General features: G+C 69.6%; 98 protein-coding genes, 1 pseudogene and 1 riboswitch (2 of these 100 only partly in view). Of the genes and pseudogenes, 39 read left to right on the top strand and 60 right to left on the bottom strand.

Features of this window, described 5'->3' with window-relative positions; all coding sequences use genetic code 11:
* The 5 genes from epsC to DACI_RS29245 form a co-directional block, all read right to left on the bottom strand.
* Window positions 1–892, bottom strand: partial view of a serine O-acetyltransferase EpsC gene (gene epsC / locus DACI_RS29265; protein ID WP_012207586.1) — the 5' portion only. 23 nt of this gene lie to the left of the window's left edge; the window shows 892 of its 915 coding nt (coding positions 1–892); it begins with the start codon at window positions 890–892; the stop codon falls past the left edge of the window.
* A 12-nt stretch (window positions 893–904) separates the two neighbouring features.
* Entirely contained in the window at window positions 905–1384 is a 480-nt protein-coding gene (locus tag DACI_RS29260; RefSeq protein ID WP_012207585.1) for a rhodanese-like domain-containing protein, read from the bottom strand.
* Between the two features lie 149 nt (window positions 1385–1533).
* Window positions 1534–2904: an Nramp family divalent metal transporter gene (locus DACI_RS29255; protein WP_012207584.1), complete on the bottom strand. Its 1371-nt coding sequence runs from the start codon at window positions 2902–2904 to the stop codon at window positions 1534–1536.
* 45 nt (window positions 2905–2949) lie between these two features.
* Entirely contained in the window at window positions 2950–3192 is a 243-nt protein-coding gene (locus DACI_RS29250; RefSeq protein ID WP_043782950.1) for a hypothetical protein, read from the bottom strand.
* Between the two features lie 91 nt (window positions 3193–3283).
* Window positions 3284–4255 carry a ferritin-like domain-containing protein gene (locus DACI_RS29245; protein WP_012207582.1) on the bottom strand — a complete coding sequence of 324 codons (972 nt, stop codon included), beginning with the start codon at window positions 4253–4255 and terminating at the stop codon, window positions 3284–3286.
* A 311-nt stretch (window positions 4256–4566) separates the two neighbouring features.
* On the opposite strand from DACI_RS29245, the gene DACI_RS29240 reads away from it, so the two are divergent.
* Window positions 4567–5130 carry a fasciclin domain-containing protein gene (locus DACI_RS29240; protein ID WP_012207581.1) on the top strand — a complete coding sequence of 188 codons (564 nt, stop codon included), beginning with the start codon at window positions 4567–4569 and terminating at the stop codon, window positions 5128–5130.
* 41 nt (window positions 5131–5171) lie between these two features.
* Here DACI_RS29240 and DACI_RS29235 read toward each other — a convergent pair whose 3' ends face one another.
* The 4 genes from DACI_RS29235 to DACI_RS29220 all read right to left on the bottom strand — a co-directional run bounded on the left by DACI_RS29235 (window position 5172) and on the right by DACI_RS29220 (window position 8183).
* A complete protein-coding gene (locus DACI_RS29235; RefSeq protein ID WP_099752836.1) occupies window positions 5172–6116 on the bottom strand; it encodes a DMT family transporter in 945 nt (314 codons plus the stop codon).
* A gap of 13 nt (window positions 6117–6129) precedes the next feature.
* A complete protein-coding gene (locus DACI_RS29230; RefSeq protein ID WP_012207579.1) occupies window positions 6130–6750 on the bottom strand; it encodes a GlxA family transcriptional regulator in 621 nt (206 codons plus the stop codon).
* Between the two features lie 93 nt (window positions 6751–6843).
* The gene (locus tag DACI_RS29225) at window positions 6844–7647 is read right to left on the bottom strand and encodes a helix-turn-helix domain-containing protein (protein WP_012207578.1); all 804 of its coding nucleotides are present in this window, start codon (window positions 7645–7647) and stop codon (window positions 6844–6846) included.
* 8 nt (window positions 7648–7655) lie between these two features.
* Window positions 7656–8183, bottom strand: a complete 528-nt coding sequence (locus DACI_RS29220; RefSeq protein ID WP_012207577.1) for a winged helix-turn-helix transcriptional regulator — start codon at window positions 8181–8183, stop codon at window positions 7656–7658.
* A 160-nt stretch (window positions 8184–8343) separates the two neighbouring features.
* Here DACI_RS29220 and DACI_RS29215 point away from each other — a divergent pair, with 160 nt between their 5' ends.
* The 3 genes from DACI_RS29215 (at window position 8344) to DACI_RS29205 (ending at window position 10256) form a co-directional block, all read left to right on the top strand.
* The gene (locus tag DACI_RS29215; protein ID WP_012207576.1) at window positions 8344–9150 is read left to right on the top strand and encodes an SDR family NAD(P)-dependent oxidoreductase; all 807 of its coding nucleotides are present in this window, start codon (window positions 8344–8346) and stop codon (window positions 9148–9150) included.
* Window positions 9151–9214: 64 nt separating this feature from the next.
* Entirely contained in the window at window positions 9215–9631 is a 417-nt protein-coding gene (locus DACI_RS29210; RefSeq protein WP_043782948.1) for a tautomerase family protein, read from the top strand.
* A 115-nt stretch (window positions 9632–9746) separates the two neighbouring features.
* Window positions 9747–10256, top strand: coding sequence for a GNAT family N-acetyltransferase (locus tag DACI_RS29205; RefSeq protein ID WP_012207574.1), 510 nt, complete (start codon window positions 9747–9749; stop codon window positions 10254–10256).
* On the opposite strand, the gene DACI_RS29200 is transcribed toward DACI_RS29205, so the two are convergent.
* Window positions 10214–11203 (bottom strand): tripartite tricarboxylate transporter substrate binding protein, encoded by a 990-nt coding sequence (locus DACI_RS29200; RefSeq protein WP_012207573.1) that lies wholly within the window; start codon window positions 11201–11203, stop codon window positions 10214–10216. The genes DACI_RS29205 and DACI_RS29200 overlap by 43 nt on opposite strands.
* Before the next feature lie 234 nt (window positions 11204–11437).
* On the opposite strand from DACI_RS29200, the gene DACI_RS29195 reads away from it, so the two are divergent.
* Complete coding sequence (locus tag DACI_RS29195; RefSeq protein WP_043782946.1) at window positions 11438–13651, top strand: rhodanese-like domain-containing protein; 2214 nt, start codon at window positions 11438–11440, stop codon at window positions 13649–13651.
* An 812-nt stretch (window positions 13652–14463) separates the two neighbouring features.
* Here the strand turns inward: DACI_RS29195 and metC are convergent.
* The 10 genes from metC to DACI_RS29145 all read right to left on the bottom strand — a co-directional run bounded on the left by metC (window position 14464) and on the right by DACI_RS29145 (window position 24450).
* Window positions 14464–15687 (bottom strand): cystathionine beta-lyase, encoded by a 1224-nt coding sequence (metC, locus tag DACI_RS29190; protein WP_012207571.1) that lies wholly within the window; start codon window positions 15685–15687, stop codon window positions 14464–14466.
* Entirely contained in the window at window positions 15684–16355 is a 672-nt protein-coding gene (locus DACI_RS29185) for a cysteine dioxygenase family protein (RefSeq protein ID WP_012207570.1), read from the bottom strand. Before DACI_RS29185 ends, metC begins: the two co-directional genes overlap by 4 nt.
* Window positions 16356–16380: 25 nt before the next feature.
* The gene (locus tag DACI_RS29180) at window positions 16381–17391 is read right to left on the bottom strand and encodes an amino acid ABC transporter ATP-binding protein (RefSeq protein WP_012207569.1); all 1011 of its coding nucleotides are present in this window, start codon (window positions 17389–17391) and stop codon (window positions 16381–16383) included.
* Window positions 17378–18199 (bottom strand): amino acid ABC transporter permease, encoded by an 822-nt coding sequence (locus tag DACI_RS29175; RefSeq protein ID WP_012207568.1) that lies wholly within the window; start codon window positions 18197–18199, stop codon window positions 17378–17380. Before DACI_RS29175 ends, DACI_RS29180 begins: the two co-directional genes overlap by 14 nt.
* Window positions 18189–18938, bottom strand: a complete 750-nt coding sequence (locus DACI_RS29170) for an amino acid ABC transporter permease (protein ID WP_012207567.1) — start codon at window positions 18936–18938, stop codon at window positions 18189–18191. Before DACI_RS29170 ends, DACI_RS29175 begins: the two co-directional genes overlap by 11 nt.
* Window positions 18935–20206 (bottom strand): aminotransferase class I/II-fold pyridoxal phosphate-dependent enzyme, encoded by a 1272-nt coding sequence (locus DACI_RS29165; RefSeq protein ID WP_012207566.1) that lies wholly within the window; start codon window positions 20204–20206, stop codon window positions 18935–18937. The genes DACI_RS29170 and DACI_RS29165 overlap by 4 nt, the downstream gene beginning before the upstream one ends.
* Window positions 20203–21762 carry an FAD-binding oxidoreductase gene (locus DACI_RS29160; protein ID WP_012207565.1) on the bottom strand — a complete coding sequence of 520 codons (1560 nt, stop codon included), beginning with the start codon at window positions 21760–21762 and terminating at the stop codon, window positions 20203–20205. Before DACI_RS29160 ends, DACI_RS29165 begins: the two co-directional genes overlap by 4 nt.
* On the bottom strand, window positions 21759–22577 hold the full coding sequence (locus tag DACI_RS29155) for a transporter substrate-binding domain-containing protein (protein ID WP_012207564.1): 819 nt from the start codon (window positions 22575–22577) through the stop codon (window positions 21759–21761). The genes DACI_RS29160 and DACI_RS29155 overlap by 4 nt, the downstream gene beginning before the upstream one ends.
* Window positions 22574–23488, bottom strand: coding sequence for a transporter substrate-binding domain-containing protein (locus DACI_RS29150; RefSeq protein ID WP_043783718.1), 915 nt, complete (start codon window positions 23486–23488; stop codon window positions 22574–22576). The genes DACI_RS29155 and DACI_RS29150 overlap by 4 nt, the downstream gene beginning before the upstream one ends.
* Before the next feature lie 101 nt (window positions 23489–23589).
* On the bottom strand, window positions 23590–24450 hold the full coding sequence (locus DACI_RS29145) for a transporter substrate-binding domain-containing protein (protein ID WP_012207562.1): 861 nt from the start codon (window positions 24448–24450) through the stop codon (window positions 23590–23592).
* 224 nt (window positions 24451–24674) lie between these two features.
* Between DACI_RS29145 and DACI_RS29140 the strand changes: the two genes are divergently transcribed.
* Entirely contained in the window at window positions 24675–25088 is a 414-nt protein-coding gene (locus DACI_RS29140; RefSeq protein WP_012207561.1) for a lysozyme inhibitor LprI family protein, read from the top strand.
* A 15-nt stretch (window positions 25089–25103) separates the two neighbouring features.
* On the opposite strand, the gene DACI_RS29135 is transcribed toward DACI_RS29140, so the two are convergent.
* From DACI_RS29135 to DACI_RS29105, 7 genes and pseudogenes are all read right to left on the bottom strand, one after another.
* Window positions 25104–26210, bottom strand: a complete 1107-nt coding sequence (locus tag DACI_RS29135) for a fimbrial protein (protein ID WP_225971010.1) — start codon at window positions 26208–26210, stop codon at window positions 25104–25106.
* Window positions 26211–26531: 321 nt separating this feature from the next.
* Window positions 26532–27500 carry an ADP-ribosylglycohydrolase family protein gene (locus DACI_RS29130; RefSeq protein WP_012207559.1) on the bottom strand — a complete coding sequence of 323 codons (969 nt, stop codon included), beginning with the start codon at window positions 27498–27500 and terminating at the stop codon, window positions 26532–26534.
* Entirely contained in the window at window positions 27497–28078 is a 582-nt protein-coding gene (locus DACI_RS29125) for an NADAR family protein (protein ID WP_012207558.1), read from the bottom strand. The genes DACI_RS29130 and DACI_RS29125 overlap by 4 nt, the downstream gene beginning before the upstream one ends.
* 28 nt (window positions 28079–28106) lie before the next feature.
* On the bottom strand, window positions 28107–28718 hold the full coding sequence (locus DACI_RS29120; protein ID WP_043782941.1) for an HAD family hydrolase: 612 nt from the start codon (window positions 28716–28718) through the stop codon (window positions 28107–28109).
* Window positions 28696–29276: pseudogene (locus DACI_RS29115) on the bottom strand (RNA 2'-phosphotransferase). Before DACI_RS29115 ends, DACI_RS29120 begins: the two are co-directional and overlap by 23 nt.
* Window positions 29277–29332: 56 nt before the next feature.
* Window positions 29333–30265, bottom strand: a complete 933-nt coding sequence (locus DACI_RS29110) for a diacylglycerol kinase catalytic domain-containing protein (RefSeq protein WP_012207556.1) — start codon at window positions 30263–30265, stop codon at window positions 29333–29335.
* A complete protein-coding gene (locus DACI_RS29105) occupies window positions 30252–31325 on the bottom strand; it encodes an SPFH domain-containing protein (RefSeq protein WP_012207555.1) in 1074 nt (357 codons plus the stop codon). The genes DACI_RS29110 and DACI_RS29105 overlap by 14 nt, the downstream gene beginning before the upstream one ends.
* 88 nt (window positions 31326–31413) lie before the next feature.
* On the opposite strand from DACI_RS29105, the gene DACI_RS29100 reads away from it, so the two are divergent.
* Entirely contained in the window at window positions 31414–32148 is a 735-nt protein-coding gene (locus DACI_RS29100; RefSeq protein ID WP_012207554.1) for an NUDIX hydrolase, read from the top strand.
* Window positions 32149–32179: 31 nt separating this feature from the next.
* Here DACI_RS29100 and DACI_RS29095 read toward each other — a convergent pair whose 3' ends face one another.
* A complete protein-coding gene (locus DACI_RS29095; RefSeq protein WP_012207553.1) occupies window positions 32180–33142 on the bottom strand; it encodes a threo-3-hydroxy-L-aspartate ammonia-lyase in 963 nt (320 codons plus the stop codon).
* Window positions 33143–33186: 44 nt separating this feature from the next.
* Complete coding sequence (locus tag DACI_RS29090) at window positions 33187–33828, bottom strand: helix-turn-helix transcriptional regulator (RefSeq protein WP_013800599.1); 642 nt, start codon at window positions 33826–33828, stop codon at window positions 33187–33189.
* A 66-nt stretch (window positions 33829–33894) separates the two neighbouring features.
* On the opposite strand from DACI_RS29090, the gene DACI_RS29085 reads away from it, so the two are divergent.
* The 11 genes from DACI_RS29085 (at window position 33895) to DACI_RS29035 (ending at window position 48553) form a co-directional block, all read left to right on the top strand.
* Window positions 33895–34386, top strand: coding sequence for a YbaK/prolyl-tRNA synthetase associated domain-containing protein (locus DACI_RS29085; protein ID WP_012207551.1), 492 nt, complete (start codon window positions 33895–33897; stop codon window positions 34384–34386).
* 69 nt (window positions 34387–34455) lie between these two features.
* Entirely contained in the window at window positions 34456–35331 is an 876-nt protein-coding gene (locus DACI_RS29080; RefSeq protein WP_012207550.1) for a CHAD domain-containing protein, read from the top strand.
* Window positions 35332–35385: 54 nt separating this feature from the next.
* Window positions 35386–35666: riboswitch (cobalamin riboswitch) on the top strand.
* 128 nt (window positions 35667–35794) lie between these two features.
* Window positions 35795–38035: a TonB-dependent receptor gene (locus tag DACI_RS29075; protein ID WP_012207549.1), complete on the top strand. Its 2241-nt coding sequence runs from the start codon at window positions 35795–35797 to the stop codon at window positions 38033–38035.
* Window positions 38036–38045: 10 nt separating this feature from the next.
* Window positions 38046–38987, top strand: a complete 942-nt coding sequence (locus DACI_RS29070) for an ABC transporter substrate-binding protein (RefSeq protein ID WP_012207548.1) — start codon at window positions 38046–38048, stop codon at window positions 38985–38987.
* Window positions 38984–40006 (top strand): FecCD family ABC transporter permease, encoded by a 1023-nt coding sequence (locus tag DACI_RS29065; protein ID WP_012207547.1) that lies wholly within the window; start codon window positions 38984–38986, stop codon window positions 40004–40006. Before DACI_RS29070 ends, DACI_RS29065 begins: the two co-directional genes overlap by 4 nt.
* Window positions 40003–40770: an ABC transporter ATP-binding protein gene (locus DACI_RS29060; RefSeq protein ID WP_012207546.1), complete on the top strand. Its 768-nt coding sequence runs from the start codon at window positions 40003–40005 to the stop codon at window positions 40768–40770. Before DACI_RS29065 ends, DACI_RS29060 begins: the two co-directional genes overlap by 4 nt.
* Window positions 40771–40774: 4 nt before the next feature.
* Window positions 40775–41797, top strand: a complete 1023-nt coding sequence (locus tag DACI_RS29055; protein ID WP_012207545.1) for an LLM class flavin-dependent oxidoreductase — start codon at window positions 40775–40777, stop codon at window positions 41795–41797.
* A 27-nt stretch (window positions 41798–41824) separates the two neighbouring features.
* The gene (gene cobW, locus DACI_RS29050; RefSeq protein WP_012207544.1) at window positions 41825–42874 is read left to right on the top strand and encodes a cobalamin biosynthesis protein CobW; all 1050 of its coding nucleotides are present in this window, start codon (window positions 41825–41827) and stop codon (window positions 42872–42874) included.
* A gap of 29 nt (window positions 42875–42903) precedes the next feature.
* The gene (cobN, locus tag DACI_RS29045) at window positions 42904–46725 is read left to right on the top strand and encodes a cobaltochelatase subunit CobN (protein WP_012207543.1); all 3822 of its coding nucleotides are present in this window, start codon (window positions 42904–42906) and stop codon (window positions 46723–46725) included.
* A complete protein-coding gene (locus DACI_RS29040) occupies window positions 46722–47882 on the top strand; it encodes an ATP-binding protein (RefSeq protein WP_012207542.1) in 1161 nt (386 codons plus the stop codon). Before cobN ends, DACI_RS29040 begins: the two co-directional genes overlap by 4 nt.
* Window positions 47883–48091: 209 nt before the next feature.
* Window positions 48092–48553 carry a vWA domain-containing protein gene (locus DACI_RS29035; RefSeq protein WP_012207541.1) on the top strand — a complete coding sequence of 154 codons (462 nt, stop codon included), beginning with the start codon at window positions 48092–48094 and terminating at the stop codon, window positions 48551–48553.
* An 18-nt stretch (window positions 48554–48571) separates the two neighbouring features.
* Here the strand turns inward: DACI_RS29035 and DACI_RS29030 are convergent, their stop codons facing one another.
* Entirely contained in the window at window positions 48572–49645 is a 1074-nt protein-coding gene (locus DACI_RS29030; protein ID WP_012207540.1) for an ATP-binding protein, read from the bottom strand.
* Window positions 49642–50376, bottom strand: a complete 735-nt coding sequence (locus DACI_RS29025; RefSeq protein WP_016448779.1) for a response regulator — start codon at window positions 50374–50376, stop codon at window positions 49642–49644. The genes DACI_RS29030 and DACI_RS29025 overlap by 4 nt, the downstream gene beginning before the upstream one ends.
* 383 nt (window positions 50377–50759) lie before the next feature.
* Between DACI_RS29025 and DACI_RS29020 the strand changes: the two genes are divergently transcribed.
* From DACI_RS29020 to DACI_RS29015, 3 genes are all read left to right on the top strand, one after another.
* Window positions 50760–53900 (top strand): efflux RND transporter permease subunit, encoded by a 3141-nt coding sequence (locus tag DACI_RS29020; RefSeq protein WP_012207538.1) that lies wholly within the window; start codon window positions 50760–50762, stop codon window positions 53898–53900.
* A 3-nt stretch (window positions 53901–53903) separates the two neighbouring features.
* Window positions 53904–54110, top strand: a complete 207-nt coding sequence (locus DACI_RS32310; protein WP_157059709.1) for a hypothetical protein — start codon at window positions 53904–53906, stop codon at window positions 54108–54110.
* A gap of 149 nt (window positions 54111–54259) precedes the next feature.
* Window positions 54260–55885, top strand: a complete 1626-nt coding sequence (locus tag DACI_RS29015) for an ABC-F family ATP-binding cassette domain-containing protein (RefSeq protein ID WP_043782934.1) — start codon at window positions 54260–54262, stop codon at window positions 55883–55885.
* Here the strand turns inward: DACI_RS29015 and DACI_RS29010 are convergent.
* Window positions 55882–56589 carry a Crp/Fnr family transcriptional regulator gene (locus tag DACI_RS29010; RefSeq protein ID WP_012207536.1) on the bottom strand — a complete coding sequence of 236 codons (708 nt, stop codon included), beginning with the start codon at window positions 56587–56589 and terminating at the stop codon, window positions 55882–55884. The two genes, DACI_RS29015 and DACI_RS29010, sit on opposite strands and share 4 nt — an antisense overlap.
* Window positions 56590–56715: 126 nt before the next feature.
* Here DACI_RS29010 and DACI_RS29005 point away from each other — a divergent pair, with 126 nt between their 5' ends.
* The 3 genes from DACI_RS29005 (at window position 56716) to DACI_RS28995 (ending at window position 59329) form a co-directional block, all read left to right on the top strand.
* Complete coding sequence (locus tag DACI_RS29005) at window positions 56716–58377, top strand: adenylate/guanylate cyclase domain-containing protein (protein WP_012207535.1); 1662 nt, start codon at window positions 56716–56718, stop codon at window positions 58375–58377.
* Window positions 58378–58527: 150 nt separating this feature from the next.
* Window positions 58528–58887, top strand: coding sequence for a DUF4148 domain-containing protein (locus DACI_RS29000; RefSeq protein ID WP_012207534.1), 360 nt, complete (start codon window positions 58528–58530; stop codon window positions 58885–58887).
* The gene (locus DACI_RS28995; protein ID WP_225971009.1) at window positions 58874–59329 is read left to right on the top strand and encodes a DoxX family protein; all 456 of its coding nucleotides are present in this window, start codon (window positions 58874–58876) and stop codon (window positions 59327–59329) included. The genes DACI_RS29000 and DACI_RS28995 overlap by 14 nt, the downstream gene beginning before the upstream one ends.
* A 177-nt stretch (window positions 59330–59506) precedes the next feature.
* Here the strand turns inward: DACI_RS28995 and DACI_RS28990 are convergent, their stop codons facing one another.
* From DACI_RS28990 to DACI_RS28975, 4 genes are all read right to left on the bottom strand, one after another.
* Window positions 59507–60181, bottom strand: a complete 675-nt coding sequence (locus DACI_RS28990) for a GntR family transcriptional regulator (protein WP_012207532.1) — start codon at window positions 60179–60181, stop codon at window positions 59507–59509.
* A gap of 71 nt (window positions 60182–60252) precedes the next feature.
* The gene (locus DACI_RS28985; RefSeq protein ID WP_012207531.1) at window positions 60253–61308 is read right to left on the bottom strand and encodes a threonine aldolase family protein; all 1056 of its coding nucleotides are present in this window, start codon (window positions 61306–61308) and stop codon (window positions 60253–60255) included.
* A complete protein-coding gene (locus DACI_RS28980) occupies window positions 61309–62334 on the bottom strand; it encodes a tripartite tricarboxylate transporter substrate binding protein (protein ID WP_012207530.1) in 1026 nt (341 codons plus the stop codon).
* 82 nt (window positions 62335–62416) lie between these two features.
* Window positions 62417–63583: an ABC transporter substrate-binding protein gene (locus DACI_RS28975; RefSeq protein ID WP_043782931.1), complete on the bottom strand. Its 1167-nt coding sequence runs from the start codon at window positions 63581–63583 to the stop codon at window positions 62417–62419.
* Window positions 63584–63984: 401 nt separating this feature from the next.
* Here DACI_RS28975 and DACI_RS28970 point away from each other — a divergent pair, with 401 nt between their 5' ends.
* Genes DACI_RS28970 through DACI_RS28945 form a run of 6 tightly spaced genes read left to right on the top strand, consistent with a single transcriptional unit; the run spans window position 63985 to window position 70549 of the window.
* Complete coding sequence (locus DACI_RS28970) at window positions 63985–64734, top strand: DUF969 domain-containing protein (RefSeq protein WP_012207528.1); 750 nt, start codon at window positions 63985–63987, stop codon at window positions 64732–64734.
* 1 nt (window position 64735) lies between these two features.
* Entirely contained in the window at window positions 64736–65689 is a 954-nt protein-coding gene (locus DACI_RS28965) for a DUF979 domain-containing protein (protein WP_012207527.1), read from the top strand.
* Window positions 65690–65705: 16 nt separating this feature from the next.
* Complete coding sequence (gene pcp / locus DACI_RS28960) at window positions 65706–66374, top strand: pyroglutamyl-peptidase I (protein WP_012207526.1); 669 nt, start codon at window positions 65706–65708, stop codon at window positions 66372–66374.
* Window positions 66375–66408: 34 nt separating this feature from the next.
* Window positions 66409–67167, top strand: coding sequence for a LamB/YcsF family protein (locus DACI_RS28955; protein ID WP_012207525.1), 759 nt, complete (start codon window positions 66409–66411; stop codon window positions 67165–67167).
* A 9-nt stretch (window positions 67168–67176) separates the two neighbouring features.
* Window positions 67177–68772, top strand: a complete 1596-nt coding sequence (locus DACI_RS28950) for a 5-oxoprolinase subunit B/C family protein (RefSeq protein WP_012207524.1) — start codon at window positions 67177–67179, stop codon at window positions 68770–68772.
* A gap of 49 nt (window positions 68773–68821) precedes the next feature.
* A complete protein-coding gene (locus DACI_RS28945; RefSeq protein WP_012207523.1) occupies window positions 68822–70549 on the top strand; it encodes an acetyl/propionyl/methylcrotonyl-CoA carboxylase subunit alpha in 1728 nt (575 codons plus the stop codon).
* Window positions 70550–71271: 722 nt separating this feature from the next.
* On the opposite strand, the gene DACI_RS28940 is transcribed toward DACI_RS28945, so the two are convergent.
* On the bottom strand, window positions 71272–73182 hold the full coding sequence (locus DACI_RS28940; protein ID WP_043782927.1) for a bifunctional metallophosphatase/5'-nucleotidase: 1911 nt from the start codon (window positions 73180–73182) through the stop codon (window positions 71272–71274).
* A 148-nt stretch (window positions 73183–73330) separates the two neighbouring features.
* On the opposite strand from DACI_RS28940, the gene DACI_RS28935 reads away from it, so the two are divergent.
* The gene (locus tag DACI_RS28935; RefSeq protein ID WP_012207521.1) at window positions 73331–75850 is read left to right on the top strand and encodes a heavy metal translocating P-type ATPase; all 2520 of its coding nucleotides are present in this window, start codon (window positions 73331–73333) and stop codon (window positions 75848–75850) included.
* 13 nt (window positions 75851–75863) lie between these two features.
* On the opposite strand, the gene DACI_RS28930 is transcribed toward DACI_RS28935, so the two are convergent.
* The 3 genes from DACI_RS28930 to DACI_RS32430 all read right to left on the bottom strand — a co-directional run bounded on the left by DACI_RS28930 (window position 75864) and on the right by DACI_RS32430 (window position 77849).
* Window positions 75864–76568: a riboflavin synthase gene (locus DACI_RS28930; RefSeq protein ID WP_012207520.1), complete on the bottom strand. Its 705-nt coding sequence runs from the start codon at window positions 76566–76568 to the stop codon at window positions 75864–75866.
* Window positions 76569–76668: 100 nt separating this feature from the next.
* Complete coding sequence (locus DACI_RS28925) at window positions 76669–77544, bottom strand: hypothetical protein (protein WP_012207519.1); 876 nt, start codon at window positions 77542–77544, stop codon at window positions 76669–76671.
* A 155-nt stretch (window positions 77545–77699) separates the two neighbouring features.
* Entirely contained in the window at window positions 77700–77849 is a 150-nt protein-coding gene (locus tag DACI_RS32430) for a hypothetical protein (protein WP_013800628.1), read from the bottom strand.
* Between the two features lie 196 nt (window positions 77850–78045).
* On the opposite strand from DACI_RS32430, the gene DACI_RS28920 reads away from it, so the two are divergent.
* From DACI_RS28920 to DACI_RS28910, 3 genes are read left to right on the top strand one after another with little or no spacing between them, the layout of a single operon-like run.
* Window positions 78046–78729 carry a DUF2760 domain-containing protein gene (locus DACI_RS28920; protein ID WP_043782922.1) on the top strand — a complete coding sequence of 228 codons (684 nt, stop codon included), beginning with the start codon at window positions 78046–78048 and terminating at the stop codon, window positions 78727–78729.
* Between the two features lie 2 nt (window positions 78730–78731).
* A complete protein-coding gene (locus DACI_RS28915) occupies window positions 78732–80597 on the top strand; it encodes an Hsp70 family protein (protein ID WP_012207517.1) in 1866 nt (621 codons plus the stop codon).
* Window positions 80598–80656: 59 nt separating this feature from the next.
* Complete coding sequence (locus DACI_RS28910; protein WP_012207516.1) at window positions 80657–83512, top strand: Hsp70 family protein; 2856 nt, start codon at window positions 80657–80659, stop codon at window positions 83510–83512.
* Between the two features lie 77 nt (window positions 83513–83589).
* Here DACI_RS28910 and DACI_RS28905 read toward each other — a convergent pair whose 3' ends face one another.
* Window positions 83590–85503 carry a trypsin-like peptidase domain-containing protein gene (locus DACI_RS28905; protein ID WP_043782916.1) on the bottom strand — a complete coding sequence of 638 codons (1914 nt, stop codon included), beginning with the start codon at window positions 85501–85503 and terminating at the stop codon, window positions 83590–83592.
* Window positions 85504–85706: 203 nt separating this feature from the next.
* Between DACI_RS28905 and DACI_RS28900 the strand changes: the two genes are divergently transcribed.
* Window positions 85707–87149: an NAD-dependent succinate-semialdehyde dehydrogenase gene (locus tag DACI_RS28900; RefSeq protein ID WP_012207514.1), complete on the top strand. Its 1443-nt coding sequence runs from the start codon at window positions 85707–85709 to the stop codon at window positions 87147–87149.
* 57 nt (window positions 87150–87206) lie between these two features.
* Here DACI_RS28900 and DACI_RS28895 read toward each other — a convergent pair whose 3' ends face one another.
* The 4 genes from DACI_RS28895 to DACI_RS28880 all read right to left on the bottom strand — a co-directional run bounded on the left by DACI_RS28895 (window position 87207) and on the right by DACI_RS28880 (window position 91506).
* Window positions 87207–87740: a GNAT family N-acetyltransferase gene (locus tag DACI_RS28895; protein ID WP_012207513.1), complete on the bottom strand. Its 534-nt coding sequence runs from the start codon at window positions 87738–87740 to the stop codon at window positions 87207–87209.
* An 81-nt stretch (window positions 87741–87821) separates the two neighbouring features.
* Entirely contained in the window at window positions 87822–89807 is a 1986-nt protein-coding gene (locus tag DACI_RS28890; RefSeq protein WP_012207512.1) for an FUSC family protein, read from the bottom strand.
* A complete protein-coding gene (locus DACI_RS28885; protein ID WP_012207511.1) occupies window positions 89804–90265 on the bottom strand; it encodes a MarR family winged helix-turn-helix transcriptional regulator in 462 nt (153 codons plus the stop codon). Before DACI_RS28885 ends, DACI_RS28890 begins: the two co-directional genes overlap by 4 nt.
* Before the next feature lie 155 nt (window positions 90266–90420).
* Entirely contained in the window at window positions 90421–91506 is a 1086-nt protein-coding gene (locus DACI_RS28880) for a YeiH family protein (protein WP_012207510.1), read from the bottom strand.
* A gap of 132 nt (window positions 91507–91638) precedes the next feature.
* Between DACI_RS28880 and DACI_RS28875 the strand changes: the two genes are divergently transcribed.
* Window positions 91639–92544: a LysR family transcriptional regulator gene (locus DACI_RS28875; protein ID WP_012207509.1), complete on the top strand. Its 906-nt coding sequence runs from the start codon at window positions 91639–91641 to the stop codon at window positions 92542–92544.
* A gap of 6 nt (window positions 92545–92550) precedes the next feature.
* On the opposite strand, the gene DACI_RS28870 is transcribed toward DACI_RS28875, so the two are convergent.
* From DACI_RS28870 to DACI_RS28860, 3 genes are all read right to left on the bottom strand, one after another.
* The gene (locus DACI_RS28870) at window positions 92551–93060 is read right to left on the bottom strand and encodes a CreA family protein (protein WP_012207508.1); all 510 of its coding nucleotides are present in this window, start codon (window positions 93058–93060) and stop codon (window positions 92551–92553) included.
* A 116-nt stretch (window positions 93061–93176) separates the two neighbouring features.
* Window positions 93177–95756 (bottom strand): cyanophycin synthetase, encoded by a 2580-nt coding sequence (cphA, locus tag DACI_RS28865; protein ID WP_043782910.1) that lies wholly within the window; start codon window positions 95754–95756, stop codon window positions 93177–93179.
* Between the two features lie 66 nt (window positions 95757–95822).
* Window positions 95823–98015 carry a cyanophycin synthetase gene (locus tag DACI_RS28860; protein ID WP_012207506.1) on the bottom strand — a complete coding sequence of 731 codons (2193 nt, stop codon included), beginning with the start codon at window positions 98013–98015 and terminating at the stop codon, window positions 95823–95825.
* Window positions 98016–98233: 218 nt separating this feature from the next.
* On the opposite strand from DACI_RS28860, the gene DACI_RS28855 reads away from it, so the two are divergent.
* The 3 genes from DACI_RS28855 (at window position 98234) to DACI_RS28845 (ending at window position 101625) form a co-directional block, all read left to right on the top strand.
* Entirely contained in the window at window positions 98234–100528 is a 2295-nt protein-coding gene (locus DACI_RS28855; RefSeq protein WP_012207505.1) for a cyanophycin metabolism-associated ABC transporter, read from the top strand.
* 3 nt (window positions 100529–100531) lie between these two features.
* Window positions 100532–101035, top strand: a complete 504-nt coding sequence (locus tag DACI_RS28850; protein ID WP_012207504.1) for a cyanophycin metabolism-associated DUF1854 family protein — start codon at window positions 100532–100534, stop codon at window positions 101033–101035.
* Between the two features lie 155 nt (window positions 101036–101190).
* Window positions 101191–101625 (top strand): hypothetical protein, encoded by a 435-nt coding sequence (locus tag DACI_RS28845; protein ID WP_012207503.1) that lies wholly within the window; start codon window positions 101191–101193, stop codon window positions 101623–101625.
* 24 nt (window positions 101626–101649) lie between these two features.
* On the opposite strand, the gene DACI_RS28840 is transcribed toward DACI_RS28845, so the two are convergent.
* From DACI_RS28840 to gspL, 12 genes are all read right to left on the bottom strand, one after another.
* A complete protein-coding gene (locus DACI_RS28840) occupies window positions 101650–102129 on the bottom strand; it encodes an EF-hand domain-containing protein (protein ID WP_013800644.1) in 480 nt (159 codons plus the stop codon).
* 62 nt (window positions 102130–102191) lie between these two features.
* Window positions 102192–103112: a 5'-nucleotidase gene (locus tag DACI_RS28835; protein ID WP_012207501.1), complete on the bottom strand. Its 921-nt coding sequence runs from the start codon at window positions 103110–103112 to the stop codon at window positions 102192–102194.
* Window positions 103113–103128: 16 nt separating this feature from the next.
* Window positions 103129–104355: a type II secretion system inner membrane protein GspF gene (gene gspF, locus DACI_RS28830; protein WP_012207500.1), complete on the bottom strand. Its 1227-nt coding sequence runs from the start codon at window positions 104353–104355 to the stop codon at window positions 103129–103131.
* A gap of 144 nt (window positions 104356–104499) precedes the next feature.
* Window positions 104500–105144 (bottom strand): glutathione S-transferase family protein, encoded by a 645-nt coding sequence (locus DACI_RS28825; protein WP_012207499.1) that lies wholly within the window; start codon window positions 105142–105144, stop codon window positions 104500–104502.
* Window positions 105145–105232: 88 nt separating this feature from the next.
* Entirely contained in the window at window positions 105233–105922 is a 690-nt protein-coding gene (locus DACI_RS28820) for a helix-turn-helix transcriptional regulator (RefSeq protein ID WP_012207498.1), read from the bottom strand.
* A 4-nt stretch (window positions 105923–105926) separates the two neighbouring features.
* Window positions 105927–106928, bottom strand: a complete 1002-nt coding sequence (locus tag DACI_RS28815) for an LLM class flavin-dependent oxidoreductase (RefSeq protein WP_012207497.1) — start codon at window positions 106926–106928, stop codon at window positions 105927–105929.
* An 85-nt stretch (window positions 106929–107013) separates the two neighbouring features.
* Window positions 107014–107298, bottom strand: coding sequence for a hypothetical protein (locus tag DACI_RS28810; protein ID WP_225971007.1), 285 nt, complete (start codon window positions 107296–107298; stop codon window positions 107014–107016).
* Between the two features lie 63 nt (window positions 107299–107361).
* On the bottom strand, window positions 107362–108723 hold the full coding sequence (locus DACI_RS28805; protein ID WP_012207495.1) for a GspE/PulE family protein: 1362 nt from the start codon (window positions 108721–108723) through the stop codon (window positions 107362–107364).
* 14 nt (window positions 108724–108737) lie between these two features.
* On the bottom strand, window positions 108738–111101 hold the full coding sequence (gspD, locus tag DACI_RS28800; RefSeq protein ID WP_012207494.1) for a type II secretion system secretin GspD: 2364 nt from the start codon (window positions 111099–111101) through the stop codon (window positions 108738–108740).
* A gap of 3 nt (window positions 111102–111104) precedes the next feature.
* The gene (gspN, locus tag DACI_RS28795) at window positions 111105–111908 is read right to left on the bottom strand and encodes a type II secretion system protein N (protein ID WP_012207493.1); all 804 of its coding nucleotides are present in this window, start codon (window positions 111906–111908) and stop codon (window positions 111105–111107) included.
* Window positions 111909–111910: 2 nt separating this feature from the next.
* A complete protein-coding gene (gene gspM / locus DACI_RS28790; protein WP_012207492.1) occupies window positions 111911–112471 on the bottom strand; it encodes a type II secretion system protein GspM in 561 nt (186 codons plus the stop codon).
* Window positions 112468–113058, bottom strand: the 3' portion of a protein-coding gene (gene gspL / locus DACI_RS28785; RefSeq protein WP_043782907.1) for a type II secretion system protein GspL. It continues 654 nt past the right edge of the window; the window shows 591 of its 1245 coding nt (coding positions 655–1245); the start codon falls outside the window, past its right edge; its stop codon occupies window positions 112468–112470. Before gspL ends, gspM begins: the two co-directional genes overlap by 4 nt.

Raw genomic sequence — 113058 nt, 5'->3', positions numbered from 1 at the left:
GCTGCGCGTGCTCGCGCGCATGGGCCTGGGTGACGTGGGCGCCGGGCGGCACGTCCTCGGTCACCCAGACATTGCCGCCGATGACGGCGCCGCGCCCCAGCGTGACGCGGCCCAGGATGGTGGCGCCCGCGTAGATGACCACGTCGTCCTCCACCACCGGATGGCGCGCCAGGCCCTTGCGCAGGTGGCCGTGCTCATCGGTGGGAAAGCGCTTGGCGCCCAGGGTGACGGCCTGGTACAGCCGCACGCGCTCGCCGATCACCGCGGTCTCGCCGATCACCACGCCCGTGCCGTGGTCCATGAAAAAGCCCCGCCCGATCTTCGCGCCCGGGTGGATGTCGATGCCCGTCTGCGCATGCGACAGCTCGGCCACGATGCGCGCCAGCAGCGGCTGCTCCAGCAGGTACAGCTGGTGGGCCAGGCGGTGGTGGATCATGGCCAGCACGCCCGGATAGCACAGCAGCACCTCGTCCACGCTGCGCGCGGCGGGATCGCCGTGGAAGGCGGCCAGCACATCGCTGTCTAGCAGGCGGCGGATCTGGGGCAGGGACTCGGCAAAGGCGCGTGCGATGTCCAGCGCCATGGCGTCGGCGCCCGCTGCCGTGTGGGGCGCGGACAGCCGCAGCTCCAGCCGTATCTGGCCCAGCAGCGCATGCAGGGCCGAGTCCAGCTGGTGGGCCACGAAGATGTCCTCGCTTTCCTGGCGCAGGTCGTGCGGGCCCAGGCGCATGGGAAACAGGGCTGCCTTGAGCTGGTCGATGAGGGTGGAAAGCGCGTCGCGCGAGGGAAACTCGCGCGCCCCGGGCTCCTGGGTGCGGCCGTGCGCCTCGCGCCATTCGCGGCGCGCCGCATGCAGGTTCTGGGTGAGTCCGGCAATGTCGAAACTGGCCATCTGCGTGCTCCTTCAGTCTTGAATCCAGGGCAGGCCGTGGAAGCGCCAGCCGTCGTTTTTGCCGCGCTGCTGCCGCGCGTCGATCTCGCCCTCGAAGCCTTCGAGCACGTTGAACACATGGGCGAACCCGGCCTGGGCGGCCGCCTGGGCCGCCAGCACCGAGCGCTTGCCGCTGCGGCACAGCAGCAGGGCCACGGCCTCCTTGCCGCCGTGCGGGGCCAGGCGCGCTTCCAGCTCGCGGGCAAAGCGCGGGTTGCGCGTCAGCGCCGTGCCCGTGGCCCAGGGCACGTGCAGGGTGCCGGGCACCTGGCCGACGAACTTGCGTTCCTCGGCCGTGCGCACATCGACCAGCACGGCCTGGCCGGCCTGCACCAGCGCCCAGGCCACGGGCGGGCGCACGCCGCCTGCGTGGCCCAGCCCCTGTGCGCGGGCGTGTTCCTGCGCCTCTTCCAGAGCCTGGGGCAAGGCGGTTTCCAAAGTGAGGGCTGTCATGTCGTCGTCCTTGCGGAGAATTCGCGGGTTGGTGGCTATAGGCACCAATCTAAGAACTTCGCGGCAAGCCACCAACGAACAAGAGCGGCGTTTGATAGAAGCAAAACGTCTATGAAGGCGCCGCGCGGCGCCATGCCCGGTTCTGGCGATCAGGCCGTCAGCAGCCGCTGCAGCATCCACAGGTTCAGCGACACCACCAGGGCCGCGCAGCCCCACAGCACCGCCGACATCCTTGGGCCAAAGGCCAGCTCGCCCAGCGTCTTGCGCCGCGTGGTGAACAACAGCAGCGGCACGATGGCAAACGGCAATTGCAGGCTCAGCACCACCTGGCTGAACACCAGCAGGGCGCTGGCGCCGGTGCTGCCATACCAGGCGGTGGCCACCACGGCGGGCACGATGGCGATGCAGCGCGTCAGCAGGGCGCGCAGCGCGGGCGACAGGCGGATCTGCAGGAAGCCTTCCATCACGATCTGCCCGGCCAGCGTGCCCGTGACCGAAGAACTCAGCCCCGAGGCCAGCAGCGCCACGCCGAACACCGCGCTGGCGATGCCCACGCCCAGCAGCGGGGACAGCAGGTGGTAGGCGTCCGACAGCTCGGTCACCGGCGCCTGGCCGGGCCGGTTGAACGCACCGGCCGCCACCACCAAAATGGCGGCGTTCACGAACAGCGCCAGCCCCAGCGCCACCGTGGAGTCCAGCGTGGCCAGGCGGATGGCCTGGCGCGTGCCCTGGGGCGTGGTGTCATGCCGGCGTGTCTGCACGATGGACGAATGCAGGTACAGGTTGTGCGGCATCACCGTGGCCCCCACGATGCCCACGGCCAGGTACAGCATCTGCGGATTGGCCACGATCTCCATGCCCGGCAGCAGGCCGCGCAGCACGGCCGCCACGGGCGGCTGCAGCCACACCAGCTGGGCGGCAAAGCACAGGCCGATCACGGCCACCAGGGCGATCACCACCGACTCCAGGCAGCGAAAGCCCCGGCTTTGCAGGGCCAGGATCAGCATCACATCCACCACCGTGATGCACACCCCGGCCACCAGCGGCAGGCCGAACAGCAGGTTCAGGCCGATGGCCATGCCCAGCACCTCGGCCAGATTGCAGGCCACGATGGCGATCTCGCAGAAGAACCACAGCACCAGATTGATGCGCGGGGAAAACTGCGCGCGGCAGGCCTGGGCCAGGTCCCGCCCGCTGGCCAGGCCCAGGCGCACGGCCGCCGCCTGGAACAGCATGGCCATCAGGTTGGAGGCAAAGATCACCGCCAGCAGCGAGTAGCCGAACTGCGAGCCGCCCGCGATGGAGGTGGCCCAGTTGCCAGGGTCCATGTAGCCCACGGCTACCATGTAGCCGGGCCCGGCAAACGCCAGCACGCGGCGCGCGTTGTCCGAGCGGCTGTCGCCGCGCGGCACGGCGATGCTGCGATGCACCTGCGGCAGGCTGGGCGTGCCCGCGTGGCCGTGGTCCGGCTCGATGGCGCCGAAGCGGCCCTGTTCGGCCGCAAGCACGGTGTCGTTCATGGGGGCCTTTCCGCCGGCGGGGGGCACGCGGTTGCAGGGGGATGCCTATCGGGCGGTTGGCACCACGCCGCTGGCGGGCGCAATGGCTGCGGCGGCGGGTGCGGCATCAGTGCCTGCGCCGCGCCACAGCGCCACGAGATCTCCGGTCAAGATGACCGCGCCGGCCAGCAGAATCAGGCTGCCCACGCAGCGGCGCGCCACGGTGGCAGGTTTCAGGCGCCGCGGCGTGCGGCCCGGCGTGCTGGCCGGCGTGCGGGGGGCGGATGAGGAAGGCAGAAGGGACATCATGGCAACTCCTTGGCAGGGGAACGCTTGTCTCGGGCCAGCCCCGGGGAAGCCCGCCTGCCCCGGCCGGCGCGGGGCAGGCGGGCGGTCCGCGTCAGGCGTAGGCGCTGCTCATCACCAGCGAGCCATTCACGCCGGCCGGGAAGAACCCGCCCTTGGTCGCCGTGTCCTTGGTCAGGTACACGATGTTCAGCACGTCGCCCGGCGAGCGGCTGAAAGCGATGCCGTTGGAATCCAGCGGCACGATGTTGGACGTGGTGGCGTCCCCCGTGATGCCCTGGTCCACGTCGGTGGAGCCATCCAGGCTGTCGCGCGCATCCGAGATGGCGCCGGCCGCCGTGCGCAGCGCGGGCGTGGCCAGGCCCTTGGCGTACAGCACCGTGCGCACCAGACCTGCGTGGTAGGCCTCGGCGGCCAGGATGCCGGCGGCTGCCTCCAGATAGGTCTTGTTGGTGATCAGCGGCGATGCGCCCTTGTAGGCGGTGACGCCCACGTCCTCGAAGATGAAGGCCCCCAGCAGGAAGTTCTCGTCACTCGCATAGGGATCGAAGGCCGTGCCCGCGCCCACCAGCCCGGCCGCTCGCGCCGCCACCGAGAAGGCGCCGTTCGGGTCGGTTCCGCCGATGTCGATCTGCGGCTGCGCCACCGCGGCCGAGCCCAGCGCCGCTCGCAGGAATGCCACGTGGGCGATCTCGTCCTGGGCGATCTCCTTGGCGTACTGCGCCACCACGGGGTCCTTGAAGGCCACGGCACGGCCGCCCGTGATGGCGCCCTGCGTGCCCACGCCCGACTGCAGGTTGGCGGGCAGGCCGGTGCCGAACACCGCGTAGTGATAGAACTGCGACTCCAGATACTCCAGGTTGAGGGCGAAGTTCAGGATCTCCGCATCCGTGGGCCCGTTGGCCTGCGCATTCGCATCGCCCCCGCCGCCGCCGCAGGCGGACAGGATCACCCCGCCCGCCATGCCCACGGCCACGCCGCTGGTCTTGCGGAAGAACTGGCGCCTGTCCTCCAGCTTCTTGGCACGTTTTTGCAAAACCCCGATCAACACTGATTCGTCAGACATGATGGTTCCTCTCGGTTCGCGGCAGGCGCGAACGGTCAACGTGAAGAATGCGCCTCCGGCCGAAAGCACACGGGTGTGGCGAAAGCGCGTTCCACTGAAGAGGTGGCCACCTGCTCCAGGGGAATGGGATGCGTCCCCGCTATCCGGCAGTACGCAGGCCGCGCAGGTCTGGATGTGCCGCAATTGAAAGTGGTTGTAACTTTTTGTGTTTGACGTCGATCGCCGTTTTTTTTGAATCCAGACCCCGCTGCGCTGCGTATCCAGATCAGCCGGAATCGTTCGGCTTGTCATCAACCCGCTAGGAGCATTCCATGATCTCGATTCAAAACACCCGCAAGCTGGCCTCGTTCGGCCTGGCCATCGTGATGTCGGCTGCCTCCGTGGCTGCCATGGCCGATGTGATGGTGGGCGGCGCACCCATGCTGCCGTCCAAGGACATCATCGACAACGCCGTCAACTCCAAGGACCACACCACCCTGGTCGCAGCCGTCAAGGCGGCGGGCCTGGTCGATACGCTCAAGGGCCCGGGTCCGTTCACCGTGTTCGCGCCCACCAATGCCGCCTTCGAGGCCCTGCCCGCAGGCACGGTGGACACCCTGCTCAAGCCCGAGAACAAGGGCACGCTGACCACCGTGCTGACCTACCACGTGGTGGCCGGCAAGTGGGATGCGGCGGCGCTGTCCAAGATGATCAAGGACGGCAAGGGCATGGCCAGCATCAAGACCGTCAGCGGCGGCACGCTGGTGGCCAAGTCCAGCGGCTCCAAGATCATGCTGACCGATGAAAAGGGCGGCACGGCCACGGTGACCATCCCCGACGTCTATCAGTCCAACGGCGTGATCCACGTGATCGACAAGGTGCTGCTGCCCAAGTGAGCGGCACAGGCAGCGAGCGGGCCGGCCACTGACCGCCGTGGTCAGTGGCCGGAGCCTTGCGCCTTCGCCATGCGCCTTGCGGGCGCTCCGCCGGAGGGCGCTCCGCCATAGGTCGATCCCGCATAGATGGCCGCCAGCGTCAGCGCCATGCCGGCCAGCGCCATCGGCGTGGGCCGGGCGGTGAAGAACAGCACGTCGATGGCATAGGTGCCTATGGGCTCGGCCAGCAGGATGAGGCCGGCCAGCGAGGCCTTCACATGCGGCACGGCCGTGCTCACCATGAGCCAGGCCACGCCCTGCACCAGCAGGCCGTACAGCAGCAGCGTGCCGAAATCGGCCGCACTGGCAATGGCCAGCGATTCGCCCTCCAGCCACGCGGCTGCCAGCAGGCAGGGCGCGGCGGCGGCGCACAGCACGGCCATGTTGACGGCCGGGTGCGTGGCGTGCGGCGGGGTCTGCCCCTTCTTGATGAAGACCACGCACAGCGCATAGGCCGCCGCCGAGGCCAGGCCCAGGGCCACGCCCAGCCAGTGCTCGGACGCCGAATCCGGGCCTGAGGCCACGGGCAGGCCCGCACCCGACACCATGAGGATACCGGTGGCCGCCAGCACCAGCGCCACGAAGTAGACGACCGTGATCCGCTCGCGGAACACCGCCCAGGCCAGCCCCGCCAGAAAGAACGACTGGCAGTTGGTCAGGATGGCGCCCAGGCCCGGCCCCACCATCCGTATGCTCTTGTGCCACCAGTACAGGTCCAGCGCCAGCGCGGCGCCGGCCAGGCAGGCGTACAGCAGGGCCTGGCGCGTCATGCGCCAGCGCAGGCCGCGCCACAGGGCAAAGCCGGCCAGCCCCAGGCCGCCCAGCAGCATGCGGTAAAAGCCCATGGCGCTGGTGCCCATGCTGCTGAAAGCCACGGCCACGCCGGACAGGCTCAGGATCAGCCCGCCCACGGCCAGCAGCGCCAGGTAGCTTGTCTTTCCGTTCATGCGCATGGCCCCGTCACGCTTGCCGGTCGGCGGCATCGCGCCGCCGGTATTCGAGCTGGCGTGCCGTCTCGGCCGCGATCTCCGCGCCCAGCAGGCGCTCCACCAGGTGCAGGGCCATGTCGATGCCCGCCGCAAACCCGCCCGAGGTGACGATGGCGCCCTCATCGATCCACAGCCTGTCGGCGCTCACGCGGGCAGCTGGCGCAATGGCGCGCAGGTCTTCCGTGTCCTCGAAGTGCGTGGTGGCCTCGCGCTGGTCCAGGAGCCCTGCCCGCCCCAGCAGGAAGGAGCCCACGCAGACGGAGCCCGTCACCTCGCTGCTGCCGGCCACCTGCCGCAGCCAGGCGGCGACCTCGGGCGCGGCCAGTTCGGCCTGCAGGGCGCCGCCGGCCACGATCACCAGGTCCAGCGGGGGATGGTCCTGCAGGCTGGCCTGCGCCTGGATGCCCACGCCTTCGCGCGTGCGCACGGCGGCGCCGCTGCGGCTGATCACCACGGGCTGAAACGGGGGCAAGGCCGCCAGCCCGCGCCGCACGGCCACGCGCGCGGCCACGTCGAACACTTGCAAAGGCCCTGCAAACTCCAGCAGCACCACGCCATCAAAGACGAAAAATCCAACGGTCCGTGTCTTCATCCACCACTCCTGTCTGTCGAGGAGTGGCAGCTTAGGCAGGCCGCAGCGCGCGGTCTTGGACGGAATTGATCAGGCCGGGCCGCTCAAGGCCGCTCAGGGCCGCATGGCCTGGCGGTACTGCGAAGGCGCCACGCCATGCGCGCGGCGGAACCAGTTGGAGAAATGGCTCTGGTCGTAGAAGCCCAGCGACAGTGCCACCTCGCTCAGCGCCAGCGTGCCGCGCAGCAGGCCGCGGGCGCTTTCGGCGCGGCGGGCCTGGTGGTAGGCATGGGGCGTGATGCCGTAGCGGCGGCTGAAGCTGCGGATGGCGTGCTCGGGACTGAGCCCGCAGACGGCGGCCAGCCGCGCGGCGCCCAGCTCCTGGTCCGCATGGGCGTCGATGAACTCGCGCAGCAGCGCCGCGCTGGCGCCATCGGGCGCATGCGGCCGGCCGGGGCTGTGCACCACGCGGCGCAGCAGCGCCAGCAGGGCCTCGTCGGCGGCCAGGCCGTCCTGCGGGCCTTGCAGCAACTGCCGGGCGCAGGCCCGGGTCTGCGGGTCGCGCAGGCTGACGGCGTCGAACCAGCCATCGCGCACGCCCAGCAGCGCGTGCATGCGGGCGGGCTCGACATGCAGCATGTCGTAGGTCCAGCCCTGCTCGCCGCCCGGGCGCCCGTCGTGGATCTCGCCAGCGTTGAACAACGCGATATCGCCACCCGTGAACTCGCGCTCGGCGCCCCGGCTCCAGCACAGCTCGCGCCCGCCGTGGATGACGGCAATGCCCATGGTGTCGTGGAAGTGGCGCGGATAGCGGTGCTGCACGGCATGGCCGCTGAGAATCTCCACGCCGCCCAGCGCGCAGTGGCGGCGGTAGGTCAGGGCGCGTTGCGGGCGCTTGCCGGGTAGGGGCGCGGCCATGGCCGGTCTCAATCCGCGCCGGGGGCCGCTGCCGGCGTCCTGGCCTGCGCGGCCAGCTTGGACAGCCGCCAGCGCGTCAGGTCGTCCGCGCCGGGGCCGGCCTCCACGCGCAGCTCGGAAAAAGGCACGCTCTGGCCCGATTCCTCCTCCACCAGCGCCAGCCGCAGGGGCGTGCCTGACTGCGCACGCACAAAGCGCATGGGCGGCTGGGCCTGCTGCTGCAGGCGCCACCGGTCGCCGACCTGGGCCAGCGCCTGGATCACCAGGGACAGGTCGCGGCCCTTGGGCGTGAGCAGGTACTCGTAGCGGTCCGGGCCGCTTTGGTAGAGGCGGCGCTCGACCAGGCCGGTCTGCTCCAGCTGGCGCAGGCGGTCGGTCAGCGTGGCATTGGTGATGTCCGTGGACTTTCTCAGGTCGTCATAGCGGCTCAGGCCCAGCATCAGGTCGCGCAGCACCAGCATGGCCCAGCGGTCGCCTACGGCCTCCAGCGCGGTGGCGATCGAGCAGGCCATGCCCTCGAAGCTCTTGGATCGCATGGGGTTTCCCTTGTGTGTTCGCGGTTGTCGCAGGCCTGGAGTGTCTCAGCAAAACGCAAGCCCGGCCCGCAAAGGTGGATTGCGCGCTTGTAACTCTAATGATTGGAGTTTATATTTGGAGCCACTATCAACCACGGCTTTTCAAGCAAGGACCTCCTTCATGAGCACGCATCAAGGCACCGCCATCGTCACTGGCGCCTCATCCGGCATTGGCGCCGTCTACGCAGACCGCCTGGCCGCCAGGGGCCATTCCCTGATCCTGGTGGCCCGCCGCGAGGACCGGCTGCAGGCGCTGGCGCAGCGGCTGCGCAGCGCGCATGGCCGCGAGGTGGAGGTAGTGGCCGCCGACCTGGCTGACGCCGCCGGCCTGCAGCGCGTGGCGGCGCTGCTGTCGGGTGAGCGTGACATCCGCATGCTGGTGAACTGCGCCGGCCTGGGAGCCCTGGGCCCGGCCGCCCAGGTGGATGCGGGCGAGGTCGATCGCATGGTCATGGTCAACATCCATGCGCTGACGCGGCTGTCGCTGGCGGCGGCGCGGCTGTTCGCCACGCGCGGCCGGGGCACGCTGATCAACATCGGCTCCATCCTGGCCGTGATGCCGGTGCCGGGCGCCTCCAGCTACGGCGCCTCCAAGGCCTATGTGCTGAACTTCACGCGCTCGCTGCAGGCCGAGCTCGCTTCCAGCGGCGTCATGGTGCAGGCGGTGATGCCCAGCCTGGTGCACTCCGAATTCTTCGGCGGCAAGCCCGCGCCGTTTCCCGCGCACCTGTTCATGTCGCCCGAGTCCTTGGTGGATACGGCCCTGGTCGCACTCGACCAGGGCGAGGCCATCTGCTTTCCCACGCTGGGCAGCACGACCGCCTGGCTGGACTTTGACCAATCGCGCGCCAATCTCGTCAAGGCGCTGACGCTCAGCGGCGTGCCGGCAGCGCGCTACCAGGGCGCGGATGCAGGCCAGCCCGCCTGACGGCCCGCCGTGTCGCCAGCCCGGATTTCCCGAAACCTCCTCTTTTTTGCACCCGGAGAAAACCATGCCCCTGTGGAAGATCTACCACCCCGAAAACGCCTTCAGCGATGAAGACAAACAGGCCATCGCCCAGCGCATCACGGCCGTCTACTGCGACCTGCCGCGCTTTTACGTGGGCGTGGTGTTCGAGGCCGTCGCGCGCACTTCGTTCTTCATCGGCGGCGAGCCTGCGGATGATTTCGTGCGCATCTCCGTGGACCACATCGCGCGGCAGATACGCGACGAGGAGACCAAGACACGGTTCCTCGAAGGCGTGCGGCGGCAGCTGTCCCCCTTCATCGCCGACCGTGGCCTGCGCTGGGAGATGCATGTGGACGAGACGCCCTTCAGCCTGTGGAGCATCCAGGGCCTGCGCCCGCCCGTGCCGGGCACGCCCGAGGGCGAGAAATGGCGCCTGGACAATCGGCCTGCCGCCTACTGAGAGGCTTGCGGGGGCGGGACAGGGGACAGGCCCCGTGGCCTTTCCACCTCCGGCCCTTGCACCTCAGGCGCTTGCACCTCCGGCCCTTGCACCTCCGGCCCTTGCACCTTTCCCCATGCACATTCGTCCCGCACACATCGAAGACGCCGAAGAGATCAGCGCGCTGGTCTCCAGCGTGTCGCACCTCTTCACCCTGGACTCCGGCAGCCAGGGCGCGCAGGAATTCCTGAAGGCCCTGGGGCCGCAGGCGCTCCAGGCCTACCTGCAGGACCCCCGCTACCTCTTCATCGTTGCCAGGCAGGGCGATGCCCTGGCAGGCATGGCGGCCCTGCGTGACGGGCGCCATCTGTTCCATCTGTTCGTTGGCCTGCCGTTCCAGCGGCAGGGATTGGCCAGGCGGCTATGGCAGGCGCTGCAGCCTGCCATCCACCCGGACGCCGGCAGCGTCACCGTCAACTCCACGCCGTTTGCCGTACCCGCCTACGAAAGGCTGGGTTTTCGGGCCACCAGTGCGCCGCTGGAGAAGAATGGCGTGGCCTTCGTACCCATGCAGATCGCCTTGGCCGCGCCCGTGGGCCAGCCTCAGCGCAGCGACAGCCCCGCCGACTGGATCGCCCGGGCGTAGCGCGGGCGCTCGCTTTGCAGGCTCTGGCCCAGGTCGGCCGGTGAGCCGCCCGCCACCTTGAAGCCCATGTGCTCCAGCTGCGCGCGCACATCGGGGGCCTGCAGCACGGTCTGCAGGTCGCGGTTGATCTTGGCGACGATGGGCGCGGGCGTGCCGGCCGGCGCGAAGTAGCCCTGCCAGCTTTCCACCGAGAAGCCGGGCACGCCGGCCTCGGCCATGGTGGGTACCTGGGGCAGGGCGTCGGAGCGGTAGGGCGTGGTCACGGCCAGGGCGCGCAGCTTGCCGGCGCGCACGTACTCGGTCACGGCGGCCAGCGTGATCAGCGTGGCGTCGGTATGGCCGCCCAGCACGTCCAGCGAGGCGGGGCCACCGCCCGGGTAGGGGATGTAGTTGACCTTGGCGCCCGTCTCCTGCGTGAGGATTTCATGCGCCACATGGGCAATGCCGCCATTGCCGGGCAGGCCCAGGCTGATGCTTTGCGGCTTGGCCTTGGCGCGGGCCAGGTAGTCGCCCAGCGTGTTCAGGCCCGTGGCGGGGTTGACCACCAGCACCTGCGGATTGACCACGGCCTTGATGATGGGCGTGAAGGCCTTTTGCGTGTCGTAGGGCAACTGGGCGAACAGCAGGCCGTTGAGCGTGAGGCCCTCGCCCTGCTGCAGCAGGGTGTAGCCGTCGGGCGCGGCCTTGGCCACCTTGGCCGCGCCGATGGTGCCGCTGGCCCCGGCCACGTTCTCCACCACCACCGACTGGCCCCACAGCGCGGCCAGCTTGTCGGCCAGCGTGCGCGTGAGCTTGTCGGCGCTGCCCCCGGGCGCCACGGGCACGATGATGCGCACCGGCTTGTTCGGAAAGCTGTCGGCCGAGGCCAGGGCCGCAGGCGCGTGCAGGGCCAGGGCGGAGAACAGGGGAAGCAGCAGTGCGCGCAGCGCAGACGGGGTGCGGATCATGGGAGTGCCGGAGTGCAGAGAGTCGATGCCCGCAGTCTGGGAGGCTCCTGGCGCGGCGTGAACTAAGCATTGCGGCTATGCATATGCGGCTGCCGCACAACGTGCGTCACGCTTGCGCCACGCATGCGCGCGCAGTGCCCAAAGCTCATATCCATATCTGCAATGCGTCGTTGGCGCCGGGGCGGGAGAGGCCTAACTTCGTGTCCTCCCGCGAACGTCCTCCCAGGCACTCCCATGACACAGACCCATCTCTCCATCGACTTCAGCGGCAGCGACGTGGCCAGCCGCCGCGCAGCCGCCATCACCGGCTTCATCGCCACGGCCCGGCGCCTGCTCCCCGATCCCGAGCGGGCCACGCCCGAGCAACTGCAGGCCGTGGCCCGCGAGCTGGAGGCGCTGGGCCTGCAGCGCGAACTGTTCCCGCATGCGCACTTCCCCGTCTCGGCCAGCAACCCGGCCCAGGTCTACCGCCTCAGCGAAGACCTGGGCGGGCGCTATGCGCTGTACCTGTCCACCGGCCTGCCGGGCAAGTCCCAGCCGCCGCATGACCACACCACCTGGGCCATCATCGCGGGCGTCGAAGGCGTGGAGCGCAACGTGTTCTTCACACGCGGCAAGACCGACGACCCGCTGCGCGACACCCTGGCGGTGGGGCGCAGCGTCGATGTGGGCAGCGGAACCTCGGTAGTGCTCACGCCCACCGACGTGCACACCATCGAGCTGATCGGCGAGGAACCCGGCCTGCACCTGCACTTCTACGGGCGCGGCCTGGAGCGCATGCCCGAGCGCGTGGTCTTCGAGAGCCTGGAGGGCGGCACGTTCCGCACCTTCGGCCCGCCCAAGTCGATTCGCCATGCGCTGGTCACGCCCGCCGCGCTGCGGCAGGCCCTGGCCGACGGCGAGGAAATCGCCGTGCTCGACGTGCGCGAGGCCGGTGTCTTCGCGCACCGCCACATCCTGTTCGCGGCGCCGGCCCCGGCCTGGCGGCTGGAGCAGCTCATCGACCGCCTGGTGCCGCGCCGGGGAACGCGCATCGTGCTGGTGGATGGCGACGGCACGCTGGCCCATGAAGCCGCCGCCAAGCTGGTGCGCCTGGGCTGGCCCAACGTCTCCGTGCTCGAAGGCGGCACCGAAGGCTGGGCGGCCGAAGGGCTGGAAATCTTCAGCGGCACCAACGTGCCCAGCAAGGCCTTCGGCGAAGTCATCGAGCATGAAAAGCACACGCCCTGGATCACCTCGGACGAACTGGGCGCGCGCGTGCAGCGCGGCGACAACATCGTCGTCGTCGACAGCCGCACGCCCGAGGAATTCGCGGCCTTCAGCCTGCCCTTTGCCCTGAGCGTGCCGGGGGCCGAACTGGTCTACCGCATCGGCGAAATCGCCCCGGACCCGCACACCCTGGTCGTCGTCAACTGCGCGGGCCGCACGCGCTCCATCGCGGGCGCGCAGACCCTGATCGACGCCGGCATTCCCAACCAGGTCGTCTCGCTGCGCAACGGCACCATGGACTGGCTGCTCACCGGCCGCAGGCTGGCCCATGGCCGCCGCACCCCGCTGCCCGAGCCCGGCGCCGTCGCCCTGGCCACGGCACGCGAACGCGCAGCCAGCGTGGCACAGCGCGCGGGCGTGCAATCCATTGATGCGGCCGAACTGGCCCGCTTCGAGTCCGAAGCCACCGAACGCACGCTCTACCGCTTCGACGTGCGCACCCGCGAGGAATACCAGGCCGGCCACCTGCCCGGCTGGCGCTGGGCGCCGGGCGGCCAACTCGTGCAGGCCACCGACGAATACGCGGCCACGCGCGGCGCACGCATCGTGCTGGCCGACTGGGACGGCGTGCGCGCCCTCACCACCGGCGCCTGGCTGGCCCAGCTGGGCTGGGAAGTCTTCACCTACGTTCCGCCCGCGCTGGCCACCCTGGAGGTCGGTGCCGAACCCGTGCGCGTGCTCGCCTCCCACGCGCCTGCGCCCCAGCTGTCCGTGCAGCAGGCGCAGGAACTGCTGGGCGAAGGCCGCGCCATCGTCTTCGACGTGGACAGCCGGCCCGCCTTCGAGAAGCAGCACATCGCCGGTGCGCGCTTTGCCGTGCCTGATCGTCTGCCCTCCTTCGTGCAGGCCCTGCCGCCGGCCCAGGTCGTGGTGCTGACCTCGCCGGACGGCGTGCTGGCGCGCAGCGTGGCGGCCGAACTGGCGGCGCGCACTGGGCGCGATGTGCGTTCCGTCGTCGGTGGCACTTCTGCCTGGGCTGCTGCCGGGCTGCCGCTGGGGCAGGGGGATGCGGATGTGCTGACGGGGGATGATGACCAGTGGTACAGCCCTTATGCGCATCGGGATCTGGGGTTGAGGGATGCGGGGTTTCGGGCTTATCTGGATTGGGAGTTGGGGTTGGTTGAGCAGTTGGAGCGGGATGGGTGGGCTTCTGGGATTCGGCTGGTGCCTGCTGTTTGAGTCTGGCTCGGGGTCTGCTTTTTGTCCCTGCCGGGTGGTTGTTTTTCGAGGCCGGGTTTCGGCCCGGCGGCCGACTCCCTTTCTTATCGCGCGATAAGAAAGGAAGCAAAGAAGCGCGCCCCAAACTGCCCACGACCCCTGCGCTGCGCTCCGGGGCGACCTGCGTTGGGCGGGATGCGGGGTGTGCCGCAGAACTCGCTTTGCGCTTCGCGCGCCGCTCAAACAACTGCGGCAAGTCAGATGACGAAGCAAGCCTGTCCTTCGGCAGGCTTGCCACCCCGCATCCCGCCCAACGCAGGCGTGGGCAGAAGGGGGGAGGCTGGGGAACAGCCAACAGCCAACAGCCAACAGCCAACAGCCAACAGCCAACAGCCAACAGCCAACAGCCGGCGCCATCACTGCGTTCGGCTTCAAACCAGGGGCCGAGCGAAGCGAAGGCCCGGGCAAACTCCCCGTATGTCAGCGCCTGCGGCGTGGTGGTTGCGGGGTTGCAGTCCTGCCGAAGGACAGGACTGCTTCGTGATCTGACTCGCCGTGATGTTTGAACGTAGCGCGCAGCGCGAAGAGAGTTTCACGGCGAACCCCGCAACCGCCACGACGCAGGTTGCCCCGCAGCGAAGCGAAGGGGTCGCGGACATTCGGGTCGCCTTTGCTTTGCCTACTTTCCTTTGGCGAAACAAAGGAAAGTAGGTCGGCCGCCGGGCCGAGACCCGGCCTCGAAAAGAACCCCCCCGGCAGGGTCAGAACCAGCAAGCGCAGCACCACGCAGCAAACGCAGCGCACGCAGCAAACGCAGCAGAGCCCAAAAAATCTCAGGCAGCCAACCTGAACCGCTCCACCACCACCCCAAACCCCCTCTCCAGATCCGCAATCAAATCCAAAGGATCCTCCAGCCCCACATGCAGCCGCACCACAGGCGCAGTCCCCGTCCACACACTGTGCTCCCGCAACCGCTCAGGCTGCGCCACCAGCGCCAGGCTCTCATACCCGCCCCAGGAAGCACCCTGCGCAAACTGCTGCAACGAGTCAACGAACACGGCGCCGGCACCGGCGTCCACCCCTTCGGCAAACGCGAATGACACCAGCCCGCTGGCCCCGCTGAAGTCCCGCTTCCACAGCGCATGGCCGGGATCGGAGGGCAGGGCCGGGTAGAAGACGCGGCCGACCTGGGGCTGCTGCTCCAGCCACTGGGCGATTTCGGTGGCGTGGCGCTGGTGCTGGGCCAGGCGCACGGGCAGGGTGCGCAGGCCGCGCAGTGCCAGGTAGGCGTCGTCGGCGCCTATGGTCAGGCCCAGGGCCTCGTAGGCGGTGGATATCTTTTTGGACAGCGCGGGGCCGTCGGTGATGACGATGCCCTGCATCACGTCGGAGTGGCCGGCGATGTACTTGGTCGCGGCCTGGATGGAGAGGTTGGCGCCGTGCTCCAGGGGCTGGTAGAACCAGCCGCCGCTCCAGGTGTTGTCGGTGGCCACGGCAATGCCGTGCCGGCGCGCCACGGCGGCCAGGGCGGGCAGGTCCAGCACCTCGTAGAGCAGGGAGCTGGGCGATTCCAGGTAGACCAGGCGGGTGTTGGGGCGGATCTTGCCGGCCAGATCGTCGCGCGAGGGCGAGAAGTACTCCAGCGTGATGCCCAGGCGCTGCAGCAAGGTGGCGTCCACGCGGCGCACGGGCGAGTAGACGCTGTCGGCCACCAGGGCATGGTCGCCGGGCGATAGCAGGGCGATGAGCACCAGGGTGATGGCGGACAGGCCCGAGGGCGTGAGAAAGGCACGGTGCCCGCCCTCCAGCGCGACCACGGCGTCTTCCAGCGCGCGGTGCGTGTCCAGGCCGTGGCGGCCGTAGGAGGCCAAACGCTCGCCGGCCTCGCGGCGGTGGTGCAGGTCGGCGTAGGCGGCGCTGTCGGCAAAGCGCACGGTGCTGGTGCGCACCACGGGCACGTTGACGGGGCCGGAGCCGCCCTGCAGCTGCGGCGTGCCTGCGTGCAGCAGGCGGGTCGACGGGCCCAGCGGCCGGTGCTTGTCTTGGGGGGTGCTCATGCCACGGCCTCGCTGGGACGGAAGTAGGCGGCGTTGTAGTTCTTGACTTCGCCGGTGTCGGGGTCGATGGCCACGCGGCCGCTCAGGGTTTCCAGCGGCTGGCCGTAGAGATGGAAGTGCAGCGTGGGCTGCTCGCCCACGACGGCAATGCTGTGGATGTCATCGGGCAGGAAGGCGATGGAGGCGCCCGGCTGCACGGTGAATTCGCGCGCCAGGTGGATGCTGGCGCGTGCGGGGTCGCTGCGGTCGTCCGTGCGCTCGTAGAGTCGGTTGAGCTCCTGGCCTTCGACGGCAACGATCACGGCCCAGGTCGTGTGGTTGTGCGGGGCCGTGGTCTTGCCGGGGTTGATGGAGTTCAGGTAAAGGGCCAGGCCCGCATCGCCATCGACCGGGTTGAGGCGGTAGCGCGTGGAGGCACCCACGCCCTCGGTCTGCGCGGGCGGGGGGAAGTCCGAGCGGCTGAACAAGGCCTTGTGCGCGGCCAGCTGCTCCAGGCGTGCGGTGATGGCCGACAGGGTGCTGCGGTCGGGCGCGCCGGCCTGCAGCAGCTGGCGCACGTCGGCCAGGGCAGCGTCCACGGCCTGGCGGCGCCGGGCGGCGGCGTCTGTATGGGTGCCTGTATCTGCGCCTGTGCCGGCCGGGGTTTCAGTCGTTGTTTCTGCGGTCATGGGGTGTGCTCCTGGAGGTGGGGGATCAAAGGGCAAAGCGCAGGCTGTTGAAGGGCAGCGGCGCTGTGGCCGGTGTGGCCGGGGCGGCTGGCGCAGGCCTGGGCCGGGCGCCATCGCCCAGGGCGCGCTGCAGGAATTCGCGCGTGCGCTCGCTGCGCGGGCTGCCGAAGATCTGGGCGGCCGGGCCGTGCTCGACAATGCGGCCGGCCTCGGTGAAATAGACCTGGTCGCTGACCTCTTCGGCAAAACGCATTTCGTGCGTGACCAGCACGCAGGTCATGCCGTCCCTGACCAGGTCGCGGATCACGGTCAGCACCTCGCCCACGGTCTCGGGGTCCAGGGCCGAGGTCACTTCGTCGAACAAAATCAGCTCGGGCCGCATGGCCAGGGCACGCGCAATGGCCACGCGCTGCTGCTGGCCGCCGGACAGCTCGCCGGGGTAGGCGGATTCCTTGTGGTCCAGGCGCACCTTCTGCAGCAGGGCGCGGGCCTCGCGCTCGGCCGTGGCGCGGTCGCGGCCGACCACGCGCGTGGGGGCGATGACCAGGTTCTCCAGCACCGACAGATGGGGGAACAGGTTGTACTGCTGGAAGACGAAGCCCACGCGCTTGCGCAGGGCGATCAGCTCGGCCTCGGTGCGCAGCTGATCCACGCGCGTGCCCGCCACCGAGATGGCGCCGCGCTGGGGCCGCAGCAGGCCGGTGATGCAGCGCAGGATGGTGGACTTGCCCGAGCCCGAGGGCCCGATGATGGTCACCGCCTCGCCGCGCCGCACCTGCACGTCGATGCCCTTGAGCACCTGGTTGTCGCCAAAGGACAGGTGCACATCCTGCAGGTGGACCAGGGCGGGCGCCGTGCCGGACTCTGCCGAGGCGGCACTATGCACCGCTTGGGTGACGTGGTGTGTGCCAGCGCTGCCCGACTCAGGGACGCCAAGCAAGGGCCGCCCCGCAGCGAAGGTGTCGTCCCCCTCCCGCGAAGCGAGAGAGGGGGAAGCGGCGAAGCCGCTCAGGGGGAGCGTTTCAGTGATTTTCATGGCGTCGCTCCAGGGCGCGGGTGGCGCGGGCAATCGGATAGCAATAGGCGAAAAACAGCGCGAGCAGCGTGAAGTACACAAGGATGGTGAAGTCCGTGCGTGCCACGGTGTTGCTGGCGATCTGGGCGGTGTCTACCACGTCGTGCACGCCCACCAGTGAGGCCAGCGAGGTGCTCATGGTGATGCTGGCGTAGAGGTTCATCCACGGCGGCAGCATGCGGCGCACGCACTGCGGCAGCACGATGAGGCGGAAGATCTCGCTGCGGCGAAAGGCCAGCGACTGGGCCGCCTCCCACTGCGCGCTGGGAATGGACTGGATGGCGCCCCGGAAGATCTCGGCCACGTTGGCGCTGGTGGGCAGGGCCAGGCCCAGCACCACCTTGACCCAGTCGGGGAACGGAAAGGTCCAGCCCACCAGCTTCAGCTCGAACGGGAACACATAGGTGGTGAAGTAGATGAGCACCAGGATGGGCGCATTGCGAAACAGCTGCACGTACCAGCGCACGCCCGTGCGCACGGCCGGCGTGGGCGACAGCGACAGGGCGCCCAGCACCAGGCCGGCCACGGTGCCGATGGCCACGGCCAGCACGCTGATCTCGATGTTGACCAGGAGGCCGCGCAGCAGCGCGGGCAGCCATTTCCACAGGTGCACGAAGGCAGGCGGGGCGCTGTCCGTGGCGGCCCAGCAGGCGCACAGGGCCAGCAGTGCGGCGCCTGCGATCAGCCAGGGGCTGCGCGCCGCGCGCAGCAGGGCGGCGGGCAGCGGACGGGGCGCGCCGCCGGTGTTCAGGGTGGCTTCATTGGCCATAGCCGGGCATCCTCAGGTGTTGTTCCAGCCAGCGGCCCGCCAGGCTGACCAGCCAGGTCAGCAGGCCGAACCACAGCAGGATGAGCAGCAGCAGCTCCAGCACGTTGTCGCGCTGCGACCAGATCATGATGGACTCGTAGGTCACATCGCCCACGGCAATGGCCGAGGCCACGGCCGTCATCTTCACCAGGTCCACCAGGTTGTTGGTCAGCGAGGGCAGGGCAAAGCGCACGGCCAGCGGCAGCTGCACGCGCACCAGCAGCTGGCGCTGCGAAAAGCCCAGCGAGCGCGCGGCCTCCAGCGTGGTGGCGGGCACGGCCTCGATGCCGGCGCGCAGCGCCTCGGCATGGAACACGCCCTTGTGCAGCGAGACCACGATCACCACCCAGACAAAGGGCGTGAGCGGGTTGTTGCCCGCGCCCCAGTCGCGCAGCTGCTGGGTGATCAGCATGTTGAGCACCAGGAAGGCGCAGTACAGCTGCACCAGCGTGGGCGTGTTGCGCGTGACCTCCACAAAGGCGCGCGCGGGCCGTGCCAGCCAGGCGCGGCCCGAGGTCAGGGCCGCCGCCAGCGCCACGCCGGCCGCCAGGCTGCCGGCAATGGTCAGCAGGGCCAGCTGCACGGTCACGAACATGCCGCGCACAAAGGCCTGGCGCTCGGACACGTCCAGCACGAAGGCGTAGTTCAGGCCAAGGACCTTGAGCGCTTGCACGCCCTGGGCAAGCAGGCTGTCGTTCATGGCACGGCCTCCAGGGCGGCCGGCTGTGCATGCGCTTGCGCTTGCGCAGCGGGGTCTTTCAGCGCGGCCACGGCGCGTGCGATGCGGGCCGTGGCCTCGGCCAGCACCTCGTCGCTGGCGGCCGTGGAGATGCGGAAGTACGGCGACAGGCCGTAGGCCCCGCCATCCACGGCAGCCACGCCTTCGGACTCCAGCAGCCATTCGGTCAGGTCGGTGTCGCTGGCGATGGGCTGGCCGTCCGGGCGCAGGTGGCCTATCAGCGCGCCGCAGTGCACAAAGGCAAAGAACGATCCGCCCGGCGGCAGCAGGGCCAGGCCCGGCACCTGGGCCAGCGCCTGGGTGACCCGTTGCGCGCGCCGCGCATAGGCGTTGCGGGCCTGCTGCACAAAGCTCTGGTCGGGCGATTGCAGCGCCGCCGCGGCTGCGGCCTGGGCCACGGAATTGGGCCCTGACGAGGCCTGCGACTGGATCACCACCATGGCCTGCACCAGCGCGGCCGGGCCTGCGCCCCAGCCGATGCGCCAGCCGGTCATGGCATAGGTCTTGGAGACGCCGTTGACCAGCAGCGTGCGCTCGCGCAGGTCGGGGGCCACCGCCAGCCAGTGCGCGGGGGCCTGGGGCGTGAACCAGATGTGCTCGTACAGCTCGTCCAGCAGCACCAGCACCTGCGGGTGCTGGCGCAGCACCTGGGCCAGGGCGGCCAGCTCCTCGCGGCTGTAGACGGCGCCCGAGGGGTTGCCCGGCGTGTTCAGCACCAGCCAGCGCGTGCGCGGCGTGATGGCGGCCTGCAGCACGGCTGGCGTGAGCTTGAAGCCCTGCTCAATGCCGCAGTCCACGATGACCGGCGTGCCGTCGTTCACGCGCACGATGTCGGGAAACGAAGGCCAGTACGGCGCGGGCACGATGACCTCGTCGCCCGCATCCAGCGTGGCCGCCAGCGCGTTGTAGATCACCTGCTTGCCGCCGTTGCTGACGATGATCTGCCCGGCGTCGAAGTCCAGCCCGTTCTCGCGCCGGTACTTGGCGCTGATGGCCTGGCGCAGCGCGGCCGTGCCGGGCGTGGGCGTGTACTTGGTTTCGCCACGGGCCAGGGCCGCGATGGCGGCCTGCTTGATGGGCTCGGGCGTGTCGAAATCGGGCTCGCCCGTGGTCAGCGCAATAATGTCGCGGCCCTGGCGGGCCAGGGCCGTGGCCCGCGCGCTGGCCGCGGCATTGGGCGAGAGCCTGACGCGCTGCACGCGCTGCGAAAGGGGAAAGGGCGTGGTCATGGCGTGGTGCCTTCCTGTAATGCGGCGGCTGGCGTTGGAGAAACCTGCGGCAAGTCGTGCGGCAAATCGTGCGGCAAATCGTCCGGCAGGGCTTGCAGCACCTTGCCGGGATTGAGCAGGCCCAGCGGGTCGAAGGCCTGCTTGATACGCCGCATGAGCTGCAGCTCCACGGCGCTCTTGTAGCGGGGCAGAAGGTCGCGCTTGGTCTGGCCCACGCCGTGCTCGGCGCTGATGGAGCCGCCATGGGCGTGCACGCTGTCGTGCACCACCTCGTGGATGGCGTCTTCCTGGGCAAACAGTTGCGCGGGCGTGCTGTCCGGCGCGTGCGACACGTTGTAGTGCAGGTTGCCGTCGCCCAGGTGCCCGAAGGCCACGGGCCGCACGGCGCCAAAGCGCGCCTGCAGCAGCGCGGCCGTGGCCGCAAGAAAGTCGGGGATGCGCGAGATGGGCACCGACACGTCGTGCTTGATGTTGCGGCCGTCGCGCCGCTGGGCCTCGCCCAGGGCCTGGTCGCGCAGCCGCCACAGGGCCTGGCTTTGCTGCAGGCTCTCGGCAATGGCGGCATCGGTGACCAGGCCGTCCTCGAAGGCCTGGCCCACCACGCACTCGAAGCGCTGGCGCGCATGGTCCTCGCCCTCGCTGTCGGACAGCTCGATCAGCGCAAACCAGGGCGCCTTGACCGCCAGCGGTATCGGCTGCTCGGGCACATGGCGGGCTATCAGGCCCAGGGCCGTGTCCGACATCAGCTCGAACGCCGTCAGGCTGGCGCCGAAGCCCGCCCGCGCCTGGCTGAGGAAGGCCACCGCATCGCGTATGCAGCCAAAGGCCAGCAGGGCCGTGTGCTGGGCGCGGGGCAGCGGATGCAGGCGCAGCGTGGCCGCCGTGATGATGCCCAGCGTGCCTTCGCTGCCCACGTACAGGTCGCGCAGCGCATAGCCGGTGTTGTCCTTGCGCAGCCCGCGCAGGCCGTCCCAGATGTCGCCCTCGGCCGTCACCACTTCCAGGCCCAGCACCAGCTCGCGCGCGTTGCCGTAGCGCAGCACCTGGGTGCCGCCCGCGTTGGTGGACAGGTTGCCGCCAATGGTGCAGCTGCCCTCGGAGCCCAGGCTGAGGGGAAACAGCCGGTCCGCATCGCGCGCTGCCTGCTGCACATGGGCCAGCACGGCGCCGGCTTCCACGGTCAGGGTGTCGTTGTCGGTGTCGATGGCGCGCACGCGGTTCAGGCGCGCCAGCGACAGCAGGACGGCGTGGCCCGAGGCGTCGGGCGTGGCGCCGCCCATCAGCCCGGTGTTGCCGCCCTGGGCCACGATGGGCGTTCGGTGGGCGCGGCACAGGCGCACCAGCTGCGCCACCTGGGCCGTGTCGGCGGGCCGTGCCACGGCCAGGGCCTGGCCCGTGAGGCGGCCATGCTGGTCGGTCAGGTAGCCGGCCGCATCGGCACCCGTGAGCACATGGGCGTCGCCCAGGGCGTGGCGCAGCGCGGTGACCAGGTCGGCGGGGCCGGTGATGTGGCCGCTGGTGCTGGTGTTGGTGTTGGTGCTGGTGTGGGTGCTCATGCGGGCGCCTTCCTGAACTTGTCGTGCAGCTGGTGCAGCAGCGGCGTGGGCGTCATGCCGTTGCGCTGCTCCACCTCGATCAGCCAGCCCGTGCGGTGCCAGTCCTGCACGATGCGGTCGATGGCCGCCTGCGTGTCGGACTCGCCCTTGCGCAGCCAGATCACCGAGGGCGAGGGAATGATGTCGGCGGGCGAGACGATCTCGTAGTCCTTCCAGTCCGCATTGCTGGCCACGAGTTCGCGCAGTGTGGGGCTGACATGCACGGCGGCCGCGCAGTTGCCGCCCTTGAGGGCCAGCAGCGACTCGGGCTGGCCCCGGAAGGCCTTGATCTGGGCGCCGTATTGATCGGCCAGCGGCTTGGTGAAATTGCTGCCCTGCGACACGCACACGGGCTTGCCGCGCAGGTCGTCCCACTGGCGCACGCCGCTGCTCTTCTTGGCGATGGCGGCGCCGCCGACTTCCTCGAACGGCGTGGGCACGAAGGACAGGATCTCGCTGCGCTCCTGTGTCCACTGCATGTTGGCGATCAGGATGTCCACCTTGCCCTGCTGCAGGAACTGCACGCGGTTGGACGGCTGGACCTGCACGGTCTCCACCCCCACGCCCAGGCCCTTGGCCACGCCTTCGGACAGCTGCACGTTGTAGCCCACGTGCCTTTGCGTGACGGGGTCGATGGTGCCGAACGGCGGCCCCGAAAGCATCACCCCCACCACGATCTTGCCGCGCTGCTTGATGCGGTCCAGCGTGGCGTCGGCATGGGCTGCCAGGGCCGTGAGGGCGAGCAGGGCCGCCAGTGCGGTGCGAGTCGGCTTCATGGCTTGGCTCCCTTGGCGGCGGCCTTGGTTGCCTGCGCATCGGCCTGTGCTGCCGCATACACCGCGAAGTCGTAGGGCGCGCGGTCGAACAGGCCCTTCAGCGCGTGTTCGTGGCGCTCGGCGATCCAGGTGTCGGGCACGCCGCTGGCGCGGGCCACCTTGAGCAGAAAGCCCGTGCGGTGCCAGTCCTGGATGGCCTTGTCCACGAAGGCCTGGGTGTCGGTCTCGCCGCGGCGCGTCCACACCACGGTGGGCGAGGGAATCAACTGGTCCTGCGTGCCCAGCTCGAAGTCCTTCCACTCGGCTGCATTCGGGCCGGTGAGCTTTTCATAAAGGGCGGGCTGGATATGGACCGAAGCCGCGCAGGTGCCGCCCTTGAGCGCCAGCAGCGACTCGGGAATGCCGCGCAGGCCCTTGACCACGGCGCCATAGCTCTCGGCCAGGGGCTTGGCGAAGTTGCTGCCCTGCGACACGCAGGCCACCTTGCCGCGCAGGTCTTCCCAGCGCTTGATGCCGCTGGCCTTGGCCACCAGGGCGCCGCCGCCGATCAGGTCGTAGGGCGTGGGCGCGAACGAGAGGATCTCGCTGCGCTCCTGCGTCCACTGGATGTTGGCGATCAACAGGTCCACCTTGCCGCTTTGCAGGAACTGCACGCGCGTGGAGGCGGTCACGGGAACCGTCTCCAGCGGCACGCCCAGGCGGCGCGCGATGTCGGCGGCCAGCTCGGTCTGGTAGCCGCCGGTCTTGCCGGTGGCGGGGTCCAGCACGCCGAACGGCGGGCTGGCGCCGTCGATGCCCACGGACAGCTTGCCGCGTTGCTTGATCTTGTCCAGCGTGGCATCGGCGTGGGCGGCACCGGCGCCCAGCAGCAGGGCCAGGGCGGCGGCAAGGGGGGAAAGAAGGCGGGGCATGCGTGAATCCATCAGGGAACGGAAGGCCCGGCCCCGTCTTGCGGGGCCTGGGCCTGGGTGGTCGAAAAAAAGCAGGGGTGGACCGCCGTGGCGGTCGGCGGTCAGCTGGCGGACTTGAACTTGGCCTGCAGCTCGGGCAGCAGCGGGTTGGCCGGCTCGATGCCCACGCGCTTTTCGGCGGCGATCAGCCAGCCCGTGCGGTGCCAGTCCTGCACCACCTTGTCCACGGCGGCGATGGTGTCGGCCTCGCCCTTGCGGGTCCAGACCACGGAAGGCGCGGGCAGCACCTCGCCGGCGATGGGGGCCGAGTACTGCGCCCATTCGGGGTTGCTGCGCAGCAGCGGGTAGATCAGCGTGCTGTCATGCACGGCGGCCACGCAGTTGCCGCCCTTGAGCGCCAACAGCGAGTCCGACGAGCTCTTGTAGCCATGCACCTGGGCGCCGTACTCGCTGGCCAGCGGCTTGGCAAAGCTGCTGCCCTGGGACACGCACACCGGCTTGCCGCGCAGGTCTTCCCACCTGGCGATGCCGCTGCCCTTGCGCACGGCGGCAATGCCGCCCACGCGGTAGAAGGGCGTGGGCGCGTAGCCCAGGGTCTCGGCACGGTCGGGGTTCAGCTCCATGGAGGCGATCAGCAGATCCACCTTGCCGGCCTGCAGAAACTGCACGCGCGTGGCGGTCTGCACCTGGACCAGCTCGGCCTCCACGCCCAGGCCCTTGGCCAGGGCGCGTGCCAGCTCGGGGTTCCAGCCCACCAGCTGCTGGGTGGACGGGTCGATGGAGCCGAAGGGCCCGCCATTGACCAGCACGCCAATGGTGACCTTGCCGCGCTGCTTGATCTTGTCCAGCGTGGCATCGGCCCGGGCCTGGGTGCAGGCCAGGGCCAGCGCGGCGGCGATGAAGGTCAGGGATGCGGAAAGGGTGGCGCGGGGCTGGCGGCGCAGGGTGGGGCTTGTGTGCATGGCGGGAGCGGGGCGGTCGGGACGAACGAAAGATGCGTACGCCCGCATCTTCTGGCCGCCCTTGACCCACGGCAACAAAGCTTTGGGAGCATGTTTATGCGCTTTGCGTCGCTGCATCAGGGTGATCACCAGGGAAATGTGGGCCCGAAGCAGGGCGGGTCGATGGTGTAATCGCGACGGCCGGGGTGCTGCGCCCACCGGCACCTCCCAGCGAGCCCTCTTCCATGCACCAAGCCCTAGCGTCCCTACTCGCCCCTCTCGCCTGCGCCGCCCTGCTGTGTGCCAGCCCCGTGGCCTGGGCCGCCAATCCCACCAGCTCGGGCAATTGCGAGGAAAGCTCCACCAACATGTCCGAGGTGCGCGCCTGCCTGCACGAGCAGAACGTGGCCATGGTCAAGGCCGCCTACGTCTCGCTGTCGCTCAAGCTCAAGGCCCGCATGCCCCAGGCGTCGGAAGAGCTGGAAGTGGCGCAGAGGAACTGGGTGCAGTACGCACGCAGTGCCTGCGAGTTCCTCTCTGAATTCAATTCCGCCAGCTTTGCCAAGGACGATGCCCGCGCCAATTGCTGGAGCGACTTCGCCCGCGCCCGCGCCAAACAGCTCAAGTCCTGGGAAATGCAGCTGGACAAGAAGCCCTGAGGGCGGGGACGCTGCTCACTGGTAGTTCAGCGTGAAGGTGGCCCTGCCATTGGCCTGCCCCGTCGTGACTGCCGCAGCGGTCTGCACGTATTTGGCAGTCAGCGGGATCTTGAACTGGGCAACGCCCTGGGCGATGGTTCCCGCACTCCATTGGTTGGTGTTGCCAGGCACGTTGGAGTCCGGGCCGTAGCCGAGAGCGGTGCCATCCTTCAGTATCTGTATGCCTATTCCGGTGGCAACCGGCTTGCCGCCTGACGTGGCCTGGCTCAAGGTCAGGACGGTGCTCTGATTGCTGGTGTCGTTGGCATCGGTGAGCGTGATGTGGGGACGCAGAACGCTTTCGGGCGCGCCGCCCTTGCATTCCAGCGTGATGTCGAAGTGCTGGGGGATGGAGGTGGATTGGAGGCCCGTGAATCGCAGGATGGGCACAGCGCCCATGGGTACGGAGATGGTCGAGGCGGCCACCGAGCAGGAGGGACCGACCACCACCCTGGTGCGGCCGGACAGGTTGACGTTTCCTGCGATGCAGCCGGGGCACTGGAATCGCATCTCGACGTTCATCCCGGAGCCCGTTAGGGTGCCAGCGGAAACGCTGCCGGTTTTCACCAGCTCGAACCAGACATCCTGGGGGTATGAGCTATTCCAGAAATAGCCCAGCGCGCCCGAATGATTTTCTGATTCGGTGGTAATGGGCATGGTTCTGCCATTGGGAGCGCTGGGGCCTCGCCATGTTGCCCACCAGCGGATTCCAATGCCGGGAATATTGGTGCCGTAGACATTATTGTATCCGGGCGTCTTGGTCCCGGATTGAACATTGGCGAATACAACGGCTTTGGAAACATCGTACTCGAATGCCGTGTTCAGCACTGCTTTAAGATTAAATACGGTTGCCGTAGACTTCCATAGCGTCGATCCGTTGGCGTAATTTCCGGGTACTGTTATTTCCTCGGGCAGTGAAATGCTGGAACTGGTGGGGGAGAATACGCCCCCGGCAAAGGCATTGGTGTTCATCGTTGCCGCTGAAAAAGCGATGAGAAATGGAAGGGCGATCAATGCAAGGCGGCGTACTCGCAAGACAAATGAGGGGATGCAAGAGAAATGCATGATACTGATTCGGTCCATTGCTGAAGTATGATTCTCGAAAATATCACGCAATAGTTTTATTGAACTTTTGAGTGAATAATGAGGGGCTGGAAATGAAAGCATCGAATCATTCGATGGGTGGCCTCTTTGGTATTTCGCACTCTACGCCGAAGATATGAGGTGATGCAATCAGACTGCTCTGAAAATGGAGCGTGGCTCAGTCAAAAGCCGCCCCATGCACGCCATTCGCAAAGAGCAAGGCGCGCGTGTCACGGAGCTCGGGTGCGAGGGCGGTCGCGCAGACAAGCCAGGTCCAGTCCGCTCGCGGCCCCGGCGGCTGTCGTGAGCGCGCCAGGCGGCTCAGTTGCTGAGAGGTGCGGTCGGAGAAGCGTCCCTGGCACCTCTGGCGGCTTGCCAGAGCGCATCGGCCAGGGCTGTGATCTCAGGGGCCAGGTGCAGGCGTTCCAGCCAGCGGTCCGCAATACCGCTGGCGCCGTGGAGGGCTCCGGCCAACTGGCCCGTGATGGCTGCCGTGGTGTCGGCGTCATCGCCCAGGTTGGCGGCCTGCAGTACCGCGCCTTCAAAGCTGTCATGCCTCGCAAAGCACCACAGGGCCGCCTCCAGGCTGTCCACCACGTAGCCGCTGCCGCGTATCTGTGCGGCCGGCTTGTCGCGATAGTCGCCACGGGCAATCTCCCGCAGGCGCGGGCTGGCGCCGTCTTGCAGAACGCCGCCCAGGTCCAGAACCTGCTGCCGGGGCAGTCCCTGCAGTGCCCGGCACAGCGCCACGGCGAACAGGCGGCAGGCCTGCAGGCATTCAGGTGCCGCATGGGTAGTGCGTGAGCTGAGTTCAGCCATGCGCTGCACCAGGTCCTCGTCAGGGCCGAAGAACATGGGCACGGGCGCCAGCCGCATCAGGGAGCCGTTGCCGGCCTGGTCCGGGTCGGGCGACCCGGCCAGCGGATCGCCGGTGGCCAGGAAGCGCTGGATGGCCGCCCTGGTGGCCATGCCGATGTCAAAGCAGTTGCCGGTGGAACTCCAGTAGCCCCATTCGTACCAGTTGGCATAGCGCGTCATCTGGTCCTGCGGGTCGCAGCCGCCGCGCTGGAGCAGGCTTTCGGCCAGGCACAGGGCCATGGAGGTGTCGTCGGTCCACTTGCCTGCGGGCAGCGAGAAGGGGCCGCCGCCCACCATGTCGGTCAGCGGCGCAAAGCTGCCGCGCGGCTGGAATTCCAGCGTGGTCCCCACGGCGTCGCCACAGGCCAGGCCCAGCAGGGCGCCACGGTATCGGTCCAGCGTGTCCATGGCCATGCCCGTGCTCGCGCTCATGGTCGGTCAGGAGCGGTGCTGCGCAGCCGCGCGCGCACCTGCATGAGGGCAAAGCCCAGCAGGTTCAGGCCCTGCCAGCGCGCGGGGTCGGTGGCGCGCACATCGTCGGCGGCCAGGCCGATGCCCCAGATGGCGTCCACGGGGCTGGCCTCCACCAGCACGCGGTCGCCCGTGTTCAGCAGATAGCGGGCCAGGGCCGGGTTCTGGGAGAACTTGGCCTCGTTGGCGCGCACCACGATGTCCATGCGCGCGGCCACCCAGGCCGCTTCATCGAAGCCCTGGATGCCACGCCCCAGCTTCTTGGCCTCGCCCGGCGTGCGGCAGCGCACGATGGCCGCGTGCGCCGCCTCGTCGCCAAACAGCCGTGCCTTGCCCGCCATCATGAAATGCTCGGCCGTGGGGTAGTGCTGGCCCTCGACCTCGAAGCCCGCCTCGAACCACTGGCTCATGCAGGTCTTGCCGATGGAGCCATCGGCCGCAGGCTGGTGGCCCCAGAACGGCAGGAAGCGCGGGGTGAGACCCTGGGCCATGGCGTGCTGGAGGTCTTGCAGGGAGGCGATGTGGTCTGTGGTTGTCATGGGCTGTCTCGTTGCCGTGTGTGCCGTTTCAGGAATGCGATGGAGCTTGCTGCAGCCACCACTGGCTGAAGGCCATCAGGTCTGCGTGCTGCGAGTGGGCGTGGACCAGGTCCGGCCCGGTGTTGGGCGTGCCGTTCGGGCCACGGCACACCAGGGCCGCGTGAATGCCCGGGCCAATGTCCCGGAGGTAGGGCAGATAGTCGTCCACGAAAGCGACCGGGCCGAGCCGCTGCAGGGCGTCTGCCTTGGGGCTGCGCAGGCCGGTGGTCCGGCCCGTGGCGATCACGCGGTCGATGGGAAAGCCGAGGTCGCGCAGGTTGCCCAGGCGGGCCTGTTCGAAGCGCGCCGCCAGGGCCGTCACGCAGACCAGTTCGTAGCCAGCGCCCTGCAGGTCGTGGCAGGCCTGCAAGGCATTGCCCAGCGCGGGAATGCTGCGCCAGAAGTCGTCGTCCATGCAGGCCCTGAACTGTTGCAGGCGCTCGCCGTCCAGCGCCTGCACGGCCCAGCGGTCCATGGCCCAGTAGGCATGGGGGTCGGCCTCGGCGGGGCGCTGGCCGAACGCGCGTTCCCAGGCTCCGGCATAGGCGCGGTTGTAGTCCAGCAGCACGCCATCGGCGTCAAGGGCAATGATGGGTTTCATCGTGTTCCTCTTCGGCTCGCACGCGCAGGTAGTGCGGTGCCACGCTGTCCGTGAGCCAGACGCCGTTGTCCGAGCGGTAGAACAGGCATCGGCATGCATGCGCGCCGCATCGATCTCCAGCAGCACCAACCGGCCATAGCGCTGGCCCACGGAGCGGGCCGTGGCCAGGTTGTCGGTCAGGTGCACGTGGTGGCGGTTGCGCCGGTCCAGGCCGGTGCGCAGGATGGAGTCCAGAAAGCGCGTGGCCGTGCCATGGTAGAGGCGCTGCGGCGGCACGCTGGCCTGCAGGCCCAGGTCGATCTGCACGGAATGCCCCTGGCTGGCGCGGATGCGCAGGCCGTCGGCGCTGATGGCAAAGCGCTGCTTGGGGCAGCTTTGCACCACCTCCATCAGCAGTGCGGGCGAGATGTTGCGGCCGGCCGCCTGGGCGCCGCGCAGCAATGCGTCTATGGAGACCCAGCCCTGGGCGTCGAGGGCGAGTCCGGCGCGGCCGGGGTTGTGGCGCAGGACCAGGCTCATGAATTTGCTGGTCGATGTCAGTGTGTTCTTGTTGTTCATACGGTCCATTTCCATGGATTTTCTTGTTGTGTCGATGATTGTCCGTGCTTCGGGCTTCACACCACCAGGCAGCCCTGCCGGTCCGACAGGCCGATGGTGGCCTGCATGCCCGCCGTGAACTGCAGGTAGTCGGCTTCCATGCCGTCCGAGAAGATGACGCCATGGTCGGGCATGCGCGAGCGCAGGGTCAGCGGCTGGCCGGCCGTGACCTGGCCGTAGACCAGCTCGGCCGTGGAAGAGCGGCTGGGAAAGGGCTCGCGCACGGCGAAGTCCAGGCGTGGCGCATCCCAGGCGAAGGGCTGGTAGTCGAAGTCGGTGGATGCGCCGCGCACGGCGCGGGCAATGCCCATCGATCCCGTGACGATGCTCTTGATCCATGCAGACGAGCCCAGCCCCGTGGCGACGATGAGGCCGGAGGACGACTGGGATTCGTGCCGGTCACCCAGCGCGATGTCGTACAGGGCCGAGGTGTGGCTGCGCGGGCCGATGAACAGGTCGTTGGCGGCGCGCAGCACCTGGCCGTCGCTCAGGCGTGCCTCGGCCAGGGTGACGGCGCGCGTGGGGCGGCGGTTGGCGGCCACGTCGCCCAGCAGGGCGGCCAGGTCGGCGGGGGCGAAGGGCAGCAGCAGGCCGTCCCAGCGCGCGGGCTCGGGGTTGACGCCGATGAGCGGCTGGCCGTCCAGGTATTTCATGGTGTTGGCCACCATGCCGTCCTGGCCCAGTGCCACGACGATGTCGTCGGCGCCGAAGACGAAGTTGGGCACCAGGGCGCGGTCCACGATCTGGTAGCGGCCGCGCGCCTCCAGCGCCTGCACCACGGCCTGCAGGGCGGTGGCGTAGGCGGCGCTTTCGCGCAGGTAGTCGCCGAAGTCTGCACCCAGGTGCTCGATGTAGAAGCGCGCCTGGGACAGCGTGTGGTACCTGGCCACCAGCTCATCGAGCCGCGTGCGCCGCACCACCAGCACGGTCTTGCGTTCATTGGCGTTCACGGCGGCTCCTTGCGGGTTCGGGATCGGCCACGGCAGCTGCATGGCCTGCACCGGCGCCCATGAGCGACTGCAGCAGCTCGGGCGAGACGTTGAGCTGGCCGATGCGCTCGGCCTTCTCGGCAATGCCGCCAAAGGCCTGGGCGATGAGCTGGCCCGGCTGCATGCCCACGGCGGCCAGCGATTGCACGATGCGCGGGTCGGCCTTTTCCAGGGCCTGCATGACGGCGCCCACGCGGTAAGCCTCGGCCTCGGCCAGGGTGCGGCTGTTGGCGGCCTGGCCTTCGACGAAGTCGCGGCGGCTGGTCTCCAGCGCCACGTCGGCGGACATCTGTTCGGCGCGCAGCTCGTTTTCCTTGCGCATCTGGGCGGCCTTGGCTTCCAGTTGGGCCTCGCGGATCTGGCGCTTTTTCTTTTCCACGGCCACATCGGTATCGAGCTCGTTCTGGCGGATGGCGCGCTCGTTTTCCACGGCAGCCATGCGGCGGGCATAGACGGCGTCGTCCGCGGCCTTGAGGTTGGACTCGCGCGCCTCGGCCTCGAGGGCGCGGGCGATGTCGGGCGTGGGTTTGACGGCCATGACCGAGACGCCCAGGATCTCCAGCCCCAGCGCCTCGATCTCGGGCTGGGCGGCCAGCTCCTGCTGGGCCGTGCGCGCAATGAGTGCCGAGGAGCGCAGCGCCTGCTTGAGCTCCAGCGCCTGCACGGCCTGCTGGATGATGACCTCGGCCTGCATGGTCACGCGGTCGCCCAGGCGCTGCGGGTCTTCGGACAGGTATTTCTGGCCGTCGCGCGCCAGGGAGAAGTCCATCAGCGTGGCGGTCTGGCGCGGTGTGCTGATGCGGTAGGTGACCTGGCCCTGCACGGTGACGCTCTGGAAGTCGGCCGTCACCAGCTCCAGCATGAAGTGGCAGTCCTGGCTGCCCACGGGCACCGCGACCAGGGTGGTGGTGGGCGCGTAGTAGAAGAAGGACTGGCCCGCACCCTCGCGTACCACCTTGCCGGCGCGGAACTGCATGAGGTGGACCGTGGGTTGGGACTTGATGAAACGGATGCCGAACATGGTGCTTCTCCTTTTAAGTTGTTCTGTACAACTCGTATGGGTTGCATAGTGCAACTTAAAATCCGGTACGTCAAGCACAATCCATCCTATGGCTGAAAAAAATTCCCCATCCCCGCAGGGCGCGCTGGACTTCCCGCGCCCGTTCACCACGGTGGACGTGGTCATCTTCACGGTGGCCGACGATGCCCTGCAGGTGCTGCTGGTGCAGCGCCCCACGGCGGGCAGCGAGCCGTTTCCGGGACTGTGGGCGCTGCCCGGCGGCTTTGTGGATGTGCGCCAGGACGCGGACCTGCTGGCCTGCGCGCGGCGCAAGCTGCTGGACAAGACGGGTGTGGACAGCCCCTACCTGGAGCAACTGGGAAGCTGGGGCGGCGCGGCGCGCGACCCGCGTGGCTGGTCGGCCACGCATGTGTATTTCGCGCTGATCCCGGGGCACGACCTGATCCTGGCCAAGGGCGCGAATGCGGCCGATGTGTCGTGGTTTGCCGTCGATGAACTGCTGCGCGAGCCTGCGCTGGCCTTCGACCACGGCGAGATCCTGCGCGCAGCGGTGGAGCGGCTGCGGGGCAAGGTGGAATACACCTCGCTGCCGGCCTTTCTGCTGCCCGAGCCCTTCACGCTGCCGCAGCTGCAGCAGGCCTACGAGGTGGTGCTGGGCCGCCCCGTGGACAAGAGCGGTTTTCGCACGCGCATGATGGCGGCTGGCTTTCTGGTGGAGGCCGGCCAGGTGGAGGGCACGTCACGCCGCCCGGCCATGGGCTACCGCCTGGCCGACCGCAGCGCGCCCGTGGTGTTTCCGCGCACCTTCAGCCCGCGGGGGTGAGGGCGGCCTTCGATCAGGGCCAGGATCAGGATCAGGCGCCCAGCAGGCTGCAAAAGCGCTGCATGTCCACGTTGCCGCCGCTGAGGATGATGCCCACGCGCCGTCCGCGCAGCTCTTCGCTTTTCTGGCGCGCGGCGGCAAGGCCCAGGCAGCCGGTGGGCTCGACCACGAGCTTCATGCGCGTGGCCAGGAAGCCCATGGCGTCGACCAGCTCGGCATCGCTGGCGGTGAGGATGTCAGTCACGTCGCGCTGGATGATGGGGAAGGTGATGCCGCCCAGGTGCTGGGTCTGGGCGCCATCGGCAATGGTCTTGGGCGTTTCGATGTGGACGATGCGGCCCGCGCGCAGCGACTGCTGGCCGTCGTTGCCGGCCTCGGGCTCCACGCCGTAGAGCGCGCAGTCGGGGCTGAGCGCGCGCGTGGACAGGGCCGTGCCCGACAGCAGGCCGCCGCCGCCCAGCGGCACGAAGAGGGCGTCCAGCGGGCCGGTTTCCTCGAACAGTTCCTTGGCGGCCGTGCCCTGGCCGGCCAGCACGTCGGCATGGTCGTAGGGCGGGATCAGGGTCAGGCCGTGGCGCTCGGCCAGGTCGCGGCCGATCTGCTCGCGGTCTTCGGTATAGCGGTCATAGACCACCACCTGGCCGCCATAGCCCTTGGTGGCCGCCACCTTGGCGGCGGGCGCGTCATGCGGCATGACGATGGTGGCGGGAATCTCCAGCAGCCGGGCTGCCAGGGCGATGGCCTGGGCGTGGTTGCCCGAGGAAAACGCCACCACGCCGGCCTTGCGCTGCGCCGGGCTGAAGCGAGACAGGGCGTTGAAAGCACCGCGGAACTTGAAGGCGCCCATGCGCTGCAGGTTCTCGCACTTGAGAAAGACGCGGGCGCCCAGCGCATCGTCCAGCGTGCGCGAGGTGAGCACGGGCGTGCGGTGGGCATGGCCCTGGATGCGTTGGGCCGCTGCGGCCACGTCGTCATAGGTGGGAAGGCTTGTCATCGGTACGGGAGAGAAGGGGTTGCAGACCGGCGGGGTGCCGGAAGCTATTTGGCGTAGCTGTAGACCGTGGCGCGCGACACGCCCAGGTGGGCGGCAATGGTCTCCATGGAGCGGCGCACATCGAGCAGGCCGGCGCCCTTGAGCTCGCGGACCAGGGCGCGGCGCTCCTCGGGCTTGAGGGCGCGCGGCGTGGTCGCCAGGCGGGCCGCGAACTGGTCGATGCGGGCACGCACCGTGTCGGCGCCTGCGCCGGCGCCCGTGGGGTCCAGCATTTCGCGCGCGGGGGTGTCGCCGCTGACGGCGGCAAAGCGGTTGAGCATGCCCTGGAAGCCCTGGAACATCGTCAGGTCCACATTCATGCACAGGGCGGCGATGTAGCGGCCCTCGGAGTCGCGGATGCCGATGGACGTGCTCTTGGCCTGGCGGCCATCGGCGAACTGGTTGGGATAGTTGGCGATGACCTGCTCGTAGCCGGGGTCGAGGATGCGGGCCAGGCCCAGCTCCGTCGCGCCCTGGCCCACTTCGCGGCCCGACAGGTTGTTGTGGATGGCCAGCACCGCGTGGGAGGGGTCGAGCAGGTCATGCACCACCACCTCGCAGAACGGGGCAAAGGTCTGGCCCAGGCCTTCGGCGATCTGGGCCAGCTGGTCCAGAAGCTGGCGCTGTTCAGGGGTTCGTTGGGTCATATTGGACATTTTGTTTTGAATTGGACAAAATGTCAAAATCCAGCCGACTTCTCTGCGCTTTCCACCATGTTCGACACCCTTGTAGACCTGTTGCAATCCCAGGGCGCGCGTTTTCGCGTGCTGGAACATCCGGCCGAAGGCCGCTCTGACCTGGTCGCCGAAATCCGGGGCACCGCCCCCGGCCAGGGCGCCAAGGCCATGCTTTGCAAGAGCCGCGATGCGGCCGGTGCGGGCGATCCCCAGCTGTTCCTGGCCGTGCTGCCCGGCGACCGCAAGCTGGACTTCAAGCGCCTGGCCCAGGCCGTGGGCGTGCGCAAGGCCACGCTGGCCTCGCCCGAGGAGGCCCAGGCCGCCACGGGCTGCGTGATGGGATCGGTGCCGCCGTTCTCCTTCAACCCGCAGGTGCGCCTGGTGGTGGACCCGGCCCTGGTCGAGCGCTTTGGCGAGATCGCCTTCAACGCGGGCCGGCTGGACCGCTCCATCGTGCTGGACTCGGCCGACTATGTGCGCATTGCCCGGCCCGCGCTGCACAGCCTGAGCGGGGAGGGCGCCGATTGACCATGGATTGACCCTGGCGCGGCGCTGCGCCCACAATCGTCGGCAACGTCCACATCTCCTTGCCTGACCATGTCCACCCCTGCGAAGCAGCACCCTGACCGGCCCGATGCGGCCGGCTTTGTGCGTGCGGCGCTGACTGCTGCCCTGGCCCAGGTGCAGTCGCATCTGGCGGTTTTGGAGGGCGGTGGCAGCGATGCCGAGACCATTCACCAGCTGCGCGTGGCCCTGCGGCGCCTGCGCACCGTGCTGCGCGAATGCGCAGGGCTGGCGCCCGGCATGCGCGCCGAATGGGATGAACCCCTGGCCCAGGCCTTTGCGCAACTGGGCACGCTGCGCGATGCCGATACGCTGGCCGATGTGGTGCGCCCGCTGCTGCAGGCCGCCCATGCGCCCCTGTGCGACTGGCAGGCGCCGCAGGCCGTGCAGGCGGATGCAGCCGCTGCCGTGCGCGAGCCGCCATTCCTTCAGGCGCTGGCCGAGATCCAGGCGCTGGCGCAGGCGCCGCAGGCAGAGCCATCGGCCCGTTTTGCCCGCCTGTCCGCCGCAGGCACGCGCAAGTACCTGGCACGGCGGCTGGCGCGCCTGCACCGCCAGGTGCTGCGCGATGGCCGGCACTTCGACCGCCTGCCGCTGGCGCAGCAGCACCGCGTGCGCAAGCGGCTCAAGCGCCTGCGCTACCTGGCGGACTTTGCGCGGGAATTCGCGCCCGGAATGTGGCCCGGAAAAAAGGGCCGGCGCTTTGCCGAGGCGCTGGTGCCCGCCCAGGACGCGCTGGGCCTGCACAACGACATGGCCGTGGCGGCCGAGCATTTCCATGCCGAGGCCGCGCGCGACCCGCGCGCCTGGTTCGCGGCCGGCTACCTGCAGGCCCGCCTGGCCACCAGCGCGCGCAGCAGCCGCCGCGCGCTGCGGGCGCTGGCCCGGGTGCCGGGCTTCTGGCTCTAGACAGCATCAGCGATAATCCGCCGCTGGCGCACCGCCGCAGCCCCTGGGCCGTGGCGGTGCGCTGTTGCTGAAGGTGCCCCATGCCGTTCACCGGCCAGGGGTTCAACGGGAAGCAGGTGCGCGATGCCATCGAGGTGGCCGCTCGCAATGCCTGCGCTGCCCCCGCAACGGTCAGCGGAATACAACTCCCCACGCGGACGCGCCCCAAACCACGCGCCGCAAGCCACTGTGTCCTTCTCGGGCATGGGAAGGCGGGGATGCCTGCCGCAGCGCGCCCACCCTGCGCGCCGCAGCGTTCCGCAAGCCCGGATACCGGCCTTCTGCATTGCTTTCGGACGCCGCGGGAGTGCGCCTGTCCGGTCCGGCCCCAGCCTGCGCTGCCGTGGCCGGCTCCGGCGTGCGCGCTGTGCGGCGTGGTTCAGACGATAGGCCCCGCGGGTGAGTGGGGCAGTTGGGTCAACGCATGCGCTTCGCTTCTTCGGCCGCCGATTCCTCCGGCCTTCTCTCTGTTCTCCCTCTTGTCTCCAGCCTGCGGCCCGCAGCGGCCGCCGTCCTGCTGGCCAGCTGCGCTGCAGCGGCCGGCGCCGCGCAGGAGCCGGCTTCGGGCCGCTCCGCGGACTCCGCCGACGATGCGCTGGATGCCGTCTTCGTGACCGCCACCGCGCGGCCCGAGGCGCGCAGCCGCATCGCGGGCACCACGCAGACCATCGACCGCGAGGCCATAGAGCGCTCCAGCGCGCGCTCGGTCACCGACCTGCTGGCCGAGAACGCCGTGGGCTTTCTCAGCGAATGGACGGCGGCCCAGACCTCGATGAACCTGCGCGGCGCCTCCACCGACGGCCAGGGGCGTGACTTCCGCAGCCAGGTGCTGGTGCTGGTCAACGGCCGGCGCGCGGGCACGGCCAACCTGTCCAAGCTCAGCCCCTCGGATGTGGAGCGCATCGAGATCGTGCGCGGCCCGTCCTCGGTGATCTACGGCAGCCAGGCCATGGGCGGGGTGGTCAACATCATCATGAAGACGGGGGCGACGGCGCCCGGCACGCGCGCCCAGGTCCAGGCCGGTTCATGGGACCTGTGGCGCACCGATGCGCAGACGGCCGGCGCCAATGACCGCTTCGACTGGTACTTCGGCGTGAGCGCAGGCGGGCGCGGCGACTACGAGTCGGGCGACGGCGGCACGCGCATGGAGAACACGGGCTGGAAGCGGCGCGGCGCCAGCGGCGCCCTGGGCTGGCAGCTGCACGAGCTGCACCGCGTGGAGCTGCAGCTGCGCACGGACGGCATCTACAACGCGGGCTTTCGCGGATCGGGCGCCAACATCTACAGCCGAGACAACCGCAGCAACCGCTCGCTGGACCTGACCTACGAGGGCGCGCTGCCCGGCCAGCGCCTGAGCTGGACGACCCACCTCTACAGCCTGGTCGATACCGATGAGTTCAACTGGGCATCGCCCGTGATCCGCTCGGGCAACAGCGCCGTGCCCGGCACGGCGCGCGACTACAACCACCGCCAGCTGGACGCCACGGGCCTGCGCTTTCAGCCGCGCCTGCGTGTCAGCCAGACCAATGACCTGCTGATGGGCTTTGACTGGGAGCGCAGCAAGCTGCGCTCCGACCGCCTGCGCGTGGCCATGCCGGGCGGCCCGGCGGGCCAGGTCGCGCCCTACGATAACAACCAGACCGAGCAGGTGCACGCGCTGTACTTCGAGGACGCGCAGACCCTGTTCGACGACCGCCTGACCCTGCGTGCCGGCCTGCGCAAGACCTGGGGCACGACGCGTTTCGACGAGACGCCCAACCTGGCCCTGGCCCAGGCCAGCACGCGCGACTACGACAACCACACCTGGTCGGCCGGCGCCACCTGGAAGGCCACGGACCGGCTCACGCTGCGCGCTGCGGCCTCCACGGGGTTCCGCGCGCCCACGGCCACGGAGCTGGCCTCGGACTTCACGGCCGTCGGCGGTGGCCGCACCTTCGGCAACCCCAACCTCAAGCCCGAGACCAGCCGCCAGATCGAGGTCGGCGCCGCGCTGCAGCAGCCCGGCTGGCGCGTGGATGCGGCCCTGTTCCAGAACACCATCAGCGACCGCATCATCACCGTCTCGCGCGGGGCGACGACCAACACCTCGGACTACGCCAACAACGCGGCCGACATCGTGGCGCGCGGCCTGGAAATGCAGGCCGACATGGACCTGGCGCGGGCGCTGAACCTGACGGGCCACCAGCTCAAGGCCTGGGCTGGCGGCTACTACCACTTCAGCATGCGGGACAAGGGATCGCCAGCCTCGGCCAACACCGACAAGGTGCAGCGCATGTACCGCTACGAGGCCTCGGCCGGCGTGCGCTACGGGCGCGGCAGCGGGCGCCTGCAGGGCGACTGGAGCCTGCAGCTGTCCACGCTGCTGCGCGGTCCCATGTGGTACGACACGGAAGAGGCGCTGCTCATCCCGCAGGGCGAGCCCAGCAGCACCTTCATCCACCGCAAGGGCGCCTTCACCATCTGGAACCTGCGTGCCGACTACCGCGTGTCGCGCGGCGTCAAGCTGTTCGCAGCCGTCAACAACCTGTTCGACCTGAACCGCCATCCCATCTTCATCGCACTGGACCGCGCGCCCTGCATCGCCAACCCGGCGTACCAGAACGGCGGCTGCGGAACGTCGATGGCGGGCCGCGAACTCATGGTCGGCCTGCAAGCAGAGTTTTGAGGATCACGGCATGAGGCAATCCAGCACCACGCGCCGCCAGTTGCTGCGCCAGGGCGCGGCGGCGGCCCTGGGCTGCGGCCTGCCCGCGGCCTGGGCCGACACCGTCGCTGCAGGCGGTCCGGTGGTGCTGCAGGATGCGCTGGGCCGGCGCGTGGAGATTGCTGCGCCGCCGCAGCGCATCGTCTCCATCTTTGCCTCCAATACCGAGCTGGTGGCCGCGCTGGGCCTGCTGGACCGCGTGGTGGGCGTGGAGGATTTCACGCGCTTTCCACCGGGCGTGGAGCGCATTCCCAAGGTGGGCGGGCGGCTGGGGTTCTCGGTGGACGCCGTGGTGGCGCGCCAGCCGGACCTGGTCATCGTCACGCCCGCGCGCCAGGCGGCGCACCAGCTGGTCGATCCCATGGAGCGCATCGGCGTGCCGGTGATGGTGCTGCTCAGCCGCTCGCTGGCCGAGGTGATGGACAACCTGCGCCTGGTGGCCCGCGCCACGGGCGTGCAGGCGCGCGGCCAGGCGCTGGCCCTGGCGCAGGAGGCGCGGCTGCTGCGCGTGGACCGGCAGGTGGCCGGCCAGCCCCGGCCGCGCGCCCTCATGGTCACGGGCCGGCTGGGCAACGGCATGCTGCTGGCGGCCCGGCCGGGCACCTATACGGGAGAGGCCATGGTGCGCGCGGGCGCCGCGTTCGCGCTGGACGGCCTGGGCACGGTGCCCCAGGTCTCGCCCGAGGCCGTGCTGGCCGCCGACCCCGATGTGCTGCTGTTCGCGGGCACCCAGGAGGCCATGCAGGACCTGAGCGGCCAGCGCGGCTGGCGCGACCTGCGTGCCGTGCGCGGGGGCCGGGCCACCACGGTGGCGCGTGCCGAGTTCCTGATTCCCGGGCCGCGCACCTTCGGCGGCGTGGAAAAGCTCTCGCGCTGGCTGCACCCTGTGGCCTGGGCCGGGGAGGCCGCATGAATTCCCTTTCACATCCACCTGCGTGGCGCCCCTGGGCCGGTGCGGTCCTGCTGCTGCTGGCCAGCTTGCTGATTGCCGCCTGCGCTGGCCACCAGTGGGCCAGCCCGGCCGACCTGCTGGCCGCGCTGGGCGGCGAAGACAGCCTGCGCAGCCGGCTGCTGCTGCAGTGGCGCGTGCCGCGCGTGCTGGCAGCCGCCCTGGTGGGCGCGCTGCTGGGCCTGTCGGGAGCCATCTTCCAGGGCGTGTTCCGCAATCCGCTGGCCGAGCCCTATCTGCTGGGCGCCTCGGGCGGCGCGGCGCTGGGGGCGACTGTCGCCCTGCTGGTTCCCATGCATCTATTGTTCGGCCTGCCCCAGGCATGGACGCTGCCCGTGCTGGCCTTTGCGGGCGCCTGGGGCTCGACCGTGCTGGTGCTGGCCGTCTCGCGCGTGGCCGGTGCCACCGATGCGGCCGGCATGCTGCTGGCCGGCGTGGCGCTGGCGGCCGTGCTGGGCGCGCTGCGCTCGTTCCTGATGCTGGCGCTGTCCGATGAGACGGTGAGCCTGCAGGTGGTGCTCAGCTGGGTGCTGGGCGGCATACAGACGCCGTCCTGGAGCGGGCTGGGCCTGCTGGCCGGTGCCTCCCTGGCCTGCCTGGCCGGGGCCATGGCGCTGGCGCGCGGGCTGGACCTGCTGGGCCTGGGTGCCGATGCGGCCCAGGGCTTCGGCCTGGATGTGGCGCGCTTCACGCCGCTGGCCGTGCTGGCCGGCTCGCTGGTGGTGGCCGTGGCCGTGGCCTATGGCGGGCTGGTGGCCTTCGTGGGCCTGGCTGCGCCGCACATCGCGCGCTGGATGGCGGGACCGCTGCACCGCGCGGCCCTGCCGGCGTCGGCGCTCACGGGCGCCATCATCGTCACGCTGGCCGACGCGATTGCGCGCAGCGTGCTACCGCCGGCCGAGATCCCGCTGGGCCTGGTCACGGCCGTGGCCGGCGGGCCCTTCTTCATCGTGCTGCTTGCGCGCAGGCTGAGGTCCGCATGAACGATCAAGCCATGGACGACGCCGTGCCACGCCTGCAGGCCCGGTCCCTCACGCTGCGCCATCGTGGCCGCAGTGTGCTGGACGCCGTCTCGCTGCAGCTGCCCGCCTGCGGCGCCGTGGCCCTGGTGGGGCCCAATGGCGCGGGCAAGTCCAGCCTGCTGTCCCTGCTGGCGGGGCTGCAGGCGCCTGCATCCGGCAGCGTGCTGCTGGACGGGCAAGACATTGCAACCCTGCCCGTGGCCGAGCGCGCGCGCCGCGTGGGCTACATGCCCCAGCGCTTTGCGCCGCACTGGGACCTGACGCTGGCCGAGCTCATGCACATGCGGCTGGCGGGCCGGGGTGATGTCGAGGCGGCCATTGCAGGCGCCGGGCTGCAGGATTTCGCGCGCAGGCGCTGGTCCACGCTGTCCGGCGGCGAGCAGGCGCGTGCCCTGCTGGCCACCGTGCTGGCCACCGACCCGCCCGTGCTGCTGGCCGACGAGCCCGGCGCCGCGCTGGACGTGCGCCACCGCCTGGCCCTGGTGCAGGCGCTGGCGCAGCGCGGGCGCGAGCGGCTGGTGCTGGTGGTCATGCATGACCTGGACCTGGCGCTGGCGCACTTCGGGCGCGTCATCGTGCTGGACCAGGGGCGCATTGCGCTCGATGGAGCCCCTGCCGAGCTGCTGCATGCGCCGGGGCTGGATGCCGTGTTCGGCGTGGATTTCGAGCGCATCGACGCACCTCCGCAAACCTTGCTGCGCGCGCGGCTGAAACAGGAGAACTGAACCCATGCGCATCGATCTGGCCGGCTGGACGCGCGACGCCACGCGCGGCGGTCACCGTGAATTCCTGGCACTGTTCGAGCGCGCCGAGCGCCTGGGTTTCGAGGGCGTGTGGTTCAACGAATTCCGCGTGCCCGATACCGCCTGGCCCTATCCCTCGCCCCTGCTGCTGGCCGCCGCCGTGCTGGCGCGCACCGAGCGGCTGCGCGTGGGCACCTCGGTGCTGGTGCTGCCGCTGCACCATCCGCTGATGCTGGCCGAGGAGATTGCCCAGCTGGACCTGCAAAGCGCCGGCCGCATCGACGTGGGCGTTGGCCGGGGCACGGAGCCGGCCGCGCTGCGCGCCCTGCAGATCGATGCGGACAGCACGCGCGAGCGCTTTGCGCAGTCCTGCCGCATCCTGGTGGAGGCGCTGTCGGGCAGGCCCATCGTGGCGGGGCAGGGGCCGTGGAGCTTCGAGGACCGGCCCGCCCTGCCTTCGACCGTGCAGCGTCCGCATCCTCCCTTGTATGTGGCTGGCTCCACGGCAGAGACCCTGGGCTTTGCCGTCGATCAGAATCTGCCCCTGCTGCTGAGCCTGGAGCCGCCCGAAGGCATGCAGCTGGAGCGCCTGGAGGCCGCTGCCCGGGAGCGCGGGCGCGATGCCGCCGCGCTGCGTGCGCGTTCATCGCTGGCGCGCTATGTCTGCATCGGTGCCGATGAGGCCGCCGTGCAGGCCCGGCTGGCCACGCTGTGGCCGCAGCTGTACCAGCGGCGCGTGTACTTCGCGGGCAAGCGCGGCGTGCCGGCCGACCAGGTGCTGCCCATCGATGTGCCGCGCGTGCTGGCCGAGCAATTCATCCATGGCACGCCCGAACAGTGCCATGCGCAGATCACCGCCTTGCGCGAGCGCACGGGCATTGGCCAGCTGCGCTGTGTCTTCAACGCCAACGGCCTGTGGAGCGATGCCCAGGCCCTCGCCGGCATGGAACTGTTTGCGCAGGAGGTTCTGCCTTCATTGCGCAGCGCCGTGCCTTTCGCCACCGTCTGACTTCCTCTTTTTTCTGGAGAACCTTCCATGCAAACCGCCAAGATTCCCGCCACCATCGTCACCGGCTTCCTGGGCAGCGGCAAGACCACGCTGCTGCGCCACATCCTGGACAACGCCGATGGCCGGCGCATCGCGGTCATCGTCAACGAGTTCGGCGAGCTGGGCATCGACGGCGAGATCCTCAAGGGCTGCGGCATCGGCTGCGACGACGAGGGCAACGAGCGCGAAGGCGCGCTGTACGAGCTGGCCAACGGCTGCATGTGCTGCACGGTGCAGGAAGAGTTCTTCCCCGTGATGCGCGCGCTGGCCGAGCGCCGCGACCAGATCGACGCCGTGATCATCGAGACCTCGGGCCTGGCCCTGCCCAAGCCCCTGGTCCAGGCCTTCCAGTGGCCCGAGATCGCCAACGTGTTCACCGTGGACGCGGTGGTCACCGTGGTGGACACGCCAGCGGCCGCCAGCGGCCAGTTCGCCGCCAATCCCCAGGCCGTGGACGAGCTGCGCCGCGCCGACCCCAACCTGGACCACGAATCGCCGCTGCACGAACTCTTCGAGGACCAGCTGGGCGCGGCCGACCTGGTGGTGCTCAACAAGACCGACCTGGCCGATGCCGAGGCCCTGGCGCGCGTGACCGCCCTGGTGCGCGAGGAGCTGCCGCCCGAGGTCAAGATCGTGCAATCGTCCCAGGGCCGCCTGCCGCTGGACGTGGTGCTGGGCCTGGCCAAGGCGGCCGAGACCACCATCGACCAGCGCGTGAGCCACCATGACCACGACGAGGACCATGACCACGACGACTTCGACTCCTACGTGATCGACCTGCCCGCCGTGGACCGCGACCGCCTGCTGGCCGCGCTGGAGACGCTGGTGGAGCAGCACAGCATCCTGCGTGTCAAGGGCTTTGCCGACATCCCGGGCAAGCCCATGCGCTGGCTGCTGCAGGGCGTGGGCCGCCGCTTCGACCACCATTTCGACCGCGCCTGGCGCGAGGGCGAGCAGCGCGGTACGCGCCTGGTGTTCATCGGGCAAGACCTTGACGAAGCAGCGCTGCGCAAGGGCCTGGAGAATGTGGCCGCCTGACCTTCCGATTCCGCACTGAAACCTGTTCCATGCACCTGCTGTCCACGCGCCCCGGCGGCTTTGTCGAGGACGAGAGCATCGTCACCCGCCTCGACCAGACGCCGGCCGACATCGTCATCCTGAGCTCGGCCGACACCACGCTGGCCCTGCTGTCCTCGGCCGTGGCCGCGCTGGCCGGGGCGTCGGCGGACTTCCCTTCGGTGCGGCTGGCCAATCTGCTGTACCTGCGCCAGCCCGCCTCGCTGGACCTGTATGTGGACGAGGTGCTGCGCCATGCGCGCGTGGTCATCGTGGACCACCTGGGCTCGGAATCGGCCTGGCCCTACGGCATCGAGCAGATCGGCTCGCTGGCGCGCCGCAAGGGCCAGCGCCTGGCCATGTTCTCGGGTGACCTGCAGGAAGACCCGCACCTGCTGGCGCGCAGCACGCTGCCGGCCGCCGCCTGCCGCCAGCTGTGGCAGTACCTGCGCTCGGGCGGCGCGGCCAATGCGCACGAATTCCTCAAGGCCACCGTCTACCACGGGCTGGACCGGGGCGATGCGCCGCTGCCGCCGCGCACCCTGCCTCAGGCAGCCGTGCACGTGCCGCCTGCGCTGTTCGAGAACGCACCCAACCCTGCCCAGGTGCAGGCCCATGACGTGGCCGGCATCGACGACCTGCAGCGCGCCTGGACACCGGGCGCGCCCACGGTGGCCCTGGTGTTCTACCGCTCCCACCTGCTGGCGGGCAATACGGCGGCCTTCGACGCCATGGCCCTGTCGCTGCAGCAGCGCGGCATGAACCCGCTGCCCGTGGCGCTGGACTCGCTCAAGGACCCGCTGTGCCTGGCCACGCTGCGCCAGCTCTGCGAAGACCATGCCGTGCAGCTGGTGCTCAACACCACGGCGTTCTCGGCGCTGGAATCGGGCACGGCCCTGGCTGGCGATGCGCCCGTGCTGCAGGTCATTGCCAGCGGCGGCAACCGCGAGGACTGGTGGGCCGACAGCCAGGGCCTGCGCCCGCGTGACATCGCCATGCAGGTGGTGCTGCCGGAGATGGATGGCCGCATCATCACGCGCGCCATCAGCTTCAAGGGCCTGTCCCACCGCTGCGCCTTCACCCAGGCCGATGTGGTGGCCTACCAGCCCGAGCCCGACCGCGTGGACTTCGTGGCCGACCTGGCCTGGCGCTGGTGCCGCCTGCGCAGCCTGCCCGCGCGCGACAAGCGCCTGGCCCTGGTGCTGGCCAACTATCCGGGCAGCGAAGGCCGCATCGGCAGCGGCGTGGGGCTGGATACGCCGGCCTCGGTGATCGCCATCCTGCAGCACCTGGCGGCCGAAGGGCACGAGCTGGGCGACCCCGCGCAGCTGCCCGCCGATGGCGAGGCGCTGATGCACACCCTGCAGCAGGGCATTGCCAACGACCCTGCCCAGTGGCCGCTGCGCCCGGCCTGGCAAAGCTATGCGCTGGACGAGTACCTGGCACGCCTGGCCGCGCTGCCGGACGGCATGGCCGACGCCATCACGGCGCGCTGGGGCGCGCCCGAGGCCGACCCGCTGCTGCGCCAGGGCCGCTTCATGATCGCGGGCCTGCGCCTGGGCCATGTCTTTGTCGGCATACAGCCGGCGCGTGCATTGGTCGGTAAAGGCATGGGCGCGCAGGACTATGCGAGCTACCACGATGCCGAGCTGGTGCCGCCCCACGGCTACCTGGCCTTCTACTTCTGGCTGCGCGACCGCTTTGCCGTGGACGCCATGGTCCACGTGGGCAAGCATGGCAACCTCGAATGGCTGCCGGGCAAGAGCCTGGCGCTGTCGGGCGCGTGCTGGCCCGATGCCATCCTGGGCCCGCTGCCGCACCTGTACCCCTTCATCGTCAACGATCCCGGCGAAGGCGCCCAGGCCAAGCGCCGCAGCCAGGCCGTGATCATCGACCACCTGATGCCGCCGCTGACGCGCGCCGAAAACCACGGCCCGCTGCAGGACCTGGAGCGCCTGGTGGACGAGTACTACGATGCGCTGCTGGTCGATGCGCGGCGCGGCGCGCTGCTGCGCCGCCAGATCCTGGACATCGTGCGCCGCCAGCACCTGGACCAGGAGCTGGACCTGGCGCCCGGTGCCGCGCAGGACGACGATGCCGTGCTCGAACGCATAGACGCCTACCTGTGCGAGCTCAAGGAAACCCAGATCCGCGACGGCCTGCATGTCTTCGGCGCCTCGCCGCAAGGGCGCCAGCGCCGCGACACGCTGCTGGCGCTGGCGCGCTTCCCGTCGGACGAAGGCCAGGGCCTGATCCAGGCGCTGGCCGCCGACCTGCTGGACAGCCCCGGGTTCGACCCGTTGCGCATGGAGCCCGCACGCCCCTGGACCGGCGCGCGCCCCGCCGCCCTGCAGGCCGTGAGCGACGAGCCCTGGCGCCATGAGGGCGACACGCGCGAGCGCCTGGAACTGCTGGCGCAGCAACTGCTGGAAGGTGAGGCCCCGGCCGGTGACTGGCCGCAGACGCGCGCTGCGCTGCAACAGGTGCATGCCGTGCTGGCGCCCGCGCTGGATGCCTGTGGCGGCGAGGAACTGCGCCAGCTGCTGCGCGGCCTGCAGGGCCGCTTCGTGCCGCCCGGGCCCAGCGGATCGCCCTCGCGCGGGCGGCCCGACGTGCTGCCCACGGGGCGCAATTTCTATACGCTGGACACGCGCGCCATTCCCACCCAGGCCGCCTGGGAGCTGGGCCAGCAGGCCACGCTCAGGCTGCTGGAGCGCTATCTGCAGGAGCATGGCGAGTACCCGCGCACCCTGGGCCTGTCGGTCTGGGGCACGGCCACCATGCGCACGGGCGGCGACGACATCGCCCAGGCCTTTGCGCTGATCGGGGTGCGCCCCAAGTGGGCGCCCGGCAGCCAGCGCGTGGTGGACTTCGAGGTGGTGCCGCGCGTGGGCATGGGCCGGCCGCGCGTGGATGTGACGCTGCGCATCTCGGGCTTCTTCCGCGATGCCTTCCCCGGCGCCATGCAGATGTTCGACGCGGCCGTGCAGGCCGTGGCCGCGCTGGACGAGGACGCCGAGGACAACCCCATACGCGCGCGCATCCTGGCCGAGGCCGAGCAACTGCAGGCGCAGGGCATGGACGCCGTGCAGGCCCGCCTGCAGGCCGGCTGGCGCGTGTTCGGCGCGCCGCCCGGCCACTATGGATCGGGCCTGGGCGGACTGTTCCAGAGCGGCGACTGGCAGGGCGATGCCGACCTGGCCCAGGCCTACCTGGGCTGGAGCCAGCACGCCTACGGCCAGGACGCCGAGGGCGTGCCCGCAGGCGACGCGCTGCGCCGCCGCCTGGGCGAGCTCGACGTGGTGGCCCACAACCAGGACAGCCGCGAGCACGACATCCTCGACTCGGGCGACTACTTCCAGTTCCAGGGCGGCATGGCCTCGGCCGTGCGCCACCTCTCGGGCCGCCAGCCCGCGCTCTACCACGGCGACCACGCCAACCCGGCCCAGCCGCGCGTGCGCTCGCTCAAGGAGGAGATTGCGCGCGTGGTGCGCTCGCGCGTCACCAATCCCAAGTGGATGGACGGCGCCAAGCGCCACGGCTACAAGGGCGCCTTCGAGATGGCGGCCACGGTGGACTATCTCTTCGGCTTCGACGCCACCACGCAGCAGGTGGGTGACCACCAGTACGCCCTGGTGGCCGACGCCTATGTGCTGGATGCGGCCACGCGCGACTTTCTCGTGCAGCACAATCCGCAGGCCCTGCGCGACATGCTGGAGCGCCTGCTCGAAGCCATGCAGCGCGGCCTGTGGGAGCAGCCTGGCGACTATCGCCAGCAGCTGGAAGACCTGCTGCTGGAACATGAAAACCATCTCGAAGGATTGCGCGGATGACCGCATCTCCTGACCTGGGCAGCGGCGCCCAGCCCGCGCTGCCGCCGCTGTTTCCCTTTGCCGCCATTGCCGGCCAGCCCCTGCTGTGCCAGGCGCTGCTGCTGGCCGCCATTGACCCGCAACTGGGCGGCGTGCTGATCGAGGGGCCGCGCGGCACGGCCAAGTCCACGGCCGCGCGCGCGCTGGCCGAGCTCATCGATGCCGCGCCCTTCGTCACGCTGCCGCTGGGCGCCTCGCTGGAGCATCTGGCCGGCTCGCTGGACCTGGGCCAGGCCATGGCCGGCCATGCACTCAAATTCGCGCCCGGCCTGCTGGCGCGCGCCCATGGCGGCGTGCTCTATGTGGACGAGATCAACCTGCTGCCCGATGCCCTGGTCGATGTGCTGCTGGATGCCGCTGCCAGCGGCGTCAACGTGGTCGAGCGCGACGGCATCTCGCACCGCCACGCGGCGCGCTTCGTGCTGGTGGGCACCATGAACCCCGAGGAAGGCCAGCTGCGCCCGCAGCTGCTGGACCGCCTGGGCCTGTGCGTGCGCCTGGCCAATGTGCAGGACCCGGCCCAGCGCCAGGCCATCGTGCGCGCGCGGCTGCTGTTCGATGCCGACCCGGCCGCCTTCCGCGCCCGCCATGCAGACGCCCAGGCCGCGCTGGCCGCGCAGCTGCGCACGGCACGCGAGCGCCTGCAGCCGGCCGGCGCGCTGCCCTGGTCCGACGCGGTGCTGCAGGCCGCAGGCGCACTGTGCATTGCCGCCCAGGTGGACGGCCTGCGCGCCGACCTGGTGCTGCTGCGCGCCGCCCGCGCCTGGGCCGCCTGGCTGGGCGACGCCGAGGTCACGCCCGAACATGTGCAGGCCGTGGCCGAGCTGGTGCTGGTGCACCGCCGCAAGCCGGGGGCGCCGCAGCCGCAGCCACAGTCGCAGCCGCAGCCGCAGCAGCCATCCCCACAGCAGGCGCCATCGAATCCGCCTTCGAAGTCGCCGGCACAAAGCCGGCCGCCTGCAGAATCCACGGCCAACGGCGCAGGCGACAGCCCGCCCTCCGAGGCCGACTGGGGCGCCATGCCGCCCGAGCCCGTGGGCCTGCTGCGTGTCGCCGTGCCCTCATTGCTGGCCCGCGAGGCCGCAAAGGTGGGAGCGCCCGCCACAAAAAAAGCCTGAGCCCCCGCGGCCCCGCGCCACAGGCAAGGGCTGCGGGGGCGGGCCAGCAGGCGACCGGCCAGCCCCGGCTGGCCCAGGCGCAAGGCGGGCAGACCACCGGCAGCTGGGACTGGCCGCGCACGCTGGCCGCGCGCGGCGCCCAGGCGCTGGCCCCCGAACATCTGCAGCGCCGCCGCGAGCCGCCGCAGGCCACGCGGCTGCATTGCTTTGTGCTCGATTGCTCGGCCTCCATGGCTGGCAGTGGCGCACTGGCGCGGGCCAAGGGCGTGCTGCTGTCGCTGATGGAAGAGGCCTACCGCCGCCGCGAGCAGGTGGCGCTGATCTGCTTTGCGGGCACGCGCGTGGAATTGAGCCTGCCGCCGCGCAAGGCTGCGGCCTGGAATGACGACTGGATCGCTCCCATTGGCGGGGGCGGCGGTACGCCGCTGCAGGCGGCCGTGGAGCAGGCGGGCCAGTTGCTGCAGCGCCATTGCGGCGCAGACGCCTCCTGCCAGGGCTGGCTGTGGCTGCTCACCGATGGCCGCACGCGCGAGCGGCCTGCGCGGCCTGCGGCGGCGCAGGAGGCAGGCATCGTGGACTTTGAATCAGGCCGCGTGCGCCTGGGCCGGGCCGCTGCGCTGGCTGCCGCCTGGGACGCACGCCATGTGCGGGCCGATGATTTCGCAGGCTGATCTGCGGCTCTGACGAGGTCAGGCCGGCCAGCTCAGCTCGAACAGCGCGCCGCCACGCTCGCCCTGCAGGCACTGCGCCCGCCCGCCATGGGCCTGGGCAATGGCCTGCACCACGGCCAGGCCCAGTCCGCTGCCGTTGCCTGCACCCACGCTGGCATTCCTTCGGCTGCGGGCGCCTTCACCGCGCTGGAAGGCGTCGAAGATGCGCGGCGCAAGGTCGGCCGCCACGCCGGGGCCGCTGTCTTCCACGCGCACGGTGCACAGGCCGTGGCGCACGCGCGCGGCCACCAGCAGGGGGCCGGGCTGGGCATATTGCATGGCGTTTTCCAGCAGGGCCAGCAGGGCCTGGCGTATGCGCACGGGGTCGCAGACCACGGGCTGGTCATCGAGCTCCATCGCCAGCTGCAGGCCCGCCTGCTCCAGCGCCGGTCCCACGGCCAGGGCCACCGAGCGCACCTCGCCCGCCAGGCAGGTCTGGCGCAGCTGCAGTTGCAGATGGCCGTTTTCCTGCAGGCCCAGCAGGCGCAGGTCGTCGATCAGGCGGGTCAGCCCCTCGACCTGGGTCATCAGGCTGGCCAGCATGTCCTTGCTGGGCAGGAAGACGCCGTCGGACAGGCCCTGCAGCCGCCCGCTGAGGATGGTCACGGGCGTGCGCAGCTCATGGGCGATGGCCGCGCTCCAGAAGGCGCGCTCCTGCGCCATGCCTTCCAGGCGCCGGGCCAGGCTGTTGAAGTCGTGCACCAGCTGCGCGGCCTCGTGCAGCGCGCTGTCGTCCGTGCTGGCGCGCGCCGACAGGTCGCCCTCGGCCAGCTGGCGCAGGCTGATGGCCACCGAGTCCAGCGAGGGCAGGATGCGCCGCGACAGCCGCGTGGCCACGAAGATGGCAATCAGCATGGCCACCACCAGGGTCAGCAGCACCCAGGCCAGCTCCACGCTGGAGGGCATCCAGCCGTCGGAGACGCTGGCCGGGTGAAAGGTCAGCAGCAGCGCATAGAAGGCGTACGAGCCCAGCACGCACAGCACCACCACGGCCAGCGTGACGGCCGACATGGTCAGCACCACCTGCCGGCGCAGCCCGGCCGCTGCGCTCATGGGTCCATCCCCAGCCGGTAGCCCACGCTGCGCACGCTGTCGGGCATGCCCTGCAGGCCCAGGCCTTCGAGCTTCTTGCGCAGCTTGCTGATGTGGCTGTCCACGGTGCGCTCCAGCGTGTGGCCTTCGGGCAGGCAACTCAGCAGCAGCTCGGCGCGGCTGAACACGCGCCGGGGCGAACGCACCAGGCTGGCCAGCAGGTTGAATTCGGTCACGGTGAGTTCGGGCACGTGCGTGGCGCCCTGCACCTGCACGCTGACCTCGCGGCTGTCCAGGTCCACGCGAAAGGGGCCGGCCTGCAGCAGCTTGGTATCGCGGAGCCGGCCCTGGCCGCAGCGGCGCAGCACGGCCTGCACGCGCGCCACGACCTCGGCCGCGTTGAAGGGCTTGCCCACGTAGTCGTCCGCGCCAATGCGCAGGCCGATGAGCTTGTCCACGTCCTGGTTGAGTGCGGTGAGCATGATGACGGGCGTGTCGCCGCGCCGGCGGATTTCGGACAGCACCTGCCAGCCGTCAAGGCGTGGCATCTGCACGTCGAGAAGAACGAGATCGGGTTTCAAGTGGTGGTGCAGTTCAAGGGCCTGCTGGCCATCGGCGGCATGCACGGTGCGCAGGTCGCTGCGGGCCAGGTAGGCGCACAGGATGTCTGCGATCTCGGGCTCGTCCTCGGCGACGAGGATGAGCGATGTCGATGGCTGGAAAGGCAAGGGCTGGGCAATGATAGAAGCCATTTTGGGGTCGCGGCGGGGGCTGTGTTCATCTCCATCGTTCTTCCACATTTCCCGGGCCGAAATGCCATCGAAAGAACGCAAGCTGTTTCCCTGTGCCGCCGCAATTGGCCGGCATGCGAAACAAATCCCTGAATATGAAGTCACAGCGGCAATGCCGTATGAGCGGGTGGGAGAGCTGTTGGCTTTGCAGCGGCTCCATGGATGAATGGCCCTGGCGGCAACACGCCGCAGGCCGAAGCCGCACCGGCAGGAGTTTCCTCCATCCCCATGCCTCCTGGCAATCTGGATTTGCATCCGGATGGCCCCTCAGATGTGTCGGCGCCAGGCGCCGTATTTTTTCCGCAGCGCGCCCTGGCGTGCATTGAAAACCAGACCTCGTGTCCATGCCACAGTTCTTCATTCACCGGCCCGTCTTTGCCTGGGTCATCGCGTTGTTCATCGTGCTGCTGGGCGTGCTTGCCATTCCGCAATTGCCGATCTCGCGCTATCCCACGGTGGCGCCGCCCACGGTGAGCCTGTATGCCACCTATCCGGGCGCCACGCCCAAGACGCTCAATGACTCCGTGGTCTCGCTGATCGAGCGCGAGCTGTCCAGCGTCCGCCACCTGCTGTACTTCGAGTCCTCGGTGGACACCTCGGGCTCGGCCGAGATCAAGGCCACCTTCAAGCCCGGCACCAACCCCGAGCTGGCCCAGGTGGATGTGCAAAACCGCATCAAGGCCGTGGAGCCGCGCCTGCCGCAGGCCGTGCGCCAGAACGGGCTGCAGGTGGAGTCGGCCACGTCGAGCTTTCTGCTGCTGGTGGGCCTGATCTCGCCGGGCGGCGAGTTCGACGAGCTGGCACTCAATGACTACATGGCGCGCAATATCGTCGAGGAGCTGCGGCGCATCGAGGGCGTGGGCCGCGTGCAGCTGTTCGGCACCGAGCGCGCCATGCGCGTCTGGGTCGATCCGGCCAAGCTGATCTCCTACGGGCTGTCCATGGGCGACCTCACCCAGGCCATCCAGCAGCAGAACATGCAGATCGCCCCGGGCCGCGTGGGCGATGCGCCCATCGCCCCGGGCCAGCGCGTGACCACGCCGCTCACCGTGCAGGGCCAGCTGACCTCGCCCGAGCAGTTCGCGGCCATCGTGCTGCGCGCCAATGCCGACGGCTCCCGCCTGGTGCTGGGCGACGTGGCGCGCGTGGAGCTGGGCGCGCAGTCCTATGCCTTCTCCAACCGCGAGGATGGCAAGCCCGCCACCAGCGCCGCCGTGCAGCTGTCGCCGGGCGCCAACGCCGTGCGCACGGCCGCCGCGGTGCAAAAGCGCATGGCCGAGCTGGCCTCCATCCTGCCGCGGGGCATGGAGCACACCATCTCGTTCAATACCGCGCCCTTCGTCAAGATCTCCATCGAGAAGGTGGTGCAGACCCTGGTCGAGGCCATGGTGCTGGTCTTCCTGGTGATGTACCTGTTCCTGCAGAACCTGCGCTACACGCTGATCCCGGCCATCGTGGCGCCCGTGGCGCTGCTGGGCACCTTCGCCGTGATGCTGGTGGCGGGCTTTTCCATCAACGTGCTGACCATGTTCGGCATGGTGCTGGCCATCGGCATCATCGTGGACGACGCCATCGTCGTGGTGGAGAACGTGGAGCGCCTCATGGCCGAGGAAGGCCTGTCGCCGCGCGATGCCACGCTCAAGGCCATGAAGGAGATCACGGGCGCCATCATCGGCATCACCCTGGTGCTGACGGCGGTGTTCATTCCCATGGCGTTCGCCAGCGGCTCGGTGGGCGTGATCTACCAGCAGTTCACGCTGTCCATGGCCGTGTCCATCCTGTTCTCGGCCTTCCTGGCCCTGAGCCTGACGCCGGCGCTGTGCGCCACCTTGCTCAAGCCGGTGGCGGCGGGCCACCACGAGAAGAAGGGCTTCTTCGGCTGGTTCAACCGCGGCTTCGAGCGGCTGACGAACCGCTACGAGGCCCATGTCACGGGCCTGGTCCGGCGCACGGGCCGCATGATGCTGCTGTTCGCGGCCATCGTGGCCATCCTGGTGTTTGCGCTGCGCCAGCTGCCCTCGGCCTTTCTTCCCGAGGAGGACCAGGGCTACTTCATGGCGTCCATCCAGCTGCCGGCCGATGCCACGGCCGAGCGCACGCTGGACGTGGTCAAGCGCTATGAGGAGCATGTGGCGCAGCGCCCCGGCATCGCCTCCAGCATCTCGGTGCTGGGCTTCAGCTTCGCGGGCTCGGGCCCGAACGCGGCCATGGCCTTCACCACGCTCAAGGACTGGGACCAGCGCGACGGCGCCACGGCAGGCGAGGAAGTCTCGCTCGCGCAAAAGGCCATGGAGCATGCGCCCGAGGGCGCCATCATGGTGCTGCAGCCCCCGGCCATCGACGAACTGGGCACCTCCTCGGGCTTCACCATGTACCTGCAGGACCGCACGGGCCAGGGCCATGCCGCGCTCAAGTCGGCCACCGACCAGTTGCTGGCGCTGGCCGGCAGCAGCAGCGTGCTGGGCTCGGCCTACCAGGACAGCTTGCCCTCGGGCACCAGCGTGCGGCTGGAGATCGACCGCCAGAAGGCCCAGGCCCTGGGCGTGGGCTTTGCCGCCATCAGCGAGACGCTGTCCACGGCCATGGGCTCGCTGTACGTCAACGACTTCCCCAACGCCGGGCGCATGCAGCAGGTCATCGTGCAGGCCGACGCGCCCGCGCGCATGCAGATCGATGACGTGCTCCGGCTGAACGTGCGCAATGCCTCGGGCGGCATGGTGCCGCTGGCCGAGTTCGCCACGCCCGTGTGGTCGGAAACGCCGCTGCAACTGGTGCGCTACCAGGGCTTCCTGGCGTCGCGCATCTCGGGCACGCCTGCGCCCGGCACGTCCAGCGGCGCGGCCATGGCCGAGATGGAGCGGCTGGCGGCCCAACTGCCGCCCGGCTTTGCCGTGGCCTGGACCGGCCAGTCGCTGCAGGAGCGCCAGTCGGCCGCGCAGGCGCCCCTGCTCATGGCCCTGTCCATGCTGGTGGTCTTCCTGGTGCTGGCCGCGCTGTACGAGAGCTGGTCCATCCCGCTGTCGGTGATGCTGGTCGTGCCCCTGGGCCTGCTGGGCGCGGTGGCGGCCGTGCTGCTGCGCGGCATGCCCAACGATGTGTTCTTCAAGGTGGGCCTGATCACCATCATCGGCCTGTCGGCCAAGAACGCCATCCTGATCGTGGAATTCGCCAAGCAGCTGCGCGAGGAAGGCCAGGACCTGCGCGAGGCCGCCATCAAGGCCGCGCGCCTGCGGCTGCGGCCCATCCTCATGACCTCGCTGGCCTTTGCGCTGGGCGTGGTGCCGCTGATGCTGGCATCGGGCGCCAGCGCCGAGACCCAGCACGCCATCGGCACGGGCGTGTTCGGCGGCATGGTCAGCGGCACGGTGCTGGCCGTGTTCTTCGTGCCCGTCTTCTTCGTCTTCGTCCTTGAATGGCAGCGGCGCATCGCCGGGCCGCGCGGCAGCGCGCGCCGGCCGCCGCCCGCTGCCGACCCCGGAACCTGAACCATGCCTCTCTGGATCGCGCTCAACGCCCTGTGCTTTCAGGGCCGCCCGCCGGCACAGTCTTTGAATCCCTGCGCGCCACCGGCGCCTGCGAACCCGGCCCGGCAGTCCGGCTCCGCCGGCTCCACCGGTTCCGGGCCGCCAGCGGAGCAGGCCGGCGCCTTCGCACGCGGCGCCGGTGGCACGGTGGCCGGCACGAACGGCCCATGATTTTTATAATGGCGGTTTCGTTCGCCATTGCAGGAGGTATTCGTCCCATGCGCCATTGATGCTGCCGCTGTCCCAGCGGCCCGCTTTTCCCGACCCTGCCCACCGCACGCGCAATGCATGCAAAGCGGCAAGGAACTGCGTTGGCATCCATGAACTGCGATATGACGAATACCACGATCACGCTCGACGGCGTTTCCTGCGTGCTGCCCGATGGCAGCCCCCTTTTCTCCGATCTTTCCGACACCCTGGACCACCGCCGCACCGGCCTGGTGGGGCGCAACGGCGTGGGCAAGTCGCGGCTGGCGTGCATCCTGGCCGGGCTGGATGCGCCCTCGCAGGGCCGCTGCCTGCGCTCGGGGCAGGTGCTGTACCTGGCCCAGCGCACGGACTGGCATGACCAGCCTTCGGTGGCGGCGCTGGCCGGGCTGCAGCCCGCGCTGGAGGCGCTGGCGCGCATCGAGGGCGGCAGCTGCGATGCCCGGGACTTCGAGCGGCTGGCCGACCGCTGGGATCTGCGCCAGCGCCTGCAGGCCCAGCTGGAGCTGGCGGGCCTGGGCCATCTGCGTGCCGATACGCCGGGCCACGCCCTCAGCGGCGGCGAGGCCATGCGCGTGGCCCTGGCGGGCGCGCTGCTGTCTGGCGCCGACCATCTGGTGCTGGACGAGCCCAGCAACCACCTGGACCGCGAAAGCCGGCAGGCCCTGGCCGCGCAACTGCAGCGCTGGCCCGGTGGCCTGGTCGTGGTCAGCCATGACCGCAGTCTGCTGCAGGGCATGGAACGCATCGTGGAGCTGTCGCCGCAGGGGCTTCGCAGCTACGGCGGCGGCTACGCCTTCTATGCCGAAGCCAAGGCGCGCGAGATGGCCTCGGCGGTGCAACTGCTGGAGCAGCGCAAGCTGGAGCGGCGCCGCGAAACGCAGCAGCTGCGCGAGCAGCAGGAGCGCCAGCAGCGCCGGGAGGCGCGCGGCCGCCGCCAGGGCCAGGAGGCCAACCAGGCGCGCATTCTGCTGGACCGGCAAAAGGAGCGCAGCGAGGCGTCGGCCGGCCGCCTGCGCCGCCAGCATGCAGACACACGCGAGGCGCTGGACCAGCGCGTGCGCGAGGCGGCGCGCCAGATCGACCTGCAGGCCGGCATCCGCATGCAGGCGCCGCCCCCGGCCGGTGCTCCCTGCGACGTGGTGGCGCTGCTGGACGATGTGCTGCTGCCGTTTTCGTTGTCCACGGGGCCGCGCCTGAACCTGTCTCTGTACGGCGGCCAGCGCCTGGCCGTGACCGGTCCCAACGGCTGCGGCAAGACGCGCCTGCTCGATGTGCTGTCGGGCCGCCTTGCGCCCCAGGCGGGCGAGGTGCGCCGCATGCAGGCCTGTGCCTACCTGGACCAGCGCCTGTCCCTGTTGCAGCCCGGGCGCACGGTGATGGAGCAGTTGCAGGACGCCTGCCCCGGCACCCCCGTGGATGTGCTGCGCACGCGCCTGGCCTGGCTCGGACTGGCGGCCCGGCAGGTGGAGCAGCCCGCGGACCGGCTCAGCGGCGGCGAGCAGCTCAAGGCCGCCCTGGCCTGCGCGCTGCAGGCCGAGCCGCCCGCGCCCCTGCTCCTGCTGGACGAGCCCTGCAACCACCTGGACCTGCCTTCCCTGCAGGCGCTGGAGGCCATGCTGCGCGGCTATGCCGGCACGCTGGTCGTGGTCTCGCATGACGAGGATTTTCTGCAGGCCATCGGTCTGACCGACCGCCTGGTGTGGTCGCCGCAGGGCTGGCGAATGGAGTCCGCCTAGCTTTCCTGCGCTATCAGCGCCTGCAGTGCGTTCACATCTGTCACCAGCAGCGCCTGGCGCCCCTCCTTGCGCAGCAGGCCGCGCCGGGTGAGGGCGCCCAGCTCGCGCGTGACCTGCTCGCGGTTGGTGCTGATCTTGCTGGCCAGCACCGAGTGCGAGGGCACGGGGCTGATGAGGGCCGTGTGCTCGGGCGATACGCCCGCCTCCCGCGCCAGGCGCAGCAGCTCCATGTGCAGGCGAGTGGGCACGCCCAGGGTGCTCAGCTCCATGACGCGGTCGGTCAGCCGCCGCACCAGGCCGGCCAGGCCCTCCATCATGCGCAGGGCAACGGCGGGCTCGCGCGCCAGCAGGGCCAGGAAGTCCTGGCGCGAGAGGCTGGCCAGCAGCGAGGATTCCAGGGTGACCACATCGGTGGAGCGGGCCTGGCCGTCAATGGCCGCCAGGTCGCCGAAGTGCTCGCCGGGCCCGTAGTCGCGGAAGCTGACCTCGCGCCCGCCCGCCGAATAGGTGGTGATGCGCACGCGCCCGCTGACCAGGAAGAACACGTCGCTGCCCGTGGAGCAGCGGCTGAACACGGGCTGGCGGGCCTGCAGCGGGCGCCATTCGCAGTCGGCGGCGATGCGGTCCAGGCTGGCGCTGCCCAGGCCCTCGAACAGGGCGATGCCGCGCAGGGCGAAACTGGAGGGCTGGGTGGGGTGGGCCATGGAACCAATAGCGGGCGTAAGGTACAAAGATTCTGGATCGGCCAGGCCCGGCCTAAGTTCCTTCAAGCTGCCGTTCTTGCGGTCTTCTCCTGTCTTCTTCCGCCGTCGGGCGCATCATCGCTTTCCATGGCCCGTGTCCCTCATCCGGCTTTGCCGGCTCTGCCGTCCCTGCGCAGCCTCCACTGGTCCACCGGCCTGGTGCTGTGGACCTATGCGGCGCTGCACCTGTTCAATCACGCCCTGGGCCTGGTCTCGCTGGGCACGGCCGAGGCCGTGCGCGAGCTGGTCCACGGCGTGTGGCGATCCCTGCCCGGCAGCCTGCTGCTCTACGGCGCGCTGGCCGCGCACATGGGGCTGGCGCTGCAGGCGCTGGCGCGGCGGCGCAGCCTGCGCATGCCGGCGCTGGAGGCCGTGCGGCTGCTGCTGGGACTGGGCCTGCCGCTGCTGCTGGCACTGCACGTGCCGGCCACGCGGCTGGCGCAGGAGGCCTGGGGCGTGGACCCCTCGTATGCGCGCATCGTGCGTTCTTCCTGGAATCCGTCCAGCATGGCCATCCAGCTGCTGCTGATGACGGCTGCCTGGACCCATGGCTGCATGGGCCTGCACATGGCCCTGCGCGCGCGCGGCTGGTGGCGGCGCTGGCAGCCGCTGCTGCTCACGGCCGCCGTGCTGCTGCCCGTGCTGGCGGCGCTGGGCATCGTCTCCATGGCGCGCGAGATCGCGGCGGCCGGCCTGCCAGCGCCGGCCGGCCCCTCTCCCGAGGCATCGCAGTGGCTGCGCGCGCTGACGACCGGGCTGCGCCAGGGCTGGCTGGCCTGCCTGGCCGCGCTGCTGGCCGGCCCCTGGCTGTGGCGGCGCATGCGCCTGCGCGGCGCCCGCCAGGTGCTGCTGCACTATCCGGGCCGCACCGTGCAGGTGGCCCAGGGCATGAGCGTGCTCGAAGCCAGCCGCGAGCATGGCATTGCCCATTTGTCGCTGTGCGGCGGCAGGGCGCGCTGCTCCACCTGCCGGGTGCGCGTGTCCGGCCCGGCGGCCCACCTGCCCGCGCCGGGGCGGGACGAGCGCCTCACGCTGGAGCGCGTGGGCGCGCCGCAGGACGTGCGGCTGGCCTGCCAGCTACGGCCCACGGGCGATGTGCAGGTGGCGCCGCTGTTCCGCTCGCCGGCAGCCGCCCAGGCCGGGCGGGGTGACGGGCAGCGCGAGGTCCGCGAAGTGCGCGCGGTGGCCATCCTGTTCGTGGACCTGCGCCGCTGGTCGGGCCTGGCCGAGCGGCAATGGCCCGTGGACCTGTCCTGGGTGCTGGACCAGTATTTCGAGCGCGTGGGCCAGGCTGTGCACGACAGCGGCGGCATGGCCAACCAGTTCATCGGCGACAGCGTGATGGCCATCTTCGGGCTGGATACCGACCTGGACACGGCCTGCCGCCAGGCCGTGCAGGCCAGCGCCCTCATCGACCGGCGCATGCAGGAATGGAGCCACACCTTCGAGGCGCAGTTCGGCCAGCCGGTGGATTTCGGCATGGGCCTGCATGCGGGGCGCGCCGCCGTGGGGCGCGTGGGCTTCGAGCACACCACCACCTTCACGGCCGTGGGCGAGGTGGTCAACACGGCCAGCCGCCTGCAGGAATACACCAAGAGCGCCCAGGCGCGGCTGGTGCTGTCGCTGGAGGTGGCGCGCCGCGCGGGCGTGGCCGATGGCCTGGGCGAAGTCCGGCAGGTGCAGGTGCGCGGGCGCTCCGAGCCCTTGCCGGCCCTGCATGTGGCGCGGCCCGGCCTGCAGTGGCCGTGAGCGTGGATGGTGGACGTGGACGGTGAGCGCGGGAACCGGAGAGTTTGCGCAAAGCTGTGCGTTTAGGCACTGACGCGCAGGCGGGCGAAGACGAGACTGCAGCCATGCAGAACGCAATCACGCGCTGCAGGATTTGACAAAGGATTCGCCATGAAGCACGCAAAGACCCTCTTCGCCATCGTTTCCCTTTCCTCCGCCTTGTGGTCGGGCATGGCCTCGGCCGCACCGGCCGCCACGGTATCTGCAGAAACCTGGTTCGGCGCCGAGCCCGTCGCCTCCGGCCCCGCGCTGTCGCGCGCCGAAGTGCAGGCCGACCTGGCCCTGTGGAACCGCGCCGGCCTCAACGTCTACCGCGAGTCCGACGTGAACCACTGGGATGCCGACTACCAGCAGCGCCTGGCCCAGTACCAGCGCATGCGCAGCGGCCCCGAGTACCTGGCCGAAGTGCAGCGCCTGGGTGGCTCGGTGAAGGCGGCCGAAGGCCAGGGCTCCGGCCGTGTCCCGGGCTGATGCGATGACGCGCGCCGCCACGCATCGCGCTGCCCACGCCGCAGCATCGCCTTGGGCCGACTTCGCACCGCTGCTGGCCCGGGTGCTGCTGAGCCTGCTGTTCATCTACAGCGGCATCGGCAAGCTGATGGGGCCGGAGGGCACCATGGCCTATATCGCCAAGGCGGGCCTGCCGCTGCCCATGCTGTCGTATGCCATGGCGCTGGTGGTGGAGCTTGGCGTGGCCACGGCCCTGCTGCTGGGCTGGCGCACCCGCGAGGCCGCGGCCGTGATGGCCGTGTTCAGCGTCATGTCGGCGCTGATGTTCCACAGCCAGTTCGGCGACAAGGGCCAGCTGGTGCAGTTCCTGAAGAACCTGGCGATCGCCGGGGGATTCGTGCAACTGATGCTGGCGCCCGTGGCGCGCTGGAGCCTGGACGCGCGGCGCAAGGCCTCGCGTTGAGCACGAGCCAGTGATCCCTGGCGCTGTGCGTTACCCATAGCCCATGAAACCGGCGCGCCCGAAAAGCCAGGGACACCGAGGAAGGGCAGCCCCGCCCCGAAGGTGTCGTCCCCCTCCCTCGCGAAGCGAGTAGAGAGGGGGAAGGCGCGTAAGCGCCTCAGGGGGTGTCTATTGTTTTCACACCTTGATGCCCTTCTCAGCCAGGCGTCGGGCGTAGGCGGCCAGGATCAGCCGCTCCGAATGCACCAGGTAGTCATTGAGCGCGGCAGCGGCCTCGGCCGGCTTGCCGTCCTCGAATTGCTGCAGGATGCGCGCATTCATGTCCACATAGGGGGCATGCAGGAAGTGCGGGTCGCGCAGCAGGCCGAAGGCCAGTCGCAGCTCGGCCAGCAGATGCTCGAACATGGTGTCCAGGCGCTCGCTGTCGGCCAGCTGCACCACGGCCTTGTGGAAACTCATGTTGGCCGTGCCCACGCCCGACCAGTCCTGCGCCTCGCGGTGGCGCTGTGCCGCCTCCACGGCTTCGCGCATCAGGCTGCGAGCCGGGTGCATGGGATAGGCCTGGGCCAGCGCCTGGCACTCCACCATGCGGCGCACGCGGTAGATGTCGATGATGGAGGCAATGCTGGGCGCCGCCACCGACACGCCCTTGTTGGGCTCGTGCACCAGCAGCCCCTCCTTGGTCAGCAGCCGGAAGGCCTCGCGCAGCGTGTTGCGCGAGATCTGCAGGCTTTCGCTGAGTGAGGCCTCCGACAGCTTTTGCCCGGGCTCCCAGGCACCATCGATGAGCTTGCTGCGCAGCTGCTCGGTCACGCGGTCGGTCAGGTTGAGGATATCGGTGCTGCGGGTCATGGTGATGGGGGATGCAAGGTTCGATGGGCAGTGTAGCCAGGGCCGGCACTCCTGCCGGCCTCGCGCGGTGCTCAGTTGTCGTGATGCAGCCGGGTGAAGGCCTGCAGGGTGCTGTCCACGGCCTTGTCGTCAATGTGGCGGTGCGTGACCAGGCGCAGCAGGCCCGCGCTGCCCGTGCGCACCAGCACGCCGGCTTCGGCCAGGCGTGCCTCCCAAAGGCGTGCCTCGGCCGCGCTGGTGCCTACGCGCACCTGCACGATGTTGGTCTGCGGCAGTTCGGCCGCGCACCATGCCGGGTGGATGGCGCGCAGGCCCTGGTGCAGGCGGCGGGCGCGTGCGTGGTCCTCGGCCAGGCGATCGACCATGTGCTCCAGCGCCACCAGGCCCGCCGCCGCGATCACGCCGGCCTGGCGCATGGTGCCGCCCAGCATGCGCCGTATGCCGCGCGCCCGCGTGATGAAGTCGGCCGGGCCCATGAGCACCGAGCCCACCGGAGCCGACAGGCCCTTGGACAGGCAGACGGTGACCGAGTCCGTGTGCGCGGCGATCTCGCGGCAGGACAGGCCCAGTGCCACGGCGGCATTGAACAGGCGTGCGCCATCGGTATGCACGGGCACGCCATGGCGGGCGGCCAGGGCATGCAGGGCCGCCAGCGAATCGGGCGCCGCCACGCTGCCGCCCCGTGCGTTGTGGGTGTTCTCCACGGCCACGAGGGCGCTGGGGCAGCGTGCGGATGCCGAGGTGTCCAGCGCCGCTTCCAGCGCGGGCAGGGCGATCAGGCCGCCGTCGCCGGGCAGGCTGCGGTAGTGCATGCCGGTCAGGCCTGCGGCTGCGCGCTCGGCGTTCAGCAGATGGCTGCCGGCCTCGGCCAGCACCTCGCCCGGCATGCGGCCATGGGCGAGCACGGCCACGAGGTTGCCCATGGTGCCGCTGGCCACGAACAGGCCTGCGGCCTTGCCAAAGCGCTGGGCCACCGTCTCTTCCAGCGCACGCACCGTCGGGTCGCCGTCCAGGCCGTCGTCGCCCAGCGGGGCGCAGGCCATGGCTTCGAGCATCTGCGGCGTGGGGCGCGTGACGGTGTCGCTGCGCAGGTCCACGGCGTCGTGGTGATGGTGCAGGGAGGGCATTCAGTCCGCCTTGATGTTGCGTTCCTTGATGACGCGGGCCCAGCGTGCGGCGTCGGTCTCCATCTGGGCGCCGAACTCCGCCGCAGTGCGGGGCGTCAGTTCCAGCCCCAGGGACTGCAGCTTGGCCTGGAGCGCGGGCGTGGCCATGGCGCGGGCCACGGCATCGTGCAGCGCGGTCTGTATGCCGGGGGGCAACCGGGCAGGCGCCAGCAGGCCGAACCAGTGCAGCACGGTCAGGCCGCGCACGCCGCTTTCGGCCATCGTGGGCACCTGGGGCAGGGCCGGCGAGCGCTGGGCACCGGTGGTGGCCAGGGCGCGCAGCGCGCCGCTTTTGATATGGGGGATCACGGTGGGGGCCGAGGAGAACATGCTCTCGGTATGGCCGGCCACCACGTCGGCGACGGCCTGGCCCGAGCCCTTGTAGGGAATGTGGGTGATGAAGGTGTCCGTCTGCTGCTTGAACAGCTCGCCTGCCAGATGCGTGGCCGTGCCCGTGCCGCCCGAGGCGAAGTTGATCTGGCCGGGCCGTGCCCTGGCCATCGCGATGTATTCCTTCACGCTCTGCGCCTTGAGCTTGGGGTTGACGGCCAGCACCAGCGGCGAAGAGCCTATCAGGGCCACGGGCGTGAAGTCCTTGAGCGCGTCGTACGGTGTCTTGTAGAGACTGGGCGTGATGGTGTGCGGCATGTCGGCCAGGAGCAGCGTGTAGCCGTCGGGCGCGGCGCGTGCCACCAGCTCGGCGCCCAGCATGGCCGAGGCGCCGGGCTTGTTGTCCACGACCACGGGCTGGCCCAGTTCGCGCGACAGCTCCGTGCCCAGCGCGCGGGCGATGTTGTCCGAGCCGCCTCCGGCCGTGTAGGGCACGACGATGCGCACGGGCTGCGCAGGCCATTTCTGCGCCAGCGCAAGGCCGGGCAGGGCAGCCGCTGCCAGGATGAGCAGGCGGCGCTGCAGGCCCCGGTGCGAAGCGGGATGAAAAGAGGGGTGCAAGGCAGGGCGCGGAAGTGGGTGACGTTCGGCAGGCATGGCGAAGGCTCCTTGGTGCAGCGACAGGAAGAAACGATGGGCCGATCCGCCAGCGGCCTGGCCCGCAAGCCACCCGCCTTCATCAACCGATGAAGCGCCCCGCATTGCCCAGCACGCCCAGGTCGATGAAGCTGGAGCCGACATGGGGCGCCTGGCCGCTGTAGTCGATGACGAAGCCGCCCATGTCCCAGTTGCGGATGCCGGCCAGCGCCGAGCGCAGCCTGGCCTGGCTGGGGTCGCGGCCTGCGCGTTCCAGGCCTTCGGCCAGCACGCGTGTGTTCACATAGGCTTCCAGCGTGCCCAGCGAGAACTCCTGCTGCCCGTGGGCGCGCATGGCGGCCTGGTAGTCGCGCACCACCTGCAGCTTGGCCTGGTGCGGCGCGGGAACGACCATGGTCAGGGCAATGCCCCGGGCGTCCTCGCCCAGCGGCTTGAGGCTGTCGTTGGGCAGGGTCACGCTCAGGCCGGTGAGCAGCACGCCGGGCGCGCTCTTGCGCAGGCCGCGCACCAGATCGACCGACACCGTGCCAGCCGTGGCCAGCAGCACGGCCGAGGGGTGGGCCGCTTCCACTTTGTTCAACACATCGGCCAGATTCTTGCCATCGGTGGCGATGGCCGCCTGCACGGCGGGAGCCATCTTCTCGGCCTCCAGGGCGTGCGTGGCGTCCTCCAGCATTTCGCGGCCGTAGGCGTTGTCCAGGTAGACGATGCCAATGCCCTTGAGCCCCATGCCCGCAAGGCGCTGGACCAGGCGGCGGACCTCGGTGGTGTAGCTGGCGCGCACATGGAAGACGTTGCGCGATGCCTTGCGCAGCGACGAGGCGCCCGTGAAGGGCGCCACATAGGGAACGCCGGCTTCCTCGATCAGCGGGATGACGGCGGCGTTGTTGGGCGTGCCCACGCAGGACAGCAGGGCAAAGGCCGTGCCCTTGGAGAGCATCTGCCGCACGTTGTCGGCCGTGCGCTGGGGCACGTAGCCGTCGTCAACCATCTGCAACTGCAGCGTGCGGCCCTGGATGCCGCCACGCGCGTTGATCTGCGCCATGGCCGCTTCCGTGCCCAGCTTGATGTCGGTGCCGAACCCGGCCAGCGGGCCGCTCATGGCGGCCGAGCAGCCGATGGTGATGGTCTTGGCGGACAGGCCTGCCTCATCGGCGAAGGCATTGCGCACGAAGGCCGGCGCCAGCGCGGGAACCGCTGCGATGGATGCAGCACGGGGAAGCAGGGAAACAAGTTGACGGCGTTGCATGGATTCAGAGCTCGGACAAAAGGGATGGGAGCAGGAAGGTGCCATTCACGCCGACTGCCACGCGTGCGCCGCAGGCCGGGAGGGCGGCCCATTGTAGGAGGCGGCCTCGTCACAGGCGATACCGGGGCAGGGGCATTGTTGTGTTAATGCCTTCTATGGATGTTCAATATCCGATAGTTTTTGACATTTGAAAACCTCGCGCTTGCTCAATCCTTGGGCAACGATATGCGGGTTTGTACTATCAGCATGCGCTGATTGTCTTATTCACAATTCGTTTCTGTAAGACAAATTCTTTGTTTTGTTGAACAAAACCAGGTTGGCTGCGCACTCCACGCCACCGGGTTGGGCCTGCGGGGCGGCTTGACGGTCGCTCCGCACCGGGGTGTGAAGGGGGAATCAACATGCTGACTGACGTCAATCTCTGGCCGCTTATCGGAGTGGCCATCATCGTTGCGGGCTTCGTGCTGCGCTTCAATCCCATGCTGGTCGTGATCGTCACGGCCATCGGCACGGCACTGGCGGCGGGCTTCCCCGTCGACAAGGTGCTGGCCACCATTGGCACGGGCTTCATCAAGACGCGCAACCTGCCGCTGATCATCCTGCTGCCGCTGGCCGTGATCGGCCTGCTGGAGCGCCATGGCCTGCGCCAGCACGCGCAGAACTGGATCAGCTCCATCAAGTCGGCCACCGCAGGCCGCCTGCTCATCGTCTACCTGGCCGCACGCCAGCTGACGGCCGCCGTGGGCCTGACCAGCCTGGGCGGGCATCCGCAGATGGTGCGCCCGCTGCTGGCGCCCATGGCCGAAGGTGCGACCCAGTCGCGCTTCGGCATCCTGCCCGCCAAGGTGCGCGACAAGCTGCGCGCCTACTCGGCCGCCACGGACAACGTGGGCCTGTTCTTCGGCGAGGACATCTTCGTGGCCTTCGGCGCCATCGTGCTGATGACCACCTTCCTGAAGGAAGCCGGCATCGAGGTCGAGCCCATCCACGTCGCGCTGTGGGGCATTCCCACGGCCATCTGCGCCTTCGTGATCCATGCCTGGCGCCTGCGCCGCCTGGACCGCATGCTGGAGCGCGAACTGGCCCAGTACAAGGCCGGTGTCGAGGCCGACGCAGCCAACGCCAACGCCACCCAAGCCAAGGGAGCCTGAAATGACGCTGACCATCCAACACCTGTACTACCTGGTCGGCTTCGTCCTGGCCGTCACGGCCGTGATGACGCTGCGCGATGCCAGCAACCCCAAGCGCTGGTCCAGCGGCCTGTTCTGGGCGCTGTATGCAGCCGTCTTCCTGGTGGGCAATGAACTGTCGCCCGTGATCGTGGGCGTGATCGCCGTGGCCATGGCCCTGATCGCCGGCTTCGGCGGCGTAGGCAGTGGCCGCCATGCGCCGCGCAGCGATGCCGAATACCTGGCCAGCGCCAAGCGCCTGGGCAACAAGCTGTTCGTGCCGGCCCTGGCGATCCCGCTGATCACCATGATCGGCACGCTCAGCGCCTCGCACCTGGTCTTCGGCGGCACGCCCCTGCTGGACCCCAAGGCCACCACGCTGGTGAGCCTGGGCGTGGGCTGCGTGCTGGCGCTGGGCCTGGCCTGCTGGCTGACCCGCGAGACGCCCGCCCAGGGCATGCGCGAATCGCGCCGCCTGACCGATGCGCTGGGCTGGGCCCTGGTCCTGCCCCAGATGCTGGGCATGCTGGGCCTGGTGTTCTCGGACGCCGGCGTGGGCAAGGCCGTGGCCTATGTGACCACCACCTATATCAACATGGACATCCGCTTCGTGGCCGTGGCCGTCTACGTGCTGGGCATGGCGCTGTTCACGGTGGTGATGGGCAATGGCTTCGCGGCCTTCCCGGTGATGACGGGCGGCGTGGGCGTGCCTATCCTGGTCGGCGTCTACCATGGCGACCCGGCCGTGATGGCGGCCATCGGCATGCTCTCGGGCTACTGCGGCACCCTGCTGACGCCCATGGCGGCCAACTTCAACCTGGTGCCCGCCGCGCTGCTGGAGATCGACAAGAATGCCGTGATCCGAGCCCAGGTGCCCACGGCCCTGGCCCTGCTGACCGCCAATGTCTTCCTGCTGTACTTCCTGATGTTCCGTTAAAGGACGGACTGTTGCCATGACCGATTCCACTTCCCCGCGCATCCTGGTGACCGGCTTCGAGCCGTTCGAGCAGGACCCTGTCAATCCCTCGTGGGAAGTGGCGCGTGCCCTGCATGGCGAGACCGTGGCCGGCGCCATCGTCCACGGCCTGCAGCTGCGCTGCGTGTTCGGCGAGTCGCTGCGCCAGCTGCAGGAGGCGCTGGCGCAGTTGCAGCCGGTGCTGGTCATCAGCCTGGGCCTGGCCGGCGGCCGCAGCGAGTTCACGCCCGAGCGCGTGGCCATCAATATCGACGACGCCCGCATTCCCGACCATGCGGCGCGCCAGCCCGTGGACCAGGTGGTGATCCCGGGCGCGCCCGCCGCGTACTTTTCCACGCTGCCCATCAAGGCCGTGGTGCACAACCTGCGCGCGCGCGGCATTCCGTCTTCCGTGTCCAACACGGCGGGCACCTTTGTCTGCAACCACGTGTTTTTCGCGCTCATGCACTGGCTGGCCCAGGGCAAGGCGGCGCCGGGCGCGCGTGGCGGCTTCATCCACGTGCCGGCCCTGCCCGAGCAGGCAGCGCGCAAGCCGGGCATGCCCAGCATGTGCCTGGCCGACCAGGTGGCTGCCGTGCGCGAGACCATTCGCACGGCCCTGACCGTGACCCAGGATCTGAAGGAAAACGCCGGCCAGCTGCACTGAGAGCCTGTGCACCGAGTCCGGCGAGGAGAGAACGATGAAAATTGACCTGAACAGTGATCTTGGCGAAAGCCTGGGCGGATGGCGCATGGGCGACGACGCCGCCATGCTCGACATCGTCAGCAGCGCCAACGTGGCCTGCGGATTCCATGCCGGCGACCCGGCAGGCATCCTGGAGACGCTCAAGGCCGCCCGCGAGCGCGGCGCCATGGTGGGCGCCCATGTGTCCTATCCCGACCTCGTCGGCTTCGGCCGGCGCAACATGGATGTGGCCAGCGCCGACCTGGTGGCCGGCGTCATCTACCAGATCGGTGCGCTGCAGGGCCTGGCCCGCGTGGCCGGCACCGAGGTGCGCTACGTCAAGCCGCACGGCGCGCTCTACAACACCATTGCCCACGACAGGCGCCAGGCCACCGACGTGATCACGGCCATGCGCGCCATCGACCCCAGCCTGGTGCTGGTGGCGCTGGCCGGCTCGCCGCTGATCGACTGGGCGCGCGATGCGGGCCTGACCGTGGTGGCCGAGGCCTTTGCCGACCGTGGCTACACGCCCGAGGGCACCCTGGTCTCGCGCCGCGATCCGGGCGCCGTGCTGCACGATGTGGACCAGATCGCCGCGCGCATGCTGTCCCTGGTGCGCGACGGCGTGGTCGAGGCCGTCGATGGCAGCCTGGTGCGCATTGCCGCCGACTCCATCTGCGTGCACGGCGACAGCCCCGGTGCCGTGGCCATTGCACGCCACCTGCGCGAACGTTTCGAGCAGGAGGGCGTGCGCATTTCCTCCTTCGTGGGCTGAGGGCACACCATGCGTTTTCTACCCGTCAACCGGCAGGCCCTGATGGTGGAGCTGGCCGATCTGGATGAAACCCTGGCCCTGCTGGGCTCGCTGCAGCGCGAGCCCATCGATGGCGTGCAGGAGCTGGTGCCGGCCGCGCGCACCGTGCTCGTGCAGTTCGCTCCCGCCAGGCTGGGCGTGGCCGAGCTGGTGCGCCGCATTGCCGCGCGCGACCTGGGCCAGCGGGCCGAGCGCAGCAATGTGCTGGTCGAGATTCCCGTGCACTACGACGGCGAGGACCTGGCCGATGTGGCGCAGCTGCTGGGCATCACGCCCGAGGAAGTCGTGCGCCGCCACACGGGCAGCGAGTACGCCGTGGCCTTCACGGGCTTCGCGCCCGGCTTTGCCTACCTCAGCGGGGGCGATCCGATCTTCAACGTGCCGCGCCGCACCACGCCGCGCACGCGCGTGCCGGCCGGCTCCGTGGCGCTGGGCGGCACGTTCAGCGCCGTCTATCCCCAGGCCAGCCCGGGCGGCTGGCAACTGATAGGCCGCACCTCGGCCCGCATGTGGGACCTGGCGCGCGAGCTGCCTGCGCTGCTGCAGCCCGGCTACCGCGTGCGCTTTGCCGATGCGGCCGGCATGGCCCAGGTGGATGAGGCGCCCGCGCCCGCCGTGGCACAGGCCGCGCCGCATGAAGGCAACGCGCTGCGCGTCAAGGCCACGGGCCTGATGACGCTGTTCCAGGACCGGGGCCGCCTGGGCCAGGCCGGGCAGGGCGTCTCGGCCTCGGGCGCCATGGACCAGGCAGCCTTCAAGGCCGCCAACCGCCTGGTCGGCAATGCCAGCGACCTGGCCGTGCTGGAGACCGTGGGCGGTGGCCTGTCGCTGCAAAGCCAGGGCGAGACCGTGGTCGCCATCACGGGCGCCGATGCGCCCCTGACCGTGACCACCGGATCCGGCCAGCGCTGGAGCGTGCCGCGCTACCAGGCCGTGGCCCTGGCCGATGGCGACCAGCTGACCGTGGGCCAGCCCGTGGCCGGCGCGCGCTGCTATGTGGCCGTGCGCGGCGGCTTCGCCGTCACGCCCGTGCTGGGCAGCGCCTGCACCGACACCCTGGCGAATGTCGGCCCAGCCGCCCTGGCCGTGGGCCAGGTCCTGCCCGTTCGGCCTGCGGACCGCAAGGCCGTGGCCGCACCCGAGCTGCCGCCCGAATCCCTGCCCACCACCGGGCAGGACGTGGTGCTGGACGTGGAGCTGGGCCCGCGCACCGACTGGTTCACGCCCGAGGCCGTGGCCCTGCTGGCCGCGCAGCGCTGGCAGGTCACGCCGCAGTCCAACCGCGTGGGCCTGCGCGTGGCCGGCGAGCAGCCCCTGGCGCGCGCCGTGGCCGGCGAGCTGCCCAGCGAAGGCACGCCGCTGGGCGCCATCCAGGTGCCCCCCAGCGGCCAGCCCGTGCTGTTCCTGGCCGACCATCCGCTGACGGGCGGCTATCCCGTCATCGGCTGCGTGGCGCCGCACCACCTGGATCTGGCCGGCCAGATTCCCGTGGGCGCCTGGATCCGCTTCAACCCCATCCGCGCCTTCGAGGAATACACCCCCGGCGCGCAAGGCTCCAAGAACTGAACGCGGGGAGCGCCCGGTGGCGCCTGCCCGCAACTGAAAGAAGCTGATCATGAAAAAAGTCCTGATTGCCAACCGTGGCGAGATCGCCGTCCGCATCGCCCGCGCCTGCGCCGACTACGGCGTGAAATCCGTGGCCGTCTACGCCGATGCCGACATCGACGCCCTGCACGTGCGCATGGCCGACGAGGCCTATGGCCTGGACGGCGAGCGCCCGGCCGACACCTACCTGAACATCGCCAAGCTCATCGCCATCGCGCACAAGAGCGGCGCCGACGCCGTGCACCCCGGCTACGGCTTCCTGTCCGAAAGCGAAGCCTTTGCGCGCGCCGTGCTGGATGCGGGCCTGCGCTGGATCGGCCCCACGCCCGAGACCATCGCCAAGCTGGGCGACAAGGTCGAGGCGCGCAAGATCGCCCTGCAGGTCGGCGCTCCCCTGGTGGCCGGCACGCCCGACCCCGTCAAGGATGCCGGCGAAGTGCTGGCCTTTGCCCAGCAGCACGGCCTGCCCATCATCATCAAGGCCGCCTTCGGCGGCGGCGGGCGCGGCATGAAGATCGCGTGGCGCATGGACGAGGTCGAGGAACTCTTTCACTCGGCCGTGCGCGAGGCCGTCACCGCCTTCGGCCGCGGCGAATGCTTCGTCGAGCAATTCCTGGACCGCCCCCGCCATATCGAGGCCCAGGTGCTGGCCGACACCCACGGCAACGTGGTCGTGCTGGGCACGCGCGACTGCTCGCTGCAGCGGCGCAACCAGAAGCTGGTGGAAGAGGCCCCGGCGCCCTTCCTCAGCGACGAGCAGCGCGCCCGCATCCACAGCTCCGCACGCGACATCTGCGCGGCGGCCGGCTACGTCAGCGCGGGCACGGTGGAATTCCTGCTGAGCCAGACGGGCGCCATCTCCTTCCTCGAAGTCAACACGCGCCTGCAGGTCGAGCACCCGGTGACCGAGCAGACCACGGGCGTGGACCTGGTGATCGAGCAGCTGCGCGTGGCCGACGGCCTGCCGCTGTCCATCACCGAAACCCCGGCGCCGCTGGGCCACTCCATCGAATTTCGCATCAACGCCGAAGACGTGGGCCGGGGCTTCCTGCCCACGCCCGGCCCCGTGGTGCGGTTCGACCCGCCCTCGGGCCCCGGCGTGCGCCTGGACACGGGCGTGCAGACCGGCTCGGTCGTGCCCGGCAGCTTCGACTCGCTGATGGCCAAGCTCATCGTCAGCGGCGCCACGCGCGAACAGGCCCTGGCCCGCGCACGCCGCGCGCTGGCCGAGTTCCGCATCGAAGGCCTGTCCTCCGTCCTGCCCTTCCACCGCGCCGTCATTGGCCATGCCGACTTCGTGGGCAACGACGGCTTCAAGGTCCACACGCGCTGGATCGAATCCGACTTCGCCGAACCCCTGGCCGCCGCCGTGCGTGCCGAGCCGCTGCCCGACGCCAGCCTGGTGCGCTGCGCGGTCGAGATCGACGGGCGACGGGTGTCGCTGGGCCTGCCTGCGATGCTGCTGCAGGGGCTGGCATCGGCTGGCGGCGGTGTGGCTGCCGCGCCGGCTGCCGAATCTGCCGTGGACCCTGCTGCCGTCACCTCACCCATTGCAGGCAATCTGCATGCGTGGAAGGTGGCCGATGGCGATACCGTTCAGGAGGGCGATGTGATTGCCGTCATGGAGGCCATGAAGATGGAGATGCAGGTGACTGCGCATCGCAGCGGGGTGGTTGCGTTGGTGGCTGAGGCGGGGAAGGCGCAGGTGTTGGGGGCTGTGATTGCTCGGATTGGGTGATTTTTGGTTGACCTGTTTTTGATTCTGTTGTGCCTTTTGCGGCAGAGGCCGGGTCTCGCCCCGGCAGGCGACCCACTTTCTTATCGCGCGATAAGAAAGTGGGCAAAGAAGCGCGCCCCGAACTGCCCACGACCCTTCGCTTCGCTGCGGGCGACCTGCGTTGGGCGGGATGCGGGGTGTGCCGCAGAACTCGCTTTGCGCTTCGCGCGCCGCTCAAACAACTGCGGCAAGTCAGATGACGAAGCAAGCCTGTCCTTCGGCAGGCTTGCCACCCCGCATCCCGCCCAACGCAGGCGTGGGCAGAAGGGGGGAGGCTGGGGGTAGCCAACAGCCAACAGCCAACAGCCAACAGCCGGCGCTATCGATCCGCTCGGCTTCAAACGGGGGCCGAGCGAAGCGAAGGCCCGCACCACCTCCCCGTATGTCAGCGCCTGCGGCGTGGTGGTTGCGGGGTTGCAGTCCTGCCGAAGGACAGGACTGCTTCGTGATCTGACTCGCTGCGGTTGTCTGAGCGGCGCGCGAAGCGCAAAGCGAGTTCCGCAGCGAACCCCGCAACCGCCACGACGCAGGTTGCCCGCAGCGAAGCGAAGGGTCGCGGACATTCGGGGTCGCCTTCTTTGGCCACCTTTCTTGGCGATCAAGAAAGGTGGTCGGCCGCCGGGCCGAGACCCGGCCTCGAAAAACACCCCCCCGGCAGGGTCTCAAAAAAGAGCGTGAACTAATCAGCGCCCACCCTGAAAACTACGCGTGCTGTACAGATCCGCCGGCAGCCGCGACAGCAGCGGCAGACCAGACACCGCATCCACCGGCTGCCTCTCGATGTAGTTGAAGAACACATCGGAATCGAGCACGCCAATGTCCAGACGGCGCGCATCAGGCACGGCCGCCAGCGTCTTGTAGCCATCGCCGCCCGTGGCATTGAAGCTCAGCACGAACAGCTTGTACGTGCGCGCCGCATCCAGCGGCTTCCACGTCTTGCTCGCGTTGTCATACACCTCGATGCCCGACACGCGCTGGCCGGCCGCCGCTGCCGCATTCACGTCAAAGCGCAGGCCGCCCGTGTAGGGGTAGGGGCCGGTCGTGCCGCTGGGGCCGTAGACGGCCTGCAGGCCGTCTTCGAGCATGCCCTTGACTTCCGTGCCGGTGATATCCAGGCGGAACAGCTTGTTGCCGAAGGGCAGGACCTGGATGACCTGGGCGGCCGTGGTCTGACCCAGCAGCGGGATGCGCACGCCGCCGCCGCTTTGCAGGGTGATGTCGGCGCCGCCGTAGTGGCGGTTGGCTTCTTCCAGGTAGGCCTGGGCCACGAGCTGCTGGATGTCGCCGCCGCGCACGCTGACGCTGCCTTCGGCATTGCAGGCGGCGCTGGACTGGCTGTAGTTCATGGTGCCGACGCCGCCGGGCACGCGGCGCGAGCACAGTTCCTGGGGCACGGTGGCGACCTGCTTGAGGTTGAACTGGGCGACCTTGTCCTTGAAGGGCTGCAGCGCGGCGGTGGCCTTGGCCGAGGGCGTGGTCACGCGCAGCACGCCGGTGGCGGCGGCGCTGGCCTTGAGCGCGGTCTTTTGCGCATCGGTGGCGGCCTTGCCGGCGATGGTGAAGCTGTCGCCGATGAGCACATGGGGCGTGCCCGTGCACTGGGTGACGCGGCCGTCGGCGTCGAACTGGACCTTGAGGTCGCCGACGACCTGGGCGTACTCCCAGGCCTGGACCACGCAGACGGGGCTGCCGTCCTTGTCGGCCAGGCGCGTGGGGTAGGCGCCGCCCGGTGTGCCCACGCCCGTGGTGTTGAGCACGTCGGGGCCGAGCAGGGTGTGCGAGTCGCCGCCCACGACCACGTCCACGCCGCTGAGCTTGGGCACGATCTGGCGGTCGTACTCATAGCCCACATGGCTCATGACGATGATCTTGTTGATGCCCTTGGCGCGCAGCGCGTCGATTTCGCGCTGGGCCGCCGTGGCTTCGTCCTCGAAGGTGGTGTCGGCATCGGGGCTGGACGATGCCTTGGTCTTGCCCGCAATGGTCAGGCCGACGATGCCGATCTTCTGGCCGCCGCGCTCCACCACGGTGGAGGGGTTCACATAGCCGGGCGCCTTGGCCGCGTTCAGGGCCGAGTTGGCGCCAAAGCGCACGTTGGCGCTGAGCACGGGCGTCTTGCAGGTGCCGGCGCGCAGGCGGTCCAGGAAGGACTTGAGGCCGCTGTCGCCCTTGTCGAACTCGTGGTTGCCCAGCGTGAAGGCGTCAAAGCAGACGGTGTTCATGAGGGCGGCATCGGCCTCGCCGTCGGCGCCTGCACGGTTGAAGTACAGCGTGCCGGTGAGCGCGTCGCCGGCGTGCAGCTTGAGCACGTTGGGCGACTGCGCGGCCAGCTCCTCGATGGCCTGGGTCACGCGCGCAAAGCCTGCGGCGTCCACGGCCACGGCTTCGGCCTTGCCCGTGCCGGCGTCCAGCTGCAGGGTCTTGCTCTTGGACTCCAGCGTGGAGTGGTGATCGTTGATGTGCAGAATGCGCAGCTCCAGCGGCTGGCCTGCGGGCGTGTCGTTGCCGGAGCCGCCGCAACCGGCGATCAGGGCGGAGGCTGCCAGGGCCACGGCCAGCGGGCGCAGGGCGGGGCGATGGGAGGTCAAGGACATGAACGGGTTCTCTCTGTATCGGTTTGTCACGGCCGCCGATGCTGGGCAAGGCTGATGACACGGCGATGAAATCGCCTTGCAGGGGGCTTGACCTTGACATGGTGGCAATCTCTAAAGTGCCTCCATGCGAGAACAAAGGAGTCAGGCAATGAATGCATCGACCAAGGCCGGCATGGCCATAGACCTGCCCGTTCAGGGCATGACCTGCGCCTCCTGCGTGGGGCGTGTGGAACGCGCGCTCAAGAAGCTGCCGGGCGTGCAGGAAGCCGTGGTCAACCTGGCCACCGAAAAGGCCAGCATCCGTTTCGAGGGCGCGGCCGATCTACCGGCCGCCATTTCCGCCATCGAGAAGGCCGGCTACGAAGTGCCCCAGTCCAGCGTGGAGTTGGAGGTGGAGGGCATGACCTGCGCCTCCTGCGTAGGCCGCGTGGAGCGGGCGCTGAAAAAGGTGGAGGGCGTGCAATCGGCCAGCGTGAACCTGGCCACCGAACGTGCATTGGTGACGCTGGCTGGCAGTGCAGATGTGGCGGCCCTTGTGGCAGCTGTGCACAAGGCCGGGTACGAAGCGCGTCCGCTGGGCGCCAGCGCGAACCCGGCCAGTGAAGGCGGCGCTGCGCAGTCGCCGGCTGAAGACGGCACGGAGCAGCGCCAGGCGCGCGAGCGTGCGTCGCTCAAGCGCTCGCTGATCGTGGCCACGGTGTTCGCGCTGCCGGTGTTCGTGCTGGAGATGGGCGGCCACATGGTGCCGGCCTTCCACCACTGGGTGGGGCAGGCCATCGGCACCCAGAACAGCTGGTACCTGCAGTGCCTGCTGTCGGCCATCGTGCTGTTCGGGCCGGGCCTGCGCTTCTTCCAGAAGGGCATTCCCGCGCTGCTGCGCGGCGCGCCCGACATGAATTCGCTGGTGGCCGTTGGCACCTCGGCGGCCTTTGCCTATTCGCTGGTGGCCACCTTCGTGCCGCAGTGGCTGCCGGCCGGCACGGTGAATGTGTATTACGAGGCGGCGGCCGTGATCGTGGCGCTGATCCTGCTGGGCCGCTTCATGGAGGCGCGCGCCAAGGGCAATACCTCGGAGGCCATCCGCCGCCTGGTGCGACTGCAGGCCAAGACGGCGCGCGTGCGCAAGGACGGCGCCGTGCAGGAAGTGGACATCGCCGCCGTGCGTGCGGGCGACACCATCGAGGTGCGGCCCGGCGAGCGCATTCCCGTCGATGGCGAGGTCATCGAGGGCAGCAGCTTCGTCGATGAATCCATGATCAGCGGAGAGCCCGTGCCGGTCGAGAAAACCCCGGGAGCCGAACTGGTCGGCGGCACGGTGAACCAGAACGGCGCACTGGCCTTTCGCGCCACCAAGGTGGGCGCGGACACGCTGCTGGCGCAGATCATCCGCATGGTCGAGCAGGCCCAGGGCTCCAAGCTGCCCATACAGGCGCTGGTGGACCAGGTCACCATGTGGTTCGTGCCGGCCGTGATGGCCGTGGCCCTGCTGACCTTCGGCGCATGGCTGGCCTGGGGGCCGTCGCCCGCACTGAGCTTTGCGCTGGTCAATGCCGTGGCCGTGCTCATCATCGCCTGCCCCTGCGCCATGGGCCTGGCCACGCCCACCTCCATCATGGTGGGTACGGGCCGGGCCGCTCAGATGGGCGTGCTGCTGCGCAAGGGCGAGGCCCTGCAGACCCTCAAGGACGCCCGCGTGGTGGCCGTGGACAAGACCGGCACGCTGACGCGCGGCCGCCCCGAGCTGACCGACCTGGTGCTGGCCCCGGGCTTCGAGGGCGAGCGCAGCCGCGTGCTGGCGCTGGTGGCGGCCGTGGAAGACCGCTCCGAGCACCCGATTGCGCGCGCCATCGTGGATGCTGCCAAGGCCGAGGATCTGCCGCTGGGTGCTGTTGATCGCTTTGAATCGGTCACGGGCTTTGGCGTGCGCGCCCAGGTGGAGGGCGTGCGCGTGGAGATCGGTGCCGACCGCTTCATGCGCGAATTGGGCCTGCAGGTGGACACGCTGGCAGACGAGGCCGCGCGCCTGGGCGACGAAGGCAAAACGCCTCTGTATGCCGCCGTGGACGGCCGCCTGGCCGCCATGATCGCCGTGGCCGATCCCATCAAGGACAGCACGCCGGCCGCCATTGCCGCGCTGCACGCCTTGGGCCTGAAGGTGGCCATGATCACCGGCGACAACCGCCGCACGGCCGAGGCCATTGCGCGGCAGCTGGGCATCGACGAGGTGGTGGCCGAGGTGCTGCCCGGCGGCAAGGTCGATGCCGTCAAGCGCCTGAAGGCCGAGCACGGCACGCTGGCCTATGTGGGCGACGGCATCAACGACGCGCCGGCCCTGGCCGAGGCCGATGTGGGCCTGGCCATCGGCACGGGCACGGACATCGCCATCGAGGCGGCCGACGTGGTGCTGATGTCAGGCGACCTGGGTGGCGTACCCAATGCGATCGCGCTGTCCAAGGCCACCATGGCCAATATCCGCCAGAACCTGTTCTGGGCCTTTGCCTACAACGTGGCCCTGATCCCCGTGGCCGCGGGCCTGCTGTACCCCGTCAACGGCACGCTGCTGTCGCCCGTGTTCGCGGCCGGGGCCATGGCGCTGTCCAGCGTCTTCGTGCTCAGCAACGCGCTGCGCCTGCGGCGCTTCAGTCCGCCGTTGGCGGCGGGGCGTTGAACGACGAAGGCAGTCAGCCGGGCAGCTTGGGGACGTCTATGAAGTCGTCCAGGCTCAGGCCCTTTTCTTTCAGCAGGGCCTCGAGCACGGGCTGCAGGCGGCCCAGGCTTTGCTGCACGGTCTCGCGCACCGTGTCCACCACGACCTGGGTGCTGCGGTCGATCTCCACATTGAGCAGGTCGCCCACGCCCTTGGACTCGAACACGGTCATGCGGCGCGTCTCGGGGATCAGCCAGACCTCGAACCAGCCCGCCTGGCGGTCCACCTCGGACACCGTGAGGCTGGCGCCGTTGATGGCGATGTAGCCCTTGGCGAACACGTAGTGCCGAAAGCCCTCCGGAATGCCGAAGCGGATGCGGTGGTTGGTGTCGCTGGAGGCCACTTCCAGCACGGGCGAGGTGAAATCCACATGGCCCGACAGCGGGTGGCCGCCGATCTCGGCGCCATCCTTTGCCGCGCGCTCCACATTGACGCGCCCGCCCACGGCATAGCCGCCCAGCGTGGTGATGTTCAGGCTTTGCAGCATCACGTCGAAGGTGGCGCGCGTGGGCGAGAGGATCTCGGTCACCGTCAGGCACACGCCGTCGGTGGAGACGCTGGCGCCGATGGCCAGGTCCTGGCAGAAGCCTTCGGGAAAGTCGAGGGTGAAGGTGCGCAGGCCGTTCTGGTCGCGCAGCGCGGCAATGCTTGCCACGGCCTGGATGATGCCGGTGAACACGATGTGGGATTCCTTGGAGCCGCCCGGTCGGCGGCGAAGCGGGTATTTTGCATCGCGGCGCTGCGCTGCGGGGGCGCAGGCCGGCGTGTCCCTGCGGGCATCAGGCCGGTGCTGCGGCTTCCTCCCACCACCCGCTGAGCAGTGCCGGCGGGCGCTGCGCCGCATGCACCCAGGCACAGGACGGCCAGGCATCCTGCTGCACGTTCATGCCCGCATAGATGCCATAGCCGGGGCCGGCCGCGATCTCGCCTTCGGCATGCAGGGTCTCGCCCGCGCGGATGCTGCAGGCCGCGCGGATGTCGCCCAGCGCACGCATGCCCCAGTCCACCTCGATGTGGCTGCCGCCTTCCACGTCGGCGCCAGCGTACAGGCCGTGGCCCAGCTCGATCAGGCCGCTGGCGCGGATGCTGCCGCCCGCGCGCAAGCCCTTGCCGCAGCGGATGGCGCCCTGCACCTCGATGTCCTGGCCGGCCTGTGCCCCTCCGCCCAGGCGCAGGTCGGCGCCGCAGCGCAGCTCCCAGCCCGCGCGCACGTCCTCGGCGCGCAGTTCCTCGTGCACGTCCACGCTCCAGGCGGCCTTGACCAGGCCGCCGGCCTGCAGCGGGCCGCTGCAGAAGATGGCGCCGCCGCTGTGCAGGTCCTGGCCGGCCTCGATGCGGCCGGCGTGGATGCCGGCGCCGGCCTGCAGCGTGCGGCCCACGGCCAGCAGGCCGGGCACGCGCAGCTCGCCATGCACGACGACGCTGCCCGCGAACACCAGGGCATCGGCCTCCAGGTGATCGACCTCCAGCACGGCGTCGGTGGGGCCGAACTGGTTCATGAGCCAGCGCGCGTCCTCGATGCGGCCATCGCCCACCAGGGCGTCGAGCACGCGCTGGTAGTCGTTGCCGTCATGGCGGTTGCGCACGAACCAGCGAAAGCCCGCCGCGCAGGGGCTTTTGGCACGCAGAAAGTTTTGGGAGAGTTCCATGTCCATCATCGGCTCCGAGGTCAAGGCGGCTGCGCCATGCGGCGGCGCGGCCGAAAAGGCGTGCAGGCCAGGGAGATGCGGGGCGTGGGCCGGCAGCTCCTGGCATGCGCTTCGCATGCGGGATTCGCTGCGGGGGCCGTGCGGGAAGCTGGGGGTGGACCTCAGGCTTTCCGCACGGCGGCGGAAAGCAGGGCCGTGAAGCCGCACAGGCTGATGAAGGCCGTGGGCACGCCGTGCACGCGCTGCGGCCGCTGCGCGCGCAAGGCGGTGCAGCGGGTCGGGGCGTGGCGGAAAAGGCGTGTATGGGCCATGGACAGGGGCAGGAGCAGCCGCGATTATGCCGCGAGGCCATTTGCGCACGGGGGCATGGGGCCGTGTACAGGACGGGGCTTCGTTGCTTTGGGTAACATCACGGACCCTGCGGGCGCCCGGTGGAGGACCATCGGCGCCCGGTTGCCCTGCTGCGCGGCGATCGGCCCGGCAGGGTCCTCTCGCCAAGAGAAGCCCATGAATTCCAAGACTCCCCCCTCGTTCCTGAGCCGCATCGCCATCGCGATCGGCAGTTTCTTCGCCATCCTCGGCAACGGCCGCCTGGCCGCCGATGTGTCCCGCCTGCGCGACGGCGAGCCGCTGGCCGCCGACGTGCCGCCGCCCGCACCCAAGGAGGTGCGCGTGGAGGTGCCCGTGGACCGGATCGTCGAGGTCCGTGTCGAGGTGCCTGTCGAAAAGGTGGTCGAGAAAGTGGTTGAAAAGCGTGTCGAGGTGCCGGTCGAGAAGATCGTCGAAAAGACCATCGTGGAGCCGGCCGCACCCGCTGGCACCGCCGCCCTGCAACTGCTGGGCCTGCTGCAGCGCGAGGCGCGCTTCGTGGACTTCGTGCAGGAAGACGTGGCCGGCTACGCCGACGCCGAGATCGGCGCCGCTGCGCGCGTGGTGCACGAAGGCTGCCGCAAGGTGCTGCGCGAGCATTTCAGCATCGCCCCCGTGCGTGCCGAGGCCGAAGGCAGCCGCGTCACGCTGGCCGCAGGCTTTGATGCCGCCGCCGTGCGCCTGACGGGCAACGTGGTCGGCCAGGCACCCTTCACGGGCACGCTGGGCCACCGCGGCTGGCGCGTGGACGATGTCCGCCTGCCCCAGCTCACCGATCACAAGGCCGCCGCCATCGTGGCCCAGGCCGAGGTGGAGCTGTGAGCATGGACCAGTCCCGTCAATCCTCCCAGGCCCGTTTCAGCATCGGCATCGACCTGGGCACCACGCATTGCGCGCTCTCCTATGTGGACCGCCAGGCCAGCGATGGCGAGAAGGTGGAGCAGGGCGTGCTGGACATTCCCCAGCTCACCGGCCCCTCCAGCGTGGAGGCGCGCCCGCTGCTGCCGTCATTCCTCTACCTGCCGCATGAAAGCGAGCTGACTGCGGCCGACATGGCCCTGCCCTGGGGCGCCAGCCAGGACTTCGTGGTGGGCGAGTTCGCGCGATCGCGCGGCGCGGCCACGCCGATCCGGCTGGTCTCCAGCGCCAAGAGCTGGCTGTGCCATCCGGGCGTGGACCGCCGCTCGCCCCTGCTGCCGGCCGATGCGCCCGAAGAGGTGCACCGCGTCTCGCCCCTGACCGCCTCCATCCGCTACCTGTCGCACCTGCGCTGGGCCTGGGAGCAGGCCCATCCCGAGGCGCCGTTCGACGCCCAGGATGTGACAGTGACCATTCCCGCATCGTTCGACCCGGCCGCGCGCGAGCTGACGGCCGAGGCCTGCCGCGCCGCGGGCTTCCAGAAGCTCACGCTGCTGGAGGAACCCCAGGCTGCGCTGTACAGCTGGATCCAGGCCAGCGGCGGCCAGTGGCGCAAGCAGGTGCAAAGCGGCGAGATCATCCTCGTCGTGGACGTGGGCGGCGGCACCACCGACCTGTCGCTGATCGCCGTGCTGGAAAAGGACGGCGGCCTGGAGCTGCAGCGCGTGGCCGTGGGCGAGCACATCCTGCTGGGCGGCGACAACATGGACCTGGCCCTGGCCTATGGCGTGGCGCGCAAGCTGGCCCAGGAGGGCAAACAGCTCGACGCCTGGCAGACCCGCGCCCTGGCCCATGGCTGCCGCCAGGCCAAGGAGCAGTTGCTGGCCGACGCCTCGCTGCAGTCCGTGCCCGTGGTCGTGCCCAGCCGGGGCAGCAAGCTCATCGGCGGCAGCATCCGCACCGAGGTCACGCGTGACGAGGTGCTGCAGATGCTGGTGGAAGGCTTCTTCCCGCGCGCAGCCGTCTCCGACAAGCCCCAAACCCGCGCGCGCGCCGCGCTGACCCAGCTGGGCCTGCCGTATGCGCAGGACGCGGCCGTCACGCGCCACCTGGCGGCCTTCCTCTCGCGCCAGGCCGGCGCCACCGAGCAGATCGAAGGCCTCAAGGGCACGCAGCCCGAGGGCGCGTCCTTCCTGCATCCCTCGGCCATCCTGTTCAATGGCGGCGTGCTCAAGGCGCCGCAGATCGAGCAGCGCATCCTGGAAGTCGTCAACGGCTGGCTGGCCGGCGAGGGCGCGCAACCCGCGCGCCTGCTGGACGGCGCCAACCTCGATCTGGCCGTGGCGCGCGGCGCCGCCTACTTCGGCCATGTGGCGGCTGCGGGCCGTGGCGTGCGCATCCGTGGCGGCACGGCGCAGAGCTATTACGTGGGCGTGGAAAGCAACATGCCCGCCATCCCCGGCATGGAGCCGCCCATCTCGGCCCTGTGCCTGGCGCCCTTCGGCATGGAAGAGGGCACCGAGGTGGCGCTGGACACGCAGGAATTCGGCCTGGTCGTGGGCGAGCCCGTGCGCCTGCGCTTTTTCGGCTCCTCCGTGCGCCGCGCCGACCAGGTCGGCACCGTGCTGGACTTCTGGGGACCCGAGGAACTGGTCGAGCTGCAGGAGATCGAGGCCCACCTGCCCGCCGAAGGCCGTGCGCCCGGCGAGATCGTGCCCGTCACCCTGCATGCACGCGTGACCGACATCGGCACGCTGGAACTCAACGCCGTGCCCGTGGGTGGCGAAGAACGCTGGAAGGTGGAGTTCGACGTGCGGGCCGATGTAGCGTAGCCCGCCCCGGCGGCAGGCCCGGTCCGGGCCGCGCACCGTGCCATGTATTGACTGCCGATATGCCTGATACCGCCGCCTCCGAATCTTCCGCCCCCGCTCCCGCGTCCGGTGCAGCCCACATCGTGGGCATCGACCTTGGCACCAGCCACACCGTGGTGGCGCATGTGCCCGTGGGCGGCACGGCGGCCGACATCGCCTTGCTGCCCGTGGCGCAGCGCGTCTCGGCCAGCGAGGTCGCCGCCCAGGTGCTGCTGCCCTCGGCGCGCTACCAGGCGGCGCCCGGCGAGCTGGGCGATGCCTGGCAGCAGCCTTGGACTGCTCTGGGCGCCGATGCGCAAGCGCCCGCCGTCAATGGCCGCTGGGCGCGTGATCTGGGCGCGGCCGTGCCGTCGCGCCTGGTGGCCAGCGCCAAAAGCTGGCTCTCGCATGCGGGCGTGGACCGCACGGGGGCCATCCTGCCCTGGGGCGCGCCCGAAGAGGTGGCCCGGCTGTCGCCGCTGCAGGCCTCGGCCAGCTACCTGGACCATGTGCGCCAGGCCTGGGACCGCGCCCACCCCGGCGCGCCGCTGCGGGACCAGCTGGTCGTGCTGACCGTGCCGGCCTCGTTCGACGAAGGCGCGCGCGCACTGACGCTGGAGGCCGCGCAGCTGGCCGGCCTGCCAGCGGTGCAATTGCTGGAGGAACCCAAGGCCGCCTTCCACGACTGGCTGGTGCTGCAGGGCGAACGCCTGGCGGCCGAGCTGGCGCACTGCCGCCTGGTGCTGGTGGTGGATGTGGGCGGCGGCACCACCGACCTGACCCTGATCCGCGTGCAGCCCGGTGACGCTGGAGGCCTGCCCGTGCTGACACGCACGGCCGTGGGCGAGCACCTGATGCTGGGCGGCGACAACATGGACCTGGCGCTGGCCCATCGGCTGGAGCCGCAATTCGCCCCGCCCGGCGAGCGCCTGCCCGCCGCACGCTTCGCCCAACTGGTGCAGCGCTGCCGCACGGCCAAGGAACAGTTGCTGGCCAACGAGGCGCCCGAGTCCGTGGCCGTGACCCTGCTGGGCGGCGGATCGAAGCTGCTGGCGCAGACGCGCACGGCCACGCTGCGCCGCGACGAGGTGCGCGAGGCCGTGGTCGAAGGCTTCATGCCGCTGGCCGGCCTGCAGGATCTGCCCACCCGGCGCCAGGGCGCCTTGCGCGGCCTGGGGCTTCCCTATCCGGCCGATGCGGCGATCACACGGCACCTGGCGCATTTCCTCGCGCAGCACGCGGCTGGGGATTTGCCCGATGCGGTCCTGCTCAACGGCGGCGTCTTCCACGCCCATGCGCTGGCCCAGCGGCTGGTGGCGCAACTGCAGGCCTGGCGCGGCCAGCCGCTGCGCCTGCTGCACAACCCGCATCCCGACTGGGCCGTGGCACGCGGCGCAGCGGCGCATGGCCTGGCCATGCATGTCCAGAGCCGTCCGTCTGAGGATCTGCCGGAATCGGAAGATGCCCGGACTGTGCCCGCCCCGGTACCGCGCATCGGCGGCGGCTCGCCGCGCAGCTACTGGCTGGTCCTGCCCGAGAAGGCGGGTGCCGCACCACAGGGCATCTGCCTGCTGCCGCGCGGCACGGAAGAGGGCGTGCGCATCGTGCTCTCCGGCCGGCGCTTTGCGCTGCGCCTGGGACAGGCCGTGCGCTTTTCCCTGGTGGCCAACAGCCTGGCGGCGGCGCCTGCGCAGGCCGGCCGCATCGCGGCGCTCGACGGCGAAGGCTGGGTCGAGCTGCCCGCCCTGTCCACCGTGCTGCCTGCGCCCGAGGGCCGGGACAAGGCCCAGGTCGAGGTGCAACTGCAGGCCTGCATGACCGAGGTCGGCACGCTGGAGGTGCGCTGCGTGGCCGCCGACGATGCGCAGCGCCAGTGGCTGCTGCCGTTCAGCGTGCGCGGTGCGCTGGCCGCAGATGGGCAGGACACCGGCGATCGTTCTGCCCGGCAGGGCCGGCTGGCCGACGCCGTGGCCCTGATCGAGCGCATCTTCGGCAGCCAGGCCCAGGAGGTGACGGCCAAGGAGGTCCGCCAGCTGCGCCAGTCGCTGGAGCGACGGCTGGGCCCGCGCGAGGACTGGGACCTGCCGCTGCTGCGCGCACTGTTCGACGCCTTGCTGGCCCGCTCCAGGCGCCGCCGCCGCACGGCCGAGCACGAGCGCGTCTGGCTGAACCTGGCAGGCTGGTGCCTGCGCCCCGGCGTGGGCGCCGAGCTGGACGGCTGGCGCATGCAGCAGGTCTGGCAACTGCATGGCCAGGGCCTGGGCCATGGCGGCGAGGCGGCCAACCGCACCGAATGGTGGGTGTTCTGGCGCCGCGTGGCCGCGGGCCTGGACGAGGCCCGGCAGATGGAACTGCTGGAAGAGGTTGCCGGCCACATGCAAAAGGCCGTGCAGCAGTCCACGCAGCGCAGCCAGGGCAAGTCCGCCCATGGCAGCTACGACGACATGCTGCGCCTGTTCGCCGCCATGGAGGCCGTGCCCTGGCAGTACCGCCAGGAAATGGGCCAGTGGATGCTGCAGCGGCTGAAGCACCCTGGTGAATCCGTGCAGACCTGGTGGGCCATAGGCCGCCTGGCCGCGCGCATGCCGCTGGCCGCCAACGCCCACCGCGTGATGCCGCCCGAGGCTGCGCAGGAGTTCCTGGACGCCACCCTGGCCCAGGACTGGCGCCGCAATGAAACCGCCATGTTCGCTGCCGTGCAGATGGCCCGCATGACGGGCGACCGTGCGCTGGACCTGTCCGATGCCCAGCGCGCCCTGGTGCTGGAGCGGTTGCGCGGCGCCGGTGCACCGCAGCGCTGGATCGACCTGGTGGAACAGGTCCAGCAGATGGACGCCCAGGATGCGAAGCGCAGCTTTGGGGATAGCCTGCCGCCTGGGCTGGTGCTGGTGGGGTGAGGGCTGTTGTCCCAAGAAGAAGGCCCCGCAGTGCGGGGCCTTCTTCTTGGGGAGGCACTGCGGTGCAGTGCGCGTGCTTACTGGGTTTTCCAGACGTAGTAGCCCACACCCTCATATTTGAAGAAGGGATACTTGGTGATCACCTGATCCCGCTCTGCAATGTTGATGGTGTAGAAGTGCGCACCAGTCTGCTCGTTGAAGAAGCGGAATATGGGGACTGTTCCATTGACTGCAGTTGTGGCGGCATACCAGGCGACGCCTTCATCGATGAAGCCGGGATAGTAGATCTTCACCTGGTTGCGCTCGAAGGCGTCGATGGTGAAGAAATGCGCGCTTGTATTTCTATTGAAGAAGCGGAATACGGGATCCAGCCCTTGTTGCATTTGGGTGGATGCATAGAAGGCCACGTTTTCATACTGGAAGGCCGGATAGGTCGCAATCACCTGATCGCGCTCTTGTGCATTGGCTGTGTAGAAATGCGCACCGGTGACTCGATTGAAGAAGCGATAGACGGGGGTACGTGTCTGGGAGGTGCCGGTAATCGGGTCTGCTGCAAGCCATTTCTGAACATTGGGAAACAGCAGATCGAAGCGTCCATAGATGGACATGCCGCCAGAGGCAGGGCAAGTCTGGTCGTCGCCGCCATAGAGGACCCCGGCCAAACGTCCTTCCACGAACATGCCCGAGCCGCTGCTGCCTCCTTGCGTCAGCCCTTGATCCCAGTTCACCAGGTTGAAGCCACCGCTGACATTGGCGCATTTCATCATCCCTTCGCTGGAAGGCTCGCATGAGACTGATCTGGAGACTGTGCCGAAACTGATTTTCTGCAGATCGCCTCGGGGATGGTGGATGCCCACCATGCTGGTGCCACCAGCCACTGTCTGGCTGGTCCAGCCTGCAAACACTGCACCGGCTGGGGGCGCATCGTTGAGGCGCAGCAGTGTGGAATCGTAGTCCGCCGTCGCATAGAGCAAGGTGGCACCGTTTCGCAGCACCCTGTTTGCGGATGACAACGTGCGACTGTTGCAGGAGGGCGTGCGATAGAACCAGGAGGTTTCCAGGGTGGAAGCCACTGTCTGGCTGCTGATGCAATGGTTGGCCGTAATGAAGTAAGGAGTGCCGGAAGCGGCCTTGTCATTGAGCAGCGTACCCGTGCACAAATAGCCCGCACCGTTCTTCACATAGAGCATGCGTGCTACGGCATTGCGTTGTGTGCTGTAGTTGTCGTAGCAGGTGGAGTCCAGATTGCAGGACAGGGACTCGTTGAGCTGGGCCGAGAACTGCATTTCGCTTTCCAGCGGAAGCGAAAGGTTCTCGTGGATATGCATCACGCGCGGGATGGCGATGCGCAGCGCGTCGGCGGGAATGCCTGGTGGCAGTTCGATCTCCAGCGTCACCTCGTCACCGCCGGTGTCCGGCGTCCACCAGGTGCGACCATCGGTGGTTTTGTCTCCCGCCTCCAGATTGGCCTGCAGACCCTGCAGCACGCGCTGGCCGGCGATCTCGTAGGCGCCCGCACGATGGTCACGCGCATAGACGCGCAGCAGCGCACTGCCTGGCAGTTGCTGCATCTCGACGCCCATGCGGATGCCGTAGGCGCCTTCCGAACGCAGGCTGACAGCGGCCACCAGGCCGCCCGAGGCCGTGGAGTGCCATTGCAACTGCGAGGCCAGCGCGTCGGTCGTGGCCGTCTGTGTGCTCAGTCGCTGCGCGCCCACCTGCATGGCGCCGTCCTGCGGGGCCGATGCGGCGTGGTACTCCTTCCAAGCGCCCAGTTCCACGCGCAGTGGTGTGACCTCGGAAGGGGCGGCCAAGCTGCGAGATGCCAGAAATTCCCGAGGGGAGTTCAGAGGCTGGACATGGTGGTCCACGCTCATGGCGGGGTAGGCAGATTCCTGCCCGCAGGCCAGCCCCAGGCTGCCGGCCAGGGCGAGCGCCAGCGCGACGCTGCGCAAACCCCTGCGCGCAGTGGTGTCGAAAAGATCGGTCATGGGCTCCCTCTCAACGGATTGGTGGATATTGCGAAACCCGGGCATTTTAGGTGTTGTGTGCGTGACAGCCCGGTGACGGCACCGCCGTCCGGCGCTTCCTAGAATGGTCGCTGCGCTGCAGCGGCAGCCGGGTGCGGACACTGCGAGCGCCGTGCCTGCCCCACACATCTGCCCCCTGTCATCTACCAAGGATCTGATCCAGCATGAGCCATTCCTACTCCGACACCCAACTCCTGATCGACGGCCAATGGCAGGACGCCGCCAGCGGCAGGAAGATTCCCGTGCGCAACCCGGCCAGCGGCGAAGTCATCGGCCATGTGGCCCATGCCGACGTGGCCGACCTGGACCGTGCGCTGGCCGCAGCGCAGCGCGGCTTCGAGGTCTGGCGCAATGTCTCCGCCCATGAGCGCGGCGCCGCCATGCGCCGTGCCGCCGCCCTGCTCAAGGAGCGCGCCGACGAGATCGCCGCGCTCCTGACGCAGGAGCAGGGCAAGCCCGTGGCCGAGGCCAAGGGCGAAATCCTGGCCGGCGTGGGCATCATCGAATGGTTTGCCGACGAGGCGCTGCGCGTGTACGGCCGCATCGTGCCCTCGCGCCGCCCCGAGGTGCAGCAGCTGGTGATCAAGGAGCCCGTGGGCCCCGTGGCCGCCTTCACGCCCTGGAACTTCCCCGTCAACCAGATCGTGCGCAAGATCGGCGCGGCGCTGGCCACGGGCTGCTCCTTCCTGTGCAAGGCGCCCGAGGAAACGCCGGCTGCGCCCGCAGCCCTGTTCAAGTGCTTTGTCGATGCCGGCGTGCCGGCCGGCGTGGTGGGCCTGGTGTTCGGTGATCCGGCGCAGATTTCCTCCTACCTGATCGCCCATCCCGTGATCCGCAAGGTCACGTTCACCGGCTCCACCGCAGTGGGCAAGCAGCTGGCGGCGCTGGCCGGCCAGCACATGAAGCGCTCGACCATGGAGCTGGGCGGCCACGCGCCGGTCATCGTGGCCGAGGATGCCGACGTGGCCCTGGCCGTGAAGGCCGCAGGCGCGTCCAAGTTCCGCAATGCGGGCCAGGTCTGCATCTCGCCCACGCGCTTTCTGGTCCACAACAGCGTGCGCGAGGAATTCACGCGCGCCATGGTCGCCCATGCCGAAGGCCTCAAGGTCGGCGATGGCCTGGTCCAGGGCACGCAGATGGGCCCGCTGGCCAATCCGCGCCGCGTCACGGCCTTGTCCCATCTGATCGAGGATGCGCAAAAGCAGGGCGCCAAGCTGCTCACGGGCGGCGCCTCGCTGGGCGGTGCGGGCAACTTCTTCGCTCCCACGGTGCTGGGCGACGTGCCGCTGAGCGCCGAGATCTTCAACCAGGAGCCCTTCGGCCCCGTGGCCGCCATCCGCGGTTTTGACGATCTGGGCGAGGCCATTGCCGAGGCCAACCGCCTGTCCTACGGCCTGGCGGCCTATGCGTTCACGCGCTCCATCAAGACGGCCCACCAGCTGGCCCAGCAGGTCGAGACCGGCATGCTGTGGATCAACCAGCCGGCCGTGGCTTCGGCCGAGATGCCGTTCGGCGGCGTCAAGGATTCGGGCTATGGCTCCGAGGGCGGCCCCGAGGCGCTGGAGGCCTATCTGGTCGCCAAGGCCGTGTCGATCGCGGCGGTGTAAGACAGGCATCTGCCCCATGGACTAGGCCGTCCCACTCGCGTGGGACGGCCTTTGTTTTCATGGGGCGGCAACGCCCGACGTGGCGACCCCTGGTATGCGGTAGACGACGAGCACGTACTTTGAAAGGCTCTGGCGCTCAACCTCCATGCCACCCAGCCTCTGGGCAATGCGCCGGCTGGCGGTATTGGGCTCGGCCACCGGATAGCGCAAGGACTGTGGCGCAAAGGTCGCTCGGGTCCATGCTGCCAGCGCGGCCACGGCTTCGCGGCCGTAGCCCTGGCCATGCACGTCCTCGCGTATCCAGATCCCGAGTTCGGGCTCGGCGTCGCGCGCGCGGTGCAGGCCCAGCAGGCCGGTGAATCGGCCTGACGTGCGCTCGCGCAGCGTGAAGTTGAAGTCCGTGCCGGCCGCGATCTCCTGCAGCCATCCGCGCCAGACAGCCTCGAACTCGGCAGGCGTCGACGCCGGCTCGAACGACAGGTAGCGCGTCAGCGTGGGCGTGATGCAGGCAAAGGCCTCATCGGCATCGGCGGCGGTGAAGGGGCGCAGCGCCAGGCGCTGTGAGGTGATGGTGGTGTCGCTCCACGACATGGATGCTTTCCTTGCAACAGGGGGACAGGGAGCGTGGGGCGCTGCCGGCCTGGGCTGGCCATTCTGGCATGGGTCCGTGCTTCAGCCGGCGTTGCGGAAGAAGGCTTCATGCTGCGCGATCTCATGCGCGGCATGGCGCAGCTGGCGCGCCTGGTCGGGATGGCGTTCGGCCACGCGCTGCGCCAGCGCGCGCAAAAGCGGCGGGCACTGGCCGGGCGCCTGCTGCAGCCGCTGCAGGCGCAGCAGCGCGGCGCGCACGGCGCGGGCGGTGCCGTCGCCCAGGGCCGCTTCCCCGGACAGCTGGTGCAGCGCCTGGATGGCGCGGCCCACATGCAGTGCGGCCAGGCCGCACTCCGCTGCCTGCGCACCCAACTGCCCTCCGGCCTGCTCCGACATGCGCACCAGGCGCAGCAGCCGGTGGTACAGGCGGGCGCGCCAGATGCGGCCATCGCGCGCATGGCCGGGCGTGGCGGCCATGTCCTGCAGCTCGTGCACCATCATGGAGCGCAGGCTTTGCAGCCGGCCCTGCAGCGTGACCGGCAGGATGAAGCGGTAGGCCGCCCAGCCGGCCAGCGGCCCGGACACCACGGCCAGCCCCAGGGCCAGCGCATGGCCGAAGCTGGCCGTCTGCGGGTAGTGGGGCTGCAGCAGGAGCAGCAGCACCATGTTGCAGTCATAGCCCGAGAGCGCGGTGCGCTGGTGCGAGAACAGCAGTGCGCCCACGTAGACAAAGGGCAGCATCAGCCACACCAGGCCCGCCTGGCTGCCGGCGAACGGCCAGACCAGCCACTGGCAGGCCAGGGCCACCAGCACGCCCATGGCCTGGCCCAGGGTCACATGGCGCATGGTGGCCGACGGGTTCTCGAAGCCCGAGAACACGGTCAGCATGATGGACATGCCCAGCAGCATGTAGGCACCGCCGCTCCAGCCCGTCACCACCCACAGCAGGCCCACGATGGCGATGGCCGCGCTGGCACGCAGCATGGCGCGGCGCGCGCCCAGCCAATCGCTGTGCAGCACCACGGGCCATTGGCGGGCGCGGTGGCCGGGCGGCAGGGCCACGTCATGGGTGGCGGCCAGGTGGGCCTGCAGCGCAAAGCCCATCGGGGCCAGCATGTCGGCTGCGCCGGGCCAGGCCACGGCGGCCTCGCGTGCGCGCACCAGGGCCGCCGCGGCCTCGTGCAACTGCACGCGGGTCTCCAGCGCCACGGCGGCTTCGCGCAGCGCCTGCGCGGCGGCCAGGGCCTGCGCCTCGCCAAAGGTCGCAGGCGGCTCCTGCGATGGTGCATCGCGCAGCCACAGCAGGGCCGAGATCTGGGCATTCATGAGCCGGCGCAGCGCGTGCACGGCCTCGCGCGAGCGCTGCGAACCAGCGGCGTGAGGGTCCAGTCCCTCCTCGATCACCGCCATGGCCAGCAGGCGGGCAGCGATCTCCTGCGAGCCCAGGGACGCACGGCCGCGCGCCTGCAGGCTGCCGGCCAGATCACGCAGCAGTTGCGCGAACAGCTGGCGCACCTCGGCATTGCCGGGAATGCCGCTGCCCTTGGGCGTGAACAGCCAGCCCACGAGCAGGGCTGCGAACACGCCGGTCAGCGCCGTGAACAGCCGGTCCCAGCCCAGGGCGAAGACCTGGTCGGGATGGGCGAAGTCCAGCAGCGCGACCATGGCCGCCGAATAGCCGGACAGCATGGTGCCGTAGGCCACGAAGCTGCGCTGCAGATTGCCCACGCCCGCGCACAGGCCCAGCCACACGGCCAGGCCCAGCACCAGCCACAGCAGGTTTCCCTGGGCCAGCAGCACCAGGCCCACGCCCACGGCCGTGCCGGCCACGGTGCCTGCGACCCGGAAAAAGCTTTTTTCGAGCAGTTGCCCGCGCAGCGGCTGGGATGCGGCCCAGGTGGCCATGGCAGCCCACTGCGGATGCTCCAGCCCCAGCTGCCAGGCAGCCAGCAGAGCCAGGCAGGCTGCAAAGGCCGTGCGCAGATGCTGGCGCAGGCGCACGGGGTCGAAGCCCCAGCGGACCGAGGCCTGCAGCAGGCGGCCATAGGCATCGTGCAGGGCGCTCATGGCGCGCCTTCCGTGCGCAGCGCGGCCATGCGCGCCTGGATCTTGGCCATGCCGGCCAGCATGGCCTCGACCTCGGCATCGTCCAGGTCCTGCAGCATGGCCAGCTCGGCCTGCAGCATGGTGGCGCGCACGCGGTCCACGGCGCCGTTGCCTTCATCGGTCAGGAAGATGCGCTTGCTGCGCCGGTCACCGGGGTCGGCGCGGCGTTCCACCCAGCCGTGGCCTTCCAGAATGTCGAGCAGGCGCACCAGGCTGGAGCCGTCCAGGCCCACACGCTCGGCAAGTTCCTTTTGCGTGACGCCGTCGCCCCAGGCGCGCAGGTGGATCAGCGGCGCCCAGGTGGCATCGGTCAGGCCGTCGGCCAGCAGTTGCTCCTCGACCTGGCGGCGCCACTGGCGTACCAGGGTGACCATGAGAAAGCCGAGGCGGGCGCGGGGAGGGGCAGAGGCAAAGGACATGCCTCGATTATCTTTGCAATGCAATTAATTTGCATTGCAAATTAATTGTGTCTGCATTTGATTCAAGGGTATTCCCTTGTCCAGGGGCGGGCAGTCCATGAAAAAGGCCCTGCAAGACGATGCTTTGCAGGGCCGGTCGATGGATGCGGACGGCTTCAGAGCAGGCCGGGCACCCAGCGGTTGAAGAGCAGGCCCGCCACCAGAAGCCATGCGAACAGCAAGGCGGCCAGCAGCAGGGGCTTCGTGCCTGCGGCACGCACGGCGCGGACATGGGTGGTCAGGCCCAGGGCCGCCATGGCCACGGCCAGCAGGGCGTTGTCCAGCTGCACGCCCACCTGCACCACGGCAGCGGGCAGCACGCCCAGGGAGTTCACGCCGGCCATGGCGACGAAGCCCAGCGCAAACCACGGAATGGTGATGCGGCGCGGCTGGCCGTCGCTCACCTGGCTGCTGCGGTTGCCGCGCGCCACCGCCATGGACAGCAGCAGCAGGAAGGGGGCCAGCATCATCACGCGCACCATCTTGGAGATCACGGCCACGTCGGCGGCTTCGGGGGCAATGGCTTCGCCGGCGGCCACGACCTGGGCCACCTCGTGCACGGTGGAGCCCACGTACAGGCCGTACTGCGCAGGCGACATGTCCAGCCAGCCGTGGGAAGCGTTCCAGTGGAACAGCGCGGGGTAGAGGAAGGTGCCCACGGTGCCGAAGACCACCACGGTGGCCACGGCCACGGCCACGTCTTCGGCGCGGCCCTTGATCACGGGTTCGGTGGCCAGCACGGCAGCGGCGCCGCAGATGGAGCTGCCCGCGCCGATCAGCACCGTGGTGCGCGCATCCAGCCCGAAGACGCGGCGGCCCAGCCATTGCGCCAGCAAGAAGGTGCTGCCCAGCACCAGGGCATCGACCACCACGCCGGCCATGCCCACATGGCCTATGTCCTGGAAGGTCAGCCGCAGGCCGTAGAGCACGATGCCCGCGCGCAGCAGGCGCTGCTTGGCCAGGCCTACGCCGGCATGGCAGCTGGGCGCCAGGCGCGGATAGACGGTGTTGCCGATGACCAGGCCGATGCAGATGGCCAGCGTCAGCGCACTCAGGCCCGAGCCGGCCAGCAGGGGCTGGCGTGCGCCCCAGGTGGCGGCTGCGGCAATGGCGCCGGCCAGCAGCAGGCCGGGCGCAAGCTCGGTCAACTGGCGCAGCCAGCCGGACGGATGGGAGGGGCGTGGGAGGGATGTGGTGTTCATGGTGCCTGCGCGCCGCGTCAGGAGCGCGGTGCATGGGAGGCACTTTAGATTTCTTGGCTATATTCGTATAACGAATAGTTTTTGTAGCATCAACCGGGGAAACAGGTTGATGCCTCGTCCAGACTGCATGCCATGCTGCACCTCACCCTGCGCCAACTTGAAATCTTCTGCGCCGTCGCCCAGGCGGGCTCCACCGTGGCCGCGGCCGACGCCGTGGCCCTGTCGCAGTCGGCCACCAGCGCCGCGCTGCAGCAGCTGGAGCAGGCCATGGGCGCCCAGCTGTTCGAGCGCGTGGGCCGGAGGCTGGCGCTCAACGATGCGGGGCGCGCCCTGCTGCCCGAGGCGCTGGCGCTGCTGGAGCAGGCCAGGGGCATAGAGCAGGCGTTTTCGGTGCGGGCCGCCAGCCTGCCCGTGCGTCTGCGCGTGGCAGCCAGCACCACCATAGGCACCTATGCGCTGCCAGCCGTGCTCGCGCACCTGGCGCGCAGCCATCCGCACCTGAGCGTGGACCTGCAGATCGCCAACACGCGCGAGGTGGGCCAGGCCGTGGAATCGCTGGACGTGGACCTGGGCCTGATCGAGGGCACCAGCCACTGGCCCGGGCTGGAGGTCGAGCCCTGGATGCGCGACGAACTCGTCATCGTGGCTGCAGCACAGGACCCGCTGGTGCAGGCCGCAGGCCAGCGCCCGCTGGGCGTGGCCGCCTTGCGTGGTGCGCGCTGGCTGCTGCGCGAATCGGGCTCGGGCACGCGCGAGATGGTGGAGCATGCCTTGCTGCCGCATCTGCACCAGCTGCCGGCCGCCGCCACGCTGGGCAGTTCGGAGGCGATTGCGCGCTGCGTGGCGCAGGGCCTGGGCGTCAGCTGCCTGTCGCGCGTGCTGGTGCAGGCCCTGGTCGCCTCGGGAGAGCTGGCCGTGCTGCCGACCACGCTGCCGCGCATGTGGCGGGATTTCTCGCTGGTGCAGCGGGCGGGCAAGCGCCGCTCGCCGGCGCTGGCGGCCTTTGTGCAGGCCTGCCGCCAACACGCCCAGGACTGAGGCGCGTTATTTGCCCAGCGGAATCGGCGTGCTGCGCGGCACGGGCACGGCGGTGACGCTGTTTTGCGGCGAGCCTTCGATCACGCGGTCCGAGTAGGTCATGTAGACCAGGGTGTTGCGCTGCGCATCGACCATGCGCACCACGCGCAGGCGCTTGAACAGCAGCGAGATGCGTTCGGTGAACACCTCGTCCTGCTGCTTGAGCGGCGCAGGGATCTGGATGGGGCCGGTCTGCACGCAACTGATCGAGGCTTCGGCGCGGTCCTCGGCCAGGCCCAGGCCGCCCTTGATGCCGCCGGTCTTGGCGCGCGAGACATAGCAGGTCACGCCCGCCACCTTGGGATCGTCATAGGCATCGACCACGATCTTGTGGTCCGGGCCTATGAACTTGAACACCGTGTCCACCGCGCCGACCTGCTCGGCGCGCGCACCGCAGGCGCCCAGCAGCAGCGTGGCCAGGGCGGCCGTGAGCAAGGCCCGGCCTCGCGGGAAATACTTCACACTGGGTTTGATCATGGCGTTGCGTAAGAGAGTGGCGCGGCCCAACTCAGGGACACCGAGGAAGGGCCGCCCCGCCCCGAGGGTGTCGTCCCCCTCCCGCGAAGCGAGAGAGGGGGAAGGCGCAAAGCGCCTCAGGGGGTGTTTTCACCCGCCACATGGCGGCGAAGATGCTCCAGAGCTTCCTCGACCTGGTCCACCAGCACCAGACACAGGTCGCCTGGGGTCAGCCGCGCCAGCGCATGGTCGATGGCGTTGAACTCACCCTGGATCTGGGTCACGTAGTCGGTGCGCGGTGCGCCTTGCAGGCCTTGCTGCAGCAGGGCCAGGACTTCACCGTCGGCGCGGCCGCGCTGGCAGGCATCCTGGTAGAGGATGACGTCGTCGAAGGCCTTGCCCAGGATCTGGGTCTGCTCGGTGATGTCCTGGTCGCGGCGGTCGCCCGCGCCGCTGATGACCACGCTGCGGCGCTGCGCGGGCATGGCGTCCACGGCCTGGACCAGGGCGCGGATGGCGTCGGGGTTGTGGCCGTAGTCGGCGATCAGCGTGGCGCCACGGTAGTCCATGACGTTGAAGCGGCCCGGCGCGTTGTCGCTGTCGTTGACGAAGCCGGCCAGCCCGCGGCGGATGGTCTGCCAGGGCATGCCCACGCCCCAGGCGGCGGCGATGGCGGCCATGACGTTCTCCACCTGGAAGCTGATGGTGCCGTTGCGCGTGATGGGGATCTCGCGCAGCGCAATGGTCTCGCGCCACGAGCTTTCGGCCGCGACGATGCTGTCGCCGTCCACGTAGACCACGCGGTTGCCCTGGGCACGGTGCGTGGCCATCACGGGGTGGTGGCGGTCGGCCGCGAAATAGATGACCTTGCCCGGCGAGGTGGAGGCCATGGCGGCGACCAGCGGGTCTGCGGCGTTGAGCACGGCATAGCCGTCGGTGGCCACGTTCTGCACGATGACGCGCTTGAGCACGGCCACGTCTTCCACCGTGGTGATGTAGTTCAGGCCCAGGTGGTCGCCCGCGCCCACGTTGGTGACCACGGCCACCTGGCAGCGGTCGAAGCCCAGGCCTTCGCGCAGGATGCCGCCGCGTGCGCATTCGAGCACGGCCGCATCGGTCTCGGGGTGGGCCAGGGCGTTGCGCGCGCTGCGCGGGCCCGAGCAGTCGCCGCTGTCGATCTGGCGGCCGTTGACGTAAACGCCGTCCGTGTTGGTCATGGCCGTGCGCCAGCCATGCGAGGTGAACAGGTGGGCTATCAGGCGCGTGGTCGTGGTCTTGCCATTGGTGCCGGTGACGGCCACCAGCGGGATGCGGCCGTCCTGGCCCGGCGCGAACAGCTCATCGACCATGGGCACGCCCACGTTGCGGGGCTTGCCGAAGGACGGCGCCAGGTGCATGCGCAGGCCCGGTGCGGCGTTGACTTCGACGATGCCGCCGTTTTGCTCTTCCAGCGGGCGCAGCATGGTCTCGCAGACCACGTCCACGCCGCAGATGTGCAGGCCGATGGTCTGGGCGGCCTCCACGGCGCGCGCGGCGATGTCGGGGTGCACGTCGTCCGTCACATCGGTGGCGCTGCCGCCGGTGGACAGGTTGGCGTTGTTGCGCAGCACCACGCGCTGGCCCTGGGCCGGCACGGATTCTGGCGTGAGGCCTTCGGTGGCGATGCGCGCGATGGCGATGTCGTCCAGGCGGATCTTGGTCAGCGCCGTGCCGTGGCCCGAGCCGCGGCGTGGGTCCTGGTTGACGATGTCCACCAGCTCGCGGATGGTGTGCTGGCCGTCGCCCAGCACCTGGGGCGGCTCGCGGCGCGCAGCGGCCACCAGCTGGCCGCCGACCACCAGCAGGCGGAAGTCATGGCCGGGCAGGAAGCGCTCGACCATGATGTCGTCGCCGAATTCCGAGGCGGTGGCGAAGGCGGCCTTGAGCTGCTCGTGCGTGGTGATGTTGACCACCACGCCCTTGCCCTGGTTGCCGTCTTGGGGCTTGACCACCACGGGCAGGCCCACTTCCTGGGCCACGAGCCAGGCTTCTTCCACGTCCTTGACGGGGCGGCCCAGCGGCACGGGCACGCCGGCGGCGTGCAGCAGGCGCTTGGTCAGGTCCTTGTCCTGGGCGATGGACTCGGCCACGGCGCTGGTCTGGTCCAGCTCGGCGGCCTGGATGCGGCGCGCCTTGGAGCCCCAGCCCAGCTGCACCAGCGAGCCCGAGGTCAGGCGGCGGATGGGAATGCCACGCGCCACGGCCGCATCGACGATGGAGCCGGTGGAGGGACCGATGCGCTCGTCCTCGTCGAGTTCGCGCAGCTGGGCCACCACCTTGTCGGCGTCGAAGGGCGTATCGGCCAGGGCCGACTGCAGCAGCTCGCCGGCCTGTTCCATGGCCAGGCGGCCGACGGCCTCTTCGGTGTACTCCACCACCACCTGGTAGGTGCCGGTCTCCACGGTTTCATGCGTGCGGCTGAAGGTCACCGGGCAGCCGGCCTGGGCCTGCAGCGACAGGGCCGCGACTTCCAGCACCTGGGCCAGCGACAGGCGCTGGTCGGCGCCGTGCGGCTGCAGCGTGCCGATCTTGGGAAAGCGCGCGCGCAGCCGGTCCTCGAAGCCGGGCAGGGCCGAGTAGTCGCACTCGCCGGGCTCGCATTGCACGATGGCTTCGATGGCGGTGCTGCGGGTCCAGAGATTGGGGCCGCGCAGGGCTCGGATGCGGGTGATCTGCATAGTGTCTTCTTTCGGAGGGCAGGCCCGCGTCGCCGGGCCTGCCTGCATGTCATCGTGTGGTCGGGCTCAGGCGGCGGTGGCTGCGGCGGCCGGCGTGTAGTCGAAGGTCTTGATGCCGGCGACGATGAGGTCGGGGGCAATGTCCATGGACCACGCGGCGGCAATGGCGGCCAGCAGGGCCGGCGTGTCCGGGCGCAGGCCGCCGGGCAGGCTCAGTGCGTCCAGCGTGCCCAGCACGCGCTCGGCAGCGCCCGTGGCCAGGATCACCTGGTTGCCGCGCACGAAGACGGCGCGGCCTTCGCTCTCGGAACGGTGGGCCGCGACCACGGGGCTGTCTGCCTGCATCGAATAGAACAGCACCTCGCCGTCGCACAGGCGGGCCAGGTCGGCCACCTGCTCGATGTCGGCATTGAGGACGCCCGCGCCTTCGTCCAGCACCACGTCGATCTGGGTGCGCATCACGCGCGTCATCTGCGACTGCTCGTGCACGTCATGGTCGGGCAACTGCTCGAAGCCGTCCATGTCGGTGACCACGCCGACCAGGCAGCGGTCGTAGGCCAGGCCTTCCTCCAGGATGGAGCGGGCCGTGGTCTGGATGACGGCGGCCTGGGCCAGGCGGTTGGTCAGCAGGCGGTGGGCACCGGCCCAGTTGGCGGTGTTGGTCTTCTGGGTCTGGCGGTTGGACAGGAACATGCCCTCGCTGCTGGCCACGCCCGTGAGCTTGCCCGACAGCTGCAGCAGCCAGCCCACCAGGCGGGCCGTGAAACCGTTGTTGCGCGTGCCGGCAATGCCCACCAGGGGAATGCGGCCTGCGCCCGTGCCCTCTTCGGTGCGCGGGAACAGGTGGTCGGCGATGGCCATGCCCACGGGACGCGGCGCGCCGCTGGTGGGCTTCAGGTGCATCAGCAGGCCGGGGCCGGCGTTGACTTCGAGGATGGCGCCGCCCTGCTCCTTCATGGGGCGCGAGACGTCCTGCAGGATCATGTCCATGCCCGCGATGTCCAGGCCCACGATCTTGGCGGCCAGCGTGGCCATGTAGGCCACTTCGGGATGGACCTCATCCGTGCAGTCGATGGCCATGTTGCCGTTGCGCTGCAGCAGCACGCTGGTGCCCTGGGCGGGAATGGTGTCGGGCGTGACGTTCTGGCGCTTGAGTTCCAGCTTAACGGCCGGGGCTTCGAGGTTGATCCAGTCCAGCGGGTATTCCTGCTCGGGGCCGCGGCGCGGGTCCTGGTTGACCACGGCGACCAGTTCGCGCAGCGTGGACTTGCCGTTGCCGGCCACGCTCACGGTCTCGCCACGGCAGGCCGCCACGACCTTGCCGCCCACCACCAGGATGCGGTGCTCGGTGCCGTCGATGAAGCGCTCGACGATCACGTCCGAGCCTTCGGGCTGGGCCAGCGCGAAGGCGGCCTTGATGTCGGCCTCGTCGCGCAGGTCCAGCGTCACGCCACGCGCGTGGTTGCCGTCTGAGGGCTTGACGGTGACGGGAAAGCCGATGTCCTGCGCCACTTCCCAGGCTTCCTCGGGGCTGTGGACGATCTGGCCTTCGGGCACGGGCACGCCGCAGGCGGCCAGCAGGCGCTTGGTGAAGTCCTTGTCCTGGGCAATGCCTTCGGCAATGGCGCTGGTCTGGTCGCTCTCGGCGGTCCAGATGCGGCGCTGCGCGGCGCCATAGCCGAGCTGCACGAGGTTGCCGTCATTGAGTCGGATATGGGGAATGCGGCGCTCGCCTGCAGCATCGACGATGCAGCCCGTGCTCGGGCCCAGGTAGCGGTCGTTGATCTCGGTCTTGATGGCCTTGACGGCGGCCTTCAGGTCGAAGGGCTCGTCGTTGATGGCGGCCATGATCAGCCGGTGGCCGTAGGCCAGGGCCGTGCGCGCCACGGTTTCCTCGGGGCAGCGGAAGACCATGCGGTAGATGCCGCGCTGGGAAATCTCGCGCGTCTGGCCGAACTCGGCCGGCATGCCCGCCAGGTTCAGCAGCTCGATGATGATGTGCTCCAGCACATGGCCGCACCAGGTGCCGCCTTCCAGGCGCTGGATGAAGCCGCCGCGCTCGCCCACGCCGCAGTGGTGCTCGATCAGGTCGGGCAGCCAGGCCGTCAGGCGCTCGTTGAAACCGTCAAGCTTGTTCGAGGGATAGTCCTCCAGCTCACCAAGATCCAGCCAGACCTCCAGCACGGGACGGTAGGTCCAGACGCTGGGTCCACGCAGGTAGGTGGTGCGCAAGAGTTGGATGTCTTTGAATTTCGCCATGTCGATCAACGGGTAAGCGTGAGCGACGACCCGGGTGCGGATCGCCGGAGAATGGGAGAGGATTGTGCGCTCAGAAAGCCCATGTGCAGTGCTGTCAGCCTAAACCAGGGTTGGCGCGTTGAGCAGGGTATGCCGTGCAAAGCGCGGGATATCCACCGGGGAGCTGCGGTTGCCCGCATGACACCAGGAGCCGCCAGGGGCGGGAAAAACAACTCAACATGCAAGAACACCATTCTGTGGACGTTTCGGCCTTCCTTGCCAGCCCCCGCGGGGCTGGGCTGCGAGCCAGGCTCGCTTCCAATGAAAACGTGCTGGCCCTCGTCCCGGTTGACCTGACCCTCGATATGCGCTTCGGCGAAGGCTGGGTTGTGCTGACCAACCAGCGGCTCCTCGCCTGTGATCCTGCAGATCAGCAGTGGAGTGAGTGGGCACTATCCATTGATCAGAATCTGCGCACGCTGGACCACGGCGGCGTGGGCAACCTCGAACTGCACGGCCCTGCGGCGCGGCTGGCGCTGTGGCGCTTCACGCTGCGCCACCAGGCGGCCGTGCTGCGCCTGCTGCAGCAGTTCGACCATGAGCGCGAGCGCCTGGCACGCGGCGAGGACTTCGCCGAGCCCGAGGACGACGTGCCCCGCTGCCCGGCCTGCCAGGCCGAGCTGCCGCCCGAGGCCGACGAATGCCCGGCCTGCGCGCGCCAGCAGGGCCCGCAGACCTCCACCTGGGTGCTGCTGCGCCTGTGGCGCTTTGCCCATCCCTACCGGCACCAGCTGCTGCTGGGCTTTCTGCTGACGCTGGCCTCCACGGGCGCCACCCTGGTGGCGCCCTACCTGACGATTCCCATCGTGGACAAGATCCTGATCCCGTTCCAGAACGGGCAGCAGATCGACAGCAGCCTCGTGGTCTTCTACCTGAGCGGGCTGCTTGCGGCGGCGCTGGTGGCCTGGGGCCTGGGCTGGGCGCGCACCTTCGTGCTGGCCAAGGTCTCCGAGCGCATTGGCTCGGACTTGCGCACCACCACTTACAACCACCTGCTGACGCTGTCGCTGGACTACTACGGCAGCAAGCGCACGGGCGACCTGATGGCGCGCATCGGGGCGGAAACAGATCGCATCAATCTGTTTCTATCCTTGAATGCGCTGGATTTCGCCACCGACGTGCTGATGATCGTGATGACCTCGGTCATCCTGTTCTCCATCAATCCGTGGCTGGCCCTGGTCACCCTGGTGCCGCTGCCCTTCATCGCCTGGATGATCCATCTGGTGCGCGACCGCCTGCGCACGGGCTTCGAGAAGATCGACCGCGTCTGGTCCGAAGTGACCAATGTGCTGGCCGACACCATCCCCGGCATCCGCGTGGTCAAGGCCTTCGCCCAGGAAAAGCGCGAGGCCGACCGCTTCGCCCAGGCCAACCTGGTCAACCTGCAGGCCAACGACAAGGTCAACAAGACCTGGTCGCTGTTCACGCCCACGGTGACGCTGCTGACCGAGATCGGCCTGCTCGTGGTCTGGGGCTTCGGCATCTGGCTGGTGGCTGGCGGCCAGATCACGGTCGGTATCCTGACGGCCTTCATCGCCTACATCGGCCGCTTCTACAGCCGCCTGGACTCGATGAGCCGCATCGTCTCGGTCACGCAGAAGGCGGCGGCCGGCGCCAAACGCATCTTCGACATCCTCGACCACGTGAGCAACGTGCCTGACCCGGTCAACCCGGTCAAGCTGCCGCGCGTGCAGGGCGCCATCACGCTGGACAACCTGACCTTCCGCTACGGCAGCCGCGCCGTGATCAAGAACCTGGATCTGCAGATTCGTCCGGGTGAAATGATCGGTCTGGTCGGCCACAGCGGCTCGGGCAAGAGCACCCTGGTCAACCTGATCAGCCGTTTCTATGACGTGAGCGAGGGCTCCATCCAGCTCGACGGCGTGGACATCCGCAGGCTCAAGGTGTCGGACTTCCGCAGCAACATCGGCCTGGTGCTGCAGGAGCCCTTCCTGTTCTTCGGCACCATTGCCGAGAACATCGCCTACGGCAAGCCCGATGCCACGCGCGAGGAAATCGTGGCGGCGGCCCGCGCTGCCCACGCCCATGAATTCATCCTGCGCCTGCCGCATGGCTACGACTCCCTGGTGGGCGAGCGCGGCCAGGGCCTGTCGGGCGGCGAGCGCCAGCGCATCTCCATTGCACGCGCACTGCTGATCGACCCGCGCATCCTGATCCTGGACGAGGCCACCTCGGCCGTGGACACCGAGACCGAGAAGGAAATCCAGAAGGCGCTGGACAACCTGGTGCAGGGCCGCACGACGATTGCCATTGCCCACCGCCTGTCCACGCTGCGCAAGGCCGACCGCCTCGTGGTCATGGACCGGGGCGAGATCGTGGAAGTGGGTCCGCACGACGAGCTGATGGAAAAGCAGGGCGCCTACTGGCGCCTGTACCAGGCCCAGGCGCGGCGCGCCGAAGAGGATGCCCAGGCCGCAGGCCTGACCCTGGCCGCAACCACCATCGAGGAATAAGCCATGTCCAACGCCCAACATTCCGCTGCCGGCGCCGATCTGAGCGGTGTGCGCATGGAGCGCAACGCCCATGGCCGCCTGGTGCTGATCCTGGCCGACGGCACGCGCCACGAATCCGTGGTGCCCGTGCGCGCCTTTCCCATTGCCGCACCGCTGGAAGGCCTGTCCCTGGTCTCCGTCGATGGCAAGGAGGCGCTGTGGGTGGACCACATGGACCACCTGCCGGCGCAGGCCCGCACGCTGATCGAGGAAGACCTGGCCGTGCGCGAGTTCGTGCCCGTCATCCAGCGCATCCACAAGGTGTCCAGCTATTCCACGCCCAGCACCTGGGACCTGGAGACCGACCGGGGCCCAGTGCAGCTCGTGCTCAAGGCCGAGGAAGACATCCGGCGCCTGTCGGGCCGCACCCATCTGATGATCACCAGCCAGGACGGCGTGCAGTTCAGCGTGCCCGACAGCACGGCGCTGGACCGCACCTCGCGCAAGCTGCTGGAGCGCTTCCTCTAGCGCCTGGTCGGGGTGAATAAGGGGTTTACCCTTGGTTTGAGGCAGGCCGAAGCGTCTTTCAAAAAAAGCGCTTCAGTTCTTTCAGCTTCTGTCGATGATGAGGCGACGGCGGGAAATTCCCGCCCACAGCACACATCCAGCAAGAGGGTCGAGCCATGCCAATTCCACCTGTTGACCGATCACCCATACCGTGGCGCCCGCAAAGCGCCGATCTGTACTCCACCGGTGCGTCGGGCGCGGTGCCCGTGCGTCCTGTGAACGCCACCAACGCCGTCGAATCCACGGACCGCATCGGCGAGGGCCGGGTGGTGCGCGATCCTGAAAAGCCGTCCGTGGTGGACCAGGAAAACCGCGACTGGACGCTGGCCGAGGAGATCAAGCAGAAGGAAGAGGTCGAGGAGCCGCCCAAGGAGCCGATCTCCAAGCAGCTCATCGAGTTCATCCAGTCCATGTGGCGTGCCAGCGCCATGGCGGTGGAGCAGGCCCAGGAGGTCAGCAAGGCCGACGATGTGGCACGCAACAAGATGCAGGTGCGTGACGAACCGTTGACCTATTCGGAACCCAAGGTCAAGCGTACCGGCGGTCTTTGAGTGTCAGGGGCGCGGCAAGAAGGCTCAGTCCTTTGAGCCTTCGCCTTCCTTCTTGTCCCTGGCAGCGGGTGCGGCTGCAGCATGCTCGGCTGCCGCACGCTCGGCGGCCTTTGCCTCTTCGGCCTGCGCCTTGGCCTTTGCCTTGTCGCGTTCGGCGCGGTACTTGACGGCAAAGGCCTGCACCTCCGCATAGGAGACGTAGCCGTCCTTGTCGGTGTCGGCCTCGTCGAAGGCCGCCGACAGGCGCGGGAACAGCGCCACTTCGGCACGGCTGAGCTTGCCGTCCTTGTTGAAGTCCAGCATCTTGAACTCGCGCTGGGCCTTGATCTCCCCCTTGGTCAGCGGCGCCGGGCTGGCCGTTGCCTGCTCGGTGGCTGCGTTTTCTGCCGCCTGCGCGCGCGCTGCGGGCAGCATGAAGGCGCTGGTCAGCAGCACGACGACGGCGGCCTGCAGCAGCGGTGGCCGGCGCAGCAGGGCAGAGCGGTTCATGAGGGGAAAATGCATGGGCCTTATTTGGGCACGGAACCGGCATTTGCAAGCACGGCCGGCCCGCCCTTTGCAATTGTTTACTTCGGCGGATCGGCGTCCGGATTGGAGATGCCGCTGCTCACGTGGCCTGCCGGCACATGGCGCGCGGCCGAGTTGACGTGGCCGGTCTGGTCGTCGAAGAAGAAGTCCGGCTCGAACTCGCGCAGGAACGGGCCCTTTTCCAGGCCGCCGAGGAACATGGCCTCGTCCACCGCAATGCCCCATTCCAGCAGCGTGCGGATGGCACGCTCGTGCGCCGGTGCGCTGCGCGCCGTCACCAGGGCCGTGCGAATGCGCATGGTCTGGGACGAGTCCGCCTGCTGCTGCAGCCGGTGCAGCGCCACCAGCAGCGGCTTGAACGGCCCTTCCGCCAGCGGTGTGGCGGCATGGGAGACCTCGTGGCGCAAAAAGGCCGGCAGCCCGCCTTGCTGGTAGACGCGTTCGGCCTCGTCGGAGAACAGCACGGCATCGCCGTCGAAGGCAATGCGCACCTCCTGCGGGTAGCGGTCGCCTGCGGGCGTGGAATCGACCATCACGCGCGCGGCAGGAAAGCCGATGGACAGCGCCCTGCGCACATCGACCTCGTTGGCCGAGAGAAACAGGTGGGCGCCCAGCGGCCGCAGGTAGGAAAACGGATCGCGCCCGCGCGTGAACACGCCGCGCTCTATGTGCATGTCGGCCGCCTTGGCAGAGGCGAAGACCCGCATGCCGCTGGCCGGGTCGTTGCGCGACAGCATCATCACCTCCACGCGCTGCACTTCGGGCGTATTGAAGGCCAGCAGCTTGCGCACCAGCGGGAAGGCGATGCCCGGGCGTGCGGGCTGGTGCACCAGGTCCAGCTGGCGGCGCATGTAGGCCTGCTCGTCACCGGCGTCGAACAGCCGGTTCTCCTCCTCGAAATCGAACAGCGCCCGCGAGGAGATGGCGACGACCAGCTTGTCTTGCAGGGTCACGGGCATGGCTTGGCGCTTTTCGCTATTTGACGAACTGGTTGAGCTGGATGATGGGCATGAGCACGGCCAGCACGATCAGGGCCACGACCATGCCCATGGCCACGATCAGCAGCGGCTCCAGGATGGTGGCCAGGTGCATGGCGCGGCGCTGCACCTCGGTGGACAGCTGGTTGGCCGCGCGCTGCAGCATCACGGGCAACTGGCCGGTCTGCTCGCCCAGGCGGGCAAACATGGAGATCAGGCCCGGGAAGCGCTTTTTCTGCGCCAGCGCCGAGGCCAGCGGCGCGCCCTCGCGCACCAGGGCCAGCGCGTCCATGGCGTCGGCACGCAGCGCGCGGTTGCCCAGCGTTTCGGCTGCGGCCTGCAAGGCCTTGAGAATGGGCACGCCTGCGCCCGCCAGCATGGCCAGCGTGCCGGCAAAGCGTGCCGCGTTGTAGTTGCGCGCCAGCCGGCCGATCAGCGGCAGGCGCAGCCACCAAGCGTCGAAGCGCTCGCGCAGCGCGGGGTTCTTCATGGACAGCCGGAATCCCACGGCGCCCAGCACCAGGGCGACCAGTGCGGCCCAGCCATAGCTGCGCACGAAGTCGCTGAGCGCCAGCATGGCCACGGTGAGCCAGGGCAGGGCGCGCTTGGTGCCGGCGAACACGCTGGCCACCTGGGGCACCACGTAGCTGACCAGGAACAGCACGATGACGATGGCCACCAGGGTCACGATGGCCGGGTACAGGGCTGCGCCGATAAGCTTGGACTGCAGGGCCTGGCGCGATTCCAGGTCGTCGGCCAGCCGCTCCAGCACCGGGCCCAGGCTGCCGCTGGCCTCGCCGGCGCCGATCACGGCGCAGTAGATGTCGGAGAACTCGCGCGGGTGCTGGGCCAGGGCGCGGGCAAAGGTGGAGCCTGCGTTGACCTCGGCGCGCAGCGCGGCCACGAGGTGGTGCTGGCGCGGGTCGTCGGCTTCTTCGGACAGGGCGGCCAGGGCGCGCTCTATGGGCAGGCCTGACCCGACCAGCCCCGCCATCTGGCGCGTCCACACGGTGAGCCCTGTGGAGCCAAGGACGGGGCGGGTCAGCCAGCGCGAGGCGCCGCCCTGCGGGCCGGACGCGGAACCCGAGGCCACGATCTCCACGGCCATGGGCACCAGGGCCTGGGCCCGCAGCTGGCTGCGCGCGGCGCGCGCGTTGTCGGCTTCGATCGTGCCCTTGCGGGTCTGACCTTGTGCATCCAGGGCTTCGAAGGAAAAGGCAGGCATGCGCGGCGGGAGTCGGGAAGGGCTGGGGAAGGGACGGCGTTCAGGAAACGCCAGGCGGTGATCCAACCCCCGATGGTAGCCGCTGCCGGTGACGGCTGGATGGCGAGGCGGCCGCCGCGGTGGGCGGCAGCCCCTGCCTGGCCCTTATGCCGGCTGGGCCGCGAGGTCCGCTTCGTTGAGCTGGATGGAGCGCAGCGAGGCCGGGCGTTCCATCAGCGGCTGGCCGTAATCACTGAACTCGGGCAGCGCGGGCAGCAGCTTCATCATCGTGCCCCAGCGCAGGTAGCTGGCCATGAGCACGTCGGCCGCGGTGAACTGGTCGCCGCACAGGTAGCGCCTGCCGGCCACGGCCTGGCGCAGCGTCTGCACCACGTCGTCATAGCGGCCATAGCCGGCAGACATGGCCTGGTCGGCCGTCTGCTGCTCCAGGTGGCCCTGGCTTTTGGCCGTCATCACGGCCTCGACAGGGCCGGCCAGGAAGAACATCCAGCGGTGGTAGCTGCCGCGCAGCGGGCTGTCCACGGCCGGTGCGAGCCGCCGTTCGGGAAAGATGTCGGCCAGATAGGCAAGGATGGCGGCCAGTTCGGTGATCGCGGTATTACCATGCACCAGGGCGGGGACCTTGCCCATGGGGTTGATGGCCAGGTAGTCGGCGGACTTCATGGTGCTGCCGAATTCCAGCCGCACGGGCTCATAGCGGGCGCCGCATTCCTCCAGCATCCAGCGCGTGATGACCGCGCGCGAGCGGGGGTGGAAGTAAAAGCGCAGCGGCTTGATCGAGTCGTTCATGAAGGCTCCCAGTGGTTTGAATGCATGGCGAGAAGGCCATGGGAGCGACTGTAGGAGGCCATGCTGACAGTTTTTGTCAGCAGTGGTGTCAGCGGACCGTGTAGCCCAGTTGCCGCGACCAGCGTTCGATCAGGCCGCTGCGGTGGTCGGGATAGCGTTCCTGCAGATCGGTGACCGAGCGCACGCGGTCGGCGCGAAAATGCCGGAAGTCCTGGCGCAGTTCGCACCAGGCCGCAAGAATGCGCCGCTGATCGAAGAAAGCCATGGCAAAAGGCCAGATCTGGCGCTCGGTCGGCTGGCCCTTCTCATCCGTGTAGTGCAGCAGCACCCGGTGCTGGCGCCGTATCGCCAGGCGCAGCGCGGTCTGCCAGGGCTCGGTCACGGATTCGTGGCAGATGGGCGGCACTAGCAGGCCGCTGGTGTCCACCTCGATGCGCAGCTCCAGCGGCAGCGCGCTGCGTATGCGGTCCAGCGCGGCAGTGGCGGCCTGGGCGAGCTCGGGGTCGGCCTGGCGGCTGGCCCAGCGCGCGCCCAGCAGCAGGGCTTCCAGCTCATCGGGCGTGAACATCAGCGGCGGCAGCAGAAAGCCGGGCCGCATCTCGTAGCCCACGCCCGGGTCGCCCGCAATCGCGGCACCCTGCTCGCGCAGGGTGGCAATGTCGCGGTACAGGGTGCGCAGGCTCACGTCCAGCTGCCGGGCCAGCACCGGCCCGGTCTGGGGCAGGCGCGCGCGGCGCAGCAGGTCGATCAGCTGCAGCAGCCGGGCGGAGCGGCTCATGCCTTCAGCGGCCCATGACGCCGGCCGTGATCTCCAGCGAGCGCAGGCGCAGGTCGCGGTCATACACGTCGCTGACCAGGATCAGCTCGTCGGCCTCGGTGTCGGCCTGCAGCTTTTGCAGGCGCGTGCGCACCTTGTCCGGGCCGCCGATGGAGGCCACGGCCAGGAAGTCGCCGATGGCGCGGCGCTCCTGCTCGCCGAGCTGGGCCGCATAGTTCTCGATGGGGCGCGGCAGCAGTCCGCGCCGGCCCGTGATGATGCCCAGCACGCGCTGGTAGGTACTGCTGGCCAGGTACTCGGCCTCGTCATCGGTGGGCGCGGCGATCACGGGGGCGCCGACGATCACGTAGGGCTTGGCCAGTTGGGCCGACGGCTTGAACAGGCTGCGGTACAGCTGCACAGCCTGGTAGAGCATGCGCGGCGCAAAGTGCGAGGCAAAGGCGTAGGGCAGGCCCAGGTGGGCGGCCAGCTGGGCCGAGAACAGGCTGGAGCCCAGCAGCCAGATCGGCACGTTGGTGCCCGCGCCAGGCGTGGCCACCAGCTTTTGCTCGGGCGTGGCCGGGCCCAGCAGGCGCTGCAGCTCCATCACGTCGCGCGGGAAGTCTTCCTCGGTCTCGACGCGGTCGCGGCGCAGGGCGCGCATGGTGGCGCCATCGGTGCCGGGCGCGCGGCCCAGGCCCAGGTCGATGCGGCCCGGGTACAGCTCGGCCAGCGTGCCGAAGGCTTCGGCGACCACCAGGGGGGCATGGTTGGGCAGCATGATGCCGCCCGAGCCCACGCGGATCTTCGAGGTGCCGCCTGCGATATGGCCGATCAGCACGGCCGTGGCCGAGCTGGCGATGCCGGGCATGTTGTGGTGCTCGGCGAGCCAGTAGCGCTCGAATCCCAGTTCTTCGGCCTTGCGGGCCGTGGCCAGCGCAATGTCCAGGGCCTCGGCGACGGTGCCGCCTTCGCGCACGGCCACGAGGTCGAGCATGGACAGACGGACTTCATTGAATGATGTCATGGCAGGTTCCAACTTCCAGTTCACGGTGGGTGGGGGCGGCGCGGGCCTTGCCGCGCCAGGGCATTCCTGGTGCGCGTTCGCGCACTCAGTTTCTTCTGGACATTTCCCGCGCGCAGGTGATGCCCAGCACCACGCACCAGACCAGGGGGAGGATGGCAGCCGCCAGATGATTCTCGCCCTGCTGGATGGCCAGCCAGGACAGCGGCAGCGCCACCAGCGCCGACAGGCGGATGACGCGGCGCAGCTGGTTGGTGGACAGCCGGGACTTGAACCACCACAGGGCGATGTAGCTGATCAGGCTCAGCGTGGCGACCCACAGGAACAGGTCGCCGCCATAGGGAGCGCTCCAGGCGCGTAGGGATTCCAACATGCCGACCATTGTGGCAAACGGGGATGCCCCGTGCTGCGCAGGGTCGGGCGTGGCAGCCTGCGCCTAGTCGCGCGTGACGCGCAGCACTTCCTCGGGCGTGGTGATGCCCTCGCGCACCAGGCGCTCGCCATCGTCGCGCATCAGGCGCATGCCCGAGGCCAGCGCGGTGTCGCGGATCTCGGCCTCGCTGGCCTGGCGATGGATCTGCGCGCGGATGGTGTCGTCCACCACCAGCATCTCGAAGATGCCGGTGCGCCCCCGGTAGCCGCTGGGCTCGGTGGTGTCGATCTTGCGCACCAGGCGCTGGGCCAGCACGCCCAGCAGGGAGGACGACAGCAGGAACGGCTCCACGCCCATGTCGATCAGGCGTGTGACGGCGCTGGAGGCATCGTTGGTGTGCAGCGTGGCCAGCACCAGGTGGCCCGTCAGCGAGGCCTGGATGGCGATCTGCGCGGTCTCGAAGTCGCGGATTTCGCCGATCATGATCACGTCCGGATCCTGGCGCAGGATGGCGCGCAGGGCCTTGGCGAAGGTCAGGTCGATCTTGGCGTTGACCTGGGTCTGCCCCACGCCGGCCAGCTCGTACTCGATGGGGTCCTCCACCGTCATGATGTTGCTGCGGCTGGCGTCCATGCGCGACAGCGCCGCGTACAGCGTGGTGGTCTTGCCCGAGCCCGTGGGGCCGGTGACCAGCACGATGCCGTGGGGCTGGGCCGTCATGTGGGTGAACCGCCTCAGCGTCTCGCCCTGCATGCCCACGGCCTCCAGGCTGAGCTTGCTCTCGCTCTTGTCCAGCAGGCGCAGCACGGCGCGCTCGCCATGGGCGCTGGGCAGGGTGGAGACGCGCACGTCGATGGCGCGCGTGCCCAGGCGCAGGCTGATGCGGCCGTCCTGGGGCAGCCGCTTTTCGGCGATGTCCAGGTCGGCCATGATCTTCAGGCGCGAGATCAGCGCCGCGTGCAGGGCCCGGTTGGGCTGCACGACCTCCCGCAGGTCGCCGTCCACGCGAAAGCGCACGCTGGAGTGGCGCTCGTAGGGCTCGATGTGGATGTCGCTGGCGCCGTCGCGCGCGGCCTGCGTGAGCAGGGCGTTGAGCATGCGGATGATGGGCGCGTCGTCCGCAGTCTCCAGCAAGTCCTCGACGGCGGGCAGCTCCTGCATCATGCGCGAGAGGTCGGCGTCGGACTCGACCTCGCTGACCACCAGGGCCGCGCTGGATTCGCCCTGCGAATAGGCGGCGCTGATGCGGTGCGCCAGCGTGCCCGCATCCAGCATCTGCCAGCGCTGCACCGCATGCTTGCGCTGGACTTCGGACAGGGCCTGCCAGTCGGGCGAGGGGCCGTGCCAGAGCAGGGGCTCGTGGCCGTCGTCCTCGATCAGCAGCTGGCTGGTGCGCGCAAACGCATAGGGCAGGGGATAGCGCATGGGGCCTTCCTGCCTCAGAGCGCGCCGGGGGCTGCCGGCACGGCGGGAGCGGCGGGCTGCGGCTGGGTGAAGTCGATCAGCTCGGGCTTTGCGCCCGGCACGTTGACGATGGCGGCCGGGTTGGTGAACGTGCCGGGGTCCGGCTGCGGCGTCAGCGTGGGCAGCACGGGCGCGGCGTTGACCGAGCGCAGCAGCACGTTCTGCTCGGGCTGCAGTCCTTGCTGCTGGGCGCGGATGGCTTCGTAGCGCTCGGAGGAGACCTGATTGGTGGCCGCCGCATCGCGCATCACCACGGGGCGCAGGAAGACCATCAGGTTGGTCTTGTTGCGCTTGCGGTTGGTGTTGCGGAACAGGTTGCCGAGCACGGGAATGTCGCCCAGCAGGGGAATGCGGTCCTCGGCCTGGGAGTAGTTGTCGTCGATCAGGCCGCCAAGCACGATGATGTTGCCGTCCTCGACCAGCACGTTGGATTCGATGGAGCGCTTGTTGGTGGTCAGGCCGTTGGTGTCCTTGCGCGTGGACTCGTCCACCGAGGAGACCTCCTGGAACACGGCCAGCTTCACCGTGCCGTTCTCGTTGATCTGCGGGCGCACGCGCAGCATCAGGCCCACGTCCTTGCGCTCCACCGTGGTGAACGGGTTGACCGTGCCGCCCGTGGAATTGCTGGCGTACGAGCCCGTGACCATGGGCACGTTCTGGCCCACGATGATGCGCGCCTCCTCGTTGTCCAGCGTCATCAGGTTGGGCGTGGACAGGATGTTGGCGTCGCCGCTGTTCTGCAGGAAGTTGGCCAGAAAGCCCAGCGTGGTGTTGCCGTTGACGCTCTGCGTGAAGCCCAGGTTGGTGCCGCGCATGCTGTTCACCGTGTCGCCGGTGATGCCGCTGGCGTTGATGCTGCCGTCCTTGTTGAAGGCACTCAGCAGGCTCAGGATGTTGGCGCCGGCCACGCTGGAGTTGTTGCCGATGCTGCCCAGCACCTTGCCGTTGTTGCTGAGGATGGCCTGCCACTGCACGCCGAACTGGGCCAGGCGGTTGTCCTTGAGCTCGACGATCAGGCTTTCGATCAGCACCTGGGCGCGGCGGCCGTCGAGCTTGTCGATCACGGCGCGCATCTGGCGGTAGATGGGCGGCGGGGCGGTGATGATCAGCGAGTTGGTGGACGGATCGGCCTGGACCATGCCGCCCGTGGACGGCTGCTGGGCCACGCCCAGGGCGCCCCCTCCGCTGCTGCCCAGGCCCGAGGACGAGCCCATGCCCATGGATGCCGTGCCGCTGGAGTCGCGCGAGACCACGGGCTGCGAGGTGGGAATGGAGGACATGCCGCCGCCCTGCGGCGTGGTGCCGCCCGCACCGGGCTGGCCGCTGGCCGTACCCGCAGCCGTGGCCTGGGCGCCTATGGCTGCGCGCAAGGTGGCTGCCAGCGCCACGGCGTCGGCGTTCTTGAGGTAGACCACGTGGATGTTGCCCTGGTCGCCGCCGCCGTTCATGGCGGGCTGGTCCAGCCGCGCGATCAGCGAGCGCACCTGGGCCAGGCGTGCGGGGTTGGCCGCGCGCAGCACGATGGAGTTGCTGCGCGGCTCGGCCATCAGCGAGGTCTTGAAGGCGTTGTCGCTCTGGCCCGGAATATTGGCGCCGCCGGCGGTCACGGTGAGGCCGCCGGGGCTGGCCGTGCCGCCTTCGATCAGGCGCGAGACCAGGGCCACCATGTCGGTGGCCACGGCATGGCGCAGCGGGATGATTTCGACATCGGTGGCGTTGGACACATCCATGGTCGCCACGATGCGCGAGATGCGCTGCAGGTTGTCGGCGTAGTCGGTGATGACCAGCGAGTTGTTGCCCGGGTTGACGTTGATGGTGTTGTTGGGGCTGATCAGCGGGCGCAGCACGGGCACCAGGTTGGCCGCGTTCTCGTAGTTGAGCTTGAAGATCTGGGTGACGATCTGGCTGCCCGCGCTGCTGCGGCTCGCGCCCACGGCCACTTCGCTGGCCTGCAGCTTGGCGTCGGCCTCGGGGATGACCTTGTACAGGCCGGCCGATTCGACAATGGTGAAGCCCTGCAGGCGCAGCGCGGCCAGGAACTGCTGGTAGGCGGTGGCAGGCGGCACGGGCCTGTCGGTCAGCAGCGTGATCTGGCCCTTGACGCGGGGGTCGACCACCACGTTGCGGTTGGTGATGGCGCCGATGGCGCGCGAGACGGCCTCGATGTCGGCGCCCGAGAAATTCAGTGTCACAGGCTCGCCGGGGCGCAGGCTGGGCGTGGCGCCGGCCGGTGCGTTGGTCTGAGCCTGGGTCGTGCCAGCGGTGCAGGCCAGCATGGCGCTGACGGCCAGCGTGTGCAGGGTGTTGCGCCAGAACGGGGTCGTGTGCTGCTGAGTCATGGATCAACCAAAGGAAATGATGGACCGGGGCCCCTGGCGCCGTCCCAGAATGTTGAGCAGGTTGGACAGCGCGGTTTCGCGCTCCGGGCTGGCCGAGGCCTCGCCCTGGAAATGCAGCCGCTGGCCCACCCATTGGCCCTGGCCGCTCAGGCGCAGGTCGCCGGTCAGGGTACTGAGCTGCAGCTGCGGACTGTCGCCCCCGAGGATGTCCAGCCGGTAGCTGCCCAGCGGGCGCAGCGGTGACAGGCGTGAGGATACGGCCAGCGCCTCCAGGCGCGTGCTGCCTTCGCTGCGCCAGCGGCCCGATTGCCACAGCAGCTGCAGTTGCAGGGCCTGCGTGGCCAACCGCAGCTGGCCTTGCAGGTCCACCGTGTTCCAGGGCGTGCCCAGACCGGACAGCAGGGAGGCGGGCCAGCGCGTGTCGCTGTCATGCACCACGGCGCTCAGGCCCTGCCAGCGGGGCAGCAGGTCCAGCACCACGGGCGTGGGTGTGCAGCATTCGCTGCGCAGTTGTATGCGGGCGCCGTCCAGGCGGGGGCGCAGCGTCCATTCCAGCCGTGTGGGCAGGGCCGTGCGGTCGCGGCTGCCGGCGCCTCCGGTGAAGACCAGGGAGGCCGAGCCATTCCACAGCGTGCCGCGCGGCTGCTGCAGCAGCACCTGGCCCTGCGTGGCCGAATCCACGCCGCGCGCCAGCCAGGCGGCGGGCGCCCAGACGACGGTGGTGGCCACCAGGCCGCACAGGGCACCGGCCAGCGCCCAGCCGCGCGGTGCGCGCAGGGCCGGCTGGGTGCGGGGCTTGCGTTGCATGCTCAAGGCGCCCGCGACGGATCGACGGGCAGGTCCAGCGCCAGGCTGCCGTCCCAGCGCACGGCATCGGCAGCGCCTGCTGCGCCGGAGGCGGCGGCAGTGCTTGCAGATGCGCTGCGGGCCAGCTTCATCTCGGCCGGAACGGCATGGGTGTTGCTGCGGACCTGGGCCAGCCAGCGTGCCAGCGCGGCGGCGGGCGCGGCCTTGAGCGTGATCTGTGCGCGGTCGCCCATCCAGTTCAATTGGGCGGAGGCGCCCAGTTCGGCGGACAGCGAGCTTTGCAGCAGCGCCTTGGCATCGCCGACCACGGGGCGTGCGTTGCCGCGCAGCTGCTCGGCCTCGGCCTGCAGCAGCTGCATCTGGCGCAACTGGCGGTCGGCCTGGGCATGGCGTTCGGGCGCGGTGCGCAGGCTGTGCAGGGCGGGGGCCAGGGCCACCCACCACAGCAGGGCCAGTGCCACCACGCCGCCGGCCAGCAGGGTCATGTTCTGTTCACGCGGCGCCAGGGCATTCCAGCGCGCGCGCAGGGGTGCCAGGCTTTGGCGGGATGTGCGCATGTTCATGGCCGGGCCTCCTGGGCAAGCAGCAGGTCGGCGCCGTCGCGCTGCAGTCGCAGGCCGCTGCCGGCCAGGTGTTGTTGTGCCTGCTCCAGTGCCTCGGCCTCCAGCGAGACGCCCTTGAGGCGCAGCTGCCGGTCCTGATAGTCCATGGCCTGGGGCAACTGTCCAGCGGGCAGGGCCCGGGATGCGGCGGCCAGCAGGGGCTCCAGGTCGCCCTGAGTCAGCGCGCCGGCGGTCTGGCGCAGCGTGGCGACTTCGCGCTGCATTTGAACGGGCGCGTCGACGATGACGGGCACGCGGGGAAAGCTGGTGGCCAGCGTGGAGCGCACCTGGACCTGCTTGGCCGCAATGGCGCGGTTCTCGGTCCAGGCCCAGGCATTGATGCCCACTACCTGGGCCAGCAGGGCGAGCACGGCGCCCCAGCGCGCGGCCTTCCATTGCGGCGCGCGCAAAAAGCTTTGCCAGCCGTCGAGCATGCGCCGCCGTGTGCGGCTGCCGCCGCCCAGATCCAGGTCGAACTGGGCCAGATCCCAGCTTTGTGCGCGGGCCGCCAGGCCGCGCTGGGCGTCCGTCAGCAGGCTGACGGGGCG

The sequence above is a fragment of the Delftia acidovorans SPH-1 genome (genome assembly GCF_000018665.1).
Taxonomy (GTDB): Bacteria; Pseudomonadota; Gammaproteobacteria; order Burkholderiales; family Burkholderiaceae_C; genus Comamonas; species Comamonas acidovorans.
The sequence above is the reverse complement of the archived record's forward strand: the minus strand, read 5'-3'. Positions and strand labels throughout refer to the sequence as shown.

Coding starts and splice junctions, on each gene's coding strand:
- DACI_RS29025 (WP_016448779.1), bottom strand. CDS start 50,376: ATGGCTTCTATCATTGCCCAGCCCTTGCCTTTCCAGCCATCGACATCG.
- DACI_RS29005 (WP_012207535.1), top strand. CDS start 56,716: ATGGCCCGTGTCCCTCATCCGGCTTTGCCGGCTCTGCCGTCCCTGCGC.
- DACI_RS28990 (WP_012207532.1), bottom strand. CDS start 60,181: ATGACCCGCAGCACCGATATCCTCAACCTGACCGACCGCGTGACCGAG.
- DACI_RS29200 (WP_012207573.1), bottom strand. CDS start 11,203: ATGATCCGCACCCCGTCTGCGCTGCGCGCACTGCTGCTTCCCCTGTTC.
- DACI_RS29070 (WP_012207548.1), top strand. CDS start 38,046: ATGAGGCAATCCAGCACCACGCGCCGCCAGTTGCTGCGCCAGGGCGCG.
- DACI_RS28825 (WP_012207499.1), bottom strand. CDS start 105,144: ATGAACGACTCGATCAAGCCGCTGCGCTTTTACTTCCACCCCCGCTCG.
- DACI_RS29060 (WP_012207546.1), top strand. CDS start 40,003: ATGAACGATCAAGCCATGGACGACGCCGTGCCACGCCTGCAGGCCCGG.
- DACI_RS29180 (WP_012207569.1), bottom strand. CDS start 17,391: ATGAAAATCACTGAAACGCTCCCCCTGAGCGGCTTCGCCGCTTCCCCC.
- DACI_RS28970 (WP_012207528.1), top strand. CDS start 63,985: ATGCTGACTGACGTCAATCTCTGGCCGCTTATCGGAGTGGCCATCATC.
- DACI_RS29205 (WP_012207574.1), top strand. CDS start 9,747: ATGCACATTCGTCCCGCACACATCGAAGACGCCGAAGAGATCAGCGCG.
- DACI_RS29095 (WP_012207553.1), bottom strand. CDS start 33,142: ATGACAAGCCTTCCCACCTATGACGACGTGGCCGCAGCGGCCCAACGC.
- DACI_RS29010 (WP_012207536.1), bottom strand. CDS start 56,589: ATGGCCCACCCCACCCAGCCCTCCAGTTTCGCCCTGCGCGGCATCGCC.
- DACI_RS29255 (WP_012207584.1), bottom strand. CDS start 2,904: ATGAACGACACCGTGCTTGCGGCCGAACAGGGCCGCTTCGGCGCCATC.
- DACI_RS29150 (WP_043783718.1), bottom strand. CDS start 23,488: ATGCCCCGCCTTCTTTCCCCCCTTGCCGCCGCCCTGGCCCTGCTGCTG.
- metC (WP_012207571.1), bottom strand. CDS start 15,687: ATGAGCACCCCCCAAGACAAGCACCGGCCGCTGGGCCCGTCGACCCGC.
- gspM (WP_012207492.1), bottom strand. CDS start 112,471: ATGAACATGCGCACATCCCGCCAAAGCCTGGCACCCCTGCGCGCGCGC.
- DACI_RS28915 (WP_012207517.1), top strand. CDS start 78,732: ATGGACCAGTCCCGTCAATCCTCCCAGGCCCGTTTCAGCATCGGCATC.
- DACI_RS29245 (WP_012207582.1), bottom strand. CDS start 4,255: ATGTCTGACGAATCAGTGTTGATCGGGGTTTTGCAAAAACGTGCCAAG.
- DACI_RS29250 (WP_043782950.1), bottom strand. CDS start 3,192: ATGATGTCCCTTCTGCCTTCCTCATCCGCCCCCCGCACGCCGGCCAGC.
- DACI_RS28815 (WP_012207497.1), bottom strand. CDS start 106,928: ATGACATCATTCAATGAAGTCCGTCTGTCCATGCTCGACCTCGTGGCC.
- DACI_RS28885 (WP_012207511.1), bottom strand. CDS start 90,265: ATGTCCTTTGCCTCTGCCCCTCCCCGCGCCCGCCTCGGCTTTCTCATG.
- DACI_RS28855 (WP_012207505.1), top strand. CDS start 98,234: ATGCAAGAACACCATTCTGTGGACGTTTCGGCCTTCCTTGCCAGCCCC.
- DACI_RS28860 (WP_012207506.1), bottom strand. CDS start 98,015: ATGGCGAAATTCAAAGACATCCAACTCTTGCGCACCACCTACCTGCGT.
- DACI_RS29100 (WP_012207554.1), top strand. CDS start 31,414: ATGGCTGAAAAAAATTCCCCATCCCCGCAGGGCGCGCTGGACTTCCCG.
- DACI_RS29225 (WP_012207578.1), bottom strand. CDS start 7,647: ATGGCCGCGCCCCTACCCGGCAAGCGCCCGCAACGCGCCCTGACCTAC.
- DACI_RS29195 (WP_043782946.1), top strand. CDS start 11,438: ATGACACAGACCCATCTCTCCATCGACTTCAGCGGCAGCGACGTGGCC.
- DACI_RS28980 (WP_012207530.1), bottom strand. CDS start 62,334: ATGCCTGCCGAACGTCACCCACTTCCGCGCCCTGCCTTGCACCCCTCT.
- gspD (WP_012207494.1), bottom strand. CDS start 111,101: ATGACTCAGCAGCACACGACCCCGTTCTGGCGCAACACCCTGCACACG.
- DACI_RS29145 (WP_012207562.1), bottom strand. CDS start 24,450: ATGCACACAAGCCCCACCCTGCGCCGCCAGCCCCGCGCCACCCTTTCC.
- DACI_RS28840 (WP_013800644.1), bottom strand. CDS start 102,129: ATGCATTTTCCCCTCATGAACCGCTCTGCCCTGCTGCGCCGGCCACCG.
- DACI_RS29135 (WP_225971010.1), bottom strand. CDS start 26,210: ATGGACCGAATCAGTATCATGCATTTCTCTTGCATCCCCTCATTTGTC.
- DACI_RS29215 (WP_012207576.1), top strand. CDS start 8,344: ATGAGCACGCATCAAGGCACCGCCATCGTCACTGGCGCCTCATCCGGC.
- DACI_RS28935 (WP_012207521.1), top strand. CDS start 73,331: ATGAATGCATCGACCAAGGCCGGCATGGCCATAGACCTGCCCGTTCAG.
- DACI_RS29175 (WP_012207568.1), bottom strand. CDS start 18,199: ATGGCCAATGAAGCCACCCTGAACACCGGCGGCGCGCCCCGTCCGCTG.
- DACI_RS28950 (WP_012207524.1), top strand. CDS start 67,177: ATGCGTTTTCTACCCGTCAACCGGCAGGCCCTGATGGTGGAGCTGGCC.
- pcp (WP_012207526.1), top strand. CDS start 65,706: ATGACCGATTCCACTTCCCCGCGCATCCTGGTGACCGGCTTCGAGCCG.
- gspN (WP_012207493.1), bottom strand. CDS start 111,908: ATGCAACGCAAGCCCCGCACCCAGCCGGCCCTGCGCGCACCGCGCGGC.
- DACI_RS29030 (WP_012207540.1), bottom strand. CDS start 49,645: ATGAGCGCAGCGGCCGGGCTGCGCCGGCAGGTGGTGCTGACCATGTCG.
- DACI_RS29055 (WP_012207545.1), top strand. CDS start 40,775: ATGCGCATCGATCTGGCCGGCTGGACGCGCGACGCCACGCGCGGCGGT.
- DACI_RS28945 (WP_012207523.1), top strand. CDS start 68,822: ATGAAAAAAGTCCTGATTGCCAACCGTGGCGAGATCGCCGTCCGCATC.
- DACI_RS28975 (WP_043782931.1), bottom strand. CDS start 63,583: ATGCAACGCCGTCAACTTGTTTCCCTGCTTCCCCGTGCTGCATCCATC.
- DACI_RS29165 (WP_012207566.1), bottom strand. CDS start 20,206: ATGACCACGCCCTTTCCCCTTTCGCAGCGCGTGCAGCGCGTCAGGCTC.
- DACI_RS29230 (WP_012207579.1), bottom strand. CDS start 6,750: ATGAAGACACGGACCGTTGGATTTTTCGTCTTTGATGGCGTGGTGCTG.
- DACI_RS28820 (WP_012207498.1), bottom strand. CDS start 105,922: ATGAGCCGCTCCGCCCGGCTGCTGCAGCTGATCGACCTGCTGCGCCGC.
- DACI_RS28905 (WP_043782916.1), bottom strand. CDS start 85,503: ATGACCGATCTTTTCGACACCACTGCGCGCAGGGGTTTGCGCAGCGTC.
- DACI_RS29140 (WP_012207561.1), top strand. CDS start 24,675: ATGCACCAAGCCCTAGCGTCCCTACTCGCCCCTCTCGCCTGCGCCGCC.
- DACI_RS32310 (WP_157059709.1), top strand. CDS start 53,904: ATGCCTCTCTGGATCGCGCTCAACGCCCTGTGCTTTCAGGGCCGCCCG.
- DACI_RS29210 (WP_043782948.1), top strand. CDS start 9,215: ATGCCCCTGTGGAAGATCTACCACCCCGAAAACGCCTTCAGCGATGAA.
- DACI_RS29130 (WP_012207559.1), bottom strand. CDS start 27,500: ATGAGCGCGAGCACGGGCATGGCCATGGACACGCTGGACCGATACCGT.
- DACI_RS29125 (WP_012207558.1), bottom strand. CDS start 28,078: ATGACAACCACAGACCACATCGCCTCCCTGCAAGACCTCCAGCACGCC.
- DACI_RS29085 (WP_012207551.1), top strand. CDS start 33,895: ATGTTCGACACCCTTGTAGACCTGTTGCAATCCCAGGGCGCGCGTTTT.
- DACI_RS28835 (WP_012207501.1), bottom strand. CDS start 103,112: ATGCCCGTGACCCTGCAAGACAAGCTGGTCGTCGCCATCTCCTCGCGG.
- DACI_RS29120 (WP_043782941.1), bottom strand. CDS start 28,718: ATGAAACCCATCATTGCCCTTGACGCCGATGGCGTGCTGCTGGACTAC.
- DACI_RS32430 (WP_013800628.1), bottom strand. CDS start 77,849: ATGGCCCATACACGCCTTTTCCGCCACGCCCCGACCCGCTGCACCGCC.
- DACI_RS29040 (WP_012207542.1), top strand. CDS start 46,722: ATGACCGCATCTCCTGACCTGGGCAGCGGCGCCCAGCCCGCGCTGCCG.
- DACI_RS29235 (WP_099752836.1), bottom strand. CDS start 6,116: ATGAACGGAAAGACAAGCTACCTGGCGCTGCTGGCCGTGGGCGGGCTG.
- DACI_RS29015 (WP_043782934.1), top strand. CDS start 54,260: ATGAACTGCGATATGACGAATACCACGATCACGCTCGACGGCGTTTCC.
- DACI_RS29075 (WP_012207549.1), top strand. CDS start 35,795: ATGCGCTTCGCTTCTTCGGCCGCCGATTCCTCCGGCCTTCTCTCTGTT.
- DACI_RS28920 (WP_043782922.1), top strand. CDS start 78,046: ATGAATTCCAAGACTCCCCCCTCGTTCCTGAGCCGCATCGCCATCGCG.
- cphA (WP_043782910.1), bottom strand. CDS start 95,756: ATGCAGATCACCCGCATCCGAGCCCTGCGCGGCCCCAATCTCTGGACC.
- DACI_RS29160 (WP_012207565.1), bottom strand. CDS start 21,762: ATGAGCACCCACACCAGCACCAACACCAACACCAGCACCAGCGGCCAC.
- DACI_RS28910 (WP_012207516.1), top strand. CDS start 80,657: ATGCCTGATACCGCCGCCTCCGAATCTTCCGCCCCCGCTCCCGCGTCC.
- DACI_RS29155 (WP_012207564.1), bottom strand. CDS start 22,577: ATGAAGCCGACTCGCACCGCACTGGCGGCCCTGCTCGCCCTCACGGCC.
- DACI_RS28965 (WP_012207527.1), top strand. CDS start 64,736: ATGACGCTGACCATCCAACACCTGTACTACCTGGTCGGCTTCGTCCTG.
- DACI_RS29020 (WP_012207538.1), top strand. CDS start 50,760: ATGCCACAGTTCTTCATTCACCGGCCCGTCTTTGCCTGGGTCATCGCG.
- DACI_RS29000 (WP_012207534.1), top strand. CDS start 58,528: ATGAAGCACGCAAAGACCCTCTTCGCCATCGTTTCCCTTTCCTCCGCC.
- DACI_RS28805 (WP_012207495.1), bottom strand. CDS start 108,723: ATGCGCTATCCCCTGCCCTATGCGTTTGCGCGCACCAGCCAGCTGCTG.
- DACI_RS28890 (WP_012207512.1), bottom strand. CDS start 89,807: ATGAGCGCCCTGCACGATGCCTATGGCCGCCTGCTGCAGGCCTCGGTC.
- gspF (WP_012207500.1), bottom strand. CDS start 104,355: ATGCCTGCCTTTTCCTTCGAAGCCCTGGATGCACAAGGTCAGACCCGC.
- DACI_RS28895 (WP_012207513.1), bottom strand. CDS start 87,740: ATGTCGTGGAGCGACACCACCATCACCTCACAGCGCCTGGCGCTGCGC.
- DACI_RS29260 (WP_012207585.1), bottom strand. CDS start 1,384: ATGACAGCCCTCACTTTGGAAACCGCCTTGCCCCAGGCTCTGGAAGAG.
- DACI_RS28925 (WP_012207519.1), bottom strand. CDS start 77,544: ATGGACATGGAACTCTCCCAAAACTTTCTGCGTGCCAAAAGCCCCTGC.
- DACI_RS29090 (WP_013800599.1), bottom strand. CDS start 33,828: ATGACCCAACGAACCCCTGAACAGCGCCAGCTTCTGGACCAGCTGGCC.
- DACI_RS28900 (WP_012207514.1), top strand. CDS start 85,707: ATGAGCCATTCCTACTCCGACACCCAACTCCTGATCGACGGCCAATGG.
- DACI_RS29170 (WP_012207567.1), bottom strand. CDS start 18,938: ATGAACGACAGCCTGCTTGCCCAGGGCGTGCAAGCGCTCAAGGTCCTT.
- DACI_RS28845 (WP_012207503.1), top strand. CDS start 101,191: ATGCCAATTCCACCTGTTGACCGATCACCCATACCGTGGCGCCCGCAA.
- DACI_RS28955 (WP_012207525.1), top strand. CDS start 66,409: ATGAAAATTGACCTGAACAGTGATCTTGGCGAAAGCCTGGGCGGATGG.
- DACI_RS29080 (WP_012207550.1), top strand. CDS start 34,456: ATGTCCACCCCTGCGAAGCAGCACCCTGACCGGCCCGATGCGGCCGGC.
- DACI_RS28870 (WP_012207508.1), bottom strand. CDS start 93,060: ATGATCAAACCCAGTGTGAAGTATTTCCCGCGAGGCCGGGCCTTGCTC.
- DACI_RS29185 (WP_012207570.1), bottom strand. CDS start 16,355: ATGACCGCAGAAACAACGACTGAAACCCCGGCCGGCACAGGCGCAGAT.
- DACI_RS28880 (WP_012207510.1), bottom strand. CDS start 91,506: ATGAACACCACATCCCTCCCACGCCCCTCCCATCCGTCCGGCTGGCTG.
- DACI_RS28850 (WP_012207504.1), top strand. CDS start 100,532: ATGTCCAACGCCCAACATTCCGCTGCCGGCGCCGATCTGAGCGGTGTG.
- DACI_RS29240 (WP_012207581.1), top strand. CDS start 4,567: ATGATCTCGATTCAAAACACCCGCAAGCTGGCCTCGTTCGGCCTGGCC.
- DACI_RS29065 (WP_012207547.1), top strand. CDS start 38,984: ATGAATTCCCTTTCACATCCACCTGCGTGGCGCCCCTGGGCCGGTGCG.
- DACI_RS28810 (WP_225971007.1), bottom strand. CDS start 107,298: ATGTTGGAATCCCTACGCGCCTGGAGCGCTCCCTATGGCGGCGACCTG.
- DACI_RS28875 (WP_012207509.1), top strand. CDS start 91,639: ATGCTGCACCTCACCCTGCGCCAACTTGAAATCTTCTGCGCCGTCGCC.
- DACI_RS28985 (WP_012207531.1), bottom strand. CDS start 61,308: ATGCCCTCCCTGCACCATCACCACGACGCCGTGGACCTGCGCAGCGAC.
- cobN (WP_012207543.1), top strand. CDS start 42,904: ATGCACCTGCTGTCCACGCGCCCCGGCGGCTTTGTCGAGGACGAGAGC.
- DACI_RS29220 (WP_012207577.1), bottom strand. CDS start 8,183: ATGCGATCCAAGAGCTTCGAGGGCATGGCCTGCTCGATCGCCACCGCG.
- DACI_RS28940 (WP_043782927.1), bottom strand. CDS start 73,182: ATGTCCTTGACCTCCCATCGCCCCGCCCTGCGCCCGCTGGCCGTGGCC.
- cobW (WP_012207544.1), top strand. CDS start 41,825: ATGCAAACCGCCAAGATTCCCGCCACCATCGTCACCGGCTTCCTGGGC.
- DACI_RS29105 (WP_012207555.1), bottom strand. CDS start 31,325: ATGTTCGGCATCCGTTTCATCAAGTCCCAACCCACGGTCCACCTCATG.